Origin of the sequence: Parvularcula mediterranea (assembly GCF_013085255.1) — a bacterium.
Taxonomy (GTDB): domain Bacteria; phylum Pseudomonadota; class Alphaproteobacteria; order Caulobacterales; family Parvularculaceae; genus Parvularcula; species Parvularcula mediterranea.
This window is the reverse complement of sequence record NZ_JABFCX010000003.1, coordinates 115,343-227,368: the sequence shown is the minus strand read 5'-3', so window position 1 is coordinate 227,368 and position 112,026 is coordinate 115,343. Positions and strand designations below refer to the sequence as shown.

112 protein-coding genes, 1 tRNA gene and 1 riboswitch (1 of these 114 running past the window's edge) are annotated in these 112,026 nt (G+C 63.4%); of the genes, 51 read left to right on the top strand and 62 right to left on the bottom strand.

Translation table 11 applies throughout. The annotated features are described in order from the left end of the window. Positions 1-48: 48 nt before the first annotated feature. The gene (locus HK107_RS09955; protein WP_198912386.1) at positions 49-2,574 is read left to right on the top strand and encodes a glycosyltransferase; all 2,526 of its coding nucleotides are present in this window, start codon (positions 49-51) and stop codon (positions 2,572-2,574) included. Here the strand turns inward: HK107_RS09955 and HK107_RS09950 are convergent. Both HK107_RS09950 and HK107_RS09945 read right to left on the bottom strand, forming a co-directional pair. Then, the gene (locus tag HK107_RS09950; protein ID WP_173199304.1) at positions 2,556-3,410 is read right to left on the bottom strand and encodes a glycosyltransferase family 2 protein; all 855 of its coding nucleotides are present in this window, start codon (positions 3,408-3,410) and stop codon (positions 2,556-2,558) included. The genes HK107_RS09955 and HK107_RS09950 overlap by 19 nt on opposite strands. Next, positions 3,407-4,339 (bottom strand): glycosyltransferase family 2 protein, encoded by a 933-nt coding sequence (locus tag HK107_RS09945; protein WP_173199302.1) that lies wholly within the window; start codon positions 4,337-4,339, stop codon positions 3,407-3,409. The genes HK107_RS09950 and HK107_RS09945 overlap by 4 nt, the downstream gene beginning before the upstream one ends. 72 nt (positions 4,340-4,411) lie before the next feature. On the opposite strand from HK107_RS09945, the gene HK107_RS09940 reads away from it, so the two are divergent. The 9 genes from HK107_RS09940 to HK107_RS09905 all read left to right on the top strand — a co-directional run bounded on the left by HK107_RS09940 (position 4,412) and on the right by HK107_RS09905 (position 12,129). After that, complete coding sequence (locus HK107_RS09940; RefSeq protein WP_173199299.1) at positions 4,412-5,659, top strand: glycosyltransferase; 1,248 nt, start codon at positions 4,412-4,414, stop codon at positions 5,657-5,659. Between the two features lie 19 nt (positions 5,660-5,678). Then, positions 5,679-7,358, top strand: coding sequence for an ArnT family glycosyltransferase (locus HK107_RS09935; RefSeq protein ID WP_173199297.1), 1,680 nt, complete (start codon positions 5,679-5,681; stop codon positions 7,356-7,358). Positions 7,359-7,389: 31 nt separating this feature from the next. Beyond that, the gene (locus HK107_RS15850) at positions 7,390-7,521 is read left to right on the top strand and encodes a hypothetical protein (RefSeq protein WP_269815627.1); all 132 of its coding nucleotides are present in this window, start codon (positions 7,390-7,392) and stop codon (positions 7,519-7,521) included. Between the two features lie 4 nt (positions 7,522-7,525). Beyond that, positions 7,526-8,791, top strand: coding sequence for a UDP-N-acetylglucosamine 1-carboxyvinyltransferase (gene murA, locus HK107_RS09930; protein WP_173199295.1), 1,266 nt, complete (start codon positions 7,526-7,528; stop codon positions 8,789-8,791). A 6-nt stretch (positions 8,792-8,797) separates the two neighbouring features. After that, positions 8,798-9,238, top strand: a complete 441-nt coding sequence (locus tag HK107_RS09925) for a DUF2948 family protein (RefSeq protein ID WP_173199293.1) — start codon at positions 8,798-8,800, stop codon at positions 9,236-9,238. A gap of 2 nt (positions 9,239-9,240) precedes the next feature. Continuing rightward, a complete protein-coding gene (hisD, locus tag HK107_RS09920; RefSeq protein WP_173199290.1) occupies positions 9,241-10,536 on the top strand; it encodes a histidinol dehydrogenase in 1,296 nt (431 codons plus the stop codon). Between the two features lie 18 nt (positions 10,537-10,554). Beyond that, positions 10,555-11,043, top strand: coding sequence for a UPF0262 family protein (locus tag HK107_RS09915; protein WP_173199288.1), 489 nt, complete (start codon positions 10,555-10,557; stop codon positions 11,041-11,043). Continuing rightward, positions 11,040-11,447 (top strand): arsenate-mycothiol transferase ArsC, encoded by a 408-nt coding sequence (locus HK107_RS09910; RefSeq protein WP_173199286.1) that lies wholly within the window; start codon positions 11,040-11,042, stop codon positions 11,445-11,447. The genes HK107_RS09915 and HK107_RS09910 overlap by 4 nt, the downstream gene beginning before the upstream one ends. Before the next feature lie 394 nt (positions 11,448-11,841). Next, entirely contained in the window at positions 11,842-12,129 is a 288-nt protein-coding gene (locus HK107_RS09905) for a UrcA family protein (RefSeq protein ID WP_173199284.1), read from the top strand. Between the two features lie 47 nt (positions 12,130-12,176). On the opposite strand, the gene HK107_RS09900 is transcribed toward HK107_RS09905, so the two are convergent. Then, positions 12,177-13,271 carry a S41 family peptidase gene (locus HK107_RS09900; RefSeq protein ID WP_173199282.1) on the bottom strand — a complete coding sequence of 365 codons (1,095 nt, stop codon included), beginning with the start codon at positions 13,269-13,271 and terminating at the stop codon, positions 12,177-12,179. Positions 13,272-13,387: 116 nt separating this feature from the next. Here HK107_RS09900 and infA point away from each other — a divergent pair, with 116 nt between their 5' ends. From infA to HK107_RS09880, 4 genes are read left to right on the top strand one after another with little or no spacing between them, the layout of a single operon-like run. Continuing rightward, the gene (gene infA, locus HK107_RS09895; protein WP_173199280.1) at positions 13,388-13,606 is read left to right on the top strand and encodes a translation initiation factor IF-1; all 219 of its coding nucleotides are present in this window, start codon (positions 13,388-13,390) and stop codon (positions 13,604-13,606) included. Positions 13,607-13,609: 3 nt separating this feature from the next. Beyond that, on the top strand, positions 13,610-14,185 hold the full coding sequence (locus HK107_RS09890) for a Maf family protein (protein WP_173199278.1): 576 nt from the start codon (positions 13,610-13,612) through the stop codon (positions 14,183-14,185). Next, positions 14,182-15,414, top strand: coding sequence for a ribonuclease E/G (locus tag HK107_RS09885; protein ID WP_173199276.1), 1,233 nt, complete (start codon positions 14,182-14,184; stop codon positions 15,412-15,414). The genes HK107_RS09890 and HK107_RS09885 overlap by 4 nt, the downstream gene beginning before the upstream one ends. Next, positions 15,414-15,584 (top strand): DNA gyrase inhibitor YacG, encoded by a 171-nt coding sequence (locus HK107_RS09880; protein WP_173199273.1) that lies wholly within the window; start codon positions 15,414-15,416, stop codon positions 15,582-15,584. Before HK107_RS09885 ends, HK107_RS09880 begins: the two co-directional genes overlap by 1 nt. On the opposite strand, the gene HK107_RS09875 is transcribed toward HK107_RS09880, so the two are convergent. Both HK107_RS09875 and HK107_RS09870 read right to left on the bottom strand, forming a co-directional pair. Further along, positions 15,581-17,509: a beta-galactosidase gene (locus HK107_RS09875; RefSeq protein ID WP_173199271.1), complete on the bottom strand. Its 1,929-nt coding sequence runs from the start codon at positions 17,507-17,509 to the stop codon at positions 15,581-15,583. The two genes, HK107_RS09880 and HK107_RS09875, sit on opposite strands and share 4 nt — an antisense overlap. A gap of 285 nt (positions 17,510-17,794) precedes the next feature. Beyond that, a complete protein-coding gene (locus tag HK107_RS09870) occupies positions 17,795-18,895 on the bottom strand; it encodes a serine hydrolase domain-containing protein (RefSeq protein WP_173199269.1) in 1,101 nt (366 codons plus the stop codon). 121 nt (positions 18,896-19,016) lie between these two features. Here HK107_RS09870 and HK107_RS09865 point away from each other — a divergent pair, with 121 nt between their 5' ends. Both HK107_RS09865 and HK107_RS09860 read left to right on the top strand, forming a co-directional pair. Next, positions 19,017-19,736, top strand: coding sequence for an NAD(P)-dependent oxidoreductase (locus HK107_RS09865; protein ID WP_173199267.1), 720 nt, complete (start codon positions 19,017-19,019; stop codon positions 19,734-19,736). Between the two features lie 95 nt (positions 19,737-19,831). Further along, a complete protein-coding gene (locus HK107_RS09860; protein WP_173199265.1) occupies positions 19,832-20,323 on the top strand; it encodes a hypothetical protein in 492 nt (163 codons plus the stop codon). Positions 20,324-20,326: 3 nt separating this feature from the next. Here the strand turns inward: HK107_RS09860 and HK107_RS09855 are convergent, their stop codons facing one another. Continuing rightward, positions 20,327-21,112: a TIGR00266 family protein gene (locus HK107_RS09855; protein WP_173199263.1), complete on the bottom strand. Its 786-nt coding sequence runs from the start codon at positions 21,110-21,112 to the stop codon at positions 20,327-20,329. Positions 21,113-21,242: 130 nt separating this feature from the next. On the opposite strand from HK107_RS09855, the gene HK107_RS09850 reads away from it, so the two are divergent. Together HK107_RS09850 and HK107_RS09845 are read left to right on the top strand one after the other, a co-directional pair. Next, entirely contained in the window at positions 21,243-21,821 is a 579-nt protein-coding gene (locus HK107_RS09850) for a hypothetical protein (RefSeq protein ID WP_173199261.1), read from the top strand. Between the two features lie 40 nt (positions 21,822-21,861). Continuing rightward, positions 21,862-23,040, top strand: a complete 1,179-nt coding sequence (locus HK107_RS09845) for a vWA domain-containing protein (protein WP_173199259.1) — start codon at positions 21,862-21,864, stop codon at positions 23,038-23,040. A 704-nt stretch (positions 23,041-23,744) separates the two neighbouring features. Here HK107_RS09845 and der read toward each other — a convergent pair. The 11 genes from der to HK107_RS09790 are packed head-to-tail and all read right to left on the bottom strand — an operon-like array spanning position 23,745 to position 33,221. Then, positions 23,745-25,115 carry a ribosome biogenesis GTPase Der gene (gene der / locus HK107_RS09840; RefSeq protein WP_173199257.1) on the bottom strand — a complete coding sequence of 457 codons (1,371 nt, stop codon included), beginning with the start codon at positions 25,113-25,115 and terminating at the stop codon, positions 23,745-23,747. Between the two features lie 45 nt (positions 25,116-25,160). Further along, a complete protein-coding gene (locus HK107_RS09835) occupies positions 25,161-26,924 on the bottom strand; it encodes a Na(+)/H(+) antiporter subunit D (protein WP_173199255.1) in 1,764 nt (587 codons plus the stop codon). Then, positions 26,921-27,286 (bottom strand): hypothetical protein, encoded by a 366-nt coding sequence (locus HK107_RS09830; RefSeq protein ID WP_173199253.1) that lies wholly within the window; start codon positions 27,284-27,286, stop codon positions 26,921-26,923. The genes HK107_RS09835 and HK107_RS09830 overlap by 4 nt, the downstream gene beginning before the upstream one ends. Further along, the gene (locus HK107_RS09825; protein ID WP_173199250.1) at positions 27,283-28,773 is read right to left on the bottom strand and encodes a proton-conducting transporter transmembrane domain-containing protein; all 1,491 of its coding nucleotides are present in this window, start codon (positions 28,771-28,773) and stop codon (positions 27,283-27,285) included. The genes HK107_RS09830 and HK107_RS09825 overlap by 4 nt, the downstream gene beginning before the upstream one ends. Further along, positions 28,773-30,278 carry a monovalent cation/H+ antiporter subunit D family protein gene (locus HK107_RS09820; protein ID WP_173199248.1) on the bottom strand — a complete coding sequence of 502 codons (1,506 nt, stop codon included), beginning with the start codon at positions 30,276-30,278 and terminating at the stop codon, positions 28,773-28,775. The genes HK107_RS09825 and HK107_RS09820 overlap by 1 nt, the downstream gene beginning before the upstream one ends. Next, positions 30,275-30,991 (bottom strand): sodium:proton antiporter, encoded by a 717-nt coding sequence (locus tag HK107_RS09815; RefSeq protein ID WP_173199246.1) that lies wholly within the window; start codon positions 30,989-30,991, stop codon positions 30,275-30,277. The genes HK107_RS09820 and HK107_RS09815 overlap by 4 nt, the downstream gene beginning before the upstream one ends. Beyond that, the gene (locus tag HK107_RS09810; protein WP_173199244.1) at positions 30,991-31,431 is read right to left on the bottom strand and encodes a Na(+)/H(+) antiporter subunit B; all 441 of its coding nucleotides are present in this window, start codon (positions 31,429-31,431) and stop codon (positions 30,991-30,993) included. Before HK107_RS09810 ends, HK107_RS09815 begins: the two co-directional genes overlap by 1 nt. Positions 31,432-31,433: 2 nt before the next feature. Beyond that, on the bottom strand, positions 31,434-32,057 hold the full coding sequence (locus HK107_RS09805) for a DUF4040 domain-containing protein (RefSeq protein WP_233061461.1): 624 nt from the start codon (positions 32,055-32,057) through the stop codon (positions 31,434-31,436). Continuing rightward, the gene (gene mnhG / locus HK107_RS09800) at positions 32,054-32,419 is read right to left on the bottom strand and encodes a monovalent cation/H(+) antiporter subunit G (protein WP_233061459.1); all 366 of its coding nucleotides are present in this window, start codon (positions 32,417-32,419) and stop codon (positions 32,054-32,056) included. The genes HK107_RS09805 and mnhG overlap by 4 nt, the downstream gene beginning before the upstream one ends. Further along, positions 32,419-32,715: a monovalent cation/H+ antiporter complex subunit F gene (locus tag HK107_RS09795; protein ID WP_173199242.1), complete on the bottom strand. Its 297-nt coding sequence runs from the start codon at positions 32,713-32,715 to the stop codon at positions 32,419-32,421. The genes mnhG and HK107_RS09795 overlap by 1 nt, the downstream gene beginning before the upstream one ends. Continuing rightward, the gene (locus tag HK107_RS09790) at positions 32,715-33,221 is read right to left on the bottom strand and encodes a Na+/H+ antiporter subunit E (protein WP_173199240.1); all 507 of its coding nucleotides are present in this window, start codon (positions 33,219-33,221) and stop codon (positions 32,715-32,717) included. Before HK107_RS09790 ends, HK107_RS09795 begins: the two co-directional genes overlap by 1 nt. Positions 33,222-33,403: 182 nt before the next feature. Here HK107_RS09790 and HK107_RS09785 point away from each other — a divergent pair, with 182 nt between their 5' ends. After that, the gene (locus tag HK107_RS09785) at positions 33,404-33,691 is read left to right on the top strand and encodes a hypothetical protein (RefSeq protein ID WP_173199238.1); all 288 of its coding nucleotides are present in this window, start codon (positions 33,404-33,406) and stop codon (positions 33,689-33,691) included. Between the two features lie 64 nt (positions 33,692-33,755). Here HK107_RS09785 and gcvPB read toward each other — a convergent pair whose 3' ends face one another. From gcvPB to gcvT, 5 genes are all read right to left on the bottom strand, one after another. Continuing rightward, positions 33,756-35,273, bottom strand: a complete 1,518-nt coding sequence (gene gcvPB / locus HK107_RS09780) for an aminomethyl-transferring glycine dehydrogenase subunit GcvPB (RefSeq protein ID WP_173199235.1) — start codon at positions 35,271-35,273, stop codon at positions 33,756-33,758. A 14-nt stretch (positions 35,274-35,287) separates the two neighbouring features. Continuing rightward, complete coding sequence (gene gcvPA, locus HK107_RS09775; RefSeq protein WP_173199233.1) at positions 35,288-36,625, bottom strand: aminomethyl-transferring glycine dehydrogenase subunit GcvPA; 1,338 nt, start codon at positions 36,623-36,625, stop codon at positions 35,288-35,290. A gap of 130 nt (positions 36,626-36,755) precedes the next feature. Continuing rightward, the gene (locus tag HK107_RS09770) at positions 36,756-36,896 is read right to left on the bottom strand and encodes a hypothetical protein (protein ID WP_173199231.1); all 141 of its coding nucleotides are present in this window, start codon (positions 36,894-36,896) and stop codon (positions 36,756-36,758) included. Further along, a complete protein-coding gene (gcvH, locus tag HK107_RS09765; RefSeq protein ID WP_173199229.1) occupies positions 36,889-37,260 on the bottom strand; it encodes a glycine cleavage system protein GcvH in 372 nt (123 codons plus the stop codon). Before gcvH ends, HK107_RS09770 begins: the two co-directional genes overlap by 8 nt. Beyond that, positions 37,257-38,396 carry a glycine cleavage system aminomethyltransferase GcvT gene (gcvT, locus tag HK107_RS09760; RefSeq protein ID WP_198912385.1) on the bottom strand — a complete coding sequence of 380 codons (1,140 nt, stop codon included), beginning with the start codon at positions 38,394-38,396 and terminating at the stop codon, positions 37,257-37,259. Before gcvT ends, gcvH begins: the two co-directional genes overlap by 4 nt. 161 nt (positions 38,397-38,557) lie before the next feature. Beyond that, positions 38,558-38,648: riboswitch (glycine riboswitch) on the bottom strand. Between the two features lie 122 nt (positions 38,649-38,770). Between gcvT and HK107_RS09755 the strand changes: the two genes are divergently transcribed. The 3 genes from HK107_RS09755 to HK107_RS09745 are packed head-to-tail and all read left to right on the top strand — an operon-like array spanning position 38,771 to position 41,185. Then, complete coding sequence (locus HK107_RS09755; RefSeq protein WP_173199225.1) at positions 38,771-40,111, top strand: TldD/PmbA family protein; 1,341 nt, start codon at positions 38,771-38,773, stop codon at positions 40,109-40,111. Further along, entirely contained in the window at positions 40,098-40,931 is an 834-nt protein-coding gene (locus tag HK107_RS09750; protein WP_198912384.1) for an inositol monophosphatase family protein, read from the top strand. The genes HK107_RS09755 and HK107_RS09750 overlap by 14 nt, the downstream gene beginning before the upstream one ends. An 11-nt stretch (positions 40,932-40,942) precedes the next feature. Next, positions 40,943-41,185, top strand: coding sequence for a DUF4170 domain-containing protein (locus HK107_RS09745; RefSeq protein WP_173199223.1), 243 nt, complete (start codon positions 40,943-40,945; stop codon positions 41,183-41,185). Between the two features lie 273 nt (positions 41,186-41,458). On the opposite strand, the gene HK107_RS09740 is transcribed toward HK107_RS09745, so the two are convergent. Then, a complete protein-coding gene (locus tag HK107_RS09740; RefSeq protein ID WP_173199221.1) occupies positions 41,459-41,695 on the bottom strand; it encodes a hypothetical protein in 237 nt (78 codons plus the stop codon). A gap of 60 nt (positions 41,696-41,755) precedes the next feature. After that, a complete protein-coding gene (locus HK107_RS09735) occupies positions 41,756-42,232 on the bottom strand; it encodes a peroxiredoxin (RefSeq protein WP_173199219.1) in 477 nt (158 codons plus the stop codon). Positions 42,233-42,386: 154 nt separating this feature from the next. Between HK107_RS09735 and HK107_RS09730 the strand changes: the two genes are divergently transcribed. Next, positions 42,387-42,989, top strand: coding sequence for a YqgE/AlgH family protein (locus HK107_RS09730; RefSeq protein WP_173199217.1), 603 nt, complete (start codon positions 42,387-42,389; stop codon positions 42,987-42,989). A gap of 3 nt (positions 42,990-42,992) precedes the next feature. On the opposite strand, the gene HK107_RS09725 is transcribed toward HK107_RS09730, so the two are convergent. The 4 genes from HK107_RS09725 to HK107_RS09710 form a co-directional block, all read right to left on the bottom strand. Continuing rightward, the gene (locus HK107_RS09725) at positions 42,993-45,062 is read right to left on the bottom strand and encodes a hypothetical protein (protein ID WP_173199214.1); all 2,070 of its coding nucleotides are present in this window, start codon (positions 45,060-45,062) and stop codon (positions 42,993-42,995) included. 83 nt (positions 45,063-45,145) lie between these two features. Then, positions 45,146-46,531, bottom strand: a complete 1,386-nt coding sequence (gene thrC, locus HK107_RS09720) for a threonine synthase (protein ID WP_173199212.1) — start codon at positions 46,529-46,531, stop codon at positions 45,146-45,148. 77 nt (positions 46,532-46,608) lie between these two features. After that, the gene (locus HK107_RS09715; RefSeq protein ID WP_173199210.1) at positions 46,609-47,661 is read right to left on the bottom strand and encodes an SMP-30/gluconolactonase/LRE family protein; all 1,053 of its coding nucleotides are present in this window, start codon (positions 47,659-47,661) and stop codon (positions 46,609-46,611) included. 111 nt (positions 47,662-47,772) lie between these two features. Next, a complete protein-coding gene (locus tag HK107_RS09710) occupies positions 47,773-48,795 on the bottom strand; it encodes a YihY/virulence factor BrkB family protein (RefSeq protein WP_173199208.1) in 1,023 nt (340 codons plus the stop codon). Between the two features lie 166 nt (positions 48,796-48,961). Here HK107_RS09710 and rpmE point away from each other — a divergent pair, with 166 nt between their 5' ends. The 5 genes from rpmE (at position 48,962) to HK107_RS09685 (ending at position 53,231) form a co-directional block, all read left to right on the top strand. Further along, entirely contained in the window at positions 48,962-49,180 is a 219-nt protein-coding gene (gene rpmE / locus HK107_RS09705) for a 50S ribosomal protein L31 (RefSeq protein ID WP_173199206.1), read from the top strand. Positions 49,181-49,192: 12 nt separating this feature from the next. Then, positions 49,193-50,563, top strand: a complete 1,371-nt coding sequence (locus HK107_RS09700; protein WP_173199203.1) for an MATE family efflux transporter — start codon at positions 49,193-49,195, stop codon at positions 50,561-50,563. A 28-nt stretch (positions 50,564-50,591) separates the two neighbouring features. After that, positions 50,592-51,371, top strand: coding sequence for a heme ABC transporter permease (locus HK107_RS09695; protein WP_233061457.1), 780 nt, complete (start codon positions 50,592-50,594; stop codon positions 51,369-51,371). A 110-nt stretch (positions 51,372-51,481) separates the two neighbouring features. Further along, complete coding sequence (locus tag HK107_RS09690) at positions 51,482-51,931, top strand: cytochrome c maturation protein CcmE (protein WP_173199201.1); 450 nt, start codon at positions 51,482-51,484, stop codon at positions 51,929-51,931. Between the two features lie 16 nt (positions 51,932-51,947). Beyond that, positions 51,948-53,231 carry an MFS transporter gene (locus HK107_RS09685; RefSeq protein ID WP_173199199.1) on the top strand — a complete coding sequence of 428 codons (1,284 nt, stop codon included), beginning with the start codon at positions 51,948-51,950 and terminating at the stop codon, positions 53,229-53,231. A gap of 216 nt (positions 53,232-53,447) precedes the next feature. Here HK107_RS09685 and HK107_RS09680 read toward each other — a convergent pair whose 3' ends face one another. Next, positions 53,448-54,647 (bottom strand): NAD-dependent epimerase/dehydratase family protein, encoded by a 1,200-nt coding sequence (locus HK107_RS09680; protein WP_173199197.1) that lies wholly within the window; start codon positions 54,645-54,647, stop codon positions 53,448-53,450. A gap of 113 nt (positions 54,648-54,760) precedes the next feature. After that, positions 54,761-56,200, bottom strand: coding sequence for an undecaprenyl-phosphate glucose phosphotransferase (locus HK107_RS09675; RefSeq protein WP_173199195.1), 1,440 nt, complete (start codon positions 56,198-56,200; stop codon positions 54,761-54,763). Between the two features lie 138 nt (positions 56,201-56,338). On the opposite strand from HK107_RS09675, the gene cysQ reads away from it, so the two are divergent. Together cysQ and queG are read left to right on the top strand one after the other, a co-directional pair. Continuing rightward, positions 56,339-57,133 carry a 3'(2'),5'-bisphosphate nucleotidase CysQ gene (cysQ, locus tag HK107_RS09670; protein WP_173199193.1) on the top strand — a complete coding sequence of 265 codons (795 nt, stop codon included), beginning with the start codon at positions 56,339-56,341 and terminating at the stop codon, positions 57,131-57,133. Next, entirely contained in the window at positions 57,130-58,155 is a 1,026-nt protein-coding gene (gene queG, locus HK107_RS09665) for a tRNA epoxyqueuosine(34) reductase QueG (protein WP_173199191.1), read from the top strand. The genes cysQ and queG overlap by 4 nt, the downstream gene beginning before the upstream one ends. Before the next feature lie 68 nt (positions 58,156-58,223). Here the strand turns inward: queG and HK107_RS09660 are convergent, their stop codons facing one another. The 6 genes from HK107_RS09660 to HK107_RS09635 form a co-directional block, all read right to left on the bottom strand. Then, positions 58,224-58,781, bottom strand: a complete 558-nt coding sequence (locus HK107_RS09660) for a PEP-CTERM sorting domain-containing protein (protein ID WP_173199188.1) — start codon at positions 58,779-58,781, stop codon at positions 58,224-58,226. 132 nt (positions 58,782-58,913) lie between these two features. After that, complete coding sequence (locus HK107_RS09655) at positions 58,914-59,342, bottom strand: potassium channel family protein (RefSeq protein WP_173199186.1); 429 nt, start codon at positions 59,340-59,342, stop codon at positions 58,914-58,916. A 48-nt stretch (positions 59,343-59,390) separates the two neighbouring features. Next, on the bottom strand, positions 59,391-60,257 hold the full coding sequence (gene bla / locus HK107_RS09650) for a subclass B3 metallo-beta-lactamase (RefSeq protein ID WP_173199184.1): 867 nt from the start codon (positions 60,255-60,257) through the stop codon (positions 59,391-59,393). Positions 60,258-60,566: 309 nt separating this feature from the next. Next, a complete protein-coding gene (gene infC / locus HK107_RS09645; RefSeq protein WP_173199182.1) occupies positions 60,567-61,088 on the bottom strand; it encodes a translation initiation factor IF-3 in 522 nt (173 codons plus the stop codon). 121 nt (positions 61,089-61,209) lie between these two features. After that, a complete protein-coding gene (locus HK107_RS09640; protein ID WP_173199180.1) occupies positions 61,210-62,235 on the bottom strand; it encodes a glycosyltransferase family 9 protein in 1,026 nt (341 codons plus the stop codon). Next, a complete protein-coding gene (locus HK107_RS09635) occupies positions 62,232-63,407 on the bottom strand; it encodes a glycosyltransferase family 4 protein (RefSeq protein WP_173199177.1) in 1,176 nt (391 codons plus the stop codon). The genes HK107_RS09640 and HK107_RS09635 overlap by 4 nt, the downstream gene beginning before the upstream one ends. 221 nt (positions 63,408-63,628) lie before the next feature. Between HK107_RS09635 and HK107_RS09630 the strand changes: the two genes are divergently transcribed. The 3 genes from HK107_RS09630 to HK107_RS09620 are packed head-to-tail and all read left to right on the top strand — an operon-like array spanning position 63,629 to position 67,715. After that, entirely contained in the window at positions 63,629-64,513 is an 885-nt protein-coding gene (locus tag HK107_RS09630; RefSeq protein WP_173199175.1) for an AraC family transcriptional regulator, read from the top strand. Between the two features lie 9 nt (positions 64,514-64,522). Next, positions 64,523-65,269, top strand: a complete 747-nt coding sequence (locus HK107_RS09625; protein WP_173199173.1) for an alpha/beta hydrolase — start codon at positions 64,523-64,525, stop codon at positions 65,267-65,269. Positions 65,270-65,318: 49 nt separating this feature from the next. Next, positions 65,319-67,715, top strand: coding sequence for a DUF4175 domain-containing protein (locus tag HK107_RS09620; protein WP_173199171.1), 2,397 nt, complete (start codon positions 65,319-65,321; stop codon positions 67,713-67,715). Positions 67,716-67,796: 81 nt separating this feature from the next. Here HK107_RS09620 and HK107_RS09615 read toward each other — a convergent pair whose 3' ends face one another. Beyond that, positions 67,797-68,435, bottom strand: a complete 639-nt coding sequence (locus HK107_RS09615) for a hypothetical protein (RefSeq protein WP_173199169.1) — start codon at positions 68,433-68,435, stop codon at positions 67,797-67,799. A gap of 35 nt (positions 68,436-68,470) precedes the next feature. Here HK107_RS09615 and ftsE point away from each other — a divergent pair, with 35 nt between their 5' ends. The 3 genes from ftsE to HK107_RS09600 are packed head-to-tail and all read left to right on the top strand — an operon-like array spanning position 68,471 to position 70,319. Next, entirely contained in the window at positions 68,471-69,193 is a 723-nt protein-coding gene (gene ftsE / locus HK107_RS09610; RefSeq protein ID WP_173199166.1) for a cell division ATP-binding protein FtsE, read from the top strand. After that, the gene (locus HK107_RS09605; protein ID WP_173199164.1) at positions 69,190-70,107 is read left to right on the top strand and encodes a cell division protein FtsX; all 918 of its coding nucleotides are present in this window, start codon (positions 69,190-69,192) and stop codon (positions 70,105-70,107) included. Before ftsE ends, HK107_RS09605 begins: the two co-directional genes overlap by 4 nt. Then, a complete protein-coding gene (locus tag HK107_RS09600) occupies positions 70,104-70,319 on the top strand; it encodes a hypothetical protein (RefSeq protein ID WP_173199162.1) in 216 nt (71 codons plus the stop codon). Before HK107_RS09605 ends, HK107_RS09600 begins: the two co-directional genes overlap by 4 nt. Before the next feature lie 147 nt (positions 70,320-70,466). Here the strand turns inward: HK107_RS09600 and msrA are convergent, their stop codons facing one another. Further along, positions 70,467-70,985 (bottom strand): peptide-methionine (S)-S-oxide reductase MsrA, encoded by a 519-nt coding sequence (msrA, locus tag HK107_RS09595; protein ID WP_173199160.1) that lies wholly within the window; start codon positions 70,983-70,985, stop codon positions 70,467-70,469. 147 nt (positions 70,986-71,132) lie between these two features. Between msrA and HK107_RS09590 the strand changes: the two genes are divergently transcribed. Together HK107_RS09590 and HK107_RS09585 are read left to right on the top strand one after the other, a co-directional pair. After that, positions 71,133-71,981: a class I SAM-dependent methyltransferase gene (locus HK107_RS09590; RefSeq protein WP_173199158.1), complete on the top strand. Its 849-nt coding sequence runs from the start codon at positions 71,133-71,135 to the stop codon at positions 71,979-71,981. A gap of 141 nt (positions 71,982-72,122) precedes the next feature. Further along, positions 72,123-72,653, top strand: a complete 531-nt coding sequence (locus HK107_RS09585) for a hypothetical protein (RefSeq protein WP_173199156.1) — start codon at positions 72,123-72,125, stop codon at positions 72,651-72,653. Positions 72,654-72,837: 184 nt separating this feature from the next. Here the strand turns inward: HK107_RS09585 and HK107_RS09580 are convergent. Together HK107_RS09580 and HK107_RS09575 are read right to left on the bottom strand one after the other, a co-directional pair. After that, positions 72,838-72,913, bottom strand: a tRNA-Val gene (locus HK107_RS09580). A 39-nt stretch (positions 72,914-72,952) separates the two neighbouring features. After that, positions 72,953-74,422, bottom strand: a complete 1,470-nt coding sequence (locus HK107_RS09575) for an alkaline phosphatase (protein WP_173199154.1) — start codon at positions 74,420-74,422, stop codon at positions 72,953-72,955. Between the two features lie 84 nt (positions 74,423-74,506). On the opposite strand from HK107_RS09575, the gene HK107_RS09570 reads away from it, so the two are divergent. Continuing rightward, positions 74,507-79,321, top strand: a complete 4,815-nt coding sequence (locus HK107_RS09570) for an alpha-2-macroglobulin family protein (RefSeq protein WP_173199152.1) — start codon at positions 74,507-74,509, stop codon at positions 79,319-79,321. Next, entirely contained in the window at positions 79,318-81,345 is a 2,028-nt protein-coding gene (pbpC, locus tag HK107_RS09565; protein WP_332871539.1) for a penicillin-binding protein 1C, read from the top strand. The genes HK107_RS09570 and pbpC overlap by 4 nt, the downstream gene beginning before the upstream one ends. A gap of 2 nt (positions 81,346-81,347) precedes the next feature. On the opposite strand, the gene HK107_RS09560 is transcribed toward pbpC, so the two are convergent. The 8 genes from HK107_RS09560 to HK107_RS09525 form a co-directional block, all read right to left on the bottom strand. After that, positions 81,348-82,250, bottom strand: coding sequence for a pirin family protein (locus tag HK107_RS09560; protein WP_173199150.1), 903 nt, complete (start codon positions 82,248-82,250; stop codon positions 81,348-81,350). Between the two features lie 30 nt (positions 82,251-82,280). Then, positions 82,281-83,633, bottom strand: coding sequence for a glutamate--tRNA ligase (gene gltX / locus HK107_RS09555; RefSeq protein ID WP_173199148.1), 1,353 nt, complete (start codon positions 83,631-83,633; stop codon positions 82,281-82,283). 79 nt (positions 83,634-83,712) lie between these two features. Beyond that, positions 83,713-84,429: an oxygenase MpaB family protein gene (locus HK107_RS09550; protein WP_332871549.1), complete on the bottom strand. Its 717-nt coding sequence runs from the start codon at positions 84,427-84,429 to the stop codon at positions 83,713-83,715. A gap of 169 nt (positions 84,430-84,598) precedes the next feature. Then, positions 84,599-85,594: a pyruvate dehydrogenase (acetyl-transferring) E1 component subunit alpha gene (gene pdhA, locus HK107_RS09545; RefSeq protein ID WP_173199143.1), complete on the bottom strand. Its 996-nt coding sequence runs from the start codon at positions 85,592-85,594 to the stop codon at positions 84,599-84,601. Between the two features lie 144 nt (positions 85,595-85,738). Beyond that, positions 85,739-86,035, bottom strand: coding sequence for a hypothetical protein (locus tag HK107_RS09540; RefSeq protein WP_173199141.1), 297 nt, complete (start codon positions 86,033-86,035; stop codon positions 85,739-85,741). 104 nt (positions 86,036-86,139) lie between these two features. Further along, complete coding sequence (locus tag HK107_RS09535) at positions 86,140-86,703, bottom strand: DUF924 family protein (RefSeq protein WP_173199139.1); 564 nt, start codon at positions 86,701-86,703, stop codon at positions 86,140-86,142. 92 nt (positions 86,704-86,795) lie between these two features. Further along, the gene (locus tag HK107_RS09530; RefSeq protein ID WP_173199137.1) at positions 86,796-87,569 is read right to left on the bottom strand and encodes a VPLPA-CTERM sorting domain-containing protein; all 774 of its coding nucleotides are present in this window, start codon (positions 87,567-87,569) and stop codon (positions 86,796-86,798) included. A gap of 588 nt (positions 87,570-88,157) precedes the next feature. Further along, positions 88,158-88,625, bottom strand: coding sequence for an REP-associated tyrosine transposase (locus HK107_RS09525; RefSeq protein ID WP_173199135.1), 468 nt, complete (start codon positions 88,623-88,625; stop codon positions 88,158-88,160). A gap of 472 nt (positions 88,626-89,097) precedes the next feature. Between HK107_RS09525 and HK107_RS09520 the strand changes: the two genes are divergently transcribed. After that, positions 89,098-89,973 carry a BRCT domain-containing protein gene (locus HK107_RS09520; RefSeq protein ID WP_173199133.1) on the top strand — a complete coding sequence of 292 codons (876 nt, stop codon included), beginning with the start codon at positions 89,098-89,100 and terminating at the stop codon, positions 89,971-89,973. On the opposite strand, the gene glpX is transcribed toward HK107_RS09520, so the two are convergent. Together glpX and HK107_RS09510 are read right to left on the bottom strand one after the other, a co-directional pair. Then, a complete protein-coding gene (gene glpX / locus HK107_RS09515) occupies positions 89,970-90,956 on the bottom strand; it encodes a class II fructose-bisphosphatase (protein WP_173199131.1) in 987 nt (328 codons plus the stop codon). The two genes, HK107_RS09520 and glpX, sit on opposite strands and share 4 nt — an antisense overlap. A 2-nt stretch (positions 90,957-90,958) precedes the next feature. Beyond that, on the bottom strand, positions 90,959-92,233 hold the full coding sequence (locus tag HK107_RS09510) for a homoserine dehydrogenase (RefSeq protein WP_173199129.1): 1,275 nt from the start codon (positions 92,231-92,233) through the stop codon (positions 90,959-90,961). Positions 92,234-92,458: 225 nt separating this feature from the next. On the opposite strand from HK107_RS09510, the gene HK107_RS09505 reads away from it, so the two are divergent. Both HK107_RS09505 and HK107_RS09500 read left to right on the top strand, forming a co-directional pair. Then, entirely contained in the window at positions 92,459-93,535 is a 1,077-nt protein-coding gene (locus tag HK107_RS09505; RefSeq protein WP_198912383.1) for a serine hydrolase domain-containing protein, read from the top strand. Between the two features lie 26 nt (positions 93,536-93,561). Further along, positions 93,562-94,296, top strand: a complete 735-nt coding sequence (locus tag HK107_RS09500; protein ID WP_173199126.1) for a hypothetical protein — start codon at positions 93,562-93,564, stop codon at positions 94,294-94,296. A gap of 37 nt (positions 94,297-94,333) precedes the next feature. Here HK107_RS09500 and HK107_RS09495 read toward each other — a convergent pair whose 3' ends face one another. Both HK107_RS09495 and HK107_RS09490 read right to left on the bottom strand, forming a co-directional pair. Further along, positions 94,334-94,792: a hypothetical protein gene (locus tag HK107_RS09495; protein WP_173199124.1), complete on the bottom strand. Its 459-nt coding sequence runs from the start codon at positions 94,790-94,792 to the stop codon at positions 94,334-94,336. Between the two features lie 39 nt (positions 94,793-94,831). Beyond that, complete coding sequence (locus HK107_RS09490; protein WP_173199122.1) at positions 94,832-95,224, bottom strand: hypothetical protein; 393 nt, start codon at positions 95,222-95,224, stop codon at positions 94,832-94,834. 84 nt (positions 95,225-95,308) lie between these two features. Here HK107_RS09490 and HK107_RS09485 point away from each other — a divergent pair, with 84 nt between their 5' ends. Together HK107_RS09485 and HK107_RS09480 are read left to right on the top strand one after the other, a co-directional pair. Further along, entirely contained in the window at positions 95,309-97,510 is a 2,202-nt protein-coding gene (locus HK107_RS09485; protein ID WP_173199120.1) for a PHA/PHB synthase family protein, read from the top strand. A gap of 166 nt (positions 97,511-97,676) precedes the next feature. Next, the gene (locus HK107_RS09480) at positions 97,677-97,841 is read left to right on the top strand and encodes a hypothetical protein (RefSeq protein ID WP_173199118.1); all 165 of its coding nucleotides are present in this window, start codon (positions 97,677-97,679) and stop codon (positions 97,839-97,841) included. A 35-nt stretch (positions 97,842-97,876) separates the two neighbouring features. Here HK107_RS09480 and HK107_RS09475 read toward each other — a convergent pair whose 3' ends face one another. Beyond that, on the bottom strand, positions 97,877-98,671 hold the full coding sequence (locus tag HK107_RS09475; RefSeq protein WP_173199116.1) for a DUF1499 domain-containing protein: 795 nt from the start codon (positions 98,669-98,671) through the stop codon (positions 97,877-97,879). Positions 98,672-98,802: 131 nt separating this feature from the next. On the opposite strand from HK107_RS09475, the gene HK107_RS09470 reads away from it, so the two are divergent. Further along, positions 98,803-99,891, top strand: a complete 1,089-nt coding sequence (locus tag HK107_RS09470; RefSeq protein WP_173199114.1) for a DUF3616 domain-containing protein — start codon at positions 98,803-98,805, stop codon at positions 99,889-99,891. On the opposite strand, the gene HK107_RS09465 is transcribed toward HK107_RS09470, so the two are convergent. After that, complete coding sequence (locus HK107_RS09465) at positions 99,883-101,370, bottom strand: SLC13 family permease (protein ID WP_173199111.1); 1,488 nt, start codon at positions 101,368-101,370, stop codon at positions 99,883-99,885. The genes HK107_RS09470 and HK107_RS09465 overlap by 9 nt on opposite strands. A gap of 52 nt (positions 101,371-101,422) precedes the next feature. Here HK107_RS09465 and HK107_RS09460 point away from each other — a divergent pair, with 52 nt between their 5' ends. Next, positions 101,423-101,890, top strand: a complete 468-nt coding sequence (locus HK107_RS09460) for a GNAT family N-acetyltransferase (protein ID WP_173199109.1) — start codon at positions 101,423-101,425, stop codon at positions 101,888-101,890. Positions 101,891-101,897: 7 nt separating this feature from the next. Here HK107_RS09460 and guaA read toward each other — a convergent pair whose 3' ends face one another. Genes guaA through HK107_RS09440 form a run of 4 tightly spaced genes read right to left on the bottom strand, consistent with a single transcriptional unit; the run spans position 101,898 to position 104,834 of the window. Further along, a complete protein-coding gene (guaA, locus tag HK107_RS09455) occupies positions 101,898-103,469 on the bottom strand; it encodes a glutamine-hydrolyzing GMP synthase (protein ID WP_173199107.1) in 1,572 nt (523 codons plus the stop codon). Between the two features lie 30 nt (positions 103,470-103,499). Then, entirely contained in the window at positions 103,500-103,952 is a 453-nt protein-coding gene (locus HK107_RS09450; RefSeq protein ID WP_173199105.1) for a hypothetical protein, read from the bottom strand. A 6-nt stretch (positions 103,953-103,958) separates the two neighbouring features. Next, positions 103,959-104,399 (bottom strand): large conductance mechanosensitive channel protein MscL, encoded by a 441-nt coding sequence (gene mscL / locus HK107_RS09445; RefSeq protein WP_198912382.1) that lies wholly within the window; start codon positions 104,397-104,399, stop codon positions 103,959-103,961. 18 nt (positions 104,400-104,417) lie between these two features. Then, the gene (locus HK107_RS09440) at positions 104,418-104,834 is read right to left on the bottom strand and encodes a hypothetical protein (protein WP_173199103.1); all 417 of its coding nucleotides are present in this window, start codon (positions 104,832-104,834) and stop codon (positions 104,418-104,420) included. Positions 104,835-104,945: 111 nt separating this feature from the next. On the opposite strand from HK107_RS09440, the gene HK107_RS09435 reads away from it, so the two are divergent. Both HK107_RS09435 and HK107_RS09430 read left to right on the top strand, forming a co-directional pair. Further along, positions 104,946-105,095: a hypothetical protein gene (locus HK107_RS09435; RefSeq protein WP_173199101.1), complete on the top strand. Its 150-nt coding sequence runs from the start codon at positions 104,946-104,948 to the stop codon at positions 105,093-105,095. Between the two features lie 31 nt (positions 105,096-105,126). Further along, the gene (locus tag HK107_RS09430; protein WP_173199099.1) at positions 105,127-105,645 is read left to right on the top strand and encodes a phosphoribosyltransferase; all 519 of its coding nucleotides are present in this window, start codon (positions 105,127-105,129) and stop codon (positions 105,643-105,645) included. Here the strand turns inward: HK107_RS09430 and HK107_RS09425 are convergent. The 4 genes from HK107_RS09425 to clpS all read right to left on the bottom strand — a co-directional run bounded on the left by HK107_RS09425 (position 105,642) and on the right by clpS (position 110,956). After that, positions 105,642-105,803, bottom strand: a complete 162-nt coding sequence (locus tag HK107_RS09425) for a hypothetical protein (protein WP_173199097.1) — start codon at positions 105,801-105,803, stop codon at positions 105,642-105,644. The genes HK107_RS09430 and HK107_RS09425 overlap by 4 nt on opposite strands. Positions 105,804-107,477: 1,674 nt before the next feature. Next, positions 107,478-108,224 (bottom strand): hypothetical protein, encoded by a 747-nt coding sequence (locus tag HK107_RS09420; protein ID WP_173199095.1) that lies wholly within the window; start codon positions 108,222-108,224, stop codon positions 107,478-107,480. Next, positions 108,224-110,551 (bottom strand): ATP-dependent Clp protease ATP-binding subunit ClpA, encoded by a 2,328-nt coding sequence (clpA, locus tag HK107_RS09415; RefSeq protein WP_173199093.1) that lies wholly within the window; start codon positions 110,549-110,551, stop codon positions 108,224-108,226. Before clpA ends, HK107_RS09420 begins: the two co-directional genes overlap by 1 nt. An 81-nt stretch (positions 110,552-110,632) precedes the next feature. Continuing rightward, a complete protein-coding gene (clpS, locus tag HK107_RS09410; protein ID WP_173199091.1) occupies positions 110,633-110,956 on the bottom strand; it encodes an ATP-dependent Clp protease adapter ClpS in 324 nt (107 codons plus the stop codon). A gap of 166 nt (positions 110,957-111,122) precedes the next feature. On the opposite strand from clpS, the gene HK107_RS09405 reads away from it, so the two are divergent. After that, the gene (locus HK107_RS09405) at positions 111,123-111,398 is read left to right on the top strand and encodes a metal-sensitive transcriptional regulator (protein WP_173199089.1); all 276 of its coding nucleotides are present in this window, start codon (positions 111,123-111,125) and stop codon (positions 111,396-111,398) included. After that, positions 111,395-112,026, top strand: the 5' portion of a protein-coding gene (locus tag HK107_RS09400; RefSeq protein WP_173199086.1) for a hypothetical protein. The gene runs 7 nt beyond the window's last position; 632 of the gene's 639 nt are visible here — the first part of the coding sequence; it begins with the start codon at positions 111,395-111,397; the stop codon falls past the right edge of the window. The genes HK107_RS09405 and HK107_RS09400 overlap by 4 nt, the downstream gene beginning before the upstream one ends.

The following is a 112,026-nucleotide window of genomic DNA, read 5'->3' as shown; positions in this document are numbered from 1 at the left end:
GTGGAGGTCGGGAATCCACTGTGCCTCGAATGACGCCGTGGGGGCTTCATGACGCGTATGAACAAAGCTGTTGTCATCGGGGGAGGGCCAGCTGGCCTCACAGCCGCAAGGACGCTCCAGGAGAAAAGCTCCGACTGGACGCCTGAAGTCTTCGAGGCCCACAGCCTCGTCGGCGGCATCTCCCGCACCGAAAGCCATAATGGCTACCGCTTCGACATTGGCGGCCACCGCTTCTTCACGAAGGTCGACGAGGTCACCGAATTCTGGCGCCGGACGCTCAAGGATGAGTTCGTCACCCGCGAGCGCATGTCGCGCATCTATTACAACGGCAAATTCTATTCCTACCCGCTGAAGATCTTCAACGCGCTGACCAATCTCGGCCCGTTCGAGGCTGCTGCCATCATGTGCAGCTACGCCAAGGTCCGTATTTCTCCGCTCAAGGAAGAAGAGACGTTCGACCAGTGGGTGACCAACCGCTTCGGCAAGCGCCTCTTCGACACGTTTTTCAAGACGTATACGGAAAAGGTCTGGGGCATCCCATGCTCGGAAATCCGCGCCGACTGGGCTGCTCAGCGGATCAAGAACCTCTCGGTCTCAAAGGCCGTCTGGAACGCGCTGACCGGCGCGAACGATACCGTCAGCCTGATTGAGGAATTCGAGTACCCACGCCTCGGCCCCGGCCAGATGTGGGAAAAGTGCACCCAGGACATCGAAGAAGATGGCGGCCAGGTCGTCATGAACACCCGGGTCGAGAAAGTGCACCGCACCGACCAGCACGTCGATGCCGTCACCGTGCGCGGCCCTGACGGAGAAGAGCGCCGGGTCGAGGGCGATCAGTTCATCAACTCGATGGACCTCCGAACGCTCCTCCGCGTCATGGATCCTCCGCCGCCGCCAGCGGTCATGGAGGCAGCCGACAAGCTCAAGTACCGCGACTTCCTCATCGTCACGCTGGTCCTCGACCACGCCGATCCGTTCCCGGACAACTGGATCTACGTCCACAGCCCCGAGGTACAGGTCGGCCGTATCCAGAACTTCCGCGCCTGGTCCCCGGACATGGTGCCGGACGAGGGGACGTCGTCTCTCGGCATGGAATACTTCTGCCACGAAGGCGACGGCCTCTGGGAGATGTCTGACGAGGACCTCATCAAGCAGGCGGGCGAAGAACTCGAAAAGATCGGCCTCGCCCCGGCTTCAAGCGTCATCGACGGTGCCATCATTCGTCAGCCCAAGGCCTATCCGGTCTACGACGCCGACTACACGCCGAATCTCGAAATCGTCCGGGCCTGGCTCGAAGGCTTCGACAATTTCCAGACCGTCGGCCGCAACGGCATGCATCGCTATAACAATCAGGATCACTCCATGCTGACGGCGATGCTGGCAGCGGACAACATCCTGGGCGGCAGCCACGACCTCTGGAACGTCAATGTCGAGCGCTCCTACCACGAGGAGTTCGTCAAGGCGGACAAGAAGGACGGCGAACCTCCGCGCAAGGACGACGACGACATCGATGGCGACAAGGTAGCGGAGCTCGCCGCCTATTCGGCCGTGATCCCCGCAAAGAACGCCGAGGCCACCATCGCCCGCTGCGTCTCCGCCGCGCTCGCCGCAGACCCCGCTCCGGCAGAAGTCATCGTCGTCGATGATGCCTCAACCGATCGCACCGCCGAAATCGCCCGCAAGCACGGCGCTACAGTGATCTCCCATGAGGAGAAAACCTCCGTCGGCCCTGCGCGCGCGAGGAACACGGGCGCAGCCCATGCGACCACGGACAATTACGTCTTCATCGACGCCGACGTGGTGATCGAGCCTTCCGCACCGAAGCATCTCCTCCGCGAGATCGGTGACGATCCGCAGGTCGCAGCGGCCTTCGGCTCCTACGGCAGCGAGCAGGCCTGTCCGAACCTTGTGGCCCGCTACGCGAACCTCAGGCACCATTATTTCCACCAGACCGGCAAGCGCGAAGCGAACAGCTTCTGGACCGGCCTCGGTGTTATCCGTGCACAGGCTTTCTCCCGCCTCAACGGCTTCTCGAACGACATCCTGAAGCCTGCGATGGAAGACGTGGAGATCGGCCACCGCCTCGCAGAGAGCGGCTATCGCATCCGCCTCGTGCCCAAGGCGCAAGGCAAGCACCTCAAGAACTGGACGCTGAAGCAGCTCTGGCGCGACGATATCCACTCCCGTGCGATCCCCTGGTCGACCCTGATCGTCCATGGCCGCGCGCCCGCGAAGACGCTCAACACGCGGATCGAGGAGAAGGCCAAGGCCGTGGCTGTCGGCTTCGCGCTCCTCTGCCTCGCGGTGGCCTTCTTCGTCCCGGCGGCATGGTTTGGCGTCGCCATCGGCGCCATCACCTATGCGGTGATGAACGAGCACTTCTTCAAGCTCCTCTACCGCAAGGGCGGGCTCAGGACAGCGATCGCAGGGGTAGGGCTCCACGCCGCCTACCACTTCTATTCGTCAGCATGCTTCTCGCTGGTCGCAGCGGCAAAAATGCTCCGCCTGCCTCCCTTGGCCGCCAAGAGCCACGCATGGGTCCTCAAGCCCCAGCCTCAGCGTCGCCTGAGGTAGAACCCGCGGGCCATGGCGACATGGGACAAGACGATCAGCAGCGACCGCGCCAGCTTGCCCGAACCGCCAGCGGCGTAGGGCCAGCTGACAAGGTCGCGGTAGAAGCCGAAGCCCCGCACCCGGAGGGGCTCGGCATCGCCCGTCCGCTCGAGCTTGTCCGACAGGTCCCGCGCACCCCGGCCATAGTTCGTATGCTGACGCCAGAAGCTCTCCATCCGCAAATCATGGAAATGCTCCACGATCGCGCATTCGGCCTGAACCGTCTCACCGCCTCGCGCCCGCCATCGGATGCAGAAGTCCCTGTCCTCGGAAGCCGTCCGCAGCGCAGGATCAAACCCGCCGCAGTCAAGGAAAGCCTCCCGCGCGCAGGCGAAATTGTTCGACGTGAAGAACGCGAGATCCGCGCCGTCCTTCTTGTAGAGGAAGGTGATGATGTCCTGGCTCGCCGCAGCGAAGACGTTCCGCTCCAGCCCATTGACCACCAGCCCGCCGGCCAACCGCTCAGGATGCCCGTCCAGCACCGCCAGATAGCGCTCCAGCCAGTCAGGACAGGGGCGGCAGTCATCATCCGTAAACGCCAGATACCGCCCGTGCGCTTCGTTCGCACCGCGGTTGCGCGCAGCGCCCGGCCCGGCATTCTCCTGCCTGATCACCCGCAGCGCAAAATCATCAGCATAAAGCGCAGGGTCGATCATCACAGGCTCCGGCGAGCCGTCATCGACCACCACCACCTCGAAACTCGGCCCCTCAAGCCCCCGCAGGCTCTCGACGCAGGCCGCGATTTGCTCCGGACGCCCATAGGTCGGGATGATGATCGAAAACTCAGGGCCCGTCATTTCGAGCCGCGCTTTTCAAGCCAGCTCGCGACCCGCTGCTCCACCCCGGCAGGCACCGCGTGCTTGCCCGCATGGATCGCCACCTCGGCAACGCTGGGCCGTCCCCCGGCATATGCCGCCTTGAGGAGAGGCCAGAACGCTGACCTCTGGCCCTCGAGCGAAGCCGTCTGGCTCGCCGCCGTCAGGAGAAACCCGGCGAAGCTCCGATCGGTGAACAGCGCGCGCCGCTCCTCCGCCCATTCCTGCTGCCAGCGCCAGCGCAACGAATGGCTGACGCGGGAGCGGGCATCATGAACCGCGTAGATCGACAGAACCTCGTCCGTATCCGGAAAGATCACCTCCGCCCGGGCCTCGCCCGCGCGGAGGAGCCAGTCACGATCCACAAGCCGGGGCAGGTCCTTGTCGAAGGGCACCTCCTCGAACAGCGACCGCGGCGCGAGGATACAGGACGTCTGGATCGCACCCTCGGTCCCAAGGCTCCTGTCGCGGCAGAAGATATAGTCAGAGATCGGCTCACCCGCCCGCGGTCTGCGCCGAGGAAAGACCAGATCCTGCGTCTCACCAAGCAGCCGGAAATGACAGCAGACAATCGCCCGGTCATGCCCACGCGCATCAAACGCCTCGACCTGCAGGCGCAGCTTCTCCGGCATCCAAAGATCGTCATCGTCGAGAAGCGCGATCAGATCCCCGCCCGCCGCACGTATGCCGACATTCCGCGCCTCGGCGTTCCCGAGCGCTACCTCATTCACGATGACCGTCAGCCGGTCATCGCTGATCCCATGAAGCGCGGCCAGCGTCTCCGGCGAGCCGCCATCGACCACAACGAGGGCCTCTAAATCATGGAACGTCTGGGCGAACACGGACTGAACCGCCTTCACGACGTCGCCGGGACGGTTGTGGGTCGGAATGATCACAGAGACGCGGGGCATGGCGGATCGCCTGAAACTCCTGCAGAGTCTGGTGCTAAGCCCCTGCAAAGGCAAGAAATGAATGCAATCCGTATGCGAATAGCTTTCTTCGTCGGTGCGTTCCCGATGACCTCCGAGACCTTCGTAGTGAACGCTGCAAAGAAAATCCTCGACGCAGGGCACGACCTCGACATCTACGCCGTCGATCCCACAAGCCGCCAGACCAGCGACGTGCAGGAAACGGTGGCCCGCTACGGCATGATCGAGCGCACGCGCTCACCGGATGTGCCGCACTCGGACCTCCTCAAGCTGCCCGCCGTCCTCAGCGCGTTCGCCAAGACCCTAGGCCGCGAAGGGGCAGGCGCGCTGCGCCTCCTGACCACCAGGAGCCTCGACGGCCTGAGGACCGCCGCCCGCGCCGTCTTCGACGCTTCGGCCCTCAAGAAGGGCGCGGAGTACGACGTCATCCACGTCCATTTCGGTCAGCTCGCAGGCCGCGTCCTGCACCTCAGGCGCACAGGGCTCCTCAAGGGCAAGGTCCTCGTCCATTTCCGCGGCTCGGACATCTCCTCCCACGTGCAGGCGCAGGGCGATGACGTCTACGCCAACGTCTTCGAGGAGGCGGACGGCTTCGTCTCGAACTGCGCCTTCTTCCGGAACAAGGCTGTCCGCCTCGGCGCCCCGGCGGAGATGACCGGCATCCTCGTCTCAGGCCTCGATACGTCGAACTTCCCCTACAGCCCGCGCACCATTCCGAAGGAGGGGCCGGTGAAGCTCATTTCCGTGGGCCGTTTGGTCGAGAAGAAGGGCTTCGGCGACGTCATCGAGGCTCTGCCTGAGGTGCTCAAACACCACGACGTCCACTACACCCTCATCGGCGACGGCATCCTCCGCGCCCCGTTCGAGAAGCGTATCGCAGAGCTTGGGATAGGCGACCACATCACCTTCCTCGGGGCCCAGTCCCTCGACACCGTCGCCAGGGAGCTCAAGGCCAGCCACATCTTCCTCGGCCCCTCGGTCACTGCCCCTGACGGCAACCAGGACGCGCCGATCAACACCCTCAAGGAGGCTATGGCCAGCGGCACGCCGGTCATCGGCACGACCCATGGCGGCATCCCCGAACTCGTGGAGGACGGCGTCTCCGGCTACCTCGTGCCAGAGTACGACCCGCCAGCCATCGCCGAGGCCCTGACCCGCCTGATCAGCGAAAGCGACCGCTGGCCAGAGATGGGCCGACGCGGCGCGGACAAGGTCCTGGAGGACTACGACCTCGAGAAGACCGGCGAGACCATGCTGGGCTTCTACCGCAAGCTGATGACTCCGGGTGCGACCTTCGCGTGAAGCGGGTTAGGTAGACCCGGTGACGAGTGGCCGGGCAGGGGACATGACGGAGAAGGCGAAGGACCAAAGCGACTGGGCGCTGCTCCGCGCCGCATTCCGCACGTCGGTCCCAGTGCGTCTCCAGCCGCTCCTGTCGAGACCTGAGTTCTGGATTCTCGTCGCCGTCTTCCTCACCCTACTGATCTTCTATGACGGCATCGGCAGGCGTGATGCCGAGCAATACATACGCGGCGCGAGGGCATGGCTCGACCAAGGTCTCTATCTCGGTCAGGACCATTGGGAGCTCCGCCACCCCTTCGTCCTTCCCATTGCCGTGAGCTTCAAGCTCTTCGGCCTAGGCAACCTGCAGGCCACGCTGCCGAACTTTCTCTACACGGCGCTTCTCGCGCTCCTCAGCTACCGCGCAGCCCTGCCGCGTTTCGGTCAGCTCACGGCCTTTCTCTTCGGCCTTTTCGCCGGCACCTCGGCCCTCACAGCCATCCTCGCAGCCGAAGTCCGCATCTTCGGACCAGAGATTTTCTTTGCAGCGCTTGGCGTCTGGCTCTTCACCAAGGCATCAGACGGCGGCGAGAAGCCCGCCCGGCTCATGGCGTTCAGCGCGCTCGCCTGCTTCCTCTCATGGCTCTGCCGGGAAAGCGCAGCCTACCTGCCCATGGCCATCGGCCTTTTGTCGCTGGTCGCCGTCTTCTGGCGAAAGACGCTCAGCTTCCTGAGCTTCGCAGCTTTCTGCCTCTGCTACTGGGCACTCCTCGCCGCCGAAGCGCTCAGCTATTTCCTGCTCACCGGTGACCCGCTCTACCGCTACCGCACCGACCTCGGCCACGGCGGAGGGGGCGAAGGCACCGGGCTCATGGAAATCGCCAAGCCGCCCCTTGAGTTTCTCATCAAACCCCTCGTCGGAACCCTCAGCGCGCCATCCTCCGCACCGTTCCTCGTGACCGTCACGGGAGCGCTCATAGTCTTTGCCCTGAGGAAAAGGCTGCCCGCCGCACTCAAGAGCTGGCCCGTCGCAGTCCTCGCTTTCACGTCATTCGTCGCAGTGATCCTCAACGCTTTCGTCTTCAGCCTCGAAGACCCCTATTACTACCCATTCCTTCAGTACACGGCGATGCTCGTCGCCGCGATCCTCCTCGCGAAGCTCAGGCCCCATCTTACAGGCGGAGCCTTCGCGGCAGTCGTCGGCGCGGTCGTCCTCATCGACTGGGCAGGCGCCGACTTCCGCAAGCACGGCCGCTACGAAGACGCCCGCTTCGTCGCCGAGCTCTCATCGCCCGACAGGCCCGTCTTCACCGACCCCATCCCCATGATCCGCGCCCGCTGGCACCTCGGCTACACAATGGACGACGAAGCGGAGATCGAGCACCAGGTCCGCTGGGTCGGCCTCGTTGAGGAGGAGGGACGCCAGTGCGACGTCGTACTCGTTTCCCTCGAGACAGGGCTCGAGCTCTACGAGGCTCAGACCACGCTGTCAGAGCCCAACCTCCGCTTCCTCGAATATTACGAGGTCAAACCGAGGCGTCTCACCCACCGGGTCATCCACGCCTTGCCCGCGTGGCTCCCCATTCCCCGCTATGCGCGCAAGTTGGCCGAGCCGCAGCCCATGATGGCGTTCCACGTCGACCGGGGGAGCAGGTATGCCTGCCCGATGAAGGAAGCCCTCTACTTCCACGGCCCCAATGTCTGGCGCTCTTCCCCTTGAGAACCCGCTCGGCACGTGCCATCTCCCGGCGATGGCTGGCGAGACGACGCGCGATCAGGAAAGCAAGCCCTCCGAGAAGGAGGACAAGGAGCTGACCCGCGAGGAAAAGCTCGCCAAGGCCCTGCGCGACAATCTCCGCCGCCGCAAAGCCAAGAAGGACTAAGCCCTTGGATAAACTCGCCATTATCGGCGGCCGTGAGCTCTACGGCGAACTCCGCATCTCCGGCGCGAAGAACTCGGCGCTGAAGGTCATGGCTGCGTGCCTCCTCACTGACGGCAAGCTGATCCTCGATGAGGTCCCCGACCTTGCCGACGCCCGCCAGCTCCTTGTGCTGCTCGAGAACCACGGGGTCCAGTGGACGCGCGAAGGCGCGCGCCTCACCCTCGACGCCGGCACCATCACCTCGACCACCGCGCCCTATGAGATCGTCCGCAAGATGCGCGCGAGCTTCAACGTCCTCGGCCCCATCCTCGCAAGGGAAGGGCAGGCCAAGGTCTCGCTCCCCGGCGGCTGCGCCATCGGCGCCCGGCCCGTGGACCTGCACCTCGACGCCTTCCGCGCGATGGGTGCTGATATCGAACTCGAAGAAGGCTACGTCCTCGCCGAGGCCAAGGGCGGCCTTAAAGGCGCTGAGGTCGAATTCCCCTTCGTCTCCGTCGGCGCGACTGAGCACGTCATGATGGCGGCCACCCTCGCCAAGGGTACGACCGTCCTCAAGAACGCAGCCCGCGAGCCTGAGATCGTCGATCTCGGTGACTGCCTCCGCGCGATGGGCGCCAAGGTCGAGGGCGACGGCACCGACACGATCACCATCACCGGCGTCGACCGCCTCGAAGGCACCACCCACGAAGTTGTCGCTGACCGCATCGAGATGGGCAGCTATGCCATGGCCGTCGGCGCTGTGGGCGGAGAGCTGCTGCTCGAACGTGGCCGCCGCGACCTTCTCGGCACAGCCGCCGCAGTGATGGAAGAAAGCGGCCTGACCCTCAAAGAGGAGGAGAGGGGCCTGCGCGTCTCCCGCTGGGGTACACCGACGGTTTCCACGAGCGTCACGACCGAGCCCTATCCCGGCTTCGCCACCGACCTCCAGGCCCAGTACATGGCCCTCATGGCCAAGGGCGACGGCGAGGCGACGATTAAAGAGACGATCTTCGAGAACCGCTTCATGCACGTGCCAGAGCTTCGCCGTCTCGGCGCAGATATCGACGTGGACGGACGAACGGCGACCGTCAGGGGCGTCAAGCGCCTCAAGGGCGCGCCCGTCATGGCGACCGACCTGCGCGCCTCCATGTCCCTCATCATCGCGGCCCTTTGCGCCGAGGGGCAAACCATGATCAGCCGTGTCTACCATCTCGACCGCGGCTTCGAGAAACTGGACGACAAGCTGCGCAGTGTCGGCGCGCTTATCGAACGTATCAAGGACGAGGACTGACGCCTCATGGCAGCCTACCAACCACTTGCCCTCATCGCTGGCGACGAAGAGGACCTCAAAACCCTCTCCGCCCTGATGCAGGACGCGATCGTCAAGATCGCCGACATCGCCTACCTCCAGGACGAGCGCCGCTTTGTCCTCATGGCGAACCGCTTCGTCTGGGAGAAAAAGCGCGGCTTCTTCTCGAAGGGCATGCGTGTGCGGACAGGCATCCATTTCGACGACGTCACCGCGGTGAAGGCGCGCGGGGTCCGCATGGACGCAAAAGACGCAGTGATCGACATCCTCTCCATGGAGTATGAGGGCGGCGAAGATGGCGGTGCCATCACCCTCAACCTCGCAGGCGGCGGGACGATCAGGCTGGAAGTCGAAGCGGTGAACGCCACCGTCAACGACGTCTCCGAGCCCTGGCGCGCCAGCCGCAAGCCGGACCACGAACTGGGCTAAGAATGCGCAGACTGACAACCAAGGACGCGGGCTTCGAGAAGGAGCTCCGCGCGCTCCTGCAGCGCGACGAAGAGGCCGTGCGCGGCATCTCCGACAGCGTTCGCACGATCGTGGACGATGTCCGCACCCGCGGCGACGCAGCGCTCGTCGAGCTGACCCAGCGCTTCGATCAGACGGACCTCTCGGGCGGTCTCGCTGTCACGGAAGCCGAGATCGACGCCGCCATCGCTGACTGTTCGAAGGAAGCGCTGGACGCCCTCGAAGTTGCAGCGCAGCGGATCGAGGCCTATCACGAACAGCAGCGCCCCGAAGACAAGCAGTGGGCGGACGAGCTCGGCATCACGCTCGGCTGGCGCTGGACGGCGCTCGATGCCGTAGGCCTTTACGTCCCCGGCGGCACCGCGGCCTATCCGTCGAGCGTCCTGATGAATGCCATCCCGGCCCGCGTCGCAGGCGTCGAACGCATCGTCATCGTCACCCCGGCGAAGGACGGCGCTCTCAACCCGCTCGTGCTCGCAGCAGCGAAGCGCGCAGGCGTCACCGAAATCTACAAGATCGGCGGCGCCCAGGCCGTCGCGGCACTCACCTTCGGTACAGAGACGATCAAGCCCGTCGACAAGATCGTTGGCCCGGGCAACGCCTATGTTGCCGAGGCCAAACGACAGGTCTTCGGCCATGTTGGCATCGATTCCATCGCTGGCCCTTCGGAGATCACCGTCATCGCTGACGAGGCCTCCGACCCGGTGCAGATCGCGGCGGACCTCCTGAGCCAGTCCGAACACGACGCGCTCAGCCAATCGATCCTCCTGACCCCGAGCGCCAGCCTCGCCACCTCCGTCGAGGGCGAAGTCAACCGTCAGCTTACGGATCACCCGCGGCGCGACATCGCCAAGAAGGCATGGGACGAGCAGGGTGTGATCATCGTAACCCAAGACCTCGCTGACGCGGCAGCCGCCTCCAACATCATCGCGCCGGAGCACCTCGAGCTCGTGGTCGATGACCCAGAAGCCCTCCTGCCGCTGATCAAGCACGCAGGCGCTGTCTTCCTCGGCCGTCACACGCCAGAGGCCATCGGCGACTATGTCGGCGGGCCGAGCCACGTCCTGCCCACCAGCCGCTCGGCGCGTTTCTCATCAGGCCTCTCGATCCTCGACTTCGTCAAGCGCATGTCCGTCACCGGCTGCCCTGAGACAGGCTTCCGCGAGATCGGCCCCGCCGCAGCCACCCTCGCTGACATTGAAGGTTTGCCCAGCCACGCAGCATCCGTAACTCTGCGCTTAGGTCCTCAGAAAGACTGACCGCGTAAGGAACGCCTCATGGACAACAAGCGCCTCGGCAGCGTCGAACTCGACGAGAAATCCCTCGGCTCTGCCAAGGGCGACATCGACCATGAGCGGAAAGTGGCGATGCATGATCTCCTTCAGGAGAACAGCTTCGCTCCCGCAGGCGCCACGGTAGACGGTCCGTACCAGCTCAAGCTCTCCGAACAGAACGGCCGCCTGATTTTCGACATCAGGGACGAGCAGGGGGGCGAGCTCGTCGCCCACCACCTCTCGCTCGCGCCGCTGAGGAAGCTCATCAAGGACTACTTCCTCCTCTGCGAAAACTACTACGACGCTATCCGCGCCGCCCAGCCAGAGAAGCTCGAAACCATCGATATGGCCCGGCGCGCCGTCCATAACGAAGGCACCGAGATCCTCCTCGACCGCCTCGACGGAAAGATCGAAACCGACTTCGAGACTGCGCGGAGGGTCTTCACGCTGATCTGCTCCCTTGCCATGCGCATGGGGAGGGGCACGGCATGACCGAGCGGCGCATCCTCTTTGTCTGCAACATGAACTCCGTCCGCTCGCCCATGGCAGAGGCGGTCGCCAAGCACGTCCTCGGCCCGGATTTCGAGATCGGCAGCTGCGGCGTCTATCGCGGCGCCCTCGATCCCTTCGTGAAGGCCGCGCTCGAGGAGGAGGGCATCCCGCCCGAGATCCATGAGCCCCGCGAGTTCTCCCAGTGCGATATCTCTGGCCATGACGTCGTCATCGCCCTGACCCCCGAAGCCGCTGGCGAAGCGCGCAAGCTCCACGACAAGGTGGAGTTCTGGGAAGTCGAGAACCCCACCGACACCCGCGGCAGCGAGATTGACCTCCGCATGGCCTACGCCCGCCTGCGCGACGATCTCGTCACCAAGGTCCGCCAGCGCTTCGGCGGCTGACACCAGGCGCATTTCTCAGCGCTGAAGGACCGGCGGAGAAAGCTTCAGCCCAGCCCCTTCCCATGGGTATCGCCAGTCCAGCTTCTGCGACACAGCTCGCTGCTATTGTGACAGTTCAGTGTCTCATGAAGGCTGATTCGGCCTTACCCTGTTGAACGACCGGAAAATATTTCACCGTTCTTCGAATCGAAAAGCGACGCTTTTTCAGCGATTTCCTGTACCATACCCCTGACTCGTCAACGAAAATCGCGCTTCAGTGACAATGACAGAATTGCAAAGCTTAGATGACATGTGTATGACACTTCGATGACAGCTCGAAGGTTGAAGCAACAAGGGAGAGGTCATGCCGGCCGCCGCGCGGCCAGAACGCACTTACTTTTCTGGAGACCCTATTATGAAACGCACTCTCATCACCGCAGCAGCAGCCCTGTTCATGGCAGGCGGCATCGCATCTGCGGATGAACTCGACACGTTCGAGATCGACGTGATCCTTGCTGATCTTTCCGACGCAAAGAACCAGGACGACTTCGAGAAGCGCCTCAAACGCGCCGCCCGCGACTATTGTGAGCGCGAAGCTCCCTACGCCACGATCCACCAGCTCAGGGACTGCCAGGCCCAGATCATCGCCGCCGTCGAAGACAGCCTCAACGATGACGGCATCCGGGTCGCCTTCGACACCTGACCAAAGGACCGAAGGGCGGCGTCCCGCTCCCGCCCTTCGTCTTTTCCCTAAAACCCGCGGCGGACAGCTTCATCCTCGATCGCGCGCCGCACGGCAGCCTCATCGCCAGGATCAACAGGCAGGTCCACGTCAACGCCATCGGACAGCCTGCGCCCTGAAGGCGTCAAAAGCACGTTCGTTGGCAGAGCCATGAAGCAGTTTTTGACAGGGCAAAGCTCGAACTCCCGGACGCGGAAAAGCGGGGTCACAGTCGTGATGCCCGCGATGACACGATCCGACACCGCTCCGACGACGACACCGTTGGCGCGCTCTCCGAGAGCCGCCGCAACGGCCAGCGCCCCAAGATTGGTGCGCTCATCCACAATCACGAAGACCAGCGGAAAGGTGATCCCGTCATCCCGGCTGAGCATCTCTTCAGAGATCCCCGAAGGCCCCTCGAACACGAGCACAACCTCTGCTTCGGGCAGCCCAAGGCTCGCCACGTCCACCACCTTTTCTAGCAACCCACCCGGATTGCCGCGCAGGTCAAGCACCAGCGGACGGGCTTGCAGCTCAGGATCAGCAAGCTCTGCCCGGATGGTCTCCCACGCTTGGCTCTCAGCAGAGAGAACAGGCACCCGCAGCACAGGGAAGGGCAAGCCCCCCCGGTTCAGGACCGGCGCTCCAGAGGGGCCGTCGTCCCGCGCGCCGAAGATCTCATCCTGAAGATAGCCGAAGCTTGTTCCGTCACCATCCTTCAGCCTACCGAACACCGGTCTCGGCCGCCCGGTGAGGGGATCACGCTCCACCGAAAGCGCATCGAAGGACAGCGCCACGAGCTGGTCAGCCGAAAGGTCTGGCCTCAAGGCTACCGCAGCCGTCAGGAGAGCCTCGACCCGCTGTCCGAACGCGTCAGGCCCGTCGTTTGGGTAGACCCGGTCGATCCTTCCGACCATTTCCTCGGTGAAGCTCACCCGAATGAGGTCCCGCGCCGCCATCCGGTCCAGCCCGGCAGCGGCCATCAGCGGCTCCTCGATCATCGCGGCGAAATCGTCAGCCCGGTTGAAGCGGACCGCATCCGCTGCGCCAATATCGACCACCGGTCCCGGCGAGGCACATCCGACAAGCACCAAGACACCAAAGCCCACAAGAAATCCGCGCATGGTCGCCCTCCCAATCCCCAAGACTAACGCAGTTTGAGACGCATCCAACCGCCTGTTACCTTGACGTTCCGCCCGGCACACGCCAGATGTCCGCCTCGTTTTAACCAAGGGTGCCGATGGCCAAGGAAGAACTGCTCGAGTTTCAGGGGACTGTTGAAGAACTCCTCCCCAATGCGAACTTCCGTGTGAAGCTCGACAACGACCACGAAATCATTGCCCACACCGCGGGCAAGATGCGCAAGAACCGCATCCGCGTCCTAGCGGGCGACAAGGTTCTCGTGGAGATGAGCCCCTACGATCTGACCAAGGGCCGGATCACGTACCGCTTCAAGTAAGCCGTGCCGCGGCTGATCCTCGCCAGTGCGAGCCCGAGGCGTAGCCAGCTGCTCGAGCAGATCGGCTACACCCCTGACGAAATCGCGCCTGCTGACATCGACGAGACCCCGGCTCCCGGGGAGGAGCCGCGCCCGCTGGCCGAGCGTCTCGCTGTCCAGAAATGCGAGGCGATCAGGGACCGCTTCCCCGGCGACGTCATCCTGACCGCCGACACCGTCGTCGCGGTGGGTCGCCGCCTTCTCGATAAGGCCGAAACCCGCGGCTATGCCGAGGAATGCCTGCGCCTGATGTCGGGCCGCAGCCACCGGGTCTACACCGGCATGTGCGTCGCTGGCCCGGGGCCCGAGATGCGCAAGCGCGTCGTCGAGGCCCGGGTGAAGGTCCGCAGGCTGACAGACGAGCATATCAAGGCCTACCTCGACACAGGCGAGTGGGAAGGGAAGGCCGGAGGCTACGGCATTCAGGGCGCTTTCGCCGCGCACATCATCCAGATCATCGGCAGCTACACCGCCATTGTCGGCCTGCCTCTCTATGAGGCCGAGAACTGCCTCGCCTCCGCTTTGGGAAAACGCGCATGAGCGAAACCCTGCTCCTCGAAGAGACGCCCTTCGGCGTCCGCGCTGTCGTCCTCGACGAGGACCAAAGGCCGCTCCGTCTCGCCCACCGCTTTGCCCACCGCGGCGACGTTCACGCGGGAGACCTCTACTGGGCGCGCGCAGGCCGCCGGGACAAGCGCCTCGGCCTGCAAAGCTTCGACCTCGGAGAAGCGGGGCAGGGGATGCTCCCCGTCAAGGACCGTCAGTATCCAGACGGCCAGATGCTCCTCACGAGCGTCCGCCGCGAGGCCATCGGCGACAAGCGCCCCGTTCTCTCGGACAGGCCAGCCCTGACGCTCCCCGGCGCGGTCCTCCGCCCCGGCAGCGATGCCGAAGCCAAGCCCGGAACCCTCGGCACGTCAGAGCCGCCCGCAGGGCTACTCGATCCTCTCGGCGACAAGCCCTCCAAACCCGGCCCGGCCCTCGACATCGAGCCCGCCGTGCTCCTCATCGCGAGCCTCGCCAACCGCAATGTCGAGCGCGTCGTCACCAATACCGGCGACCTCGGCGCCCGCGTCGCGCCCTTCCTTCCGGAGCGTGTTCTTCTGCAGTCGGACGACCGCGTCTCCGCCTTCCTTGTGGATGCCATCGAAGAAGCCCTCGAACGCACCGTCGCCCTCGAAGGCGGCGGCAGCCTCGTCTTCGACGAAACCGAAGCGCTCACGACGGTCGATGTCGACCTCGGACAAGGCGGCGGGCAATCGCAAAAAGGCGCAGGCGAAAGCCTCCGCCGCCGCGCCCTCGACGCGCTTGGCCGCGCAATTTCCTTGCGCGCCATCGGCGGACAGGTGGTCCTCGACCTTCCACGCTCCGCCGTGAAGGCCCCCAAACCCCTCCGTGATCAGATCAACGCAGCCTGCAAACCCGCTGGCCTGATGAGCATTCCCGCCGTCACCAAGGAAGGCCTCGCCGTCCTCGTCTTCGGCCAGAACCGCAGGACGTTGCTCGAAGACCTGACCGAGCCAGCGGGCGGCACCGTCCGCGAGGGCAGGGCCATGTCGCCCGAGCTTCTCGCATGGAACGGCTACTCCGCAGCGTGGGACGCGCTCACCTCCGACCCCCAAGAGAAGCTGGCCCTGGGCCTGCCCGGCGAGGCCCTCAAGCTGTTCGAAAAGGCAGGGGCGCTCAAGGACCTCAACACGAAGCTCGGCGGCAGGCTCGCTCTGTCTACGGACGACACCGAAGACCTGACCATCGAGAGGACCAGCTGATGCGCTGCCCGATCTGCGAAAAGCAAACCGACAAAAGCTACGAGCCTTTCTGCTCGAAACGCTGCGCCGACGTCGACCTCGGCCGCTGGCTCAATGAGAGCTACAAGGTCGGCGGCGCGGAAGACGAAAGCGCAGGCTCAACCGACGAAGACGAAGGCCTCCGCCACTAGGTCTCGCGCCAAGCGGAGACCCCAGCAGGCGGCAACTCCCGCCCGCCAATGACAAACGCATCGTCAGAACACAGCGCATCAGGAAGCCGCACAGCCTCCGGCGCATAGTTGAAGGCAAACCGCAGCCCGCACCCGCGCCGCAACCTGAGCCCGGCAGGCAGGCGCTCAGCGTCCATTCCTGCTTCGGCAAAGACCTCCGCCAAATAGTCCGTCAGCAGCTCCCGCTCGGGCAGCGCAGCGAACATCGACGTCCGCCCTTCGCGATAAAGCACAGGCCGACCCGCTTCATCCGTCCAAAGAGGATCAAGCGCCGTCTCGCACTCGTCCCGCCACGCCTTCCAGCCTCCGCGGCCGGCCACGGCCCCGCCAGCGCCCTCAGGAACAGTCTCGCTCCGCGCCACAGTCAACGGGATCAGTTCCCGCAGCGGCCCCGGCGCGAGGCCGTCCGGGATGTTGCCGTTCTCATCCTTCGACCCGCAACGCGGCCCGATCACCACCCGCGCTTCCGTCGTCTTCAGCGCCTCAGCCGTCTCCGCCGTCAAGTGAAGGAGCGAGGGCACCAGCACCACGGCATAGCCTGACAGGTCCGTCCCCTGAGGAACAATATCGACATCCGCACCGAGCTTCCGCGCCGCCGCGTACCAGTCCTTCGCCACATAGAGGCCGTCATATCCGGTCCCCTGAGGCTGGATGTCGGACATCCACACGCTGTCATAATCGAAGAGCAGCGCAACCTTCGAGGAAGCCAAATCATCGCTCAGCAGGCTGAGCTCCTTCGCAACCTCATCCGTCTCATGGAACGCAGCCGCAGGCTCCGAGTCCGGACGCAGCATCCCCGCATGGTTCTGCTCCTGCGCAAACGGCGCCTGCCGCCAGCGGAAAACCGAGCTGAACCGCCCGCCATGCGCAAGGCATTCAAGCTCCCAAAGCCGCACCATGCCGGGCAGGGGGGAAGGGTTGTCCGGCGCCCAGTTCACAGGCCCCGGCTGCTGCTCAATCACCGCAAACGGCGCACATCCCCGGTAAAGGTCATGGTGAAACCCCGCCATGTCCGGATCACCCTGCCGCAGGTACCGAAGCGTTCGCGACTGGTCCTCAGGACCCTGAGCAAGAAACCCGAGCGGATAGCTATCCCACGTCAGGACATCGACCTCCGCACCCAGATCATGGTGATCATAGTGCGTGAAGTACCCCATAGCGTTGTGCGTGATCATAGCATCAGGCGCATACTGACGGATAATCGCCACCTGCTCACGGTGAAAGCTCATCACCTGGTCCGACGAGAACCGGTAGAAGTCGAGCCAATGGCTCGGGTTCGCCTCGGTCGCCGTCAGGTTCGGCAGCTCCACCTCGTCAAAGCTCCGGTACAGCATCGACCAGAAAACATTGCCCCACGCCTCGTTCAGCGCAGCCACATCGCCATACTTCGCAGACAACCAGCCCCGGAACGCATCCCGCGCCATTGGCGAATAGCTCCGCACAGTCTCATGGCACCCGAACTCATTATCCGTCTGCCACATCGTCACCGCAGGATGGCCGCCATAGCGCTTGGCCATCACCTCCGTGATACGCCGCGAATGCTCCCTATACGTCTCAGATGAAAAGCAATAATGCCGCCGCGAGCCAAACCCCCGCGCCCGGCCTTCCTCATCCCAGGCAAGAATGTCGTCATGGCGGTCGATCAGCCATTTAGGTGGCGTCGCCGTCGGTGTACCGAGCATCACCTCGAGCCCCTCCGCATGGAGGTTCTCGATAGCCTGATCGAGCCAGCCGAACTCATACCGGCCCGGCTCAGGCTCCATCGGGGCCCAGGCGAACTCCCCAATCCGAGCAAACGACAGGCCCAGCCGAGCCATCCGTTTCGCATCCTCAGGCCCCATCTCAGGCGCCCAATGCTCAGGATAGTAACAGACGCCGAGGGTCATGATTCGCTCCGCCAAGTGCCGCTATGGGCTAGCTCGTTCGAGAGGAGAACGCGATTCCGAACTCGACGATCACAACCGTTGTTCTCCAGGAGCCCGGGTTGCTGGCTTGGTTCCGGAGCCCGAAGATAGCTTGGACGTTTGCAGCGGAGGCATGCCTGAAACATGGTCCGAGGCTAAAGCGCATCCCCTAGGCCCTAATTTGCGACAACATTGATTGTGCGCTTACTCGATGTGACCGCGGAGCACGCCTACGGTTCAGCCTCCATCGACCGCAGCGCTCCACACTCACTCAAAAGCCCCAAACACCAACCCGATCAGCCTCGACGGCGGGTTCTTGCGCTCAAACTCCGGATCCTCCGTCGGCGCGCGGTGCACGATGACCAGCTCAGCCCCCGGATGCACCGAGAGCATATGCGTCCCGAGCCCGGTGTGGCTGAATGCGATCGTCCGCCCAACGCGGTCCGTCACCGTCCACATCATGCCGTAGCAGAGCCGCATCCCGCCCCCGATGTCCGGCAACGTCACCGACGCGCAGTCGGTCATCTCGTCGATCCAGTCCGCGCTCACCAGCCGCTCACCGTCCCAAACCCCATCCTGCGCCAGCATCTGACCGAAGAGCGCGAGGTCGTGGGCCGAAAGCCGGAAATGATAGGCCGGATGCCGCGACTTCTCCGGCTCGTAGAGATAGAACCCGTCGGCCCGCTTCAGCCGTGCAGGGAAGACGTCGGGGTCATCACCCCCCTCCCCGAGCCGCATCTCGCCAATCCGGCCGCGCCATGAGGTCATGCCCAAGGGCCCGGCAAGCTGCTCCTCGAACGCCGCATAGATGCTCTCGCCAGCCCGCTCCTCATAGAGCGTACCCAGAGCGTTGAACGACCAGTTGTTGTAGTAATAGGCCTCACCCGGAAGATGCGCCCCGCGATCAGGCTTGCTTGCGGTCATCCCTTCGCTTTCGGCAGCAGACGGAAGATAGATCCCGCTCCGCGACTGGAGCAGCTCGCGCACCGTGGCCGCTGATTCCTGCTCCGTCAGCGGATTGCCCGGCTCGTCGAGATCCAGCACTCCGACATGCTCGTCGAGGCTGACTGCCCCCTCCTCCACCAGCGCGCCATACATCGTCCCAAGGATTGCCTTGCGCATCGAGTGGATCAGGTGCTTCTCGTGAATGTCTCCATACTGATAAGCAATCTTTCCCTTGTAGAGCACCAGTGCGGACGACGAGCCGCTATCCTCCAGAAAGGCCGTGATCCGCATGCGGCCTTCTTCCGTCATGCGATTGTCCGCCTCGGCGTAGGCTTCGAAGCGAGAGGTGGGCTCCTGCGGCACGAACGACGCGCACGCACCCAAGGACACAAGCCCCGCCAATCCGATCAGCCACTTGGTCATCTGCCGCTCCCTGCTCCTCCGCGCCTTCCGCTAGGTGGTGATGGTTCCATCCGCCGCAACCGCGATGGAGCAACATTCTCCCCGCAGAGCTGTTAAGGCCAATGAACTGACGGGAGCGATCATGCCCGAAGCGCATCAATATGACCTGACCCTGTTCGGAGCCTCCGGCCGCACGGGGATCGACATCCTCAACCAGGCGACAGACCGGGGCCTGAAGGTCCTCGCCATCGACCACTCCATGCCCGACGAACCCGAGGCACGAAAAGGGATCGAGCACCGGACCGCCGATGTGCTCGAGGATGATCTCGCCCCTCTGGTCGCGGATTCAGCAGCCGTGATCTCTGCCCTTGGTGTCGCCTTCTCACCCAAGACCGCCATCGACCCGCCGCCGCTCTACTCAAAAGGCACAGGCCGGATCATCGCCGCGATGAAGGAAGCCGGCCGCGACAGGCTTTGCGTGATCTCCGCCGCCTTCGCGGCTGAACGCGCCAACCTCCCCCTCTGGTTTGAGCAGACGGTTGTGAGGGCCCTCGGCAGCATCCTCGAAGACATGCGCGAGATGGAGGAGGCGCTCAGAAGCTCCAGCCTCAACTGGACCGCAGCGCGCCCGGGCTGGCTCCTCGACCGCCCACGGACACAGAGCTACCACGTCTCCACCGAGAACCTTCCCGACGGAGCCTTCCGTACACGGCACGGGGACCTCGCACATTTCCTGATCGAGTGCGCGCTCCATGGCGACCACGGAAAGTCCGCCCCCTTCCTCGCAAGACGCGAAAGCAAGCCCGACGAAAGCCCCGCTGCCCTCGGCAAGGAAACGCTCTCCATGATCGGGCTCGCTTGAGCCGTCAGCACTCCTGAAGGCCAACTGCAGCGTCGGATTTCCACCCCTGGCGAAAGCAATCTAACATCGGCGCCCGACGCAAAAGGGCCCGTCAGATGCTAGCAACCTTCCGCGCCAAGCTGGTCAGCGACCGGAACCTCTGGCTGAGCTTCATTCTGGTCGCCCTGCTCTCCGCGACCTTCGGCATCGTCATGCTCCTCAGCGGGTTCACCATCATCGACGAGATGCAGGACGCTCAAAAGATCCGCGACCACGTCGAAGCCATGACCGAGCGCCAGCGCATGACCCACGCATGGCTCACCGCTACCGTCGATGTGCTCTACCCGTTCGTCTACGCATCATTGTTCGCAGGGCTCAGCCTCCGCTTCCTCGGCAAGGCAGGCCCGTTCTTCGCGATCATCGCGGCCCTCGCCATCCCGGCAGACCTCGTCGAAGGCTTCGCGCAGGTGATCATTCTCCACGGGGGCTTCGAAGTCCTCCCCGTGAAAGCCGTCGCGACACCGATCAAACTTCCGCTGAGCGGCACAGCAGGGGCAGCATCAATCGTCGCCCTACTGATCGCCGCCCGCCGCCGGTTCTTCAGCTGAGAATCAATCCCCGCGCAGGAGGTCGCCAACCCCTCCGAGTACAGAGCTTTCGCCCTGCCCGCTAGGCCCGGCATTGGCCAGCACCCGGCCCGCAAGCCGCGCAAACGGTAGCGACTGCAGCCAGACCTTCCCCGGCCCCGTCAGCTTGACGAAGAACATCCCTTCGCCGCCGAACACCATGTTCTTGATCCCTCCAGCCAGCACAACGTCGTAATCCACGCTAGGCTCGAGCGCCGCGAGGCAACCCGTATCAACGTGCAGCTCCTCGCCAGGCTTCAGCTCCCGCTCATGGATCGCACCGCCGAAATGGACGAAGACCATGCCATCGCCCTCGAGGCCCTGCATGATGAAGCCCTCGCCGCCAAAGAGGCCAGCGCCCAGCTTCTTCCTGAAGTCGATGCCGATCTGCACCCCCTTCGCCGCCGCGAGGAAGCTGTCTTTCTGGCAGACCAGCTTGCCGCCATGCTGGGAAAGGTCGATCGCCAGGATCGAGCCCGGAAACGGCCCGCCAAAGGCCACATGCGCCTTACCCTGACCATTATGGGTGAAGACTGTCGTGAACAGGCTCTCCCCCGTCAGCAGCCGTTTGCCAGCGCCCAAGAGGCTCCCCATGAACCCGCCCGTCTGGGCCGATCCATCGCCGAAGATCGTCGTCATGCCGATCGTCGCGTCCTTGTACATGAGGGCTCCAGCCTCAGCCACGGCACTCTCGCCGGGGTCGAGCTCGACCTCCACATACTGCATTTCTTCGCCGTAGATCTTGAAGTCGACTTCGTCCGCTGCGGTCATGAACCTCTCCCTGTTGTCATGAAGACATAGGTACGTTCGCCGGGCGTCAGAAGCCCTCCCGCTGCATCAACCCCTTCTCGCCGCTGGCGGAACGCGCTCCTATCTCGAGGGAACCAGCAGGGCAGAACCCATGGCCAGCAGACTTCAGATCGGAAAGCTCGCAGCCGAAAGCGCCGCGATCTTCTTCTCCGTCATCCTCGCCTTCGCCGTCGAGGAATGGCGCAGCGACCGCGAAGAACAGGAGCGGGCCGAGGCCACCATGACCCTCGTCCGCGCCGAGTTGGAACAGAACCTCGAGGAGCTGAAGCGCGTACGCTCAGGGCGTCAGGGCCAGCTCGACACCTACATCGACAAGCTCGGCCAGCTTAAAGACACAGGCAGCTTCCCCCAGACGCTCCCCCGCCTGATCACGCCCGACATCACCGATATCGCCTACCAGCTCGGCACCGATTCAGGCGCCGTCTCTCGCTTCCCCACCGACGCCGTCCTAAAGACCGCCCTCGCCTACGAGGCCCTCTCCACAGTTTCCGGCAACGAGGACTTCATCGACAGCCGTAACGCGCAGGTCCGCTACCGCGACGGCGAGCAATATCTCTCGGGCTTCATCTACTACATCAACCGTGCCCAGGTGGCTGAGCCAGAGGCCATCACTGCCATCGAAGAAGCCATCTCCGAACTTGAGCGCATCGGCATCACTGCGCCGGAGTAGCGCGCTAGCTCTAGGGCACCCGACGCGCTACGCCCTCCCCATGTTCACCCAGTTCTTCCACGCCCTCAAAGCCCGCGAAGTCCCCGTCTCCCTGCGCGAGTACCTGACCCTGCTCGAAGCGATGAAGCAGGACCTCGCGGACATGAAGGTCGAGAATTTCTACTACCTCTCCCGCGCGAGCCTCGTGAAGGACGAGCGCCACCTCGACCGCTTCGACGCGGTGTTCGGCGAGACCTTCAAAGGCATAGAGAGCCTCGCCGAGATGGCGCCCGACGCAAGAGAGGTGCCCGAGGACTGGCTCCGTGCACTGAACGAGAAATACCTGACCGAAGAAGAAAAGGCCCAGATCGAAAAGCTCGGCGGCTGGGACGAGCTGATGAAGACCCTCGAGGAGCGCCTCAAGGAACAGGAAAAGCGCCACGAGGGCGGCAACAAATGGATCGGCACCGGCGGCACATCCCCCTTCGGCCATTCAGGCTACCACCCCGAAGGCGTCCGCATCGGCGGCCAGTCCAAAAACAAGCGCGCGGTGAAAGTCTGGGAGCAGCGCCAGTTCAAGAACCTCGATGACCAGAAGGAACTCGGCACACGGAACATCAAGGTCGCGCTCAGGAAGCTTCGCCGCTTCGCGAGGACGGGCGCCCCTGACGAGTTTGACTTGGGCGGCACGATCGACGCCACCGCCCGCCACGGCTTCCTCGACGTCCAGATGCGACCCGAGCGCCGAAACGCCGTCAAGCTTCTCATCTTCTTCGACGTAGGCGGATCAATGGACCCCTATGTCGAGCTCTGCGAAGAGCTCTTCTCCGCCGTCAGGTCCGAGTTCAAACACCTCGAATATTTCTACTTCCACAACTTCCTCTACGACTTCGTGTGGAAGGACAACAACCGTCGGTGGTCGGAGAAAACCAACACCTGGGACGTCCTGCATACCTACGGCAGCGACTACATGGTCCTCTTCATCGGCGACGCCTCGATGAGCCCCTACGAGATCACCATGCCCGGCGGCTCGGTCGAGTACTACAACAAGGAAGCCGGCGGCATCTGGATGAAACGCCTCCTCCAGATCTACGAAAAAGCCGTCTGGCTGAACCCCATCCCCGAAGACCGCTGGAAATGGGCCCCGTCGATTGACCTGACCCAGCAACTCTTCGACGGCCGGATGTTCCCCCTGACGCTGGAAGGGCTGGAACGGGCGATTAGGGAGTTGAAGCGGTGATCTATCCGTCCTCCCGGAAAGCCGAAGGCTTATCCGGGACCTATGGACAGCCTTAGCAGCTGGCGCGCCAATCCTATTGTTGGCTCGCTCACGCTCGCGATGGATCCTGGATCGAGCCCAGGATGACAAGCGGAGAAACCTGCTCTCCATCATCGTCATCCTGGACTTGTTCCAGAATCCATCTCAAAAAAAGCAAAACCCAATTTATCCCCGCCCCCTCAACCCACGCTAAAACCCCTCCGTTCTCCGAAGAAAGCGGGCCGGACCGGTCGTTCCGCGTACTGGCTTTGGATGCGGCGTCGGCGGTTGCGTGAGGGGTCACTACCCTCCGCCATCGCTCGAGAGTTTGAAGTGCTTAGCCGCCGGTCTCAAAAGCCCGCGGACATGGCCTCTCGCACAAAGCGCTGCCGGGCGCGGCTTTCGTCGCGCATATACAAATTTACTCAGAGCACGGCAAAAGCCGCGCCCGGGCACCCGCAATGTCGCAAAACCGGACTTGGGCCGAACCCGACCCCTGCTCGTCTTCCCGGAATTCGCGCAGCGAAAATCCGGGACCCATGAACCAACCGAGCCAATCAGAGAAACAGTCAGTCCATGGATCCCGGATCAAGTCCGGGAGAACGAAGGAGAAGAACGAACCCCTCCACCCCGTCATCCTGAATTCAATTCAGGATCCATCCCAAAAATCAAAGCGCGCAAAGCGCTCAATGCTTCCGCTTCGCTTTCCCAGCATAGGGATTGTCCCCAGCCCGCAGGAACACCCGCACAGGTGTCCCTTCCAGCTCAAAACTCTCACGGATCGAGTTCACAAGATACCGGCGATAGGTCTCCGGCACTTCCTCCGCACGCTGACACTTAATGACAAACGTCGGCGGCCGTGACTTGATCTGGCTGGCGTAGCGCATCTTGATCCGGCGACCAGCCACCGCAGGCGGCGGGTGGTGCGCAACAACACCTTCCAGCCAGCGGTTCATCTCCGCCGTCTTCACCTTGGCGTTCCAGTCGCGATAGGCATCCGTAATCGCAGGCATCAGCTTGTCGATATGCCGCCCGGTCAGGCCCGAGAGGAAGACGATCCGTACACCGCCGAACTGGGGAAATGCCCGCATCGCATCGAGCCGCATCTCCTTTGCGGCCCGGTCTGTATCCTCGATGAGGTCCCACTTGTTGACGACGACAACAGCGGCTCTCCCCTCCTTCGAGATGAAGTCCGCAATTTGAAGATCCTGCTTCTCGAACGGCGTCGTCGCGTCGATCATCAGCACCGCGACTTCGCAGAACCTGACAGCACGAAGGGTGTCACCAACCGAGAGCTTCTCCAGCTTCTCCGCCACCTTCGCCTTCTTCCGCATACCCGCGGTATCCCAGAGGGCGACAGGCCAGTCGCGCTCTCCGTCGTTCCAGACCCAGTCCACCTCGATGGAGTCGCGGGTTATCCCCGCCTCCGGTCCCGTCAGTAACCTGTCTTCCTGCAAGAGCTTGTTGATGAGGGTCGACTTCCCTGCATTCGGCCTGCCGACAATCGCTACACGGAGAGGTTTGAACTCAGGTTCTTCTTCCTCGTCCTTGTCAGGGTCGATACCGTGCTGGACCACCATCTCGACCATGGCTTGGTAGAGGTCCGCCATCCCCTCGCCATGCTCGGCGGAAATCGCCACCGGGTCGCCAAGGCCTAGCTCGTAGGCTTCGTAGGCGCCTTCTTCGCCGCGGCCCTCGGTCTTGTTGGCGACGAGGACCACAGGCGTCGGGCTCTGCCGCAGGATCTCCGCAAGGTTCCTGTCCTGCGCAGTAAGGCCGGAGCGCGCATCGACCATGAAGAAGGCGACGTCCGCTTCGGCCACCGCGCGCTCGGTCCCCTGGCGCATCCGCGCCTGAAGCGAGCCGTCGGCAGCGTCTTCGAGGCCAGCGGTGTCCATCAGGCGGACGTCGAAGTCGCCGAACTGGATATCGAGGTCACGCCTGTCCCGCGTTACCCCCGGCTGGTCGTCGACAAGCGCCAGCTTTCGCCCGGCAAGGCGGTTGAACAGGGTGGATTTGCCGACATTAGGCCGGCCGATGATCGCGAGCTTGAGCATAGTCGCGCGCCGCTAGCAGACGCACGCGCCCCTGTCATCTGGCCGTCAGTTCAGGAACGCCGTGATCAGCACCACCGCCAGCACCGCCGCCGTAAAGAGCGCCGTGAAACCGACCGTCCAATAGCGCGACAGCACGCCGCCGGGGCCATGAAGAGTCCCAAGGCTGCTCACCACCGAACCGCTGAGGCCCTTCAGACCACCCCAGACAGTATGCCAGACCGAAGCCACACCAGCGACCGTCGCCATCAGCGCCTTCCGACCCGGGACGCGCCAGAACCAGTCGACATCGAGGTTCTGCGAGCGGACCTCCGCCGGGTAGAGCTTGAACTTCACCAGCAGCATGAAGGCGAAGATCGCAAACAGGAGGAGCTGCATCTGCGTCGCCACATGCTCCGCCGTATAGGCGTGGTAGTCGGTCTCGTAGGGCAACAGGCCATAGAGGATCGGAGGGTAGAACCCGACGAGAAGGCACAGGAACGCTGCGATACCCATCGCGATCAGCATGCTGAGCGGCGCTTCCTTCGGGCGCGGCACACCGTTCCTGAGCGAGGGCGCAAACCGGTCGTGGGCGAAGAAGGCGAAGTACGGGATCTTGATGCCCGAGTGCTCAAGCACACCCGCCGAGGCGAAGAGCAGCATGATGTAGACGAGCAGCAGGTGCTCCTCGCCGGCTGCTACGGTGATCATGGACTTGGCCACGAAACCCGAGAAGAGCGGGAAGGCCGAGATCGACATCGCCCCGACAATCGTGAACGCAGTCGTCCACGGCATCGACTTATGCAGACCCCCAAGCTCCGTCGCGCGCGCTGTGCCCGCCTGCTGCATCACTGCGCCCATGCCCATGAAGAGGAGCGCCTTGTAGGTGATGTGGACGAAGGCGTGGGCCGCGGCGCCATTGATCGCGAGTTCTGTCCCGATGCCGATGGCGCAGACCATGAAGCCGAGTTGGTTGTTGAGCGAGTAGCTGAGGACCTTGCGAAGGTCGTTCTCGATGAGTGCGAAGAAGACCGGGAAGGCGGTCATGACGACACCGATCGGAATCAGGATGTCCGTCCCGGCAAAACCGCGCGCGAGGGTGTAGATCGCCAGCTTGGTCGTGAAGGCCGAGAGCATCACCGCGCCAACGCCCGACGCCTTAGGATAGCTGTCCTGAAGCCAGGTATGGAGGAGCGGGAAACAGGCCTTGATGCCGAACGCGAAGAGGATCAGCGCGGCCACCGGATCGACCCCCGCTTCGCCCACCAGCTCGAACGCTCCGAACTCGGACGAGCCGCCGCGCGCGAGGTGCAGCACGATGCCTGCGAAGAGGAGAAGGCCCGACATCACCTGGATCACGAGGTAGCGCATCCCGGCCTTGAACGCCGCGTGGCCACCGCCAGCCCAGACGATGAAGACCGAGCTGAGCGCAGCAATCTCCCAGAAGATGAAAAGCGTCAGGAGATCGCCAGCAAGCGCTCCGCCCACGGCGGAACCTGCATAGACGATGCCCATCGACGCCTCGACCTTGGTCGCCGACTGCCAGCCATAGATCACGTTCAGGAATGCTGCCGAGTGGAAGACGATGGCGAAAATGACCGACAGCTTGTCGAGCCGCAGAGGCATGAACTCGTAGCCGAGGATCTCACCGGTGCCGTAGACCTGGGCATCGCCCATGGGACCGACGCCGAGATTGAAGAGCTGCCAGCCCGAAAGCACCACGGCGATGAGGCCGATGATGCCGCGCCCCTGATGGCCGAAAAAGACCATCAGCGCGCCTGCGACCATCATGATCATGGCGGGGTTCGTATCCGCCGGGATGAACGGAATCATTCTTCGCGCCCCCCGGTCTCAAGGCTGCGGATGCGCACCTCTTCGTCCTCGCCAATGCGCGGCATCTCTGCCGTCGGGCCGTCATAATAACCCTCTTCGCGCATGAGGATCTTACGAAGGTGCTGGCCCGCCAGAACGATGAAGGAGAAGCTGACGAAACCAACGATGCCGTAGAAAACAGGGTTGCCGTCGACCCAGCCGAACTTTGGCTTGGTCTTGCCCATGAAGAACAGGACCGTGTTCATCAGTGCAAAGAACGCTCCGGCAGCGGGAACGCCGATCCACATATACTTGATCCACGTGTCGGTCTCGAAGATCGAACGCTCTTCAGGGAGGATCTTGGGATGATCGTCGTCGCTCACAGGCCCTCCACCAACGGTTCGAGGTAACGGACGAGATCGCCCATATAGATAAAGAGGATGAGGCAGCCGATGGCCGTCAGCCACGCAGGCACCACGGAGAGCAGCGGCGCTTCGTTCACTTCGCTCACCTGGTCACGCGGCACGGGATCCATGAAGGCCCGGACAGCCGGCGGCAGCAGATAGACGATGTTGAGGAGGCTCGACAGGATCAGGATTGCGATCAGGACAAGGTCGCCTGTCTCGACACTGCTCAGCATCAGGAAGAACTTGGGCCATGTCCCAGCCAGCGGCGGCAGGCCGATGATTGAACAGGCACCAATGATGTAGGCGATGAAGGTGTAGGGCATGACGCGCCCGAGGCCCCGCATCTCGGAGATGTATTTCTTGTGGGTCGCAGTGGCGATGGCCCCTGCACACATGAACAGGGTCATCTTGCCAAGCGCGTGGGCCGCGATCTGTGTGCCCCCGCCAAGGATGCCCATCTTCGTCGCCAGCATCGCGCCGAGCGTGATGTAGCTCAACTGGCTGACGGTCGAATAGGCAAGGCGGGCTTTCAGATTGTCCTGGGTCATCGCGATGAAGCTCGCGATCAGGATAGAGGCTGCGGCCACGTAGAGGATAACATCGGCGGCTACCGACTCCGCCACATTCGCCGCGCCGAAGGTATAGACCGTGACCTTCAGCACACCGAAGACACCTGCCTTCACAACCGCCACGGCGTGGAGGAAGGCCGAGACAGGCGTCGGCGCCACCATCGCATTAGGCAGCCAGGGGTGGAACGGCATCAGCGCCGCCTTGGCCGTGCCCCAGGCGAAGAGCGCGAGCATGATGCCGAAGACGAGCGGCATGTTGGTGAAGACATCGCCCAGGATGCCGCCGAGGACAAAATCCGTCGTCCCGGTCATGCCGTAGACCCAGATCACGCCCGGCAGCAGGAGCCCGATCGAGGTGCCCATCAGGATGCCAAGGTAGACCCGGCCCCCAGCCCTCGCAGCCTCGTTCCGCTCATGGGTGACGAGCGGGAAGGTCGAGATGGTCAGGACCTCGTAGAAGAGGAAAAAGGTGAGAAGGTTGCCTGCATACGCAATGCCGAGCGCCGCGGAGATCGCGACACAGAAGGCCATGTAGAAGCGCGTCTGACCCTTGGCGTCGTGGCCGCGCATGTAGCCGATCGAATAGACCGTGTTCACCACCCAGAGGCCCGAGGCGATCAGGCCGAAGAGCGCGCCGAGGGGCTCGACCTTGAACTTGATCTCAAGGCCCGGGAGCATCTCGATAATGGCGAGCTCTGGCCGTGCGCCGGTGCCCACCGCGGTGAAGATCGTCAGGGTGAAGAAGAGCGTGACGAGCCCTGAGGCGATCGACGCACTCTCGCGAAGGTTCGGGGAGCGATCGAGGAACGCGACAAAGACGAGGCCCACGAGCGGCGCGATCATGCTGCCTGCGATGGCCGTTTCGAGGGAGACTGCTGAGAAGAGCGCTTCCATTACATCGCCCCCCCATACCCAAGGCCCGTATCAAGGAGCGACTCAGCCGCCGCCCTGCAGATGTTGACGAGGCCCTCTGCATCAATGCCGAAATAGATCGTCACCGCCGCCATGAGCAGCATGGGCGCCATCATCGCCAGCGGCACCTTGCGCGGCGTCCTGCTGGTCGGCTCTTCGAGGAGCATGGTCCACGCGATGCGGCCGACATAGGCCACCGCGAGAAGCGAGCTAGCAACGATCATCAGCACAATGAGGAGCGACGGGATCGCCTGCACACTGCCGAACGCGGCCTGCACGAGTACCCATTTCGAGATGAACCCGCCCGTCAGCGGCACGCCGACAAGGCTCAAGCCGCCGATCAGGAACACCCCTGTCGTCACCGGCATCGTCTTGCCGAGCCCCTTATACGCGGAGAGCCTATGCGAGCCGAGGGCGAAGAAGACTGCGCCCACTGCCATGAACAGGGTCGTCTTCATCACCGCGTGCTGGAAGACATGGACCAGCGCAGCGCCAACGCCATCGACCGTCGCGAAGCTGATGCCGAGGAGCATGTAGCCGATCTGCGCCACCGAGGAATAAGCGAGGATCATCTTCACGTCCTCGCGGAAAATGGCGACCGTCGAGGCATAGAACATCCCGACAAGGCCGAGCACGAGGAAGAAGCCGAAGGCGATATCCGCGAAGCCGAAGCTGAACCCGAAGATCGTGAAGAGGAACCTGAGCATCGCGTAGATCGCGACCTTGGTGGAGGTCGATGCGAGGAACGCTGTCACTGCCGAGGGTGCGTAGGTGTAGGCCGCAGGCAGCCACCGGTGCATCGGGAACATGGCGAGCTTCAGCCCGAGCCCCGTGAAGATGAACGCATAGCCTGCGCGGATTACCTTGTTGTCCGCACCCTGAAGACGGTCATGGAGGTCCGTCATGTTGAGGGTGCCGGTCACCTGGTAAAGAAGGCCAAGGCCGATCACGAAGAACGTCGCGCCGATGGTGCCGAGGACGAGATAGGTAAAGGCCGCCGTCAGCGCCCGCCTGTCCCGCTTCGCGCCAAGCGCCACGAGGGTGTAGGTCGAGAGCGACGAGATCTCGAGGAAGACAAAGACGTTGAAAGCGTCGCCTGTCGCCACCACGCCCATGAGGCCTGAGAAGCAAATCAGGAACATCGCAAAGAAGGCGCTCGTTTGTGAGGGGACGATTTCATCCCTCGCGCTTTCGATGGCGTAGGGGAAGACGACCGATGCCAGGAGCGACACCAGCGTCATGACGATCGCGCCTGCGAGGTCCACGCGGTAGACGATGCCCAGCGGGTTAGCCCAGCCGCCAAGGCCATACTCGATCGGCCCGACTTCGGCGACTGTCGCGAGAAGCATCGCGGCGAAGGCGAAGGACACCCACGCGATCAGCGTCGCGAAGCTGCCTGCAAGCCTTGTGTTTGGGAGCAACAGGCAGATCGGCGCTGCAAACAGCGGGATGATGACGGGAAGGACGGGGAGGTCGTCGAGTATCATGCCCGTGCCACCTCACGCCGCTCGGCCTCATTGTCCAGCGTCTCGAGCTGGTCCTCCTCAACTGTTCCGTAGGCTTCGCGAATACGCACGGCGAGGGACAGGCCCACGGCCGTGGTCGCGACGCCCACGACAATCGCAGTGAGGATCAGGACGTGGGGCAACGGGTTCGAGTAGAGGATCTCGGTCGCACCACCTGCTGCCTTCGCGATATCCGCCGTGTGATCGGGATTGTCGGTCAGCACGTTCGGCAGGAGCTCGTTAGCAGGCGCGCCTTCGGGTTGAAGATGAAGGCTCCCTTCCCCGCCTTGTGCTGCCCCCGGGTCGCGAACGCCGGTGAGCTGGTTGACCGGAGCGTCGTAGCCTTCGGCTGCGCCTGCATCATCGTGCATGGCGCTGGAGTCCGGGCTGGCGCTCTGGCCTTCCGGGAAGAAGCCAACGGGCGCTTCGCTGGCGCTTTGATGATCCGCGCTGTGAGCATCGTGACCGCCGCTATGGTCGTCCTTTTTCTTGGACTTGTCCTCGATCAGGATCGGGGCCGTGCCGCCGATGACCTTGCCGATGGTGATGTAGAAGATGAACACCGAGGTCTGGAAGAGGTTAAGACCCACCAGCGTCTTCACGAGGTTGCCCCGCGAGAAGACAATGTAGAGGCCCGTCATCATCAGGCAGATGACGATCCAGTAGTTGTACCGTGCCAGGATGAATTCGAGCATTACCAGGCGTCGTCCATGGGTTCGGGCTCGCGCCCAGCGAAAGCGTAGAAGATCTGCAGCATGGTCGCCGCGACCGCGAGGCCGACGCCGATCTCCACCACGACAATGCCGATATGCTGGCCTGCATGGTGGGTGCTGTCGGGCTGGATCACGTCATAATCGAGGAAGTTCCCGCCAAGGAACATCGTGTAAAAACCGCAGCCCATATAGATCAGCACACCGAGGGCCATCCCCACCGGAAGCCAGTTCGGCGGGATCACGCGCTGGCAGCTGCCAAGCCCGAAACCGAGGGCGTGGAGGATGAAGGCAGCGGCGAAGATCACGCCAGCCTGAAAGCCGCCGCCGGGGCCGTAATCGCCGTGGAACTGAACATAGAGCGCGAAGAGGAGGATCGGCGCGAAGAGCAGCTTGATCGTGACGCGGAGAATGAGGTGACCCATCGTCAGTGCTCCCCGTCATCATTGCGGCCACCACCCCTGATGGCGCCAACGCCGAGGAGGAGGAGGCAGGCAAGACCTGCGGTGAAAACGACGACCACTTCGCCCATCGTATCAAAGCCGCGATAGCTAGCGAGGACCGCTGTCACGATGTTCGGGACGTCAATGTCCGTGGGCGTCTGATCGATGTAGGCCTGACCGACATAGGCGTTGGCCGGTGCCGTCGCCTCGCCGAACGCCGGCATGTCGAGGGTCGCGTAGAAGAGCGCTCCACCCGTCACAATGACGATAGCGAGGGGCAGGATCTGCCGCTCACGGTCGACCGGCATCTCCCACTTCGCCGTCAGTGCGACGCCGGTGAGGATGAGTACGGTCGAGATCCCTGCGCCCACAGCCGCTTCGGTGAACGCCACGTCTACTGCATCGAGCGCCACGAAGAACGCCGCCGAGAGGAGCGAGTAGATCCCCGAGAGCATCGCCACGCTGAAAAGCTGGCGCATACGGATCATCGAAATCGCGGTTGCGAACAGAAGCGCGAGGAGGAAGATCTCGACAAAGATCGGGCCAGAGACTGCAGGCACGCTCTCGGCGGCCTGCGCGACGGCGGCTTGTTCGTCGGCCATCATCATGATGCGCCTCCCTCATCTTCCGCGCCCGGTGCAAGCGGCACGTTCTGGCGGAGGAGCAACTTTCCGGTCAGCGGCGCTTCGCGGCCTGCATAGGCTGCGTGGGCGACCGAGTGCGTGGCTACGGGGCTGGTCATGATGAGGAAGAAGAAGATCAGCAGGATCTTGATCGCGGTCATCGCGTCCGGCGCCTGAAGCAGCATGCCGAGCAGCACGAGGTCAGCGCCCAGCGTATCGGTCACGCCCGCCGCGTGGGTCCGGGTGTAGAAATCCGGAAAACGCAGCGTACCGACGGCTCCGATGATGACGAAGGCACCACCCGAAAGAAGCAGCAGCCAGGAGAGGGTGTCAGCGAAGAGTTCCATCAGCGGCCCTCCTGCCTGATCGGGTCCTCATCATCCATGGCGGTCATAAGTCCTCCGTACCGGAAGAATTTCAGGATCGCGATCGTGCCGACGAAGTTGATGAGCGCGTAGAGAAGCGCGATGTCGAGAAACGCAGGACGGCCCATCAGGAAGCCAAGGACGCCAAGGAGCAGAACCGTCTTCGTCCCGAAGCTGTTCACCGCGAGGACGCGGTCATAGACGGTGGGGCCGAGGACCGCCCTGATCAGCATCAGGATCATGGCGACGCCGAGGGCGAGGGTCGTAGCAGCAAACATCAGGCGCCCCTCCCCGACTCAAGCCTTGTGCACTTCGCGCCCATCTCGGCGATGCCTTCCACGTCTGCCAGCTTCTCATCCAGCGCATGGATGAGGAGGCAGTCCTCCCGCACGTCGACGGTGACAGTGCCGGGGGTGAGAGTGACGGAATTGGCGAAGATCGTGCGGGTCAGGTCGCTTGGCTGGTCAGCAGGCACACGGATCATCTTGGGCGCCAGCTTGATTTGTGGGCGGATGACCTCACGCGCCACGATGATGTTGGCCTTGCCGATCTCGAGCAGCAGCCAGGACATGTAGGTGAGGATGCGCGGGAAGATGGATGTCGGCACCCCCTCGCGGTCAACGATCTCGGCCCTCTCCGAAAACCAAAGCGTCACAGCGACCGAGAACGCACCGAATGCGACCAGCGTCGCCTTGTTCCAGTAACCCGACAGCAGCATCCAAAGCGCGATCAGCGCGAGTACGAGGACGATGCGGCGACCGGAGATTTTCAGAAACTCTGACAAGTACGCCGTCCTTCCTTGGCCGTTCGCGCCCCATAGCGCTCCGGCAACGCCGGAAAAAAGCAGAAGTCGCGCCCGGGTCAACAGCTAATGCCTGCGTTTCGCACTCGTGATGCCCGGAGAACGCACTGGCGCTCCTGCTGGTTTGGGGTTTAAGCTGTGTTTTCGTCACGGGAAGGTCGCTTATGCGCGCCGCAGCATTGTTCGCTCTAGCCGTCCTGGCGCTGGGCGCCTGCACCACGGTCACCGAAGTGGATGAAGGCCCCTACTTCACGGAAGGGTTCTCCGACGGCTGCCGCACGGCCGAAGCGCGCCGGGCAGCGTTCGACACCCGCAGCTTCCGCAATGACGAGCTTTTCCAGAACCAGCCGAGCTACGCCGCTGGCTGGCGCGAGGGTTTCGCCAATTGCCAGCGCACAGGGATCGGCGGACCGCAGCCCACGAGCACCGGGGCCGTCGAGCCTATTCTCTAAGTATTTCAGCGCCTTGAAGCGTTAGCCCGCCGAGCTTGACGCTCTGCGGGCCTAGGGTTGTTGCCTACTCGGCAGCCATGGCGCCTTCTTCCGGCTCGACCCAGCGGAGCTTCGGCTGGCGGGCAGCCTTGGTCTCATCGAGGCGCGAGCGCGGGGCGAAGTAAGGCGCGTTCTTGAAGCGCTCCGTCTCGCCAGCCTTGGCAGCCTTGGCGAGGCCGAGGAGCGAATCGCAGAACTCGTCCAGCGATGCCTTCGATTCGGTCTCGGTGGGCTCGATCAGCATCGCGCCCGAGACGACCAGCGGGAAGTACATGGTCATCGGGTGGAAGCCCTCGTCGATCATCGCTTTCGCAAAATCGAGGGTGCCGACGCCGGTGTCCTTCAGCCACTTATCGCTGAACAGCGCCTCGTGCATGCAAGGGCCGGGGTAGCCCTGAGTCATCTCCTCGGCGAGGCGGACGCGGACATAGTTGGCGTTGAGGACCGAGTCCTCGCCCACTTTCCGGAGGCCATCGGCGCCGTGGCTGAGCATGTAGCTGAGCGCGCGGACGAACATGCCCATCTGGCCGTGGAAGGCGACCATGCGGCCAAAACTATCGGCGAAGTCGCCCTCTTCCTGTTCGATCAGGCGGAAGGTCTCGCCCTCTTTCACCACAGCGGGGATCGGCGCGAAGGGTGCGAGCGCATCGGACAGCACCGTCGGGCCTGAACCCGGACCACCGCCGCCGTGGGGCGTCGAGAAGGTCTTGTGCAGGTTGATGTGCATCGCATCGACGCCGAGGTCGCCGGGGCGAGCCTTGCCGACGATGGCGTTGAAGTTCGCGCCGTCGCAGTAGAAGTAGCCGCCAGCTTCATGCACCGCGTCGGCCATGGCGCGGATGTCGCGCTCGAACAGGCCGCAGGTGTTGGGGTTGGTGACCATGATCGCCGCGACGTCGTCGCCGAGCTTCGCCTTCATGGCTTCGAGATCGACACGGCCATCTTCCGTGCCCGGAAGCTTGTCCACGGTGAAGCCGCACTGAACAGCCGTCGCAGGGTTCGTTCCGTGGGCCGATTCAGGGACGAGGACCCGGGTGCGGGTCTTCTCTTCGCCCTTCGCCACGATCGCAGCGCGGATGGCCATCATGCCGCAAAGCTCGCCGTGGGCACCGGCTTTCGGCGACATGGCCACGGCCGGCATACCGGTCAGCTCGCAAAGCCAGTCCTGCAGCTCATGGATCAGAGCGAGGGCACCCTGCGCCGTCTTCTCAGGCGCCAGCGGGTGGAGATCCGCAAAGCCCGGAAGCCTCGCCATTTTCTCGTTGAGGCGCGGATTATGCTTCATCGTGCACGAGCCGAGCGGGAAGATGCCCATGTCGATGGCATAGTTCTTCTGGCTGAGGCGCACGAAGTGGCGCATCGCCTGGGGCTCGGTGAACGCCGGCAGGTGGGGTGCGTGCTCAGCGCCCTGATCGCCAAGGCGGCTCTTGGTGCCAGACGGCTGCGGCAGGTCCACGCCCGCCTTCTCGTAGGAGCCTTCCTCGAAAAGGAGGGGCACTTCGAGCTGGAGGCCCTTGTGGCCGGTGAAGGTTTCGTTCGTCATCGGATGATCCTCCCTCAGACCGCCGCGCGGAGTGCGCTGGCGAGGGCTTTGATATCGCTGTCCTGGGTCAGCTCGGTGGCGGCGATGATGAGGAGGTTCTCGGTCTCCTCACGGCCGGGCCAGAGGCGGCCACCGGGGACGCCTGCGATGATGCCTTGCTCCGCGAGGCTGTCCACCACTTGCGAGGCATTCTTCGGTAGGCGGACAGTGAACTCGTTGAAGAAGGTGTCGTTGAGGACCTCGACGCCATCGATGGCTTCGAGCGCATCAGCGGTCTTGCAGGCGCTCTCGTGGCTGAGCGTCGCGACTTCGCGCAGGCCCTTGCCGCCCATCAGCGACATGTGGACCGTGAAGGCCAGCGCGCAGAGGCCGGAGTTTGTGCAGATGTTCGACGTCGCCTTGTCACGGCGGATATGCTGCTCACGCGTCGAGAGGGTCAGGACGAATCCGCGGCGACCGTCAGCATCCACCGTTTCCCCGCAGAGCCTGCCGGGCATGTGGCGAATATGCTTCTGACGCGCAGCGAAGAGACCAAGGTACGGACCACCGAAGTTCAGCGCGTTGCCGATCGACTGGCCCTCGCCGACCACGATGTCGACGCCTTGCGAACCGGGTGATTTGAGGAGGCCGAGGGAGACCGCTTCGGTCACAACCGCGACCACAAGCGCGCCGCGGGCGTGGGCTTTCTCGGTGATGCCTTCGAGGTCACGTAGGAAGCCGAAGACGTCCGGGGACTGAACAATCACGCAAGAGGTTTCATCGTCGATCATATCGAGGACAGCGCCCGCGCCCGGCGTTGCCGGAGCCTGGAGCACCGTGTCGCCGATCAGCTCTTCATTGGTGCGGACAACCTCAGCGTAATGAGGATGGAGGCCACCGGCCATGACCACCTTGTTCCGCTTGGTGATCCGGCGCGCCATCAGCGCAGCCTCGGCCGTTGCGGTGGAGCCGTCATACATGGAGGCGTTGGCGACCTCCATGCCGGTGAGCTCGGCCACCTGGCTCTGAAACTCGAAGAGATATTGCAGCGTACCCTGAGCGATTTCGGGCTGGTAGGGCGTGTAGGCGGTCAGGAACTCCGAGCGCTGGATGATGTGATCCACCGTCGCCGGGACATGGTGCCGGTAGGCGCCGCAGCCCGCGAAGAACGGCCCGTCGCCCGCGGCGTGGTTCTTCTTCGCGTAAGCTGAGAGGTGACGCTCCACCTCGAACTCGCCCTTGTGATCGGGCAGCTTGAGGTCGGGGTTCAGCGCGTCCTTGGGGACATCGCTGAAAAGGTCATCAATCGTCTCGACACCGACGGTCGCCAGCATCGCCTGCCGGTCGGCATCTGTCAGGGGTAGGTACCGCATCGTCTTTCCACCAGTTTCCCCTCGGGAGGGGTTCAAATCCCATCGTCATTCCGGGCTCCGACCCGGAACCCATCGACCGCGGAGCGGTCAAAACATGGATCCCGGATCAAGTCCGGGATGACGCTTCGCGTCACTTCCTCAGCCTACCGAACAAGATCAGCAGGATGGCGATAACGCCTGCGGTGGCCATACCGGCCACCGGGTCCTTGATCGCGACGCCGATGCCAACTCCCACGGCAACGGCGACCCCGATCGAGGTCCCTTTACGCATCCGCCGCGTGTTCCTTGTAAGCCGCTTCGTCCATCAGCTCGTCGAGCTGTGAAGCGTCCGAGAGCTTCATCTTCACGAACCAGCCGTCGCCTTCGGGGCCGTCATTGACGCCTTCGGGCGCGTCGACAATCGCGCCATTTGTCTCAACGATCTCGCCAGCGACGGGCGCGTAGACGTCCGAAGCCGCCTTGACCGATTCGACGACCGCCATGTCGTCGCCCTGGCCAAAGCTCTTGCCGACGTCCGGCAGCTCAACAAATACGACATCGCCGAGCTGTTCGGCGGCGTGCTTGGTGATGCCAACGGTCGCGATATCGCCGTCGAGGCGGACCCACTCATGGTCCTTGGTGAATTTCGTCGTCATGCTGAGGGTCCTCGATAGTAGCGGGGTTCAACGAAGGGCATGCGCACCACGCGCGCAGGATGAAGTTTGCCGCGGATGTCGAGCATCACCTGGGTGCCCTCCTCCGCATGGGTCATGGGAACATAGCCCATGGCGATCGGTCCGCCCACGGAGGGGCCGAAGCCGCCCGAAGTGACCTTGCCGATAACGGCGCCGTTCTCGGTCATGATCGCCGTGCCCTCGCGAGCAGGCGCGCGGCCTTCAGGCTTGAGGCCGACGCGGATCGACTGGCAGCCATCCTTCAACTCACGGAGCACGCGGTCAGCACCCGCAAAGCCGCCTTCTGTCCGGCGGCGCTTGCCGAGCGCGAAATTGAGGCCCGCGCCAACCGGCGAAATCTCTGGGTCCATGTCATGGCCGTAGAGGCAAAGCCCTGCCTCAAGGCGCAGCGAGTCCCGCGCACCAAGGCCGATCGGCGCGACGTCGTCACGGGCGAGGAGCGTGCGCGCCAGCGCTTCGGCATCCTCGTTCGCCACGGAAATCTCGTAGCCGTCCTCGCCTGTGTAGCCGCAGCGTGACAGCATGACGTTCTTGCCATCGAGCTGCGTCACCCGCCCCGACATGAAGGGCATGGTCGCAGCTTCGGGGTCGAGCGCAGCAATCACCTCATGCGCCTTAGGACCCTGCAGCGCGAGGAGGCAGCGGTCCTTGACTGTCAGCTTCGCGCGCCCCCCGAGCTTCTTCTCGATATAGGCATAGTCGGCGTCCTTGCAGGCAGCGTTCACCACCAGGACCAGGTCGCCCTCATGGCCAAGCTCGGTCGGCAGGCGGGTGATCATCAGATCATCCAGCACACCGCCATCGTCAGCCATCAGGAGCGTGTACCGGATGCGGCCAGAGCCGAGCTTCTTGATCTCGCCGGGGACGATTTCCTCGATCAGCGCAGCGACGTCTTCATGGCTACCGCCTTCCACCGACAGGACTGCCTGGCCCATGTGGCTGACGTCGAAAAGGCCAGCCTTGGCGCGGGTCCAGAGGTGCTCGTCCTTGACGCCCATCGGGTACTGCACGGGCATGTCATAGCCTGCGAACGGCACCATCTTGCCGCCAAGCTCGCGGTGCAGCCCATCGAGGGGAAGTTGTTTCAGGTCGCTCAAGCGTCGGGCCTCCATCTTGCGGGATAATCCCGCGAACGGCCCCGGCTGTCTTCACCCTCTCCCCTTTTCAGGGGAGCTGAGGGCGCCTGAGAGATTGGCGGCGGGCGGACCCGCGGCTTGCTCCTTCGGCAGGGCCTGCCAGCCCTTTTCCAGCCTTTACGATCCCCTTGGCGGTCCCTTGTGCCTGAGCGTTTCCGGGGTGGTTGCGCCTTCGGCCTCCTGATCTCTCAGGACGTCTCCCGCTGAGGGGCGTGGCATACGCGCCACCGGAAGGGAGTGCCCGCGAATCGCCGGGTCGTCAATGCGGCTTCGCGGGCTCAGGCGCGCTCATTCATCCTTGGACAGGTGCTGCAGCGCACGCTACCTGCCCGAGCATGACCGCTGATCCCGAGAAGCTTCTCTCCGCCCTCCTCGACAAGGCCAAAGCGCAAGGCGCTGATGCTGCCGATGCTCTTCTTTACAAGAGCCTTTCCGCGTCCGTTCAGGTGCGCCTTGGCGAGACTGAAGAGGTGGAGCGGTCGGAGAACCAGGACCTGGGCCTCCGGGTCTTTGTCGGCGACCGCCAGGCGACGGTGAGCTCCACGAACTTCCGCGAGGATGCGCTGGATACGCTCGTCGAGCGGGCAGTGAAGATGGCGAAGCTTGCGCCGTCTGATCCCTATGCAGGCCTTGCCCCGGCGGACAGGCTGGCGAGCGCGCCCTATCCTGATCTCGACCTCTCCGATGGCTATGAGCCGTCTACGGAGGAACTGACCGAGCGGGCGAAGCTCTGCGAAGATGCGGCGCGCGCCGTCGAGGGCGTCACCAACTCCTCGGGCGCAGGCGCAAGTGTCTCGGCGGGTGAGAGCTTCTTTGCCACCTCCCACGGCTTCTTCGGGCGCAAGTTTGGCGGCAGCCATTCGGTCGGGGTTTCGGTCCTCGCAGGCGAAGGCACGGCGATGGAGCGCGACTATGAGAGCGACGCCGCCGTCCACATCTCGGATCTCAAAGAGGCCGCAGAGGTTGGCCGCGAGGCTGGCGAGCGCGCCGTCCGCCGCCTCAACCCCAAGAAGATGAAGTCCCAGCAGGCGCCGGTGATTTTCGAGCGCCGCCTCGCTGCATCCCTGCTCGGCCCCCTCGCGAGCGCAGCCAATGGCGGTGCGATCACCCGCAAAACGAGCTTCCTCCTCGAAAAGCTCGGCGAGCGCCTCTTCCCTGAAAGCATCATCGTCCGCGATGACCCCCTCCGTCCCCGCGGCTTCGGGTCGAAGCCCTTCGACGGCGAGGGTGTGACCTGTGAGGCTTTCGACCTGATCGACAAAGGCGTCCTCACCCAATGGTATCTCAACGCCGCGCAGGCCAAGCAGCTGGGCCTCGAGACCAATGGCCGGGCCAAGCGCGGCACCGGTGGTGCGCCATCATCCGGCCCGTCGAACCTCGACCTCCTGCCCGGTGACAAGACGCCTGAGGAGCTGATCAAGGAAGCAGGCAACGGCCTCCTCGTGACCGATATGTTCGGCCCACAGATCAACGGCAACACTGGCGATTACTCCGTCGGCTGCTCAGGCTTCGCCATCGGAGGCGGCGAGATTGCCCATCCGGTGAGCGAGATCACCATCGCCGGGAACCTCCTGGACATGTGGGGCTCGATCGTTGCGGGCAGCGACCTCGAGCGTAAGGGCTCGATCAACGCGCCGACGCTTATCATCGAGCGGATGACCATTGCAGGCGACTGACGGCCTCCCCTCCTATGCAGCTGAACGCGACGTGCTGATCGGCGCGGCGCGGGAGGCTGGCGAGGCGATCATGCCGCTGTGGCGGGACCGGTCGGTGAAGGTGTGGACCAAGGGCGACGACAGCCCGGTCTCCGAAGCCGACATGCGCGCCGATGCCATCCTGCGCGAGGCGCTCCTTGATGGGCCGCGGAGGAACTATGGCTGGCTTTCCGAGGAAAGCTGCGATGACCGTTCACGCCTCGAAGCGCCGCGAACGATCATCGTTGATCCGATCGATGGCACCCGCGCGTTCCTTCAGGGCGATGACCAGTTCACGGTCTGCATCGCGGTGACCGAAGGCGAGCGCGTGGTCGCTTCGGTGATCCATGCTCCAGCGCGAAACGAGACGTTCGCTGCTTCCCTCGGCGGCGGATCGACCCTCAACGGCAAGCCTATCTCCGCGAGTGACTGCAAGGGCCTCGAGGACTGCCAGATGCTGGGCCAGAAGCGGATGTTCCAGCACCCCAGCTGGCCTGAGCCCTGGCCGGAGATGGGCGTTCATTACAAGAACTCGACCAGCTACCGCATGGCCTGTGTCGCCGCGGGTCGGTTTGACGGGACATTAGCGCTCGTGCCCAAGGCTGACTGGGACGCAGCGCCGGGTGCTTTAATCGCGGAAGAAGCCGGCGCGAAGGTTTCGGACCACCTCGGAAAGTCCTTCCGCTTCGGACAGGAAAAACCCGAACAGCGGGGCCTTGTCTGCGCCAGCCCGGGCCTTTATCCGCACATCATTGAACGGTTGTCGCACCTGCCGGGCGACCTCCGGTCCATCCAGACATAGAAAGACTTCCGATGAGCGAGACCCAAGCCCCGCAACTCCTTCACCTCGTCTTCGGCGGCGAGCTGACCAGCCCCCGCGAAGCCCGCTTCCGCGACCTCGACAAGCTCGACATCGTCGGCATCTTCCCGAACAAGGCTGAGGCCGACAAAGCCTGGCGCGCCAAAGCCCAAGCCACCGTCGACAGCGCTCACACGCGCTACTTCATCGTTCACCTGCACGAGTTCCTCGACCCGGACGGCGACGGCCTCCTTTAAGCCAGCTGGGGGTGTCACCTCTCCCTTGGGGAGAGGTCGAAATCTCCGATTTCGGGTGAGGGCTCTGGAGCTGGTCGCCTGAACGCCCTCACCCTCGATCCCTATCCCCGGTCGGAGAGGGAGGCGGCACCTCAAAGCTAGTGACTTCTTCCCAACGGTTCCGCCAGAAGGCGCACAAGCGTGCGCCCGGCGCTCATGCACCGCTCCAGCCCACTCAAATAGCGAAGCGATAGCGCAAGCTAGAATGAGCGCCTCTGGCCCGTGAGATAAAAACTACGCCTCGACAGGCTCCAGCTCGCGCCAGCCGCGTCGTTTGCCGACGGTGGGGTGGAGCGTCGCGCTGGCGGCGAGCATCAGCGGTAGGCTGACGAGCAGAGCGGCGACAAATGCAAGGGCGGCGAGGACCGCTCCGGACGTCACGACGAGGGAGCTGGCCGCTGCCTGCACGCGTTCGCGCCGCGCCAGGGCGGGCTGCGAAACGGGAATGGCTGCGTGCGCGGTCATCCTCATAAGATGAGCAGAGCCGAACCCGATTGCAAAGCGCAATCGGGTCACATCGGCGAAAAACCGTTACAGGTTCGCGAGAACATGCTCGGCGGAGGACACTTCGAAAGCGCCCGGATCCTCAACGAAAACCTCGCTCACCTCGGTGCCGTCGAGCACCATGGCGAAGCGTTGCGACCTTTTGCCCATGCCGAAGCCGGTGCCGTCCATCTCGAGGCCGAGGGCCTCGGTCAGCGCCGCGTTGCCGTCAGCCAGCATGGTGATGCCGTCGGCGTTTGCGCTGTCGCCCCAGGCCTTCATGACGAAGGCGTCGTTGACGGACATGCAGACGATCTGGTCGACACCTTTGGCCTTCAGCGCATCCTGCTTCTCTACGAAGCCGGGAAGGTGCTTGGCCGAGCAAGTGGGCGTGAATGCTCCGGGAACGGCGAAGAGCACGGTCTTCTTGCCGCTGAAAAGCTCTTCGGTGGTCACGGGCTTGGGGCCCTCACCGGTGGCTTCGAAAACCTGAATGCTGGGCAGCTTGTCGCCTTTGGAAATCATGGGTCGTCTCCTGCGTTTCTCTTCAGGGGATGAAGGGGCATCGCAGACAAAAGCAAGGGCCTTTTGCAGGGGTCGAAACGCGCTGTCAGGAAAGCTGCCGGAGGCGTGAACTTGGTCGCATGGAACGCTTCTTAACCTAGGCTATTATCTGGACATGGCTCAAAGAACGCATCCCTCGATTGATCTCCGTAGCGGCTTGACCGGGAAGATGCTGGTCGCGCTGCCGCATCTCGCAGACACGCCATTCGAGCGCTCGGTTTGCCTGATCTGCAGCCATGACGAGGAGCATGCCTTCGGCGTCATCGTGAACAAGCCGATGAAGGGCGTCAGCGTGGCCGAGATGGTTCAGGAGATGCAGATCGAAGCCACAGGTGAAGCCGTGGAAAGGCCCGTCCAATTTGGCGGCCCCGTAGACCTGCAACGGGGCGCGGTCGTCCACACCCTCGACTATCGCGAGGAAGACACTGTCATCGTCACGCCCGAGATCGGCCTAACGGCGACCAAGGACGCGCTCGAGCTGATCTGCGGCAAGTCCACGCCGCCGGAGAAATGGCTCCTGATCATGGGTCATGCAGGCTGGGACGGCGGGCAGCTCGAGGACGAAATCAAGCGCAACGACTGGCTCAGCCTCGACGCGACGGCCAGCTTGGTCTTCGGACAGACCTCGAAGACGTGGGACCAGGCCATGGCGACGCTCGGCGTCTCAGACCTTGGTCAGTTCGATGGCAATGAAAGCCCGATGATCAGGCCCAACTAGCGCCTAGCGCAGGCCGTTAGCCCGCATCGCGGAAACCGCACCGCCGGGGTGGTTGAGCGGCGCAATGCCTGAGCCCGCCTCTTCCTCTGGTGCAGCACCCGCGAGCGGAATAGCGAGGCCTGCGAACGCCCTGCCCGATCCAAAGCGCGCGCCATCCTCGGAGGCATGGTCGGCATCGCCCTCGTCACCGAGATCCCTGACCAGCACGGGCGCCTCGACCTTCCGCAGGAGCGCCTCGATCGCCGATTTCCGGCCACGCTTTTTCGGGTGAAGGACGTCGACAGCGCTCACCAGCAGCATGTCCGCTTCGAACTTCTTGGGCAGCTTGTCCTTCAAGCTCTCAATCGTCAGGCCAACGCCGCCGCCCGCCGTGCGGATGTCTTCAGCAGCAGCCTTGAAGCCCTTCATCTCGCGAGGCGTCGGCACCGGCAAGGTTACGACCATTGCGTTGCGGGGCAGCTCATGGACGCGGCTCGCCTTGCCCACAGCGGCAGCAAGGACACCCGGCCGGACACGGCCTGAGGTGCTGTCGATCAGGGCAAACGGACGCTTCACACCCGAGGCCATGAGGCCAGCCAGCGCCCTGCCCGCGTCGTCGATCAGGAGGCGGACGTCCTCTGGTTTGCTCACGCCGTTGAGGTCCACGACCACGCCGGAGACGCCGCCGCCAGACAGGGTCGCCGCGGGCTTCACCTGCGGGCTCAGCGGTTCCGCGGTTGAGGCGGGAGCTGCGAGCGCTGCAGTGGGCTGGGCCTTTGCCTCAACTTCGGTCACCTCAGCGTCGATCCGCATCAGGATGCCGTCATGGTCGACCTTGCGGCGGCCCCGGAAGGTGAAGATGGCACCGTGCGTCTCAAGGCGCGTCTCGAACGTCCCGGATACAGGCTCTCCACCGCCAAGAACTTCATCGTCGAAGGCAGCAAGGCTCTCTGGGGACAGGCGCTCACGCAGGCCCTCAGGGGTCATCTCCTCAGGCGACATGCCGCCGAACGCGCGGAGCACGTCTTCGCCCAGGCGAACTTCAGGATTGGCGAGGACGTCCCAGACATACTCCTCGGCCTCGGCCTCGATGATCGCGGTGTGATCGTCGTGCCAGTAGCTGGAGACAGGGTCTCCATCCTTGGCAGCCGCCGCGGTGAATGCGGCAGCCGTGGCAGCCGCTGCGGCGACGCCGTCAAAGCGGTCCGCGTCGCGGGCTCCATCCTGGCGCGGAGCCGGCTCGGGCTGCTCCTCACGATAGCTCGTCACGGACGGGGGCGTGAAATCCTCCCGCTCCTGCGGGCGGTGGCGGCTGATACCTGAATGCTGCGGGAGTGAATCATCGTCTCCGAAGAGCGACGCTGGCATCGCCACGGGTTCGGCAGCAGCACGGCGCTCGGCCCGCGAAGGCATGCGCATCTCGTCGGCGAAGAACGGGGCCGTCAGGGTCGCGAGCAGCATCCCTGCTGCAATCAGAACGGACGGGAAAATGACCGGCATCATGGAGCGCATGACCGGGAAGATCGGATCGCTCATCAGGAACGAAGCCGCCAGGGCAAGAATGATGGTCAGACCCAGGAACGCCTTGCCCGCCGGATCACGGACCATCGCGTAGATGAGGAGGATCGCGGAGACCGCGGTGGCTCCAGCCATCGCCAGCCGCGCCTCCTCGGCGAAGTCCATGCCCGCTGCGTTCGCGCCAGCAAGGCCGAGGGTGCCGAGGATGATGATCGCCGAAAGGCCAGCGATCAGGATGTTCTCGCGGCCCGTGTGGAGCACCGCATTGACGAAGAGGAGGAGCGCACTTGCCGTCAGGGCGCCGATCAGGATCTGCGTGCTGCCTGTGACGAAATCGAGGATGCCGAAGAGCATCGCCTGGGAAAGCGCAGTGAGAACAAGGAGAGCGAAACCCGCAGCAGCCGTGCCTGACCTACGAATGATCATCAGGGCAAACGAAGCGAGGGCCCCAAGACCCAGAGCGCCAAGGACACCGAACTCCACCGTCTGCATCCCTGCAGGGTCGAGCATCGTCTGCCGCATGATTTCATCGGCATAACGATCGAAAGAAAAGGCTGCACCCAGTTCGCCAAGCACGTCCTGAAATACCCCGTAGATTGCCCCAAACCATAGGTCTGAGAGCAATTACATCGTAACGCAAGCATCTCTACAAGGCTTTGTTAACGCGCGGAATTGAGTTCCCTGATCGCCTCGCGAACCACTGCCGGATCATTGGCCACGACGCGAAACTTCTCTTCCCGCCCGAAGAGCTCTTCAGATGGGAAGGGAACGTCCGGTTTTTCGCCGGTTGCGGCCTCGACGGCAGCTGGGAACTTCGCGGGGTGTGCGGTGGCCAGCGTCACGATTGGGCCCGAGAGCCCTTCGTCTCGCGCCTTTCGGCTGGCGGCGATGCCGATTGCGGTGTGAGGATCGACGAGCTCGCCAGAGGCTTTGTGAATCGATCCGATTGTCTCTGATACTTCCTCTTCGGAAGCCCGGTAGGAGGAGAACGTCTCGCGCAACGTCGCGAGGAGCGCCTTGTCCATCACGAACGTGCCTTCCTCGCGAAGATCCCGCATCAGACCGGCCGTTCGGTTACTGTCGCGCCAGAGCGCCTCGAAGATCATACGCTCGAAATTGCTGGCGATCTCGATGTCCATGGAGGGAGAGATCGTCGGCGTGATCCCGCGCTTCTGGTACTCACCGGTCCTGAGCGCGCGGTCCAGAATGTCGTTCTCATTGACCGCGATGATCAGTCGCCCGACTGGAGCGCCAAGCCGCTTGGCTACGTAGCCCGCGAAAATGTCCCCGAAATTGCCTGTGGGAACGGTGAAGTGGACTTCGCCAGAACCGACCGAGAGGGCGGCGGTGATGTAGTAGGTGACCTGCGCGGTGATCCTCGCCCAGTTAATCGAATTGACCCCGCCAAGGCTGACATCCGCTACGAACGAACGTTCGGAAAAGAGCTGCTTCACGATGGCCTGGCAGTCGTCGAAGGTCCCTTCTACGGCCAGATTCAGGACGTTAGCTGCATCGCTAGTCGTCATGAACCGGCGCTGGACCTCAGAGATTCGCTCATGGGGATGGAGGGCCGTAATCGACAGATGCTCCCTGCCCGCAAGTGCAGAAACGGCTGCGCCGCCGGTGTCGCCTGAAGTCGCAACGATGACGTTCAGCGACTTGCCTGAGCGCGCGAGGCTTCGCTCAAAGAGCCGCGCGATCAGCTGCATGGCGACGTCTTTGAACGCCAGCGTTGGGCCATGGAAGAGCTCGAGGAGTTGCTCGCCGTCGATCTCCTCAACGGGAGCAACATCTGGATGGCGGAAGGTCGCGAAGGCAGCCTCGCAGAGCGCGCGGGCCTCGTCCTTGCTCATGTCGTCGCCTGCGAAGATCGAGAGGACTTCGGCGCCTACCTCGACGAAGCTCGCCCCCTTGAACCCGCTCCAATCGTGCGGCTCGGGCCATGTCTCGGGCAGGTAGAGGCCGCCGTCGGGGGCAAGGGCCTCGGTCAGGACCTGATCGAAATCCGCGCGGGGGGCGCCGCCGCGGGTAGAGATGTAGTGCATGGAAAGGCTCGCGAGATTGGCAGGCGGAGAAAGCCTACGCCGCACCGCAACATTTGCAAACGCCGAGGAGCGTCAGCCTAGCTGGCGCGGCACATCAGGAACTTGTCGTCGGCAGCCGTGCCGATCAGCGTCCTATTGCCTACCCGGCTGGCAACCGTCGCGGCGGAGAGATCGCGGCCAGTATTCTGGTAGATGGTCTCGACCTGATCGCCATCGACGCGCAGCACCTGGCTGGGTGCTGAGTCCCGGAGGCTCTCGGTGAAGGCTTTGTAGGCGAAGGGCTGCGGGACAGCGCCGATCAGGAGGCGACCGCTCTCGTCGACCGAAAGGTTGTTCGGGAAGCTGCGGAGCGCGATGCGGCTCGTCGGCTCCAGCTGGTCCGTTGCCGGGTCGCGGGCGTATTTGCGGATCGCCTCTGCCCGCATCTCGGCCACGAAGAGGTCGGAGCCATCCGGGCTCAAAGCGATACCGTTCGGGAACCTCAGGCCGTCGGCCTCCACCGACCAGCTGTTGCCGTCATAGTGGAAGATCTGACCGGTCGGCAGGCCGAGGAGGAAATCCGCTTTGCCGCGCACGCTCTGGCGGCCAGAAGCCGTGTCATTGGTGACGTAGAAGGAGCTCGGCCCGGTGGCGATGACGTCGTTCGGGCTGACGAGGCGGGGGTCGCTGAAGCGCTCCGCCAGTGAAAGGTCGCCGGTTGCCTCATCGACGTCGAAGACCAGGACTTCCGGCCCTGCACGGTTCACCACGAACAGGCGGTGGCTGAGGAGGCCGCTCGGCAGGCGCTCTTCCCAGAGATCGATGCCGCCGGGCTCGAAGGCGCGAGGGCGGCCCCCAGTGCGGTCCTGCCAGGATGTGTCATCGAGCGGATTGTCGAGATCGAAGCGGATCAACTCACCGCGCTCGCTCTTGCCGCGCTGATCGTAGACCGAGAGGAAGGCGATGTTCCGGTTCGGGATCGCTGCGACGTCGGAAGCGCCGGTGATGCCCACGACCGGGGTGCAGGCCACTTCGCTTTCGGACGGAAACTCTTCGAACTGGTGGAAGACGTAGCCAAGCCAAATGGTGCCCACGGCTACGGCAAGCGTGCCAGCCGCTACAAGAAACACCATCGGCATGAAGAGACGCATCAATCCCACCCGTCTGAACGTCCGAGACCCCTTTCAAGAGGCAAGCCAACGTTTCCGCAAGTCTTGACAAGAGCGTTATAGTGTTAAGTCTCGCTCAGGTTGTGCGGCGAATCATTCCGCTTCGCTGAGCGGCACCTCGACGGGAGCCGCTCCCTGATGTCTTGTCGGGCCGAGTTCGTCGGCGACGACCGCACCTCTTTCTCCGATTGGCTGCTCAGGGCCCGTGGTGGTGTCGTAAGCCGTCTGGTGCTCGGCCTCGGCGTTGATCTTCGCGCCCACGAGAACCATCAGCGCCGTGGCCCAGAGCCACATCTGGAGCAGAAGCACCGCTCCGAACGCCCCGTAAGTGGCGGAGAAGTCTGTGATCTTTGAAGCATAGAATGAGATCAGCAGCGACGAGAGCACCCAGAGAAGCGATGCTGCGACCGAGCCTAGCGAGAGCCACTGGAGCTGGGCCTCGGCCCTGCAGGGTCCGTAGCGGTAGAGGATGCTGGTCGCGACGATCATCCCGAAGAAGAGCATCGGCCATCGCAGGAAGACGATCGCAGACTCAGCTTTCAACGGGAGGCTGAGGGCTGAAATCAGCGCCGGGAACGCGACGACGAGGGTCAGCGCGACGACGCCTGCCAGAATGAAACCGAGGGTGAAGGCGAGCGCGAGGATGTTGATCTGGAGAAGGTTGCGCCGCTCGCGCTCTCCATAGGCGACGTTCAGCGCCTGAAACGTAGCCCTTGCCGCACGGCCCGCGCCGAACACGATTATGACGAAGCTGACCAGGGATACGAGGGACAGCCCGCCATGATCGGCCTCTGCCACCCGGGTGATCTCGGAAAGGATGAACTCTGCGGCGAGAGGCGGGAGGACCCCTGCGAGCCCTGACGCATGATCGGCAGCCGTCAGCGGGTCCGCGAAGATGCCGTAGAGAGAGACGAAGAGGATGACCGACGGGAAGATCGCGAGGAGCGTGAAGTAGGCGAGCCCTGCCGCAACGAGGACAAGATTGTCATTGTTGAATCCCCGCCAGAACCTCAGGAGAATGTCGCCCCAGCCAGCGAGCGGGATCCCCAGCGGCTTCCTGGCAAGCCTGCCGCGCCCCTCCTCGAGCTGGTCCTTGTCGATGGTTTTGGTCGTCATGGCAGTCTAACGGCCTCCCGTCCGGGGCCGTTCCGCCGGCGGCCCTCGCAGACGCAGGAAGAGATGGAGAAAAGCTCGCCTGAACCGCCCTCTCCCTCTTGCGTGATCGGCGGTCCTGAGCTAGCCGCCGCCGTTCTTATCTATCCGCTCGAAGGCGACCCGACCGATGAAAAAAGACCTGCACCCCGACTACCACATGATCACGGTGACCCTGACCGATGGTTCGACGTTCCAGACGCGTTCGACCTACGGCAAGGAAGGCGCCACGCTGAACCTCGACGTCGATCCTTCGTCGCACCCGGCATGGACCGGTGGCCCGGCCAAGATCTCCGACAAGGGCCGCGTCTCGAAGTTCAAGAACAAGTTCGGCAACTTCGGCCTCTAAGGGCACGCTTTCATGTCCTCGGCAGCGCCGCAGCCCGCGACGCTGCGATCGGCCTTTGCGATTGCATGGCCTGCTAGCCTCGCCGCTATCATTACGCCGGTCCTCGGCCTCACCGACGTCGCAGTGCTTGCGCGCGGTGCCGAGGCCGAAGCGTTGGCGGGTGCGTCCCTCGCGGGCGCTGTCTTCTCCCTTCTTTATTGGAGCTTCAGCTTCCTCCGCATGAGCCTGTCGGGCCTCGTGGCCCAGGCGCTCGGTGCGGATGATGAAGGGATGCTCCGCGCTAGGCTGGTGCAGGGAGCGCTTTTCGGCTTCGCGGTCGGGCTTCTCCTACTGATCCTGCAGGCGCCCATCATCGCGGGCGCGCAGCTCTTCCTTGTCGATACCTCCGAAGCCTCCGCCGCTGCTGGCGATGCGATGCGCAGCTATATCGGCATCCGCATCTGGGGCGCGCCGGCGGTGATCACGACCACGGCGCTGCTTGGCTGGTTCACGGGACAGGGACGGACTGGCCTCCTCATGGCGGTGACGATCGGGACCGCGTCGGTGAACGCGGTCCTGTCGATCCTGTTCGTGCTGGTCTTCGGCTGGGGGATCGAAGGGCTCGCCTTGGCCACGGCCTTGGCGGAGCTTTCAGGGCTCCTCATCGGTCTTGGCGGCGCGGCATGGGTGCTGGCCCAGCGGGGCGGCGTGCTGGCGCATTGGAGCCGGGCGCGGATGCGCGACGGGCTCGGTGCCCTCCTCTCCCTCAATGGCGATATCTTCGTCAGAACGCTGCTGCTTGATTCGATCTTTGTCAGCTTTGCCCGGTTCGGCGCGGATTTCGGCGACGTGACCCTGGCCGCGAACCATGTGCTCCTGAACCTCGTCCTCGCGCTGACGCTGTTCCTAGACGGCCCGGCCATCGCGGCGGAGACCTATGTGGGACAGGCGGTCGGCTCGAAGACCCGCCGGGAAGAGCTGTTCTCGGCGGCGTGGCGTGAGACGGCGAAGATCGCTGGCGCGATGGCCCTGGCGCTCTTCCTCCTGCTCGTTCTGTTTGGGGATCTCCTCCTCTCGCTCACCGTTGGGGAAGGCAGCGACACAGCGGCGGTGCTGGCGGAGGCCAAGCGCTTCCTGCCGTGGGCAGTCCTCATGCCCCTCGCGACAGCGGCGGCCTATCATCTCGACGGTATCTATATCGGCGCGACCCGAGGCGCGGCGCTGAGGAACACGATGGCCGTCGCGACGGCGCTCTATTTCGCGGCCGTTTTTCTGTTGCGTGAGCCTCTGGGCAATCACGGCCTCTGGGCAGCGTTTGTCCTGTTCATGGCAGCGCGCGGGGTGCTGCTGGTCCTGACGTGGCGAGGATTCAGACCCCTGCTCTCCAACGCTTCATCTGGCTAGAACGCCGCATCCCCTTGCCCCGGGCGGCATGGCAGACGATACCCTTCCTATGGCGAACTGGCTGGAGAAACTGGCGAACCCTGAGGTCTTCGTGCGGCGCACGAAGCCTCTGATCATGCCCATCGGCGCGGCAGCGGCGGTGCTGGTCATCGTGGGTTCAGCCCTCGGCCTTTTCTTCTCGCCGCCGGACTTCAGGCAGGGCGAGAGCGTGCGCATCATGTATGTCCACGTGCCCGCAGCGTGGCTGGCGCTCCAGACCTACGCTGCCATTGCTGTCGCGAGCTTCGTTGGCTTCATCTGGAAGCACCGCCTTGCCGATGTCGCGGCGCGTCAGATGGCGCCGATCGGGCTTCTCTTCACGGTGCTGGCCATCGTCACGGGAGCTCTCTGGGGCAAGGTGACGTGGGGTGTCTTCTGGGACTGGGACCCGCGCCTGACCTCGATGCTGGTGCTGGTCTTCCTCTATCTCGGCTATATCGCGGTCTGGCAGGTGATCGAGAGCGAGTTCGTTGCTGCGCGTTCGGCGGCCATCCTTGCGATGCTCGGCGCGGTGAACCTACCGATCATCAAGTTCTCCGTCGACTGGTGGGACAGCCTCCACCAGAAGGCGACCGTCATTCGCGAGGGCGGGCCGAAGATGCCAGCCTCGATGCTCTGGCCGCTCCTGATCATGGCCCTCGCCTACACGCTCATCTTCGCTTTCGTGACGCTGCTCCGGGTGCACACGGTCCTCGCCGAGAAGCGCAAGACAAAGCCCGTGCGCCGCGCCTCGTCGGCCACCATCGAGGAGGCTCCGGCGACGTCATGAGCCCGAACATGGCCCCCTATATTGCCCTCGCCTGGGCCCTCTCCGCTACGAGCCTTGGCACTTACGTCGGCTGGACGCTCTGGCGTTTTCAGAAGCGGAACCGCTGAGAGATGGCGACCCCGTATGAGAAACGCCGCCAGCGCAAGCTGTTCCTGACCATCGTGCTGCCCGCCTTCGCAGGCGCGGTTGCGCTTTCCCTTGTGGCCATTTCGCAGACTCAGGTTTACGCCTATGCCCCATCGACCCTGCCAAGCCCTCAGGAGCTGGGCGACAGGGACGTGCGGCTGGCAGGATTGGTCGCGGAGGACAGCCTGAGGACAGGGGCAGACACGAACGTGACCTTTACGATTACCGACGGAAAGGCTGGCGTACCTGTCAGCTTCGACGGCATTCTCCCCGCCCTCGTGGCCGAGAACGAAGGCATCATCGCGCAAGGCAAGATGGGCCCTGACGGCATCTTCCGCGCGGATAATGTCCTTGCCCGCCACGACGAGAACTACGAGGCCCCTGAAGTGATCAAGGCCCTCGAAGAAGCGGCGGAGCAAGGCCCTGCGTACTGATCCCCCTCTCGTCCGTATGCCCCGCTTCTGGATGCTGTTCGGCGCCCAGGTCTTCGGCGCGTTTGCGGACAATGCCCTCAGGAACGCGACGATCGTTGCGATCATCGCAGCGGCTACGGTATCTGTCGGCGAAGACTTCTACTTCTTCGGCGATCTCGCGAACGAGGCGGGCACGATCGTCTCCATCGGCTTCACGCTGCCAATCTTCGCCTTCGCAATGATCTCGGGCCAGATGGCTGACCGGGTCCCGCGCCACGTCATGGCGAGGAGGCTCAAGTTCCTCGAGCTGATCCTGATGTCGCTTGCGGCGCTCTGGTTCTTCCTCGGGCAGGCCCTTCCCCTTGTCCTGACCCTCGCATTGATGGGTGCACAGACGGCCTTTTTCCAGCCGGTGCGCTTTGCGCTGATGCCGCAATACTTCCCGCCGAGCCGCCTCGCGCGCGCCAACGGGATCATGCAGGCGGGTACCTTCATCGCCATCGTCACAGGTCTCGGGCTCGGGGGCTATTACTTCGAAGTCGAGAACGGACGGATGATTGTCAGCGCGATGCTAGTGGGTGCCGCCGTAATTGGCTGGCTGCTCGCCATCAGACTGCCTGAGGCTCCGCCTCCGGGACGTGAACCGATCAATTGGAATATCCCGGCTGTCGCGTGGCGCTATTTCCGCGAGGCGGGAAAGACGCCCGGCGTGCTCTGGCCGATCCTCGCCAACGGTTATTTCTGGCTCGTCGGCGCCTTTCTCCTCGCCCACATGCCGATCTTCATGCGCGACCAGCTGGGCGGCACGAACCAGGACTACGCGTTGCTCAATGCCTTCTTCGCGCTTGGCGCAGGGCTCGGCTCGATCATCGCGGGCGTCCTCGCGCCTAAGCTGAAGGAGCCCAAGCAGATGTCTGCCGTGGCGCTGATGGTTGGCATGGCGGCGCTGATCGGCGTCTATTTCTACACGCGCGTGCCCTTCACCGGAGAATTCCAGCTCTTCGGTCCGGCGGGCTATCCGCTGATGACCCTGTTCATCATTTCGTCAGCGGCGAACGGCGTCTTCGCGGTGCCGATGCTGGCCAGCTTCCAGGCCAATGCGCCGAAGGCGATCAGTGCCCGGATCATGGGCGTGGCGAACATGACCAACGGCCTCTTCGCGACTGTCGGCGCGATCCTCGCATCGGTCTTCAGGAACGCTGGGATCGATCCGGCGCAGATGTTCCTCGTCATGGTCGCCATGGGCGGATCGGTGCTGATGATCATGTTCTGGCGCTTCCGCATGTTCCGTGGACAGCATGTTGGGGCTGAGGGGACGTAAGAGTTAGCTCCGCCGTCTTCCCGGGGCAGGCGAAGCCTGAACCCGGGATCCATGGACCATCGCTGTACATTCTCGCGCCAGTTCTGACGATCCGTCGTTTGAGAAATCTCAGTCCATGGGTCCCGGATAAGCCTTCGGCTTTCCGGGAAGCCGGACATTAGCCACAAAAAAAGGCGGCCCGGAGGCCGCCTTTTCTCTTTGAACGGAGGATAGACCTCAGCGGCCTTTGTTCGGGTCGTTCGGGTTGCCGTCGACCGAGGTCCAGAGCGAGTCGCATGGGATGCGGCGGCGGTCGCAGCGGTCGGCGAACTTCTTGGTGATCTCGGTCACCTCTTCGAAGAGGCCCTTGTCGAGGGTGATCGGATCAAGGCCCAGCTCGATGAAGCTGTCGTTCGAGACGTGGAGATCGTTCTCGTCCGCTTCGTTGCGCGGGTTGTCGACCTGGTCGATCTCGGCGCCGGTCATTTCGGCGATCATGTCGGCGAGGTCGCGGACGCGGTGGGTTTCGACCATCTGGTTACGGATCTTCACCCGGTCGCCGCGCTCAGGCGGGTTCTCGATGGCGAGTTCGACGCAGCGCACCGTGTCCTGAATGTGGATGAAGGCGCGGGTCTGGCCGCCCGTTCCGTGCACGGTCAGCGGATAACCGATGGCGGCCTGCATGAGGAAGCGGTTGAGGACCGTGCCGTAGTCGCCATCATAGTCAAAGCGGTTGATGAGCGCCGGATCCTTCTTGGTCTCTTCGGTCTGGGTGCCCCAGACGATGCCTTGGTGGAGGTCCGTGATCCGCAGATTGTCGTTCTTCGCGTAGTATTGGAAGAAGAGCGCGTCCTGCGTCTTCGTCATGTGGTAGATCGAGCCCGGATTGGCCGGGTACAGAATTTCCGTCTCCACCTCGCCGTTCTCGCCGGCATCGACCTTCACGTTGAGGTAGCCCTCAGGGATCTGCATCCCTGCGGTGCCGTAGCCGTAGACGCCCATGGTGCCGAGGTGGACCACATGGATGTCGAGGCCGGTCTCAACGATCGCCGCCAGCAAATTGTGGGTGGCGTTGAGGTTGTTGTCGACGGTGTAGCGCTTGTGGTGCGCGGTCTTCATCGAATAGGGCGCGGCGCGTTGCTCAGCGAAGTGAACGACGGCATCAGGCTTGTAGTCAGCGAGGAGCGCGGTGAAGGCGTCGAAGTCCTTCGACACGTCAAGGATGCGCGCTTCGATCTTGTTGTTGGAGACCCGCTGCCAGGCTTCGAGACGATCCGTCAGGCTGGCGATGGGTGTCAGGGACTGCACTTCGAGTTCGACGTCGATTTTCCGACGCGAAAGGTTGTCGACGATCATGACGTCGTGACCGCGTGCGGAAAGGTGAAGTGCCGTCGGCCAGCCGCAAAAGCCGTCACCGCCGAGAATCATCAGCTTCATAGAGAAAGCGCCCCTTAGAGAAATCGCGAGGCTCTTAAGCAGAATGTCGCACTGCCGCAACGGCAGATCACGAAATCTGACCAAATGCTACGAAGCTGCAATGTTACGCGAGATCAGTAAGCGTTTTCAGGCTTGGCGACGGCCTTCACCGTCTTGATCAGGACCCGCAGGTCAAACCAGAGCGACCAGTTCTCGATGTATTCGAGGTCGTAGCGGAGGCGCTGCTCCATCTTCTCGGGTTCGTTTGTCTCCCCGCGGAAGCCATTCACCTGCGCCCACCCGGTCATCCCCGGTTTCACCCGGTGACGGGCGGCGTAGTCCTTGATCAGCGCGGAATAGTATTCGTCATGCTTGAGGGCGTGGGGCCGCGGGCCGACGAGGCTCATCTCGCCCTTCAGGACGTTGAAGAGCTGGGGCAGTTCATCGAGGGATGTCTTGCGCAGGAAGCCGCCGACCTTGGTGATGCGGTCATCGTCCTTGGTGGCCTGCTGAACATCGTCGCCATCTTCCATGACCTTCATCGAGCGGAACTTGATGATCGGGAAGACATCGCCTGCCATGCCCTGACGGCGCTGGACGAAGAAGACGGGGCCCTTGCTGTCGAGCTTCACGGCGATGGCGCAGATCAGCATGACCGGCAAAAGCGCCAGCAGCATCAAGAAGCCGAGCACGCGGTCTTCAACGGCCTTGGTGAACGTATCCCAGCCAGAAATCGGACGCCGCTGCACCACGTAGGTCGGCACATCGCCAATGGCGTCGACCCTGCCCCCGCGCTGCAGCCAGAGGGGATTCGGGCCGAGGCTGACATGGACAGGAAGGCGGCGGAGCTGATCGAGGAGATTGGCCATCGACTTGTCGTCGTCATCGCCCTGCGGACAGACGACGATGTCGTCGACCATGCCGTCTTCCACCAGCTTCTGGAGCTGCATGAACTCTTTGGTGCTGGGCGACTGAAGGCCGGAGGGATCGAAGCTCCGGACGATGTCGACGCTGGCTTCGGTCATGGAAGCCTTTCCGGCGATCGTGTTGGTCCTCGCAGGCGCGCCGACGAAGACGAGCCTGCGGCAGAGGAGACCTCCCGCAGCGGACAGGCGCTTGAGCACCCGCGCGATGATGAAGCGCGAGATGATGATGAGAATGGCCGAGAGCACCGCCCAGACGATCAGCCATCCGCGTGACAGGAGCTGCGTCAGTCCGAGCGAGTAGCAAGCCGCGATGAAGCTGAGCAGGATGAGCCCGAACCGCCAGACGACACCGCGCAGCGTACCCCATGGATCGAGCATCTGGTCGAAGCGGAAATAGCCGCCCTGGCGCAGGGCCTCGACATAGATGAGGCTGGTGAGGAAGCCCGCCGACATCAGGACGACGGTGTTCGGCTCCTGCAGGAAGCCGTCAGGCAGCGTCACGATGGTGGCAAACGGGGTCGCGGCAGCGCCAGCAGCGGTGATCAGGGTCGCAACGACAGCAGCAACGATATCCGAGCAGACGTCGCGGGAAATCCCGCGCCGCTTGCGGCGGACTTCGTCCATTTCGTCAGTCGTGGTCAGAGACATGACCTCGGAATCCCCAAAAACCCTACGCTACGCTTCCTATCGCACCGCACACACTTAAACCCTTAGGCAAGCTTCGTACCTCTAGCAAACACTGCTAGCGAATGTCTGAATCGTACCACCTAGGTCGGGGGAATATCTATGAGCGAACTCAGTAAAGTCATGGCGGACGCCGCCATTGAAGGCAGCCGTGTCGTCCTCGAGGTCTACCGCCGCGGTGCGGACGCACGGACCAAGGGCGATGGCTCGCCGGTGACCGAAGCCGATGAGCGCGGCGAGGAAGCGATCCTTTCACATCTCAAGGAGTTTGCTGGCGATATTCCTGTCATCGCCGAAGAGAGCGTGGCGGGCGGTCAGGTCCCGAAGGCGCATGAGCGCTTCTTCCTCGTGGACCCGCTCGATGGCACCAAGGAGTTCGTCACCGGCACCGATGAGTTTACGGTCAACATCGCGCTGATCGAGAATGGCGTCCCGACCATGGGTGTCGTCACCGTCCCAGCGCTCGGCAAGCTCTTCGTCGGCATCGCCGGTGAAGGCGCAACGCTGCAGATGATCGATTTTGAGACGGGCAATGCCCAGAGCGCGCCTGATGCTATCTCCGTCCGCGCCCGTCCTGAGAGTGGAGCCGTCGCGATGACGTCGCGCTCCCACGGCTCCGAAGAGACCCAGAAGATGCTCGAGCGCCTCGGCGTCACCGACGTCATGCCAGCAGGCTCATCGCTCAAGTTCTGCGCCATCGCTGAAGGCAAGGCTGACCTCTACCCGCGCCTCGGCCGGACGATGGAGTGGGATACGGCGGCAGCCCATGCGGTGCTCAAGGCAGCTGGCGGCGAAGTCTATGTCTTTGACGATCAGGAACGCGGCGCGCCCCTCTCCTATGGCAAGGAAGATCGCGGCTTCGACAATCCGCACTTCCTCGCCGTCGGCGGAGAGTGACCGACGCCGCTGAGCGGATCAGGAAAGAGGCGTCGGATCTCGGCTTCGACGCCGTCGGTTTCACGCGCGCTGAGCTACCGGCAGAGGTCGGCGCGCGGCTGCAGGAGGCTTTGAGCCTCGGCCATCATGGCACGATGGAATGGCTGGAGGATCGCGCGGAGAAGCGCGCCCAGCCGAAGCTGCTCTGGGACGGCGCGCAATCTGTCATCGCCCTTGGCATGAATTACGGTCCCGAGACCGATCCCATGGAGAAACTCCGGGAGCGGACGAAAGCGAACATCTCCTGCTATGCGCAGGGTGATGATTATCACGACGTCATCAAGAAGCGGCTGAAGCGTCTCGGCCGCTGGATTGGCGAGACCTGGAACTGCCAGCTGAAGGTCTTCGTGGACACAGCCCCCGTCGCGGAGAAACCGCTTGGTCAGCAGGCCGGCATTGGTTGGCAGGGCAAGCATACGAACCTTGTGAGCCGCGATCATGGCAGCTGGCTGTTCCTCGGCGCGATCTACGTGGCGCTCGATCTGCCTGCGGATGAACCGGAAATCGACCACTGCGGCAGCTGCCGGGCGTGTCTTGATGTCTGCCCTACAGATGCTTTCCCGGGGCCCTATCGCCTCGATGCCAGACGCTGCATCAGCTACCTGACGATCGAGCATAAAGGTCCGATCCCGGAGGAGTTTCGGGCGGCAATGGGCAACCGGATCTATGGCTGCGACGACTGCCTTGCCGTCTGCCCGTGGAACAAGTTCGCAGCCCGCGCTTCCGAAGCGGCGTTCCATGCACGGGAAGAGCTCGAAGCCCCTTCCCTGTCGGAGCTGTCAAAGCTCGACGACGAGGCGTTTCGCAAGCTTTTCCGCAAGTCGCCCGTCAAGCGGATCGGTCGGGACCGGTTCTTGCGGAACGTCGCCATCGCCATCGGAAACTCGAGCGATGCGGGCCTTCGTCCGGATGCGGAGCGCCTTGCGGAAGACCCGTCAGAGGTCGTCGCGGAGGCTGCTCGCTGGGCCCTGGCGCGCCTATAGAAAAAACCCGCGCCTCCAGAAGAGACGCGGGTCGCTCGACATGCGATCGGCGAGCTTGGTTGCCCTGGTTAGACCTTGCGGCGGCGAGCGATGCCGAAGCCTGCAAGCGCGGTGCCTAGGAGGAGCGCCGCACCCGGGACAGGGATTTCATTGAGGTCAGGGTTCGAACCTTCAGCAAAGATGCTGACGGTGAACGGCGTCGGGCCGTCGAACTCTTCAGCGCCTGCAACGTATACGGAGAAGGCTTCTTCCGTGGTGAAGTCTTCGAACAGGAAGAAGGCCGAGCCCCGTTGCGGGTCGCCCATGTCGCGCGGAACAACCGTCAGGCTCTCAGTGGCATCTTCGAAGGTGCCGTCATTGTCTTCGACATCGTCGCCAATGCCGAGGCCAACGCGGATGTTCTCGAGATTGTCGAGGTCGCCGCTGGCGGAGATCTCGACAAGAATGTCCAGACTGTCCGTGCTCAGATTACGGAGCAGGAACTGGAACATGTCCGAACCATTGAGGACCTGGCCAAAGCCGAGCTCCGCGCCGTCGAAGACTTCGTCCTCGATGAGGGCGGCGTTGGCTGATCCAAGACCGAGGGCGATGGTTGCCGCTGTTGCGGCGAGATAACGTTTAAACACTGTGTTCCCCACTCTACGAATGCGATCGAGTTTATTCACTCACGGGAAACAATGCTTTGGAGGCGCCTCCGTTCCGTCTCTCGGAAGAGTTCCGCTACACGAATGCGTCATGGAACTTTTTCCGTGACCGGATTAACGGCTGGGAGTCCTGATCCGGGCAGCGGCATCCACCAGGACAGCCGCCGACAGACCGAACATGAGAAGCCCGTTCATCGACGCGAAGCCTGTCAGGAGCTGCCACTCCTCCGGCGCGAGGACATCGCCGAAGCCGAGGGTCGTGTAGGTGCTGAGGGCGAAGTAGAGCGCGTCGGCGAAGGTCTGGCTGATCCCGACCTTCACATACGCCAACGCCCAAGCCCCAGCCGAAAGCGCGTGCGCCGCGATCAACCAGAGGGACACGACGGTCAAGCGAATGACACCGCCGAGGTCGTCCATCACTCCCTTGGGATCATCCTTGATGCGCGCAAAGCCGCGAATGATCATCGTGAAGATGGCATGGATGATGGCCGTGACGGCGATCACGGCAGCAGCGACCCCGACCTGCGGAAGAATGATTTCCATGACGCGCCCCTTCACTCAACGGCGCCAGCCTAACCCCAGACTCCGCGATCAGCCAGCCTCTTCGGCGAGGCGTTTATCGAGCCGCTGGAGCTGCTTCGCCGCGTAGGCGCGGCACTCATCGAGGCCGACAAGCGTATTCTCCTCGATGCGCTCGAACATCCGACTCCCGGCCGGGTGCGGTGTGAGCGCGATGTCGCAGGGTATGTCCATCAGGCGTGAGAGCCCTTCGCGGTAGGCCGCGAGATATTCCGGGTGATCGGAGAAGCGGTAATCGTCTGCGCTCACCGGGGACAGGCTGTCCATGAGGACGATGGTCAGGCAGTCCTCGCCTTCGCAGGACTGCCACTGCCAGGAGAGCGCGCCGGGCGTATGTCCGGGGGTCGCGATGGCGGTGAGGGTGAGATGACCTGTCGTGACGTTGCCTTCGCCCGTGATCAGCCCGCTGACCTGGGCAGGCTCGAAGGGGTCGTGCATCCCGGCCTGCGGATCGTTTGAGGCGGTGATGCCGCTCTCGAGCACGGGGGCTGCATCCATCGAGGCGAGGAGCTTGCCCCTCGACTGCCGCTGCAGATAGGCGAGACCGCCGACATGGTCGAAATGTTCGTGCGTGTGCAGAAGGAAGTCCACGTCGCGGACCCGGAAGCCAAGCGCCTCGATGTTCGCCTCGATCAGTGGTCCACCGCCTCGCGAGCCGCCATCGATGAGAATGTGCCCCTGCTCCCCTGTCACGAGGATCGCGGCGATGCCGCAGGTGCCAACATAGTAGGTGTCACCGTGGATGCGGAACGGCGGCCCTGGCTTGTCCCATTCGTCCCAGGGCTCACAGACCTCCGCCCATTGCTCGGCGCTCGGAATGTCTGGCTCTGCCGCGCAGGCTGCTAGGGCGAGGAGTGACACGCTGAGAACGTTCCGCATGGGAACGGCGTGCCACGGTTCTGGTCGCTTTGAAAGCGGCTGAGCCGGTGATCACCTCTCTCTACGGGAGCGGTCGAAGGTTTGGCTCGCCAAGGCTTCGGGTAAGGGCTGCGGAGAGCGGGGGTCCCGCGAACGTCCCTACGCTGGGATCATCTCTGTAGCAGGAACGACCCTCGCATCGCCCGCCCTCACTCGGCATCCAAGATGCCGATCTCTCCCGGAGGGAGAGATGACGGCCAGTCGCTCGAAACGAGCAACAAAAAAGGCGCCGCAGGGGCGCCTTCTTCATCGGGGTCATTCGCCAACGACTTAGCGCGGGGCGAGGACCATCATCATCTGGCGGCCTTCCAGCTTGGGCATGGCCTCGACCTTCGTGGTCTCTTCGAACTCTTCACGGACCTTGTTGAGGAGGTCCATGCCCCGTTCCTGGTGGGCCATTTCGCGGCCACGGAAGCGCAGGGTGACCTTCACCTTGTCGCCCTCATCGAAGAACTTGCGCATGGCCTTGGTTTTCACCTCATAGTCATGCTTGTCGATGTTCGGACGCATCTTGATCTCTTTGATCTCGACGATCTTCTGCTTCTTCTTGGCCTCGGCCTTCTTCTTCTGCTGCTGGTACTTGTGCTTGCCCCAGTCCATCAGCTTGCAGACGGGGACCTCGCCCAGATTCACTTCAACGAGGTCGAGACCAGCCTTGGCCGCCAGATCCATACCATCCTGCGTGGACATCGGGCCACGTTTCTCGCCCTCTTCGTCGATCACCAGGATCTTCGCGGCGCGGATGTTTTCGTTCATTCTTGGCCCCGTCTGCTTCGGCGGGGTCATGTTCATGGGTCTGCGGGCGATGGGGCGGTCTCCTTCTATTGCTCAATCGCTATCGGCAATTTGCCGGATGAACAGATAAGGAAGTGTGCGCCCCGGTTCAATCGAAACCTTAACCCTCACGCGGGTTTCAGGCGAATGCCCGCCCGCCTGAGGCCGAACCGCCACGGATGAGGCCCATATTCTTGAGGGTCCGCACCGCAAGCTCCGGCGTGAGGCTCTTCATATTGGCCGCGGTCAGCTTGACAACTTCCCGGCCGTAGAGCGCATCGCTCGTCAGGTCTTCGGACGACGGGACGAGAATCACCCCCGGCGTTCCGGCAGCGGCGACAAGGTGCAGCTCCTCGCAAGGCCCTGCGAGGAAGAAGCGTGCGTGCTTGGCGAGGACGGCAAGCTGGGCCGCGTCGGCCTTGCCCGTCAGGTCGACGGCGCCGCGGCCTTCGGGGCCCTGCATCTCCATCGAAGCCTGCATCACGTCATAGGCGAAGGTGCCGAGCTCCTGCGAACCGACGATGACGGGGGTCATCCCCTCGCCCGCCATGGCGGCAGCGACGGTGGCGTAATAGTCAGCAGGCCAGCGGTGGGCCGGATTGGCAGCTGGCACGAAGAGCGCGAACGGGCCAGTCAGACCAAACCAGCTCGGATCGAGATTGGCCGAACCCTTGTCTTCGCCATCGAGCCAGGAGAGGCGCGGCAGACGCTCTTCAAGCGGCAGACCTGAATCCTTGAGAAGCTTGCGCACAGCCGGGCCAGCAAACGGGCTCGGTGCGAGGTGGCGGCGGGTTTCGTTCGAAGCCTTTTTCGGCGCGACCCAGTTGGGGCCACGGAAGCCCTTCATCGCGGCGCGGATAGCGGAGCTGTCCGAGGTGCCGTCGAGGTCATAGGCGACGGTGTAGCCCACGCGCTTGAGCTGGTTGCCGAACTCCTTGCGCTCGGCAGGCTGCATGGATTGGCGGGTGGCGACCACGCGGTCGAAGAAAGGCGAAGCCTTGGCGAGACGCTGGAGCGCAGCGCCCGTGACGAGGTCGATGGTGGCATCCGGGTGAGCCCGGCGGATCGCTTCGAAGGCAGGCTCTGCCTCAACGAACGAACGCAGGCCCTCACGCTTGATGACCAGAACACGCGACGCGCCGCCTCTCATACCCCGTGATTTCACCCTTGTACCTCCTGCCGCCGCAGCAGCTCCTGATAGACGTTCAGCGTGGAGGCCGTCATGGCCTCCGTCGTGAAAGACGTGCGTGCATGGTCCATGCCGCGCCTGCCCATCTCGGAGCGCCCCACCGAACCTTGATCGTGCAAGGTGGTTAATGCGTTGGCAAGAGCTTCCGCGTCCCCCGGCGGGACAAGGAGGCCGGTTTTTTCGGTGAGCACGGTTTCGAGTGCACCTCCGTGGGCCGTTGCAATCACCGGCTTGCCTGCCGCCTGGGCTTCCACGGCGACCCGGCCGAAGGCCTCAGGCTCGGTCGAGGCGGAGATGACGATGTCGCAAGCCGCGAGGATCGCTGGGACATGATCGCTGGCGTCTTCCATCCGGATGACATTGCCGAGGTCGAGGGCCGCAAGCTTCTGCCTCAAGTCCTCCACATAGCCCGGCTTCTCGTCCATCCGCCCGATCATCAGGAAGCTGATGGGTACGTCCGGGTGTCTTTCCCGGAAGAGCGCGGCCGCTTCGATAAGGACAGTCTGTCCCTTCCAGCCCGTGAAACGCCCGGGAAGAACGACCCTCAGCCCCTCGCCGAAGAGCTTCACCGCTGCGCCCCTGCGATCGTCCGAGACCTGCTCCGGTGAGAAGCGATCGAGGTCCGCACCGCGCGGGATCGTCGTGATAAGCTCGGGCTTCAGGTACTTCTTGCCCTTGTACTGCTCGAGGATGTGCTCGTGGGTGAAGCGGGAGTTCGCGATGACTCGGTCGCTCCGCACCATGATCGAATTGTAGAGCCGCTTCAGCCCGCTTTTCGCGTTGTAGACCCCGTGATAGGTGGTGACATACGCCACCCCGGTCTTGCGGGCAGCGGACAGGCAGCTCCATGCAGGGGCGCGGCTTCTCGCGTGAAGGATCGACACATTCTCCTTACGGATGATCTCGGCGATCTCCTCGGCATTCCTTGCGATGAGGAGCGGGTTCTTGCTCTCTGCGTGGAGGTGGATGTGTTCCGAGCCGTCGCGCTCCAACTCCTCGACCATCGCGCCTCCTGACGAGATGACGAGGGAGCGGCCACCCGCCGCGATGAAGGCCTTGCCCACCTCGAGCGTCGTGCGCTCCGCGCCGCCGCCTTCGAGCTTGGGGATCACCTGGAGGAGTGTCTTGCCGGAGAAATCGGGCGTCATGCGGTCCCGCGAACTGGTTGCTCGCGCGCTCTAGGCGTTCGCCAAGCGGATGGCGAGGCCCGCCGCGAAAGGATCGCAATCTCGTGGAAAGGGCGACGGGCCTACGGGGTGCCGCTCCGCCTCTGCAGCTAAGCCAACGGCGGCGCTGCTGATTGTATATTTCGGACGTTTTTGAAGCTTTTCCAACAAAGCTCCGCGCGCTACAGGATCACTCAGGACGTATGACCAAGCCCCGGAGGCAGGACTTGCATTACGAGATCACCGAGCCTCCCAAGGCCCTGAGGCCTTACGTTCGCCGTTTCATGAGCGGCGCAATCGGCAAGGGCGAAAGCTACGCTGCGGCGGCCAGGCCTACAGGCTATCCCTATTTCGGCTGGATCGGGAATGGCTCGATGTTCGCCCGCGCCAATGACAGCGAATGGCAGCTGGGGCCCGATGCGCTCCACATCTCCGGCCAGATCTTCAAGGAAGAGGTGCGGATCGGCGGCGAAGGCCCCCTCCTGCACGTTCTCGTCGAATTCACGCCCACCGGGCTCTACGAACTCCTCTCGGTCGAGGGCGAGGAAGCGGCTGGTCAGCCCATCGAGGCCACGAAGCTCGTCGAGAAGTCGAAGCGAATCGAGAAGCTCGAAGCGAAACTCACGGGCTCCGAAACGGCCGACGAAGTCATCCGGCGAATGATCAAATGGCTCATCAAACGCGCTGAGGATCCTCGTGTTGTGCCTGACTGGCTGCTCGAATCGATCGACCTCATCGAGAAGGCAGAGGGCCGGACGAAGGTGTCCAAGGTGGCGGAGAAGACGGGCCAGTCCGCCCGCAATCTGAGCCGAGCGTTCAGCAAGTATGTCGGCCTCTCGCCCCAAGCCTTCGCCAAGATCGTCCAGATGAACCACGTTGCCCAGGCGCTTCTCCTCGGGAACGGAAATGGCAGCCTGACGGAGCTGGCTCAGGAAGCCGGGTTCTATGACCAGTCGCACTTCATCCGGGCGATGAAGGCTTTCTTCGAGACGAGCCCGACGGAGTTCCTCGAAAGCGAGGACCGCCTGCTCATTCAATTCCTCGCGCGGTCGCGCCTCGCGGATGACACACGGGACGGCGCGCCCTAACCCTTCGGGATGACTGACAGCGCTCCCGCCTTTCATCAGGGCCCCAACGGAAAAATCGCCTACCGCCTGACCGAAGGGGATGGCCCGACGGCCGTCTGGCTCGGCGGCTATGCCTCGGACATGCAGGGCACGAAGGCCCAGAAGCTGGCCGAAGCGGCGGAGGCTGATGGCTCTGCGTTCCTGCGCTTCGACTACACCGGGCACGGCGAGAGCGAGGGCGCCTTCGAGGAAGGCACCATCTCCCGATGGTTCGAGGACGCCGAAGCGGTGATCGAAGCAGTCGCGCCGGGGCCGAAGATCCTGATCGGCTCGTCGATGGGCGGATGGGTGACGCTCCTCTACGCGCTCAGGCACCCGGAGAGCGTCGCGGGCATGGTGCTGATCGCGCCAGCGCCGGATTTCACGGAGAAGCTGGTCTTCCCGCGTTTCTCGAGCGAGCAGCGCACGACGCTAGAAGCCGACGGGGTCCTGCGGACCGGCACCAGCGGCCACCCGGCGGAGACCTATACCCAGGGGCTGTTCGTGGACGGGCGGCAGAACCTCATCATGGGCGAGAGCATCCCTGTCCCCTGCCCGGTCAGGATACTCCACGGCCTCGCGGACGACGTCGTACCGACGAGCCATGTCATGGAGCTGACCGACAGGATCGAAGCGCCTTCGCTGACGACGACCCTCGTGAAGGGCGGCGACCACCGCCTGTCCGAGCCCGAAGACCTCGAACGGCTGATCCAGACCGTGAAAACCCTCAGCCCGTGACGGATCGCTCACTCGGCGTGAACCAAAGCGTGCTCTACTGTTTGTCGATATGAAGCTTCAGATCCCGGTCCCTCTCCAACGTGCGTTCGCGGTCATTTCGTGGGAGCGTGCCGTTCCTGCGTTCTTGCCTTTCGTGGCAGCGCTGGCGGGTGTCTTCGCGGTTCTGTGGAGCGGTATCCTCGCAGAGCTGCCGCTGAGCTGGCACATCGCCGGGCTCGTGGTTTGCGGCGCGGCGCTCCTCGCAACCCTCAGCCGGGGGGCTGCGAAGTTCCGCTTCCCGCGCAAGGGCGAGACCCTGCGCCGGATCGAAGAGCGGAGTGACCTGAAGCCCGGCATTCTCGATTCCGTCTGGGCCCGTCCTTTCGCAAGGGACGAGGAGGATGACCCGCTCTGGATCGCATCGCGCGAGCGTCTGATCCAGACCGTCGGTACGCCGAAGGTTCCCCTGCCGAGGATCGACCTTGCGGAGATCGACTCCTATCGTCTCCGCTGGATTGCGCCTGCGCTGGTGGTGGGCGCCCTCGCCCTGACCCTAGGCCAGCCAGACGGCCTGCGAGCCAGCCTCCAACCGCCTCTGCCCGAACGCCAGCCGATCGTCGTCGACGCCTGGATCGAGCCGCCTGCCTATACGGGCCTCAGTCCCCGCATTCTAAAACTCAACCGTGAGCGGAGCAGTCTTGCCGCTGCCGAGGGGTCGCGCCTCCATGTGCGCCTGCGGGAGCAGGACGGCTCGTCGATCAGGGGTGTGCTGACGTTCCAAACGACTGACCGGGGTAAGCGGCGCATCAGGCCGGAGGGCGATGACAAGTCGCAAGTCACCCTCCCCTTTGAGGACAATGGCCTCCTCACGATCAGCGCTCGCGGCGAGACGCGACAGGTGGCGATCTACGCCATCGAAGATCGCCCGCCCGAGGTGAAACTGGTTGGCGAGCCAAGCACCGAGACCGGGATCATCCGCCTCGAAGTCGAAACCATGGACGACTACCCGCTGGCTGACGCGCGGCTTGTCCTGAGCCTTCTTGGTGGCCAGAAGATCTCGATCGATGCTCCGATGCCTGACGAAGATGTGGCGGGCGAGCCTGCGGTGATCCCTCTTCCCTCCCTCACTGGAACGCCTGGTGCCTACCGGGTGGAAGCTGGTGATGAGGAGCACCCCTGGGCGGGCCTGCTCGTGCGCGGACAGGTCGAAGTGACCGACGGGCTTGGCCGTGTCGCAGCGACGGAGCCTTTCGCCATCACGATGCCGGAGCGGACCTTTTACAACCCTCTCTCCCGAGCGGTGATCGAGGAGCGGCAAAAGCTCGCCATGGCGCCAAGCTCGCTCCTGAGGTCCTCCGATTTCTTCGGTGCCCTGACCAATGCGCCGGACCTCTTCGACGTGAGGGCCGCCGATCACCTGATGCTCAAGGCTACCGCCGAAGCCGTCGCAGCGGCGCGGGTGCGGGACGTGCCCGACATCGTGGAGGGCCTCTGGCCCCTTGCCGTGGAGCTTGAGGATGACGGCCTCGCCTACGCCAAGGCCCGGCTTGACGCGGCGGAAGAAGCCTTGCGTGAGGCGCTGCGCAACGGCGCCAGCAACGAAGAGATCGCCGAGAAGATCTCCGAACTGCGTCAGGCGATGAACGACTACATCCGTGCACTGGCCGATAGCGGCTATGCCGAAGGCGATCCTCAGTCCGGGGACGATGAGTATGCCCAGTCCGACCTAGATGATCTCCTCGACCGGATGGAAGAGCTCTCCGAACAGGGCGCCCGCGCCGAGGCCGAGAGCCTCCTCGCGCAACTCGAAGCGCTGCTCCAGTCCCTGAAGCTGAGCCGCGGTGAGCAGGAAGGCGGCAGCCCCGGCGAGGACGGCACCCCCGGTCAAGGCCAGGGCCAGGGCTCCGGCGAAGGTCAGGGCGGTATGGGCGAAGGCGAACGCGCCCTCTCCGGCACAGGCGATATCATCCAGAAGCAACGTGAGCTGACGGACCAGACCTTCTCAGCCCGCAGGGGCCAACGCGGCCAGAGCGGCCTTGCCGATGAGCAGCGCGAACTCACCGAAGAGCTTGATCAGCTGGCGGAGGGTCTCTCCGACGAAGCGGGCGACGCCCGCGGTGCCTTCGAGGACGCGAAGGAAACCATGGAACGCGCGGCGCAGGCCCTCGAGAACGGCAACCTCCCCCGCGCCCAGATGCTGCAGGAGCAGGCCATGCAGGAGCTCCGAGAAGCAGGCAACGAGCTGGCCGACGCCATCGGCGAAGGCGGCGACGATGTCAGCGAAGGCGCAACCGATCCCTTCGGCCGCGCCTACGAAGGCGACGGTGGTCAGGACCCGGAGGATTTTGGTCTCTATGATCCCGAACGCATCCGCGAACTGATCGCCGAAATCAGGAAACGCCTCGAAGACCCGAACTTGGGCGAAGCCGAACGGACCTATCTCGAAAGCCTGCTGGAACGGTTCTGATCCGTAGGGCGGAACGCGCAGCAATCCGCCGTTTCCAGCCTCGAAGTTGGAAGGCGGATCGCTGCGCGTTCCGCCCTACCGCTAGTTCGCAGCCGTCCAGGCCGGCGATACCAGCATCAGGTCGCCCATGGCCTGACCGCTCTTTTCAGGCGGCAGGAGGCGGACGGACCTTGTACCCTCAGGCAGGAGCACACGCACCGTGAACGGACGCTCCGCCCCCGGAGGAAGCACCGCTGCGCCGAGGCGGAGAGGCTCTTCGATGGCCACGCGGCTGCCTGCGAGCTGCAGGAGCACGTCAGGCTCGACCAGCGTTTCGCCGGAGTTGCGGACGAGGCCGGAAAGCTCGATCGCCGGGCCTTCGCTCGACTGGACATAGCGGCTCGCGACATCGGCGAAATCAAGCGGCGGACGCTCGGCAGGCACAGCCGTTTCAGGCGTCAGGGTCTCGTAGGCGAGGTAGCCGACGCTCAGACCCATCGCGAGGACCGACCAGCCGAGGAGCCATTTGGCAAAGCGGCGCGCGATCGGCGGCGTGCGGAAGGGCTTGGGCTCAGGCTTCTTCTGCGCCTCGCCGGGAAGCTGGCTCTCACGCAGCATCTCGAGCAGCTGATTCGCGGGCGATTCGGCCCGGTTGCGGATGCCATCGAGCTCATCGACCTTGCGGGGGCGGCGGCGGGCGGGTTGTTCGCGGCGTTCCTCACGCCATGCGGGAAGAGTCATTGCGTTCGACCTCCGAAAGCGGGCAAACCCGCCTCATGGTGAATGATCCGACCAGCCAGGCCATCGTGACGTTCGACGATGTGCACCTGACCTATGACGGGGCGCGGGAAGTGCTGCGCGGCTGCGACTTCACCCTGCGCCATGGGGATTTCCGTTTCCTCACCGGCCCTTCCGGCGCCGGTAAGACGAGCCTCCTCAAGCTGATCTACGCGGCGCACCGGCAGAGCTCGGGAAGGGTCGAGGTGTTCGGCCACGATCTCGCGGAGATGCCGACGGCCGATATGCCGAAACTCCGCCGCCGGATCGGCGTTGTTTTTCAAGAGTTTCGCCTGCTCGATCATCTGACTGCCTTCGAGAATGTGGCACTACCGATGCGCGTTCTCGGCATCAGCCCCAACAGTTACCGAGACGACGTTGTTGAACTGTTAAGCTGGGTCGGCCTCGCACACAGGATCGACGCCCCTCCCACGGTGCTCTCGGGCGGTGAGAAGCAGCGCGTAGCCTTGGCGCGGGCGCTGGTGTCGAAGCCTGACCTGATCCTCGCCGACGAGCCGACGGGCAATGTCGACCCGGTAATGGGGGAGAAGATCATGCGGCTCCTTTTGGAGCTGAACCGCCTTGGCACAGCCGTGATTGTCGCAACCCACGACCTCGGGCTCGTGCGGGGGCTGAAGCAGCCGATCCTCCGCCTGAAGGACGGCAAGACGAACCTCCACGCCCCCATCCCTGACGAAGCCGCGAAGGAGCCTGCCGAGTGAGCGCCGACGCCGAACCCCTCGCCGAAGTCCGGTCGGGAAAGACCGCCATCATCCCTGAAAACGGGGTGAGCGGCGCGTCGCTCGCGCTGGTGATCGGCGTGCTGGCCTTTCTCGCGGGGATTGCCCTCACTGGGTTCTTCGCCGTCGATGCGGCGGTGTCGAATTGGTCCGGCGAGCTGACGGGCTCGGTCACCGTGCAGGTGCGCGGTATGACGGCCGAGGAGATCGCTTCGGGTGCCGATGATGCCGAGGCTATCCTTCTCGACACGGAAGGTCTGTCGGAGATCAGGCGGGTGCCCCGGTCCGAGGCGGAGGAACTGCTTGAGCCGTGGATCGGTGAAGGCAACCTGCCTCAGGATCTGCCCCTGCCTGTGCTGATCACGGCGGATGTCTCGCCTGAGCTGCGGGCCGATCTTTCGGGCCTCAGGACAGCCCTCTCCGACAAGGTCGAGGGGGCGAGCCTCAACGACCATTCCGCATGGACGGACCAGCTGATCGCCAGTGCGCGGAGGATCAGGGCGCTGACCTTCTTCGCCTTCGTTCTCGTGGTTCTGGCAGCGTCCAGCGTCATCGTCTTCGCAGCCCGCGCGGGGCTCGCGGCACACCGGAACATCGTGGAAGTCCTGCATCTCGTGGGCGCGACGGACGGGTTCATCGCGCGGCAGATCGGCAACCGCTACCTGACTCTCGGCCTCGTCGGCGGGGCCGGAGGGGCGCTTGTGGCCTGGCTTTCGACCAAGTCGCTGGCCATGGTCACAAGGGACGCAGGCGGGTTCCTGCCAGCCTTCTCCATCGACGCGAAGACGGCGCTGTGGCTGGTGGTGATCCCTCTCCTGCTGGGTGGTCTTTCGACGATTTCGGCAAGGATCGCAGTCCTCCGGGCCCTGAGGGGTAAGGACGCCTACGTCGCGTGATCAGCCATCTGGACTATGTCCGGGTCAGGCCTGAAGCCGAACCGCGCTACGAGCCGGGGCATGAGGGCTCCGTTGTGTCGGTCTTCGTAATCCCTGATCAGCGCGTGGCGAGGTCTCTGGGCGAGAAAATCGGCACAAGGATGATCGGCGTCGAAGCCGATGATGGAAGCGTCATCGAGGTGCCTGAGCGGTTCTTGGACAAGCTCGCCTGACCAGTCATTCCGGGGCTCGCCAAGCGAGAGCCCGGAACCCATAATTGAACGGCTTGAGTTTCTCGCGACGCCGCTTCTCCGAAGCGTCGTTCAAGCGCCCCGAGCATGGGTCTCGGACAGCGCTTGCGCGCTTCCGGGATGACAGGGTTAGGCAGCCCGTCCGTCCACGGTCCATTCGGGACGGACATAGTGGCAGGTGTACCCGTTGGGGTACTTCTGCAGGTAGTCCTGATGGAAGTCCTCGGCCTCGTAGAACGGCTTGGCGGGAACGAGCTCCGTGACCACCGAGCCCGGCCAGTTGCCTGAGGCGTTGACGGCAGCGATCACCTTCTCGGCGGTCTCTTTTTGCTCGTCGTCCTGGTACCAAATGGCCGAGCGATACTGCGAGCCGCGGTCGTTGCCCTGGCGGTCTTTGGTCGTCGGATCGTGGATCTGGAAGAACCAGTGGAGGAGCTTCTCATAGCTCATCACGGCCGGGTCGAAGACGATCTCAATGGCTTCGGCGTGGCCGGTCTTGCCGGTCTTCACGTCGTTATAGGTGGGGTTGTCGAGGTCGCCACCGGTGTAGCCGACGCGGGTCTTGTGGACCCCGGGCTGGTTCCGGATCAGCTCTTCCATGCCCCAGAAGCAGCCCCCGGCGAGGATAGCGGTCTTGGTCTCGGTCATGGTGAGCCTCCTTTGCTTAGCGGTGTCGTATGTAGTCCTGCCGCAGGCGGCCACAATGAAGAAGCGGCAAGATGCTGCACTGCGCGGTTGGCAGGGGCGATGAAACGGCGCCAGCTCTCAGGCGGACAGAGATTAGGGAGCCCAAATATGCGCAAAGCACACCTCCTGGCGATTGCTTCGACCGCAGCCATTCTCGCGGCCTGCGGCGGCGGAAATGACGAAAGCCCTGCGCCTGAGCCGCAGGTCGAGGAGAGCGAGAAGCTCTCCCCTGCTCCGACGCCCATGGCCTCGGATATGGAGCCTGCGGACCCGGTGGAGGCAGCGCTCGCGAGCCCATCGCGCCCTGCCGATCAGGTGGAGCTCGACGAGGCCCGCAAGCCGGGCGCGATCGTCGCTCTTATGGATGTCGGCGAAGGCAGCCGCGTCGTCGATCTCAATGGCGGGACAGGCTACTATGCAGAGATCCTTTCGCCTCTGGTGGGTCCTGAGGGCGAGGTCATCCTGCACAATGACAATTTCTACGGCGGCTTCGTGCGCGACCGGATGGATGGCCGCTTCGATGACGAGGTCGGCCAGAATGTCGACGTGATCGAAGTGCCGCTCGAGGAGCTGGCTGGCGTCGTTCAGGGGGTCGACAGCATGGTCTACGCCCTCGCCTACCACGACATGTTCGTCGTCCGCGAAGGCGAGACCGAACCCGTCGCCGACCACGAGGCAGCGCTCGCGAGCATCTTCGAGGCCTTGAAGCCCGGCGGCACCTTCGTGGTGATCGACCATGTCGCCATGCCGGGTGATGTCACCGAAGCCGCCAACACCGTGCACCGGATCGCTCCGGCTACCGTGAAGGCGCAGGTCGAGGCTGCTGGCTTCTCCCTGATGGAGGTCTCCGACGTCCTGATGACCGGCGAAGACGACTATTCGATCAGCGTCTTCGACCCATCGGTGCGCAGGAAAACCGACCGGTTCGTCTTCAAGTTCCAAAAACCGGCAGAGTAACCGCCTGAAAGAGAAGCACAAACGGGAGAGCGTTAGCGAAAAGCTTCGCTCTTCCCTCAAACTGTGCTTATGTTCATGTCGAAGGACGGTCGGGGGAACGAACGTCTGGGAGAGACGTTACTCCGTCCGAAGGGAACCGACATGGCTCAACGCTCGGATTTTCAGGGCGCTATGCTTTTCTACTCCGCGGCGACGCTGATCGCCTCGGTGGCGATTGGTAATGAGGGCATGAGCGTGGGAGAATGGTGGGAGCTGCTCCGGCACAATTTTGCGCGCGTGATCCCCGACCATGTTGCCGACATTCAGGGGCTCGACGAGATCGTTCCTGCGTCCCTTGGCGGCTCGTTGCCAATGTCGCTCGACGGCGCGGCGGAGCGGATCGTGGTCGTCCTCTCAAGCCTTGGCTGGAGCATCGGCGCCCTTTGGGCTGCGGTCTGGAAGCGCCTTCAGATGGTCGCGCTCTTCCTCCTCGCAGGGGTCAGCGGCGGCAGCGCCCACGAGGCGCTGATGGCGACGACAGAAATGATCCAATCGACCGATGCGGCAGCCATGCTGCTGCAAGGCTTCTCTGCGATCTGCGCGAGCCTCGGGATCATGGGCCTCGCGAAGGCCAAGATGTTTGGGCGGAAGAAGGTCAAAAAGGTCGTAGAGCAGCGCTTCTACGAAGCCTGAAGACCAGTCGCTTTTTTCTAATATGAAGAATGCCTTAGGCGCTTTAGGTCGAGTGCTTTCCTAAGGCTTTTTCGGACGATCCAAGATGCTTGCGTGAGCAATGGGGACGGCCTCTGCCGGGGGCATTCGCCTCGTCCAAAACCTCCCCCGGAGGATCTGACAGGCTTCGCCAAAGAGCAGCGAATGGTGCGCGATGACAGGCTCGAACTGCCGACATCTTCGGTGTAAACGAAGCGCTCTACCAACTGAGCTAATCGCGCTGAGCCGCCGCCCTTAGCGAAGGGCGGACGGCACGTCACCTACTCTTTTCTGAGAGCGTCTTCCATCACGTAGTAGATGAAGCTCTGCTCGTGCACGCCCGTCAGGTAGTGGGCCTTCGGGCCGACTGCATAGATCGCGACGTCCTGGCCGCCGTGGGTCTCGGAGAAGTGCGGGATCAGGGCCTGCTGCTTGTAGTCAGGGTCGAGGGCTTCCTGCTCCTCAACGAAGGGACGGCGCTGGGCGCTGTCTTCGCTAGCGGGACGGGGGGCGCCGGGGCCGTTCATGTAGCCGAGGGTGGTGTAGGGCTGCTGGTCGCCTGCCTGCGCCGGAAGATCCACGGGATTGCCCTCGGAGTCGACAGACCTGACGACCCCCATGATCGGGTTGCCCCGGTGGGGATAGCCTTGGAACGCCATGGTGTGACCGTGGTCAGCCGTGACGATGATCAGCGTGTCCTCGCGATCGGTCATCTCCAGCGCCACTTCCACCGCTTCATCAAAAGCGATCGTGTCGACGAGCGCGCGGTAGGCATTGCCGCCATGGTGGGCATGGTCCACCCGGCCGCCCTCCACGAGGAGGAAGAAGCCGTCACGGTCATTGTTCAGCCGCTCGATAGCGAAGCGGGTCATCTCGGCGAGGCTCGGCTCGTCGGCCTCATCGGTAACGCGGTCATGCTCGTACATCATGTGGCTCGGCTCGAAGAGGCCGAGGACCTTGTCGCGAGGGCCGATCTCGTCGAGCTGCGAGCCGTAAAACACCGTCTTGTGGCGGCGGCTGATCTCTTCCCAGGCATTGATGAGGTTCAGCCCGTCTTTCCGGCGCCCTGAGCGGTTCTCATACTCGGGGTCCTTCATGTCGTTCGGGATGAAGTTCGTCCGGCCACCACCGAGGGCGACGACGAGGTTGTAGCTCTCCGCAGCGTCGATCAGCTGGCGGGCAATGTCCCGGCATCCTTGGGCGCCTTCGGGAACGTCACCGGCAGCCTCCCACCCGCGGTCGGGCGAGCTGGCGTAGAGCGTAGCAGGCGTCGCGTGGGTGATCCGCGCGGTGGAGATGACGCCGGACGAGCGGCCCGTCTCCTGAGCAACTTCGAGGATCGACGGGAGGTTCTTGCCTTCCGCAGCGGCGCAGTCGCCGCGCGGCACCGTCTGGTCGACATTGATGACGCCAGCCTTGGTCTTGTGGCCGGTCATCATGGCCGTCGCCGTGCCGGCGCTGTCCGGCACCTGCATGTTGACGTTGTAGGTCCGCGAGAAGCCCGTGAACGGCAGGCTTTCGAAGGTCAGGAGGTTCTCCTCGCCCATGCCGCCCTTCTGCTGCCCATCGAGGATGCGCGCCGCCGAGGAGGTCGTGACGTCCATGCCGTCGGCGATGAAAAGGATGACGTTCTTCGCAGGGCGCTCGATCGGCTGGCGATCCTTGACCGCGGAGAGCGCGTCGCGCCCCTCAGCTTCCCAGTCGCGCAGCTCGACAGCTGCCTGCATTCCGATGACGGCGAAAAGATCCATGGTGCCCTCCGATCCTGGAGGCTCGCTTCCCTCAAACACCCGTCCGTGGCAACGTCTCAAGGTGAGGAAAACGGGCGGGACAATATGAAATTTTTGCGCAGTGCGGCACTGGCCGTTTCGTCATTGCTTCTGGTGTCTTGCGACTTTTTCGGAGGGTCGGACGAGAGCCAGGAGCCCTCGGCGACCCGAACCGCCGAAGCCCCTTCGCAGCGCAGCAATGCTCAGGAACAGGCGCAGGACACACCGTTCGTCTTCCAGCGCACCTCGGTTCGCGAGGATAGAATCCAGCCGACGCTCTGCCTCCATTTCACCAAGCCCCTCGATCCGTCGGCCGACTATGAGCCCTTCGTGGAGATCGAGCGCTCTGTCGCCATCGCCGTGGATGGGCAGGCCCTCTGCATCGAGGGTCTCGACTATGGCCAGGAGGCGGAGCTGACCTTGCTCGCGGGCCTGCCGAGCGCCGATGGCGAGCGGCTCGAGCGCGACGAGACGGTCACCCTCACTTTCACCGACCGTCCGCCTGTGGTGCAGTTTGCAGGCAACGGCATCATCCTTCCCCGCGAAGATGCACGCGGCCTTGCGATCCAGACCGTCAATGTCACTGAAGTCAGTGTCCGGATCACCCGCGTCAACGACCGGGCGCTCGTCCAGCGCCGGATCACGGAAGGCTTCTCGGGCGCCGAAGGCCGATACGAATATACGCCGTATGATGAGGAACCGGGGGAGCTCTCGAGCTTTGTCTATGAGGGGACGCTGGAAACCCCGGGGGCCCGCAATGTCCTGACGACCACGCTCATGCCTGTTGAGGAAAGCTTCGGCGAGCTCGAAGCTGGGGCCTACTACGTGCAGGTCTCGGACGCCTCCGCAGCCGATCGTGGCGAGAGCCAGCCTGCGCGCGCTGGGCGCTGGATCATCGTCACGGACCTTGCGCTGACGGCCTACCGCAGCGCCTCCGGCCTCGACGTCACGGTCCGTTCCCTGTCGAGCGCAGAACCTGTCGGCAGGACGATGGTGCGCCTGATCTCGCAGGCCAACGAAGTTCTCTCGAGCAAGGTCGCAAGCCGCGTAGGCCGTGTCCGCTTCGACCCGCCCCTCCTCAGGGGCGAAGTCGGCGACAGGCCGAAGCTGGTGGTCGTCGAAGGCCGCGGGGGCAACTTTGCCTTCATCGACCTCGATCGCGCGCCGCTCGATCTTTCAGCACATCCCGTCTCTGGCCGTCAGCAGGCGGAGGATGTCGAGGCCTATCTCTACACCGAACGCGGCATCTATCGCCCCGGCGAGACGGTGCATGTGAACGCCCTCGCCCGTAATGCCGAGGGCTATGCCGCGGACGACCGCCCGGGCGCCCTCGTCCTGCGTCGCCCGAACGGCCTTGAGCAGGCGCGCGTGCGCCTCGATGCGCTCGAGAAGGCTGGCAGCGCCTATGCGGCATTCGAGCTGCCCAAGGCCGCAAGCCGCGGGGTCTGGAGCGCCGCTCTTGAGCTCGATGGCCTCGGTCAGGTCGGCAGCGTCAGCTTCTCCGTCGAGGACTTCGTGCCGCAACGCCTCGCGCTCACGCTTGAAGCTGACACAGAGACGCCGCTTGCGCTCGGCGGTACACGGATGGTCGAGGCGCGGCTCCGCTTCCTCTACGGTGCGCCAGGCGCTGGTCTCAGGGTCGATGGCTCCGCCCGTGTCGAGCGGCAACCGAACCCCTTCCCCCAGCATGAAGGCTACAGCTTCGGTCTTCACGACGCGCCCTACCGCGCAGAGAGCTTCGAGCTGCCTGTCGTTACGACCGATGGCGAAGGCGTGGCCGCCTTGCCGATCGCGCCGGAGGATCTCGGCGAAGGCGCGGCTGAGCCCCTTCGCGTGCGGGCTGTCGTGCGCGCCGAGGAGCCAGGCGGCAGGGCCGTTCAGGACGATGTCCGTATCCCCTACCGCACACGGAAGGTCTATCTTGGCCTGAAACCCGGGTTCGAGGGATCGGCAGAGCGTGAGAAGCCCGCGACCTTCGAGCTGCGCGCAGTCGATGGCGACGGTGTGCCTCTCTCCACCGATGTCCGCTGGCGTCTCATCCGCCGCGACTATGAGTATGATTGGTACAGGGAAGAAAGCGGCCGCTGGCGCTGGAGACGGTCTAAGCGAATTGTGACCATCACCGAAGGACTTGCGCAACCGGGAGCGGACGCTGCGCTCGTCTCAACGCCGGAACTGCCTTGGGGCGACTATACCCTCATCGCGAGCCATGACGGCGAAGACCTTGCGTCGCGCGGCTTCTGGGTCGGTTATGGTGGCCGCTCCGCAGACGGAACGCCTGCGCCTGACAGCGTCCGCATCCTGACACCCGACGAAGGGGTCACTGTCGGCCAAGAGATCACCGTGGCGATTCAACCGCCCTACGCAGGCATCGCAGAGGTCGCTGTGGCCGCCGATGGCATCCTGTCGCTGGAGCATGTGGATGTGCCCGCGGAAGGCACGGAGGTCACCCTGACCGTCACGGAGGAATGGGGCGCAGGCGCCTACGTCCTCGTCAGTCTCTATACGGACAGGAAGCCGGGCATCCAGCCGATCCCCCGCCGTGCTGTGGGTGCTGCTTATGTCCCCATGAACATGGACGGCCGTACCTTCGACGTGGCTCTCGACATGCCCGAACTCGTTCGTCCGCGTGAGGATTTGACCGTCACCATCGACGGCGGAGACATTGCGGCGGGGCAGGAAGTCTATGCGACCCTCGCGGCGGTGGATGAGGGCATCCTCCTTCTCACCCGCTACGCCTCGCCAGATCCTGAGGACTATATCTTCGGCAAACGCTCGCTCGGCGTTGACGTCTATGACGACTACGGACGGCTGCTGGACCCAGACACGGGCGAAATGGGCCGCCTGCGTTCAGGTGGCGACGCGATCGGCGGAGCAGGCCTCTCGGTCGTGCCAACCAAGACCGTCGCGCTCTTCGAAGGTCCGGTCAGCTTCGGCAGCGATGGCGAAGCGCAAATCGACGTCGCCGTTCCTGACTTCAATGGCGAGCTGCGCGTCATGGCCGTTCTGTGGTCTGACGATGCGCTGGGCTCAGCGTCAGCACCGCTAACTGTCCGCGACCCTGTGCCGGCAGAGCTCGTCCTGCCGCGCTTCCTTTCGCCAGGCGACAGTGCCGAGGCGACGCTCACGGTCGACAATGTGGAAGGCGCAGCCGGCACCTACAACTACACCGTCAGCACAGAGAGCGGATCGATTGAACCCGTGTCAGGCAGCTTCGATCTGTCTGCCGGAGAGCGGCGTGAAGCTTCGGTGCCCCTGACGGCTGGCGACCCTGGCGTGGAGACCTACACCCTCGCCGTCGAAGGACCCCGAGGCTTCAGCATCTCCCGGACCTATCAGATGGAGACCCGCGGCGCGTTTCTCCCTGAGCGCCGCTACGCAAGGGCCACCGTCGAGGCTGGAGGCGGCTACACACCGCCAGCAGACCTGTTCGATGGGCTGATCCCAGGCTCGGTCAGCACGCTGATCTCTGCCTCACCGACGCCCATTGACAGGGCGAGCCTTTCGAACTCGCTCCTCTCCTATCCCTACGGGTGTACGGAGCAGCTGGTGAGCCGCGCAACGCCGCTGCTCTATAAGTCCGACCGGGATGATCGCGAGACGCGTATCCTCCGTGAGACCGTCGAGACGCTCCTCGAGCGGCAGGGCCCGGATGGAGCCTTTGGCCTCTGGCGCGTCGGTGACCGCTCGGCATCGCCTTGGCTTGGCGCCTATGCCGTGGAGTTCTTAGCGGCAGCGCGCGAAGCGGGGATGCCGGTTCCCGAAGCTGCGCTCGACCTCGCCCACCGCGCGCTTCAACCCGTGAGTATGGGTGAGCTCTACCGCGCCTATGGCTACGATACCCGCATCAGGTCTCCTCGCTATACGGAGGATACGCAAGCTAGACTTGAGCAGCGTTCGTCCGCCTACTCGCTCTACGTATTGGCGAAGGCCGGAAAGGCTGACCGGTCGCGCCTGCGCTACGTCCACGATGCGCAGCTCGACGAGATCGAAAGCCCCCTTGCCAAGGCCCAGATCGGCGCAGCACTCGCAGCCATCGGCGACAGGGGGCGGTCCGAGAACGCATTGAAGCGCGCGGTCGCGACGGCGGGTTACGTCAATCGCGGGGACTGGTACCAGACCATCAACCGCGACGCAGCTGGCATCATCCAGCTCCTTGCCGAGAGCGGCAGGACCGAACAAGCCGCAGCGCTTTATTTCCGTGCTGACGAAAACTTCCCCGATCCGCTGAGTATGACAACGCAGGAGAAAGCCTTCCTCCTCAAGGCGGCAGAAGCCATGGCCCGTGGCCGTGACCAGGCCTTCTTGACCAAGGATGGAAGCCAGACGCAAAGCGATGTTCTCGATGGTATTCCAACTGGCGAGCGCTACGACAACGCAGGCGACGAGACGATCTACGTCAGCACCCTGACGGAAGGCATCCCATCAGAGGCGCCTACCGCTACCTCCCAAGGCATTGAGGTCACGAAAGCGATCACCGACACGGCGGGCAACGAAGTTGACCTCACGACGCTGGCCCGCGGGGACCGTGTGATCGTCAAGCTCACCCTGAACCGTGCCGAGCAACGCAGGGCGCAGCTGGTGGTCACGGACCTCCTCCCCGCTGGCCTCGAGATTGAAGCCGTGCTGGATCCGGGTGATGCCGTCAGCGGCCCCTACCGGTTCCTTGGCAGGCTGACCCGCGCCGATATCGCCGAAGCCAGGGATGACCGCTTTGTCGCCTCGGTGATCCGTGCAGGGAATGACCCTTTCAGTTTTGCCTACATCGCACGAGCGGTGACGCCCGGAAGCTTCACCCTTCCCGGCGCGGTAACCGAAGATATGTACCGTCCACAGATCTTCGGGCGCTCGGCAAGCCGCGAGATGGTCATCGCTCCGTGAGACGGCTGGCCCTGATCCTCGGCGGAGGGCTGCTGGCAGCGGCGCTCTTCGTCCTGGCCATCGACAGGGCCCTGCCTCCTCCGCTTGAGGTGCAGCTCTCGCGAGTCGTGACAGACTCCGATGGCCTGCCGCTGAGGACATTTCCCGTCGAAGACGGACGCTGGCGGCTGGCAGCTGATCTGGACAGGGTCGATCCGCGGTTTATCGAAGCCCTCCTGCTGATCGAAGACGAGCGGTTCTACGCGCATGGCGGTGTGGACTTGCTCGCCGTTCTTCGTGCAAGCCGGGACAACATTCTCCGAGGGCGGATCGTATCGGGTGCCTCGACCATCACGATGCAGACAGCGCGGCTTCTCGAGCCTCGTCCCAGAACCCTGCCGTCAAAGGCCATCGAAGCGTTTCGGGCATGGCAGATCGAGCGTAGGCTGACAAAGCGCGAGGTGCTTGAGCTCTATCTCACGCTGACGCCCTATGGCGGCAATCTGGAAGGCATCAGGACCGCCAGCCTCGCCTACCTCGGACGGGACCCCAAGGCGCTCACGGATGCAGAGATCGCGCTTCTTCTGGCGATCCCTCAGGCCCCTGAGGCCCGACGACCCGACCTGCGGCCTGAAGCTGCTCGCGGTGGCCGCAAGGCGGTCCTGTCTCAGCTGGAGGCAAAGGAGTTCCTTCCTGCGCAGCGCATGGATGAGGCGAACGTCGCAGCCGTACCGGAAGACCGAAAGGCCTTCCCATCTGATGCCTGGCATTTCGCGGGCAGCCTCAAACAAGATGGCGACAAGCGAGCCATCCTCCGCACAACGATCGACAGACCAGCCCAGATGGCGCTGCAGCGCCTCCTTGCCATTACGGCGGATAGTGAAGGACCCGATGTTCAGGCTGCGGGGCTGATCGTCCGCCTCGAAGACAATGCCGTTATCGCCTCGGTGGGGTCGGTTGGACGAGGCAGGCCGGGCGGCTGGATGGACCTGACCAACCGCAAGCGCTCGCCGGGCTCCACACTGAAACCCTTCGTCTACGGACTTGCGTTTCAGGAAGGGATTGCCGCACCGGGCACGCGGATCGCAGATCTGCCCACACGCTTTGGCGGCTATGAGCCCCAGAACTTCGGACGGACCTTCAACGGGGAACTGACGGCGGCGGAGGCCCTGCAGCATTCGCTCAATGTTCCCGCTGTCCTGCTCCTCGACCGGGTCGGGCCTGCCCGCTTCCTTGGCAGCCTCAGGAGCAGCGGCGTGCCTGTCGCTCTTCCGGGAACGGAGAATTCGGCGCATAGTCTCGCAGTCGCGCTTGGTGGCCTCGGCACGACGGCGCAGGACCTCGCGCTTCTCTACGCGGCGCTTGGGCATGATGGCGAAGTGCGCCCGCTGATCCGGACTCAGGAGGAAGCGCTGGTTGCCGGACAGAAAGAACCCTTCCGCCTCCTATCCGCCGAAGCCGCTGAGGATATCCGCAGCATCCTCGAGGCATCTCCAACCGTAGACGGAAGACTGCCCGCGAAGCTGGGCAAGGGCGGTACCCGGATCGCCTTCAAGACCGGCACATCCTATGGCTTCCGCGACGCCTGGGCTGCTGGCGTGAGCGGTGACCACGCTGTCGTCGTCTGGATCGGCAGGCCCGATGGCGGCGCAAGGCCCGGCGCAACCGGGCGGGAGACAGCCCTACCTGTGCTCTTCGACGTCTTTGATGCGATCAGCGTACAGCGCGAGGGCGTGGGTGAGGATCGTCCTGCAGAGCCCAAACCCGTCGCCCTGCGCCGCATCAAGCGCCAGACCGCACCTGAGATCGTCTTTCCTCAGGACGGCTCGACCCTCTGGAGCAAGGCTGATGGCAGGCCATTCGTTCTTTCGGCCCGGGGGAACGGCTCGCTCTCATGGTACGTTGATGGCAAGCCGATTCAGCGTGACCGACACGGCAATGTCCTCTGGCATCCCGACGGCGAAGGCTTCTATCGCTTCACGGTAGCCGATGCCGAAGGCCGCACTATCGGGGCGAAGGTGCGGCTCGTGGACAGCGGGGCTTAAGCCTAGTCGATCGGGATGAACTCCTGATCGTCATTAGGCGGAAGAGTAAACCGTCCGTGGCCCTCTTTCTTCCAGTCGGCCTTGGCGGCTTCGATCATATCCTTGTCGCTAGCCACGAAATTCCACCAGATATGCCGCGGCCCATCCATGACCCCGCCGCCAAACACCATCACGCGAGCGCCGTCTGGGCCAGCCTTCACCGCCTGCGGCCCATCGCCAAAAACCAGCATCTCAGCCTCGCCGATCTGTTTGTCCGCCAGCTCAACCGAGCCCTGAACGACGTAGATGCCGCGGTCTTCCTGATTATCAGGCAGCGGGAGCTTCGTACCCGGAGCGATCGTGACGTCGGCGTAGAAGGTGTCTGAAGCGGTCTCGACCGGTGACGATGCTCCGTAGGCATCACCGAGGATCAGCTTGCCGTGGAGGCCATCGCCATCGAGGGTCGGCAGCGCGTCCTTGCCGTGGTGGATGAACGCGGGGTCCATCTCTTCCTTGTCCTTGGGCAGAGCAATCCATGTCTGGATACCGAACATGCCGTAGGCCGTACCCTGAAGGTCTTCTGGCGTCCGCTCGGAGTGGGTGATCCCCTTCCCTGCCGTCATCCAGTTGACCGCACCGGGTTCGATGTCCTGGGTCGTACCAAGGCTATCGCGGTGGCGGATCTTCCCTTGGAACAGGTAGGTGACAGTGGCCAGCCCGATATGCGGGTGCGGGCGCACATCGATGCCCTTATCCGACGGCTTGAAGTCCGCAGGACCCATCTGGTCGAAGAAGATGAATGGCCCCACCATCTGCCGCTGGGGCGAGGGCAGCGCTCTGCGTACGGAGAAGCCGCCAAGATCACGGGCGCGCGGCACAATGCGCGTTGCCAGGTCTTCCGAATGCGTCAGGTCGTGGGTGGTCATGGGAACCTCCTGTCGGATAGTTCCCTAGACTTAAGCGCGCTCGCCGCGAAGCCTAGCGGCGGCTTTCTCTTTTCCGATCAGCGCAAAGAGGTCCGGCATTTCCGGGCCATTGGGCTTGCCTGTCAGCGCCTTGCGGAGGGGCATGAAGAGACCCTTGCCCTTGCGGCCAGTCTCTTCCTTCAGCGCCTTGGTCAGCACGGACCAGCCCTCACCATCAGCAGAGACGGTCAGCGCCTTCTCAGCAGCGGTGCGGCAGAACTCGCGGTCCTCATCGTCGATCACCGGCAGGATCGCGCGCTGGATGATGTCGCGCCAGTCGGCGGCGTCTTCGAGACGTTCGATATTGCCGTGCACGACGTTCCAGACATCCTCGGAGACACCGAGCTCCACGAGCCGCGACTCCAGAGCGCTGTAGGGCATCTCGTGCAGGATCTTGGCGTTGAGAAGCTTCAGCTCCTCCATGTCGAAGCGGGCGGGCGCGCGGCCGAGGATGTCGAAGCTGAAGCCCTTGGCCAGCTCCTCGATCGCCAGGACAGGTTCCACCGGCTGGCTGGTGCCGAGGCGGGCGAGAAGGCTGGTGATGGCTTGGGGCTCGATCCCCTCCTCGCGCATGTTCTCGATCGCGAGGGAGCCGAGACGCTTTGAGAGGCCTTCGCCGTCCTTGCCGACGAGCAGCGAGTGGTGGGCAAAGGTCGGGATCTTGCCATCGCCGCGATAGTCGATGATCGCTTGGAAGACTTCGATCTGGGCCGCGGTGTTGGTGACGTGGTCTTCGCCGCGCACGACGTGGGTGATGCCAAAATCGACATCGTCGATGCAGCTCGGCAGCGTGTAGAGGAACGCGCCGTCTTCGCGGATCAGGACCGGGTCGGACATGGTGCCGGTGTCGAAGGCCTGCTCACCGCGGATCATGTCGTCCCAGCGGACCTCCGCGCGCTTGAGCTTGAAGCGCCAGTGCGGCTGGCGACCTTCGGCCTCGAGGTCCGCCTTCTCCTGCTCGGACAGCTCGAGCGCTGCGCGGTCATAGACCGGCGGCAACCCACGGGCGCGCTGGAGCTTCCGCTTGCGGTCAAGCTCGTCGGCGGTCTCGTAGCAGGGGTAGAGGAGCCCCTGCTCTTTTAGGTGGCCGGCGACGTCCTCGTAGACCGAGAAGCGCTCGGACTGACGTGCAAAGTCGTCCCATTCGAGGCCGAGCCATTTGAGATCGTTCTGGATGCCGTCCTCGAACGCCTTGGTCGACCGGGCCTGATCCGTATCGTCCGAGCGGAGCAGGAACACGCCGCCGTGAGCCCTGGCGAGAAGCGCGTTGAACAGCGCAGCGCGGATGTTCCCGACATGGAGCTTGCCAGTAGGCGATGGGGCGAAACGGACGTGGACGGTCATGGTGATCTCTTCGTTCGGGTGAAGGGGCGCTCTAACCGAGTGCTTGAAGCTTGGAAAGGCGATGCTGCGTGGCGCGGTTTCAGCGGGGGTTTAAGCCGAGCCGCTGGCGCTGGAGTGCCGCGGGGTGGTTCCTGAGGCTTATCAGGCGCGAGCCACTGACGAGGGTCTGGACGAGGAGGCGCTCGCCGTTGCGGAGGCCCTGACGCGCGAGGCCGAGCTGCTCGCTGATCTCGTCCGGGACGAGGTTGATGGCCGCACGGACGAAGAGCGGTTGGAGGAAACGGCCCGCGCCTGGGAGAGTTGGGGTTGTCTTCATCAGGGTAAGGAAGGTATTGAGGGTTTCGGATGGGTCGAGGTCTGTCTGATGCTTTGTGAGGATAGCGTCGATGTCAGGCCTGTTCCTCGGAGGATCACCGACGCCGTAAGCCTCGGCCACGGGCACCGCTTCGGTGAGCGCCTCGCTCCAGTCTTCGCCGCTGAGTTTCTGTGCGTAGGCGCTGTACGCCTCGATGAAACCCCATGCGGCGGTGGCTTGGACCCAGAGGAGGAGTTCGGGATCGGTGGCGCGGTAGGACTGGCCATCTATCGTCTTGCCACTGATCTTTGCGTGCCTTTGGTTGACGCCTTCGATCATCTTCAGGGCGACAGACCTTGCGCCGTAGAAGCTGACCATAGCGGCCAGCCCTGTTCGCTTGAGGCGGACGACCGGGTCCTGCGGGAAGACCGAATGGTCCCAGACACCGTGGCGCACCTTCGGCAGCGTCAGCTCAAGGATCACAGATGCAATGCCGCCAATGTAGACCGTTAGCGGAACGCTGTAGATCGTTGCGGTGAGCGACGTCGGCGAGACGAGCGACGCTTCGCCGGGTGGGGTGAGGAACAGCTCCTCGCTGCCCGCGCCTTCATAGAGGAAGCTGCGGAGCTCGCGCTCCGCATAGTCCGAAACCGGCCTGAGGAGCCTTCGCTTAGGCTTCAGCGAGAACGTCCGTATACAGCTCAGCCGGATCGGGCTCAGGGCTTTCGAGGGAGAAGTCGGCGGCCTCTTTGACCTGCGCCTTGATCTCCTTGTCGATCTCCTTGAGCTCCTCTTCGGAGACACCGGCCTTGGCGAGGCGCGGCTTGATGCCTTCGATCGGGTCCTGGTTCGAGCGGATGTCGTCGACCTCGTCACGAGTCCGGTACTTGGCCGGGTCCGACATGGAGTGGCCGCGGTAGCGGTAGGTCTTCATCTCGAGGACGTAGGGGCCGCCACCATTGCGGGCGTGGTCGATGGCCTCGCGGCTTTCCTCGCGGACAGCGACGACGTCCATGCCGTCCACTTCCTTGCCCGGGATGCCGAAGCTGGCGCCGCGCTTGTAGAAGTGGGTCTCCGCCGAAGCGCGCTTCACGCTCGTGCCCATGGCGTATTGGTTGTTCTCGATGACGAAGATGACCGGCAGGTCCCAGAGCTCGGCCATGTTCATGGCTTCGAAGACCTGACCCTGGTTCGCAGCGCCGTCGCCGAAGTAGGCGAAGCTGACATTGTCGTTGCCGCGATACTTGTTGGCGAAGGCGAGGCCCGCGCCGATCGGGACCTGCGCGCCGACAATGCCGTGGCCGCCGTAGAATTTCTTCTCCGACGAGAACATGTGCATCGAGCCGCCCTTGCCTTTGGAGTAGCCCCCTGCCCGGCCGGTCAGCTCGGCCATGACGCCCTTGGGATCCATGCCGCAGGCCAGCATGTGGCCGTGGTCGCGGTAGCCGGTGATGACCTGGTCGCCTTCCTTACGGAGCGCCTCAAGGCCCGTCACGACCGCTTCCTGGCCGATATAGAGGTGGCAGAAGCCGCCAATGTGACCCATGCCGTAGAGCTGGCCCGCCTTCTCCTCGAAGCGGCGGATGAGCAGCATCATGCGGTAGTATTCGAGCAGCTCTTCCTTGGTGGCGGAGTAGTTGCTGGCAGGGGTCGAAGCTTCGGCCATGGTCGTCCTTCTCGTTCTGCTCCAGCGCCTACCAAAGGCTGGAGGGAGAACGCAAACCCGTAAGTGATCACTGCTGCATGAAAAAGCCTCCCCGGGAGGCCCGGAGAGGCTTTCGATCTTACATCCGGCCGGAGCCGGCGGGGATTATTGGGCAGTCGCCGTGAAGGTCGAGTTGCCGAAGGCGCCGAGCTTGACGGAGCCGTTGATGTTGCCGCCGTCTTTCTTGCCTTCGAAGCCAAGGGTCAGCGGCATCGGCTTGGAAACATCGACGTCCCACATGGCGGTGTCGCCATTGACGGAGCCGTTCTTGATCTCAGCGGTGTCGCCTTGGGCAGCCATGGTGCCGGTGAGCGCGCCGCCATCCTCGACGAGGGTCAGGGTGCCTTCCTGCTTGCCCATCGGGGTGTTGATTTCGACTGCGTAGGTTCCGGAAAACGACATGGGGTTTCCTCCTGTTTTGGGTTCCAGTTGCCGGAGGAGTTACGTCGCCTCGCGCAAATGGCCAACCCTATGCGCAGCAATAGCGTCTATCGCTGTTGCCTATGTCAGAAGCCGCTGGGGTGCTCGTCGAGGAAAGCCTTCTCCTCGGGCGTTGTCTCGCGGCCCATGGCTTCGTTTCGCGAGGGGTAGCGGCCGAAGCGCGCGATGGGCTCCCTGTGACGCCGGGCGAAGGTGAGGCTGCCCTCGTCCTCAGGGTAGCGCTGCTCGAACAAGGCGCAGCAGCGCTCGAGCGTGGGGAGGTGCTCGGCGTGCATCAGGGGCATGAGGAGGAAGTTGCCTCTGTCCGAGCCCCAGTGATCGAGGTGGCCGCAGGCGATGCCGAGCTCCGCCAGCAGGAGCGCCTTGTCATCGCTGGCGAAGGCTTCACCGGAGCCGCGGTAGATATTGCGGCTGAACTGATCGAGCACGACGACGGCTGCGAGGAGCGCTTCGGGGGTCTCGATCCACTCGGGCTTCGTGAAGTTCGAGAGCTCGACCTGCAGGTCCTTGAAGCGCTCCGTGATCTCCGCATCGAACTCGGGGCTCGAGCTGAACCGTTTTTTCGCGGGCGTTTCCGTGAACCAGAAGCGCAGCACTTCCCGGGCGCGGGCGGGAACGGTGTCGGTCACGAGGCTTCTCCATCGTCAGGCACTTCGGTTCTGTGCCCGGCTTCGCCGCCGGGGTCGAGCCGTTTGGCCCGATCCCGGGGCGTGGATTGAGCCTAGCGCTTTTTGCGGCGGAGGAAGCCTACGCCGGCGAGGCCGGAGAGGAAGAGGAGCGGCGCTGCGGGGAGCGGCACTTCCGGGATCTCATTGATGCCGACGCGAACGCGGTAGCTGCCGTCATTGTCATCATAGGCACCCGGCACGCCGCCAAAGCCAAACGCATCGGGGATGCCGAAGAAGACCCGCGTTGCGCCTGGAGGCGCGGTGAAGGTGCGGAATTCGCCGCCTGGGGTCTGGCCGTCGCCGATGTAGAAGATCTGCCCGAGTTGCGGGGCGATGTTCACGGCGTTCACGTCAAACGGCAGCGTCGCTGGCGGAGCGCCGTTGGGGACGGCATCGGAGAGGAAGACGCCGGTCAGGGCGCCTTGGGTTCCGGTGTAGCCGGAGATGCCCCCGAGGCTGGTGATGTTCGAGCTGCCTGCGCCGCCATTGCCTTCAGGACCGAAGAGGCCGCCTGCGTTGCCGTTGAAGAAGTTAACACCGCCCACCGCAGGGTCGAGGACGCGGACGACGTCGCCTGCCATGACCGTGAGGAATGGCGGGAGGGTTTCGAGCGCCTCCTCTGGCGTGGCGCCTGAGTGGCGGCGGAGGCCGTCATCGGTAGCGGCGTTTTTATCGCCCCAGGGCTGGTTAGCGGGCGGGATGGCGAGGTCTATCCGGCCTGCGAGGAAGATGGCGTCAGTGCCGTCGACCGTGACAGTGAAGGTAGCGGCGGAAGCTGCGCCGGTCACAGCGGCGGCGGCGCAGAGGCCCGCGATCAGGTGTTTCATGGAGGTCTCCCCTTTGTCTGTCCTGCTCCCCCCGGAGCGGGAGCAAGGTTGACAGAGGGGGTGCGCCCTGCCCGCGCTGGGACACACACCTCGCGCGTTTGTGATGCACGTAAGAAGTGTGGAGCGCCGGGATTTCCTATCGCTGGAAGCGTTTGCCTGAACGGGCGGAGCGATCGTGTGAGGTGGCGCGGAGCCATGCCGAGCGGCCGCTGTCTCCTGCGGGAGGCGCGGGTGATGAAGGATGGAGGACCCCGGCGCGGGTGACCGCTGCTTGAGGATCTGATTGTTCTGTGCCGCGGTCTCTAAGGGGTTCCACGCCCTCCCCGCGCCGGGACCGGAGGTCCTGCGACCGGCCGGGCGGCCAATCCCTAGCTCACGCCCTGCCGATGCCGTCAGGGGCCGGAGCGTTGCCACTCCTCTGCCCACAGAAGACCAACCGGTGCCCCGGGGTATGCTGATGACGGATCCAGCCACCCTCCGCCCCCGGAGCGATGAGGTGGGTTTAGCATGGTGGGTGGGGGTGGGGATAAGTGTGGTGGGGTTCGTAGCGTTTGCGCTCGGCCCCGGCGGCTGGCTTCGCAAGCCGCCCTACGGGCGCAGATCCGGCGACATCTCCCATGTGTGGCCGCTTTCACGCTTCCAACGGTGCCACGTAGAAAAAGGCCAATCGTCCATCTCGCGCACATGACCATGCTTCACCGGGTTCCAGTGAACGTAGTTGACGTGGTTGGCGAAGTCTTCGGTATCTCGGATCGTGTGCTCCCAATAGCGAGGTTGCCAGATGCGCTCTCCAAGGGCGTTCGTGACCCGAAGCTTGAAGCCCCGCCACCGCGCCGGATAGTCCGTATCGTCGTCAGGCAATGTCCAAACCGTATGCAGATGATCCGGCAGAATGCAGAGTGCCTCTGTCCGGAACGGGCGAGCTTCCCGGGTCGCGCGAAGAGCCTTCGTGATGACGCCAATTTGTTCAGTCAGGGTACGAAGTCGCCGATCCGCGAGGCAGACGGTGAAGGCGAAGGTCCCACCCTCCCCATATTTCCGGCGATAGTTCGGCATGGCGGGAACCTACCCCTCCACCAGAACATATCAAGAACGAAGCACAGTAGGGCGGAACGCGAAGCGATCCGCCGAGCTCAGCACTACCGTCGACGGCGGATCGCTCCGCGTTCCGCCCTACGGCGCTTCAGCCCCTGACTATGTGTACTGTGCCGCGGTCTTAAGGGGTTCCACGCCCTGCCCGCGCCGGGACCGGAGGTCCTGCGACCGGCCGGGCGGCCAATCCCTAGCTCACACCCTGCCGATGCCGTCAGGGGCCGGAGCGTTCCCGCTCATCAGCCCACAGAAGACCAACCGGTGCCCCGGGGTATGCTGATGACGGATCCAGCCACCCTCCGCCCCCGGAGCGATGGGGCGGGTTTAGCATGGTGGGCGGAGGTGGGGATAAGTTGGTTCCACCAGTGGTCACTGCTCTTAGGTCTCGACACGACCGATCTCCTTTGGCTTAGGTTCGCGAACTCAGGAGTACAAAATGTCCTTAAACGATAAAGCCTTGCACACCATTCATGCGCAGCAAAATGAAGCCAAGAACCGGGTCTTCTGGTTTGGGTTCATGGAGGGGGTCGCAAGCTCCAATGGCATAGAGGTCGGGGAGCGCGCAGCGCTTCTCGCTGAGGCGGAAGCGCTGTTGAAACGATGCTCGGATCAGGACGCTTCTGAGCTAATCGCGGAGCACGATTGTTCCGATGATGAGCTACTGCAAAACCTTCGATTGTTCATAGAAAGCGAGCAAAGGCGCTTTTACACACTCAACACTAGCGACGAGGAAGAACTTACCCGTTTTCTCGGTTTTCTCGCTGGAGTGAACTGTGACGACACTATCACCTCTGTCGAGCAAGCCGCGATAAGAAAGCGGTGGCAGTCTTCGAACAGCCTATCTGCGCAAGAGATTCTCACCCCACTCGCTGATAGCCTACTACCTTCCACATCGGACGAACGGTCTTCCGCCGCTAGACTTCAATCCGCGATCACCGCAATCGTCGGGGACGCCTACGCGAATACTGGTATTCCAGCACTTGAGCATGTTCACCTTCCGCCCGGCTCCATCAGTGATCCTGCACAGCTCCAAATTGAAGACCGGATTTTTGTTCTTACGGGCAAATTCTGGTGCTCACCCCGGAGCCGAAAAACAATCGAAAAAGCGTTGGAAGACCTAGGGGCGACATGCAAAAACCATGTGGCCTTCAATACGGATTACTTAGTCGTCGGCAACGCCGGCTCGGAACACTATCGAACGCCTAGTGCGGGAGGAAAGATTCTCTCCGCACTGAGCTATCAAAAACAAGGATCTTCGATCTCATTCGTCAACGAGCACGCGATTGCAACTGCTCTCAGGATCGATAGTTAACCCCGATAAGCCGCGTTGAAGCTGTCCGCCTTCGACACGGCGTCGATCACCCGCACCGTGCCGCTCTTACTCCGCATGACCATCGTCTGGGTGCTGACGGTGTTGCCTTTCCAGCGGACGCCTTTGAGCATGGTGCCGTCGGTGACGCCGGTTGCGGCGAACATGACGTCGCCGGAGGCCATGTCCATGAGGCCGTATTTGCGGTCGAGGTCGGTGATGCCTGCCTTTTCCGCGCGGCCGCGTTCGTCGTCGTTGCGGAAGAGGAGACGGCTTTGCATCTGGCCACCGACGCAGCGGAGGGCGGCTGCGGCGAGGACGCCTTCGGGGGCGCCGCCTGAGCCGATATACATGTCGATGCCGCTCTCTTCGGGGGCCGTAGTATGGAAGACACCGGCCACGTCGCCGTCGGGGATGAGGAAGACCCGCGCGCCAACTTTCCTTGCCGCGGCGATGATCTCGTCATGGCGCGGACGGTCGAGGACGCAGAGGGTGATGTTCTCCGGCTTGTCGCCTTTGTCCTTGGCGAGGCTCAAGATGTTTTCCTCCGTAGGCGCATCGAGGTCAATGACGCCGTCCTTGTAACCCGGGCCGCAGGCGATCTTCTGCATGTAGACGTCAGGCGCGTGGAGGAGGCCGCCGCCCGTGGACATGGCGACCACGGCGAGGGCGTTGGACATGGCCTTGGCGGTGAGAGTTGTGCCCTCGAGCGGGTCGAGGGCGATGTCGATCTTCGGCCCGCCCTTGCCGACCTTCTCACCGATATAAAGCATCGGCGCCTCGTCGCGCTCGCCCTCACCGATGACGATGGTGCCGTCAATGTCGAGATTGTTGAAGGCGTTGCGGAGCGCGTTCACCGCTTCCTGGTCGGCGGCTTCCTTGTCACCGCGGCCGATCATGGTGGAGGCGGCAACGGCAGCAGCCTCGGTGCAGCGACCAAGCTCGATGGTCAGGATGCGGTCGAGATAGGTATTCTGGTCGGTCATGGTCAGGCGCTCACTTCTTCAAGAATGGGGTATACGGATGCGCGCTCACGCACCACGGAGAGGTTGCTGAGCGTCTCGCTCAGCTGTCGGATGATGCTGCGCGGTGCGGGGGCGGTGGTGATGACCACTTCGATGAAGCCCTCAAGCTCTGGCGCGGTGGAGGGACGCTGGCGGATCGTCTCGACGCTGATCTTTTCTTGGCCTAAGGCCTGGGTCAGCTCGGCCAGGATGCCGGGGCCGTCCGCCACGGTGGCGCGGATGAAGAGGTTGCGGTCGTGGCCTGACGCCTTGGGCGCCTCGGCCGTCAGCTCGCTGGCGGGCCTTGCGAAGACAGGGCCGGTGGAGCCCCTCGCGATGGTGTTGATGTCCGCCGCGACGGCCGAAGCGGTGGCGCCGCCCCCTGCCCCCGGGCCTGACAGCGCGACGCGGCCGAGCGGGATGGCGTCGGCGATGATGATGTTCTCTCCGCCCGAGCCGATGTCGAGGGGATCGGTCTCCGGCACGAGCGCGGGGCCGACGGTGAAGGCGATGCCATTGTCCTTGCGGGTCGCCTCGGCGACGAGCTTGGTGATCAGGCCGAGGTCGAGGGCTGCGGCGATGTCTTCCGTGGACAGAACGTCGATGCCGGTGATGTCCATCTCGTCGAGGCTCGGCAGGACGCCGAAGGCGAGGGCTGAGAGGATGGCCAGCTTCTGCGCGGCGTCGATGCCGCCGACGTCCATGGTGGGGTCAGCTTCGGCAAAGCCGATGCGCTGTGCCTCTTCGAGGGCGTCATCGTAGGAGCGACCCTTCTCCATCTCGGCGAGCATGAAGTTGCAGGTGCCGTTGAGGACACCCTTGATCGCGGTGATGTCGGTGGGGGCCAGGCCATCGCGCAGGGCACGGATGATCGGCACGCCGCCTGCGACGGCGGCTTCGTAACGGAGGGCGGCGCCTTTCTCCTCGGCCAGCTTGGCGAGGGCGAGGCCGTGGGTGGCGATCAGCGCCTTGTTCGCGGTAACGACGGGCTTGCCTGCTTCGAGGGCTGCTTCGACGGAAGCCTTGGCGACGCCGTCCGAGCCGCCCATCAGCTCGACGAAGATGTCATTGCCTTCGCTGCGGGCCATGGCGACGGGGTCATCGAACCAGTCATAGGGGGTGATGTCGACCGGACGCTCGCGGCCCTTGCTGCGCGCGGATACGGCGACCACCTCGACGTCGGCCGAGCCCATCAGCAACTCGATCAGCGATGAGCCGACGGTGCCGAGGCCGCCTACGGCGATGCGAAGCTTGGACATGACATCTCCCCTGTGCTGCGCCCGCAATAACAGGCATTTCGCATATGCGGCAAGCAGATGACGGTCTTGCAAGACAGAGCAAGGGTTCCCACCTAGCGGTCACGGAGGAATGGCATGAATTTGTTGAAGATTCTTGTTGCGAGCAGCGCTTTAGCGGTGGCCATGTCAGCGTGCTCGGGGCTCCCCTCCGGCAAAGAGGCGATGCGATCGGGTCTATCGAAGGACATGGCCACGGTCATGGAGGTGACAGGCGCCCGCGGGCTGGCCGTTGCGAAGGTCGGCGGAGGTGAGAGCCTGACCATTGCGCGGGGTGAGCGGAACGAGGCTGCCGACCCGCTGACCACTGACACGGTGATGTACGGCGCTTCGCTGACCAAGACGGCATTTGCCTATCTGGTGCTGCAGCTTGCGGATGAGGGGCTGCTCGGCCTCGACCAGCCGATTGCGGAGATTCTGCCAAAGCCCCTGCCCGAATATGAGGGGTTCCGGCGGACCCATGCCCCTTGGGAGACGGTGGGTGACGAGCGCTGGCGGCAGATCACGCCGCGCATGGTGCTGACTCACTCGACCGGGTTCAGGAACTTCAACTTCGTGACGCTGGAGGGCGAGTTTCAGTGGGACAATGGCACGGTCGACATCCATTTTGATCCGGGTACGCAGTATAGTTATTCAGGCGACGGGTTCATCCTCCTCCAGTTCGTGATCGAGCAGGGCCTCGGCATTGATGTCGGCCAAGCGATGCGGGACCGGATCTTCGAAACGCTGGGCATGACGAAGACAGACCTCATCTGGCGCGATGACTTTGCCGAGAACCTGGCCGATGGCTGGGATCAGGAAGGCAGGCCTGAGAAGCACGACGACCGCAGCAAGGTGCGGGCTTCAGGCTCGATGGATACAACGATCTCCGATCAGGCGAAGCTGTGGCGGGCCATCGTGACCTGCGAGCAGCTTTCCGATGAGATGTGTACGGAGTTCTTCGCTCCGTCCCTGCCGATCAGGACGGTGTCGCAATTCCCGCTGATGCAGGAGGACGCGCCTGAGGATCAGCAGATCCTCGGCCTCGCCGCTGGCCTCGGCCTCGTCGTCGGTGAAGGCCCGCAGGGGACCTTCGTCTTCAAGGGCGGCCACAACGGCATCACGGGCAACATGGCCGTCTGCCTTGTCGAGCAGGAGGAGTGCGTCGTGATCCTCGCCAACGACGTCCGGGCCGAGCGGGGCTTCAACCTGCTGGTCGATTCGGCACTGGGTCAGACCGGAATGCCTTGGAGCTGGGAGTATTCCGGAGCAAAGATGCTGGACTAACCCCCGAGAACCCGAGAGGCGGACCCATGATTGAGCCTCAGGACTTTGAAGAACGGGATGCGGTTGGCTCGATCGACCGCATCCTCGTCAATTTCGGCCTTGCGATCATCGCGGTCCTGCCCACACTCGTCGCCGTCCTTCTCATGCCCTGGAAAGTCGCGCCGCTGATCGAGGAGCAGGATCCTAAGGGCCGTGAAGGCGTGCTTCTGGGGCCGGGGGTCTTCTTCCTCCTCTGCACGACCGTCGTCATGTTGATGATCGCGGTTATCGTTCCCGAAGAGGCGGTGGAAGTGAACGGGGCGTTCATCGGCCCTGCCCTCGCCCTGAGGGTGGCGGAGGCGGTCAATGAGGGAGATGTCTGGAAGACGCTCTCGGTCATCGCGCCGATCTATCTTCTCACGACCATCTTCGCGTTGGTGTGGATGCCGCTGAGGCTTTGGTTCGGGCCGCGCTTCTCGCTGGCCGTCAGCCTACGGATTGCTCTCTACCTGACCGCAAGCATCGTGAGCTTTATCGCCATCACGAGCGTGGCGATTGATACTGTTGCCCTCACTATGGAGAATGGTCGCCAGACTGCGCAGCTTCTCTACCGGTACAACAGCATCCCGATCGTGGCGTTGGCCCTGCACATCATATTCGGCGTCAACCGGGCGCTGTTCAGGGACGCAGGGCTCGTCAAGACCGCAGCCGGTTCTGCCGGTCAATTCGGCCTTCTGCTCGCCGGCCTCATGGGGATAACGGCGATGGCATTCCAGGCCTGAGCGAAGTCATTCCGACAGTCTGGCCTTCGGAAAAACGCTAGCTTCCTCGACGGCATATTTCGTCCGCATGGGTCCTGAAGCCATCGCCGTCGGCGACCTCCCAGAGAGCGGTCAGCTCGCCGTCACCGAGCCAGGTCAGCGTATGCCGGAGCGAGACCGTGTTACCATCCGCCAAAGCGGCCGCGCCTTGCGAGCGCAGAATAGCGCCATCTCGTTCGGTGACGACCATCGCGAGAGACGTTCCTCCGTCCGCGAACTGTCGGCGCGTGCCGAGCAGGCCATCCTCGTCGTAGGCCCAGAGCTCAAGTGCCATGCGCCGATCGCCGTCTTGAACCTCCCCAACAAGAAACCCGTCGGGGCCGTCATCGGAAACGCGCCAGACAAAGCTTTCGCTGGTGCCCTTAGCGGTGCAAGTCCAATCGCCGACCAAGCGCGGAGCGGTCGCAACCTCACCAGAAGCGGCAAGCGAGAAAATCGCAGCGAATACCGAAATCATCTGGCGAGGCTAACCACCTTGGGATGACCCGCCAAGCACCTAGTCCAGCGGCGGCGGTGTCGGGAACGCCAGGGCCTCGACGTCGACTTCAGGGGGTGCGGGCTGGCGGCCTTCCCGGAGCATGGCGACCATGGAGCGGAGCTCGGCGACCGTCTCATCGGTCGTCAGTTCGCCGCGACGCTCGCCCGCGGCGTTTCGGAGCGAAACAAGCTCGCTTGCTGCGCTGCGAAGCTCGGAACCCGCGCTCTCCGGGATGCCGTCCCCCATGACGTCTTTCCTCGACGGGAGCGGGCCAAGGACCGGGAACTTCTCATACTTTTGAAGCTCGGCCGCCCGGGCGTCGATCTGCGCCTGCCCTTCGCTCACCGGCTGGCTCGAGGCGCAGGCCGCGAGTGCCAGGGCTGAAACGACAATGAAAGGCGCGCGGGTCATCTGTCCCTACCGGTTGCATTTGCAGGCTTCACGCTTTTGAACATGATTGGCGAAAGCGACCAAGACGTTAACGAGAGGTTCACGATGTCCAAGACCGAGCGCAAGACGAGCACCCGGGCCTCCAAGACATCCCGCGCGCCTTCCAAGCCGCGCACGATCAAGGCCGCCGCGGACGTGGACGACAGCGCGATCGCTGACGCGCCGACCGCCAAGGCTCCTGCGAAGAAGGCTCCTGCGAAGAAGACAGCGGCCAAGAAAGCGCCGGTGAAGAAAACCGCTGCGAAGAAGGCACCCGCCAAGAAGGCTGCTGCAAAGAAAACGGCCGCGAAGAAGGCGCCTGCGAAGAAAGCCTCGGTGAAGAAGGCAGCTGCGAAGAAGGCCGCTTCCAAAGCGCCAGCAGCATCGGCCGCTCCTAAGAAAGAAGCGCCGCTGAAGGACGTGACGGCCGCCAAGGCCAAAACTCAGTTCCCGAACAATCCGTTCACGGGCGATGCCAAGATCCCTGACTATTCCGACATGGCCCGGTTTGCCCGGACCATGGCCGACATCAACGTCAAGGCGCAGGACGTCATGCGCGACGCGACCGAGCGGCAGGTCCAGCGGGGCCGTCGCGGCGCAGAGCCGACCCCTGATCCGCTGAACGTTGCCGACGCGACCACCGACGTCATGACCGCTCTGTCCCAGGATCCGATGAAGGTGATGGGCCTGCAGATGAGCCTGTGGGACAATTACACGAAGCTGTTCGCGACAATGGCGGACAAGTTCACCGGCAGCGAGACCACGCCCGTGATTGAACCGTCGGCCTCTGACCGCCGGTTCAAGCATGATGCGTGGACGGAGAACCCTGCCCTCGATTTCGTCAAGCAGAGCTATCTCATCCTGTCGAAGTGGGTGGACGACGCGATCCTCGCGGCTGACGGCATCGACGAGGCGACCAAGCGCCGGGCGCAATTCCATGCGGACCAGTTCCTCTCGGCCATGTCGCCGACGAACGTCCCTGCCCTCAACCCTGACGTCGTTGACGAGACAATGGCGACGCAAGGGGCGAACTTTATCAAGGGCCTTGAGAACTTCATGGCCGACCTCGAACGGGGCCACGGCGAGCTTGCGATCAGGCAGGCTGACCTCGACTTCTTCAAGGTGGGCGAGAACCTCGCCACGACGCCGGGCAAGGTCGTCTACCAGAACGAGATGATGCAGCTCATCCAGTATTCTCCGGCAACGGAGCATGTGGCTGAGAACCCGATGGTGATCTTCCCGCCGTGGATCAACAAGTTCTACATCCTCGACTTGCAGGCGCAGAACAGCTTCATCCGCTGGCTGGTCGAGCAAGGCCGTACGGTCTTCGTCGTGAGCTGGGTCAATCCGGGCACGGAGCTCAAGGACAAGAGCTTCCCCGACTATATGCGCCAGGGCGTCTACGAGGCGCTGGAAGCCGCGACCCGGGCTACGGGCGCGGAGAAGTTCGATACGATCGGCTACTGCATCGGCGGCACGCTGCTGGCCACCACGCTGGGCTACATGGCGCAGCAAGGCGATGAGCGGATCAACACCGCGACGTTCTTTACGGCGCAGACGGACTTCGTCGAAGCGGGCGACCTCCTCCTCTTCGTGGACGATAAGCAGCTGAAGAACATGGAGAAGCAGATCGACGCGTCAGGCGGCGTGCTGGAAGGCTCGGCTATGGCGCGCACTTTCAACATGCTGCGCCCGAACGACCTTATCTGGTCAGCGTTCGTCGACAATTACTACATGGGCAAGGAGGCGAAGAAGTTCGACCTCCTTCACTGGAATGCCGACAGTACACGGATGACCAAGGCCTGCCACCTCTTCTACCTTCGCGAGTTCTACCAGCACAACAAGCTGGCGCTCGGCGAGCTGGAGATCGACGGCGTGACGATTGACCTCTCGAAGGTTGAGACGCCGGTCTTCATGCAGGCTGGCGAGAAGGATCACATCGCGCCTCCGGGCTCGGTCTTCCGCTCGGCTCAGCTCTTCGGCGGGCCAGACGTGACCTACATGCTCGCGGGCTCTGGGCACATTGCCGGGGTGATCAACCATCCTGACAAGAAGAAGTACCACTTCCGCACCAATGACGACCTGCCGGCCTCCATGGAGGAATGGGTCGCTGGCGCTGAGTTCCATGAGCACAGCTGGTGGCCCCACTGGATCGAATGGCTGACCGAGCGCTCAGGCGGCAAGGTCCCTGCCCGTGTGCCCGGTGACGGCGAGCTGTCAGTGATCGAGGATGCGCCGGGAAGCTACGTCAAGGTGCGCGCAGAGTAAGCGCGCACGGTCGTGTTTTCGATAAATCCGTGGGCGGTCTTTGTCCTATCGGCAACACCCGGATTCTAGCTTGATCGAGACCGCGACGCGGTTCACCTTCTGTTAAGTCTTGAGGCGCAGACCTCGTCTTAACGGGCGGTAAAGAAATTCGCTCGGGATAGCAGGGATGACAGATTCTAGGTCCAAAACGCGTGAACTACTGGAGCAGCTCGCCTCGACCGAGTATCGCCGCTCCATGCGCGCTGACCAGATCTTCCGTACACTGCGCGAAGAGAAAGACGCCGAAGAACGCGCGGCGCGTGCCGAGCAGGAACGACGCCAGGACGACTAGCGTCCCAGCGGCCTGATCGCTCTCAATCTGAGAACTTAGATGTCCTGCTGTTCCGGTTCGGCGTCGAGTTTTAGCGTAGGCGCTTCGATCTCGCCGCCCTTGTCGCGCATGAAATTGAGAAGGCTGCGGATCCGCCGCGCATTGTAGCCGAGGTCTGATTGGCCGACGCGAGACTTGGAACGGATGTCGACCACCGTGGCGCGGCCATGGGCATCGCGCAGGCGGATGACGACGTCGTCCTTGAAGCCGAAGAGCGGCACGGTCTCGGTGGCTTCGATCCGGCCTTCTGACGGGACAGCCGCCTTGATCTTGAGGCCTTCGGCGCGAACGGCATCCATCGCGATGTCCCAGGCTTCAGGGAGCGGCTTGGGCATGACGAGCGGTTTGATGTCGGGATAGGCTTCGAGCTGCTGCTCGGTTTGGCCGTCGTCATACTCAGGCGGGTTCGGGGCATCTTTGCGCTCTTCGAGGATGGCCACAAAGGCGGGCGGATCGCTGACGTCCGTGGTGATGTCGTGGATCGGCGGCACCTTCGATGCCTCACCGCGCATGTAGATCGGCAGGTAGGTGATGGCTGCCGCAGCCGCGCCGACCGCGAGGGCCGCGATGCCGGCGAACGCGTTGCGCTGGACGAACAAAGCGAGGGCCGAGCCGACGCCGAGGATGGCCCCAATCGCGGGAAGCCAGAGATAGCCGCTGAACCCGCCAAAGACCGCGCCGAGGCCCCAAAACCCAAGGCGGTAGCCATAGATCAGGCTCAGGAAGCCAATCACGATCAAAAGCGCGATCACGGTCGCCGCGAGCGGCGCTTTGCGAAGAAACGTGGACATTGGGACCCTCCCCGGGGAACTTTCGGGGCTCGATAGCATGTCTCCACAGCGCTGACGAGGAGACCGGAGACCCCGGCCTTTTCGCCGCACGGGACGCCAGCGCTAAGTCCCAAGAGCGATGGAGGTGACCGATGGCGCACGACGAGCGGCAGCCCGACGAGACACTGACGCTGAAATTCAAAGCTCAGGAAGATTTGGGACACGTAGGTGACCCTATCCACCGCGATATCTCTGCAATCGCCATTGTCGGGAACAACCTTTTCGCCGCTTGTGACGAGACGGCGAGCATTGAACGCCTGACCCTTGACGCAGAAACAGGGACGTTCACGGATCACCAAAGCTTCAAGCTGGGCGACGTCTTCGACCTTCCCGATGGCGAGGACGGAGAGATGGATATCGAAGGCCTCTCCGAGACTGGCGGAAAGCTCTGGATTGCGGGCTCACACAGCCTCAAGCGCAACACGCCGGATGATGGTGATTTCTCGAAGCTTCAGGATGTCGCGTGGGACCCCAACCGTGCCTTCCTCGGCTACCTCCCACTGCTGGATGATGGCGAGAATGTCGAGCCTGTCGGCCGGCTCCAGCGCCTCGGGAAGCAGGAACTGCGTGGCAGGCATCTCAAGTTCAAGGGAGATCGCGGCTATCTGCGAAAGCTGCTGAAGGACGATCCGCTGCTTGGTCCGTATATGGACATTCCCTGCAAGGAGAATGGTTTCGATATTGAGGGGCTGGCTGCGCAGGGGTCGAGTGTCTGGCTGGGCCTGCGCGGACCTGTCCTGGGCGGCCATGCCATCATCGTCGCACTCGACGTGAAGGTCACGAAGAAGGACATGCTGAAGCCGCGGCGGCAGGGCGGCGGTCCGCGCTATCGCCTGATCGCGCTGGACCTTCATGGCCAGGGCATCCGCGACCTCCTCTATGACGAGAAGGATGAGCGGCTTCTCATCCTCTCTGGAGCGACGACAGATCTCGAGGCTCTGCAATCCGTCTACGCCGTGAACGACTGGCCGCGAAAGCAGGACGTCGTCACCAAGCAGGACATCACGCCCGTGCTACGGCTGCCTACCCTGCGCGGGAAAGATCATGCCGAGGGGATTGGGTTCCTAGAGCGCGACGGCAAGCGGCAACTGGTCGTGGCACATGACGCGCCTCGGCCGGACCGGGTGGCGGACGAGGACCAGTCCCTGAAAATCGACCTCTATGACCTGCCGCTAGCTTAGGACCAGCGGGGTCAGGAAGGTTGCGATCAGCGTGATGGCGACGGCTGCCAGCAGATTAAGCCGTACACCGACCTTTGCCATGCGGGCTATGGAGACCTCTCCGCTGGCGAAGGCGATGGCGTTGGGTGCGGTCGCCATCGGGAACATGAAGGCGCACGAGGCGGCTAGCGCGACCGGGATGGCGAGGCCTGCCGGGTCGATCCCTGCCCCAGCCGCGATGGCGATGACCACGGGCATCAGCGCGGCAGCGGTTGCGACGTTGGACGTGACCTCGGTCCAGAAGATCACCGCGATAGCGAAGACGCCGATCACGAGGAGCTGGGGCAAGCTCATCAAGCCACCCATGCCGCCAGCGATGTAGCCGCCAAGCCCGGTGGCCGTCATGGCCGAGGCTACGCTCAAACCTCCGCCGAAGAGGAGGACGACATCCCACGGGATGTTCTTTGCAGTGGGCCAATCGAGCAGCATGGCGCCCCGGTCGTTCGGGCAACCTGCGGGTACAAGAAACATGGCGATGGCACCGGCTATGGCGATCACATGGTCGGTGAGCCCGGCGAAGGGCTGAAAGCCGAAGACGCTGAGGTCCTGAAGGAACGCGCGACGGAAGATCCAGAAGAACGCAATGATCGAGAAAACGATCATCGTCCTGATCTCGGGCGTGGACCACGCGCCGAGGGCCGCGAGCCTCTCTCGCACCACCTCCTGAGGATTGCCTTCCGGCTTGCCGATGGGGCCTGAGAGCTTGGTCAGGACGAGCCATGCGAGCGGGAGGAGCACGAGAACCGTCGGTACGCCGAAGATCATCCAGCGGGCGAAGTCGAGCCTGTCATCGCCGGCCTGCTCCAGCGCACCGATGACGATGAGGTTGGTCGGGGTGCCGACTGGCGTAGCGAGACCGCCAATCGACGCCCCATAGGCGACGGCGAGGCAGAGCGCGACGGCGAGCGGGGTCCCTGCTTTTGGCTTGGCGCCAAGGCTCTGGGCGACCGAAAGCGCGACGGGCATGAGCATGATCGACGTTGCTGTGTTGCTGATCCAGCCCGAGAGGAGCGCCGAGGCGAGGAGAAAGCCGAGCACCAGGCCCTCTGGCTTCGCCCCTGCCCGCCTCACGGTCAGGAGGGCGAGACGCTCATGCAGGTGCCAGCGCTCGACGGACTTCGCGATGATGAAGCCGCCGAGCAGCAACATGATGATCCGGTCGGCGTAGGGGGTCGATGCCTCCTGTATCGTGCGCACACCGAACATCGGCAGAACGACGAGCGGCAGGAGTGACGTGATCGGTATGGGGATCGCTTCGGTGATCCACCACACGGCCATCAGCGACAAAAGCGCGACGACCACCCACCCTTCGCGGCTCAAACCCTCCGGTGCGCCGATGAGCAGGAGCACGGTGAACAGCGCTGGCCCGGCGAAGAGCGCGACGCGCTGGGTCACTGTCTTGCCAGTGGTCTGGGGCAGGATCGGCGTGCTATCACTCATCGGAAAAGGGTCGCCCTGCCCCAGCGGCCCTGTCAACCGAGGAGCCTCCGCAATGGCAGCAAAAGGCGATGGCCTCAGCGTGAGGCGGCTCGGCGAAGGGGATATCGGCGCCTATCGCGCTTTGATCGAGGTCTACCGCATCGCCTTTGAGGATGACGGGAACTACCCACCGGGCGGTGTCAGCGAGGCATGGATCGCGGAGAGGCTGCGTGACCCTGGTTTAATCATGATGGTCGCCGAGAAAGATGGTGCGATCATCGGTGGGCTGAGCGCTTACATCCTGCAGAAGTTCGAGCTCGAGCGGTCGGAGGTCTATATCTACGACCTCGCGGTGCTCGACGCTTTCCGGCGACAAGGCGCGGCGACCGCTCTGATTGAAGGGCTGAAGCCCGTGGCAAGGGCCGCGGGGGCCTGGGTGATCTATGTGCAGGCGGATTATGAAGACCCGCCTGCGATCGCTCTTTATACGAGGCTGGGCGTCCGGGAGGACGTACTGCACTTCGACATCGCGCCAGACTAGCGGGCGGTTACTCCCACTCGATGGTGCCCGGAGGCTTGGACGTGATGTCATAGACCACCCGTCCGATGCCAACGCAATTGTTGATGATCTTCGTCGAGACGCGGCTCAGGAAATCATGCGTGAACGGATAGGTGTCCGCCGTCATGCCGTCGGTGGAGGTCACAGCCCGGAGGCCCAGCACCTGGTCATAGGTGCGGGCATCGCCCATCACGCCGACTGTCCTGACGGGAAGGAGCACGGCGAAGGCCTGCCAGATCTCGTTGTAGAGGCCCTCTTCGCGGATGGCATCGAGGTAGATCTTGTCAGCCTTGCGGAGGAGGTCTGCGCCTTCCTTGGTGATCTCGCCGGGGATGCGAATGGCAAGGCCTGGCCCTGGGAAGGGGTGCCTACTGACGAAGGCGTCGGGCAGGCCGAGTTCCCGACCAAGGGCGCGGACTTCGTCCTTGAAGAGCTCTCGCAGCGGCTCGACGAGGTCGAGGCCCATACGCTCGGGCAGGCCACCGACGTTGTGGTGGGACTTGATCGTGACAGACGGGCCGCCGGTGGCGCTGACGCTCTCGATGACGTCGGGGTAGAGCGTGCCCTGGGCGAGGAACTTGGCGTTATCGACCTTGCCCGCTTCCTTCTCGAAGATCTCAACGAAAAGGCGGCCGATGATCTTGCGCTTCTTCTCAGGGTCGGAGACGCCGTTCAGCTCACTGAGGAACATCTCTTCGGCTTCGACGTGGATGAGCGGGATGTTGTAGCTGTTCCGGAAGAGCTCGACGACTTCCTTGCCCTCATTCATCCGCATGAGGCCGGTATCGACGAAGACGCAGGTGAGCTGGTCGCCGATCGCCTCGTGGATCAGGACGGCGGCCACTGCGCTGTCGACACCGCCGGAGAGGCCACAGATCACGCGGCCATCGCCGACCTGCTCGCGGATCTTGGCGATCATCTCGTCGCGGAAGGCGGCCATCGTCCAGTCACCGGTCAGACCACAGATCTTCTTGGTGAAGTTGGAGAGGAGCCTTGCGCCGTCGAGGGTATGGACAACCTCAGGGTGGAACTGGACGCCGAAGAAATTACGAACCTCGTCGGCAATGACCGCGAACGGAGCGTTCTCGCTCACGCCGACAGCTGAGAAGCCCTCAGGCAGGCTGATGACGCGGTCGCCGTGGCTCATCCACACGGGATAGGTGCCGCCGGTGGCCCATGTGCCCTGGAAGAGCGCGCTCGGAGCAAGGGCACGAACCTCTGCGCGGCCGAACTCGCGCTCGCCAGAGACTTCGACCTCGCCGCCAAGCTCCGCCACCATGACCTGCTGGCCGTAGCAGATGCCGAGGACGGGAACGCCGAAGTTCAGGAGCCCCGAAACGTTGGGCCTGTCGGCGCTCGTCACGGAATTCGGCCCGCCCGAGAGGATGATTCCCTTCGGACCGAAGTCCTTCACGAAGGCATCGTCAGTCTTCGTATACGGATGAATCTCGCAATAGATGCCATCCTCACGGAGGCGGCGGGCGATGAGCTGGGTGACCTGAGAGCCGAAGTCGACAATCAGGATGCGCTCATGGTGTTCGGCGGCGTGCTGTTGGTCCATGCGCGCGCTTAGCCCCGGATTCCCTTGCGATCAACGCCTCCGGAAGCGCCTTCGCAACAGGACCGCTACGGCTGCAGCGCAAGTGATCAGCAGCGCGAAAAACGGTGTCAAAACAAGCAGTCTGATGAAGGCGATGTCGCCTCCACCCATGGTAGGAGGAACTTCAAACCAATGGTTGAGTGCGAAGTTGATCTTGATCCCGGCGCCGAAGAACCCTCCGGCGAAAACGAGCGCGGATCCGATGTCGAAAGCCCTGAGGACATCGCCAGGAGCGTCGATGCGTTCCGCGATCAGCTTCCCCGTCAGTAGCATGATGGCAGCAAAGAAGGCCAAGCCTGATTTCGTCAGGGCGAAGGCAAGCTCTGCTCTGGCTTCGTCGCTGGGAGCTTCGGGCCATAACGCTCCGAGGAGCGTCATGACCGCGAGAGCGAACGTCCCGGCCGCAAGGGCGCACAGGAATGCGAAGCGGCCAGGTAGTTCCATGGAGAGTTAGGCGTTCCGGGCTTTCAGCGCGTCCCTGATCTCCTCAAGGAGCTGGATGTCCTTCGGTGCCTCGACAGGGGTTTCCTCCGCCGCGGGCTCTTCCTCGGCTTGGCGCTGCAGGCTGTTCATGCCCTTCACGAGCAGGAACACGGCCCACGCGACGATGAGGAACGAGATGACGTTGTTGATGAAGAGGCCATAGGCCACCGCGGGCTCGCCCAGTTCCCTCGCCTGCTCGAGCGAGCTCGCGACGCTGTCGGGCTTGAGGTTGATATACAGGTCCGAGAAATCGACCCCGCCCATCAGATAGCCGATCGGCGGCATGATGATGTCGCTGACCAGCGACTTCACGATGGTGCCGAATGCGCCGCCGATGATGACGCCGACCGCGAGGTCCACGACATTGCCCTTGACGGCGAATTCCTTGAATTCACTTACGATACCCATGGTCTCTCTTCCCTGTGGTTAGCTGAGGACACCGGCGGCGCGCTGCCTACGCGCGAACCACCAGAAGAATGTGATGATGGCGAGGATCACGAGGCTGGCGATGTAGTACGCCGCGCCCATGATCGAGGGTCCTCCGTCGAAAAGGCTCGCGACGAGGTTCAGCAGAAACACCACCGGCCCAATCGCGAAAACGGGGACGGCCCACGATTTCTTTGCGAGATACAGGACCGAAGCGATCACGCCTGAGAACACGCCGATGGCCCAGAGGCCGGTACGCCAGGCGGGCATGCCGAGCCAGTACTCCACCTGCTCTGGCGGATAGGCTGCGAGGTGTGCCTCGGTGTTACTGACGGTCATGATGTAGTCGTAAACGCCGTAGCTGTTGAACAGCAGGGCAAGGATACCAACGATCCAAAACGCTATTCCGGGCTTCATGTCGTCCCTCCTTTAGCAATTGATGCGACGCTACGACGCTTCGCGAAGGACCGACAATTCTCTTTCGCAGCACCTTTGCAGAAACTGCGTGTTGGTGGGCTGGAGGTGCCCATGAGCGAACGTGACGAGGACCGCAGCGAGGAAGCCGATAAGCTGCGCGATCAGGACAAGGACAGCTACGGCCCCTATGGCCAGCATAGGCCGGAGCGGCGGAGCGCGGACAAGTTCGAGCCGGGCGACGATCCCGAGGACGCGGTCTAGCGCCCTCTCCCCGCCTGTCTTAAGGGGCGGGATGGATACGCTGTTCGACGAAGCCGCCATTGCAGGGCGGATGGATGCCCTCGCCCGCGAGATTGCCGCCGACCTTGGGAGCGATTTCACGATCGTTCCGATCCTCACCGGAGGGTTCATCTTTGGCGCGGACCTCATCCGTGCCCTGCAAAAGGCTGGCGCCGACCCGGAGGTCGATTTTGTTCAGCTTGCGTCCTATGGTGCAGCGAAGGAAAGCTCTGGCCTCGTCCGTGTGGTGAAGGATTTCACGCTGGACCTTAAAGGACGGTCGGTCCTTCTCGTGGATGATGTCCTCGATTCAGGCCGCTCGCTGGCACATGCGCGGAACATGCTGCGCGAGCGGGAGGCTGGCCGGGTCGCTGTGGCTGTTGCCGTGCGCAAGGACAAGGAGCGCGCCGTGCCTATCGAGGCGGAGTATGCCCTCTTCGATGCGCCGGGGGATGCGTTTCTTGTGGGCTACGGCATGGATGATGCCGGGCGGCAGCGGGGGCTGCCTTCGATCGGTGTGCTGAACGGTTAGCCGGGGACCTTGGGCGGGCCTTTGGCCTCGTAGCCCCATTCTTCGAGCAGCCATTTGCCCTGCGCGGCGTGGAGGGTCCAGAACGCCTCCTCGGTCAGCCCTTCGCGGAGCTGCCAGTTGCGCTCCGCCATGCGGTTCCTGAACCATTCAAAGCCCATGACCTTGGCCTCGTAATGGAGGACGCTGCAAAACCAGGCGAGGTGCGCCTTGCGGTCGCCGTTCCAGGGATCGTCCGCCTTCTTGCGCCGGATGCGGTCGTCGCGTTCGCGGCGGGAGGGTTTTTCAAGGAGTTTGCGGGGGATGGGGGCCTCCGTAGGGCGGAACGCGCAGCGATCCGCCGTTTGTCCTTGGTGCGGTCGCCGAGCGGCGGATCGCTTCGCGTTCCGCCCTACGGGCACAGCTCATCGTCTGCATGCGGAGGACCGCTGCAGGGCATGCGGGGTATGGCGTGCGGCCGGACCACAGCGCGATCTGATTCTCATTCTAGGGGTCCTTGCTGCGGTCTGAAGGAGCCCAAACCACAGCCGCACGCCATTCGGCGGTCTGACGAACCTCCCCGCGGCCAATCCCTAGCTCACACGAGGGCGGTAGCCGTCACAGCAGCAAACCACCGTACCGGCAGGGTTGAGCGGCGAAGCCGATCAACGAGTGACTGCCAACACCGTCGATCGCCTTCGGCGCTCAACCCCGCTGGTGGAGGGGTTGTAGCATGGGCGGAAGGGGCGGGGATAAAGCGTGACGGCATCGCCCGTAGGGCGGGTGCGCGCAACCAGCGGCAGCCGCGTTCGCGATGCCGACGCCCGCACCCGCGCGGAGCAACGCGGCTGCCGAAAGGGTCCCGCGCAAGACGATCAGCACACGGGCAGCCGCCCTACGGCGCACAGCGCATTTTTTTTGAAGGGATGGACCCCGGATCAAGTCCGGGGTGACGGTGGGTGGAGGTGTGCCCTCACCGCCCCGTCTCTCCGGGCGACCGAAGGGTGACCCGGGAGCCATGGATCATCCGTCCCAATCAGAGGCACACGGATGGTCCATGGGTCCCGGATATTCGCTCCCGCGAATTCCGGGAAGACTATGGTGAGGTCGTAGGGCGGTTTGCGAAGCAAGGCGCCGTGAGGCGGGCGTGGCGAAGGCTGGCCGCGCAAGCCGCCCTACTGGCTTATTCTTATCCAGTCGACGCTAAAACACCCAATACACTTCCCAAGACAAGGAAAAGACAAAACATGAGATTACCGAAGTCGTTTCCCCGAGGTGTCTGGTCACTAGTCTTTCCGGTAAATAGCCAAATTCCTACCCCGATCGGTACAAAAATGACTAGATAGACAATAAGCCCAGCGACTAGGCCAACGACAACATCCAGCCACTTTCCAGTTGCAAACCCGAGCCAAGGAGGGACAATGAATAACGCAAGCGCAGCGAGTCTACCTAAAAATGCCATGGAACAGTACCTGAAGGTCGCCCGCTTAAATCTATACCGACATTCATTGAGAAGCAATTGCCGTTTTTGCTCGGCTCACCGCCGAACCTTAGGGCGCCCAACGCAGTCCCCGGATTCGAAGCTCCGCCGGCGCGATCGGTCGCAGAAAACCGTCCGAGCGGATGAAGAAACACGCCCACCCGCGATCTCAAAATGCAAAAGTACATCCCAAATGGATGGGCGTCTGTGCAGAGTCGAATCTATAAATCGGGCTGGCTATGGGTCAGGGACCTTCGCCTCCGCGAATTCTGGTAGGACGGCGGAGTTGAAGTGGTCCGCATCAAGACCTTACTGCGCGGGACCACGGGAGCGGCGTTTGTTGCATTCTGCTACGCTTCTCTCATGACGCTGGCTATCAGCTACAGGTCCCGGGACCGTCCCATTTTCTGATCACAATAAAAAAGTCTCTGTTCATTGGATTCTCCCAAATGGGCTCGAGCATGTATTCGATGCGGCCCTCGCTAAAGAGACCTGCGATCTGCGAGGCCCTATCGGCCGACTTTTGCTTCGCGAACGCCACAAGACCACCTTCGACGTACGTTGAGCCTCTCCAGGTCTCATCGACGACAAATGTCCCATCCGGTATCGATGATTGAAGAAAGGCCTTCATCTCCAAGGCTGCGTTCATTGCGCCCGGTGTTGGCAGAATGGCGATGCTCACGCCTGAAAATGCATCAAGAGAACTACAGAAAGACGCCTGACGATATTCAGGAGTAAAGTTTTCCGTTCTTACCCACGTGCCGTAGTTTCCAAACTCGAGAGTCCCCGTATCCGAAGCAATTGACCCACGGTGAGGTAGGCCCACCATTTGGATTGATCTGTCTCGCTGGACAAACACAAGCTCTCGGAGAACTCCTCGAGAGCTCACAAGCCAAAGACTGTCTCGGCGGAGTACGATCGACATCGTTGTGTCGCTGCAGCTCTCGACACAAATCCAGCTGCCCTCGAACGCCTTTTCGGGCCGGAACATACTTGAGAACCGGCGGGCTGCCTCAGGTTGCATTGCACCAGCGAAGAAACCGACTGCCGAACTGGCAATGAGGACCAAAACCACCACGAAGACGTTGCGAATAGATGTTCGTTCAAGTGAGAATTCAAACACTAACGCACCCGCTCCTCGACCTCTTCATCGCCCTGCCCTGCCTCAGGCTCCTCGACCCGTGCCGGGTCTTCGGGGATATATTCGAAGGCTAGCTTTTCGTCCTTGCCGAGGGTGACGCGCACGACGCCTCCGTTGCGCAAGGAGCCGAAGAGGATTTCGTCGGCGATCGGCTTCTTGATGTGCTCCTGGATCGTCCTGGCGAGGGGTCTTGCGCCCATGTCTTCGTCGAAGCCGCGTTCGGAGAGCCATCTTGTGGCCTCGTCGGTAAGTTCGAAGGTGACGTTTCTGTCCGCGAGCTGGGCTTCCAGCTGGAGCACGAACTTGGCGACGATGCGGTCGATGATCGGCTTACTGAGTCCGGCAAACGGGATCACCGCGTCGAGGCGGTTGCGGAACTCCGGCGTGAAGAGCTTGTTGATCGCGTCTTCCTGCTCGGAGATGGCGCGGCCCCGGCCGAAGCCGATTTCTTGACGGCCCATGTCCGACGCGCCGGCGTTCGTCGTCATGATGACGATGACGTTGCGGAAGTCGATCTTCTTGCCGTGGCTGTCCGTGAGCTGACCATTATCCATGACCTGCAACAGGATGTTGAAGATCTCAGGGTGCGCCTTTTCGATCTCGTCGAGGAGGACGACCGCGTGGGGGTTCTGGTCCACGGCATCGGTGAGGAGGCCGCCGCCCTGGTCAAAGCCGACATAGCCCGGAGGCGCACCGATCAGCCTGCTGACGGTATGCCGCTCCATATATTCGGACATGTCGAAGCGGAGAAGCTCAACGCCCATCATCTTGGCGAGCTGCTTTGCGACCTCGGTCTTACCGACGCCCGTGGGGCCGGCGAAGAGATAGTTGCCGATCGGCTTGTCCGGCTCACGCAGGCCAGCGCGGCTGAGCTTGATCGCGGCGGAGAGCGCGTCGACGGCATCGTCCTGGCCGAAGACCACACGCTTGATGTCGGAGCCGAGGTTCTTGAGACGCTCCGTATCCGACTTGCTGACGGATTTCGGCGGGATACGGGCCATGACCGCGACGATCTCCTCGACCTGCGCAGTGCCGATTTCCTTCACGCGCTTCTCTTCGGCGAAGAGCATCTGGCGCGCGCCAGCCTCGTCGATCACGTCGATCGCCTTGTCGGGCAGCTTGCGGTCGGTCATGTACTTGGCCGAAAGCTCGACGGCGGTCTTGATGGCTTCGTCCGTGTAGGTCAGGTTATGGTGCTTCTCGAACGCACCCCTCAGGCCACGGAGGATCTCGATCGTGTCAGGGACCGAGGGCTCCATCACGTCGATCTTCTGGAACCGGCGGGAGAGCGCGCGGTCCTTCTCGAAGTGCTGCTTGTACTCCTTGAAGGTGGTGGAGCCCATGCATTTGAGGGTGCCGTTCTGGAGGGCGGGCTTGAGGAGGTTGGAGGCATCCATCGCGCCGCCTGACGTCGCGCCCGCGCCGATGATGGTGTGAATCTCGTCGATGAAGAGGATCGCGTGGTGGTGGCCCTCGCACTCCTTGATGACGGCCTTCAGCCGCTCCTCGAAGTCGCCACGGTAGCGGGTGCCGGCGAGGAGCGCGCCCATGTCGAGGGAGAAGATGGTCGCCTCGGCCAGGACCTCGGGGACCTGCTCGTCGACGATCTTGCGGGCAAGGCCCTCGGCGATGGCGGTCTTGCCGACGCCTGGGTCGCCCACGAAGAGCGGGTTGTTCTTGCGGCGGCGGCAGAGGATCTGGATCGCGCGGTCGACTTCCTTTTCGCGGCCGATGAGCGGGTCCACGTCGCCCTTGCGGGCCTTGTCGTTGAGGTTGACGCAGTAGGCTTCGAGCGCCTCGGGGCCTTGCTTGGCCTGGCCTTCTTCCTCCTCCTGGTCGGCGCCGCGGGGGCTCTTCGGCTGGCTGATGCCGTTCTTGGAGAGGCCGTGGGAGATGTAGTTGACCGCGTCGTAGCGGGTCATGCCCTGGCTCTGCAGGAAGTAGGCGGCGTGGCTCTCACGCTCGGCGAAGATGGCGACGATGATGTTGGCGCCCGTGACTTCGGCGCGGCCTGAGGTCTCCACGTGGATCAGGGCGCGCTGCACGACGCGGTGGAAGCTGGTGGTGGGCTTGGCCTCGTCCAGCTCCTCGACCACGAGATTAGCGAGGTCGTCCTCGATATACTCGGTCAGCGTCTCGCGCAGCTCGTCCATGTCGACGGCGCAGGCCTCAAGGAGAGCCTTGGCGTCGCTGTCATCGAGGAGCGCGAAAAGGAGGTGTTCGAGCGTGGCAAGCTCCTGCTTGCGCTCGGTCGCCATCGCGATGGCAGCGTGGATGGCCTGCTCAAGCCCAGATGCGAAACTCGCCATATTCTTTCTCCTCGCTACCGCTTCGCTGAATGAGCGAAGGGAGTTTCTTTTCGTCGCTACCGCTTCGCTGAATGAGCGAAGTTATTCCTTTTCCATCGTGCACTGAAGAGGGTGCTCATTGCGACGGGCCAGTTCAAGCACCTGCGCGACTTTCGTTTCGGCAACCTCGAAGGTGTAGATGCCGCAGATCCCGACCCCGGTCTGGTGGACATGCAGCATGATGCGGGTCGCTGCCTCGCGGTCCTTGTTGAAGACCGCCTCCAGCAGCCACACCACGAATTCCTGCGGGGTGTAGTCGTCGTTAAGCAGCAAAACCTTGTAGAGGTTCGGCTTTTTCGTTTTTGGCTCGGCCTTGGTAATCGTACCGGTGCCGACGCCGCGGTCGTCGTCGCGTTCTTCGCTCATAGGTGGCGTGATGGTGTCTCAGATGTCCTAGAAGGATAGTATCTGGGCTTTTCGCGCTGCGGCGCAACCCGTGACATTTCCGCCATTCGTCGCGGCGGCTCTGAGCGTTTGAAAGGCTTTTGCAGAGCAACTTGCTTAAACCATGATCCCCCTGCAGGGTAGGGGTATGAAAGACGAAACGAAACCGGACGTTCTCAAGCGGCTGAAGAAAGCCGAGGGCCAGCTGCAGGGCGTGCTGAAAATGGTCGAGAGCGACCGCTACTGCGTCGATGTCCTGCGCCAGATGCAGGCCGTCCGCGGCGCGTTGGTATCGATCGAGCGCCTTGTGGTCGATGACCATGTCGAGACGTGCGTCGATCACGCTCTGACCAGCGGGAACCTCGATGATCGTCGCGAGAAAGTCCGTGAGCTGGCGGATGTACTGAGCGGGCGTAAGCGATGAGGGTCATCGTCGCCTCCATTCTTCTCAGCCTTGCCGCCACGGCAGCGAATGCCCGCCCGGTCTCCTACCAGGGTGGCTGGACCCTGATTGAAGAGACCGATCGCCAATCAACGTCCCTTTGGACCCACTACACCGTCGATCCGGCCCTTTCGCTTGGTTTACGGATCGAATGGGACCGGCAGATGGACTTCGTATTCGCCGGTGGTCAGGCGACCTTCCTTGGGAAACGATGGTTCGGCGAGAATTACCAAGCCAACATCTATCCCGTGCTGGGACTCGGCCATGCCGAGGGAATAGACGACCGAGAGGGCCTCTCCGGGCTCGCCGGGTTCGCTGGCGTCCTCGCAGACTGGGAGACAAGGCGTCTTTTCGTATCCTATCGGAACCGCGTGCTCGATGCTGGAGAGCTTGGTGACCAATTCATGCAGGCTGCCCGCGTCGGCTGGGCGCCCTACGAAGGCGATACCGGCGATCTTCACACGTGGCTGATGATTGAGGTCGACCATCGACCTCAGAATGACGAGCCGGTGGGGATCACGCCCCTCGTTCGTTTCTTCAAGGGCGCTGCCCTCTTCGAAGCTGGCTGGAGCATCACCGATGACCAGCCGCTCATCAACTTCACCTACAG

Bases quoted from the DNA above. Each gene is read 5' to 3' on its own strand.
- clpS (WP_173199091.1), bottom strand. From the start codon at position 110,956: ATGAGCGAAGAACGCGACGACGACCGCGGCGTCGGCACCGGTACGATT.
- ftsE (WP_173199166.1), top strand. From the start codon at position 68,471: ATGGTGAATGATCCGACCAGCCAGGCCATCGTGACGTTCGACGATGTG.
- HK107_RS09525 (WP_173199135.1), bottom strand. From the start codon at position 88,625: ATGCCGAACTATCGCCGGAAATATGGGGAGGGTGGGACCTTCGCCTTC.
- HK107_RS09530 (WP_173199137.1), bottom strand. From the start codon at position 87,569: ATGAAACACCTGATCGCGGGCCTCTGCGCCGCCGCCGCTGTGACCGGC.
- HK107_RS09855 (WP_173199263.1), bottom strand. From the start codon at position 21,112: ATGACCGCAGCGGACGAAGTCGACTTCAAGATCTACGGCGAAGAAATG.
- HK107_RS09740 (WP_173199221.1), bottom strand. From the start codon at position 41,695: ATGAGGATGACCGCGCACGCAGCCATTCCCGTTTCGCAGCCCGCCCTG.
- HK107_RS09820 (WP_173199248.1), bottom strand. From the start codon at position 30,278: ATGATACTCGACGACCTCCCCGTCCTTCCCGTCATCATCCCGCTGTTT.
- clpA (WP_173199093.1), bottom strand. From the start codon at position 110,551: ATGGCGAGTTTCGCATCTGGGCTTGAGCAGGCCATCCACGCTGCCATC.
- HK107_RS09585 (WP_173199156.1), top strand. From the start codon at position 72,123: ATGGCTCAACGCTCGGATTTTCAGGGCGCTATGCTTTTCTACTCCGCG.
- HK107_RS09480 (WP_173199118.1), top strand. From the start codon at position 97,677: ATGACAGATTCTAGGTCCAAAACGCGTGAACTACTGGAGCAGCTCGCC.
- HK107_RS09815 (WP_173199246.1), bottom strand. From the start codon at position 30,991: ATGCTCGAATTCATCCTGGCACGGTACAACTACTGGATCGTCATCTGC.
- gcvPB (WP_173199235.1), bottom strand. From the start codon at position 35,273: ATGACGAACGAAACCTTCACCGGCCACAAGGGCCTCCAGCTCGAAGTG.
- pdhA (WP_173199143.1), bottom strand. From the start codon at position 85,594: ATGGCCGAAGCTTCGACCCCTGCCAGCAACTACTCCGCCACCAAGGAA.
- HK107_RS09845 (WP_173199259.1), top strand. From the start codon at position 21,862: ATGTTCACCCAGTTCTTCCACGCCCTCAAAGCCCGCGAAGTCCCCGTC.
- HK107_RS09940 (WP_173199299.1), top strand. From the start codon at position 4,412: ATGCGAATAGCTTTCTTCGTCGGTGCGTTCCCGATGACCTCCGAGACC.
- HK107_RS09950 (WP_173199304.1), bottom strand. From the start codon at position 3,410: ATGACGGGCCCTGAGTTTTCGATCATCATCCCGACCTATGGGCGTCCG.
- HK107_RS09520 (WP_173199133.1), top strand. From the start codon at position 89,098: ATGTCCTTAAACGATAAAGCCTTGCACACCATTCATGCGCAGCAAAAT.
- HK107_RS09465 (WP_173199111.1), bottom strand. From the start codon at position 101,370: ATGAGTGATAGCACGCCGATCCTGCCCCAGACCACTGGCAAGACAGTG.
- HK107_RS09870 (WP_173199269.1), bottom strand. From the start codon at position 18,895: ATGACCAAGTGGCTGATCGGATTGGCGGGGCTTGTGTCCTTGGGTGCG.
- gltX (WP_173199148.1), bottom strand. From the start codon at position 83,633: ATGACCGTCCACGTCCGTTTCGCCCCATCGCCTACTGGCAAGCTCCAT.
- HK107_RS09735 (WP_173199219.1), bottom strand. From the start codon at position 42,232: ATGATTTCCAAAGGCGACAAGCTGCCCAGCATTCAGGTTTTCGAAGCC.
- infC (WP_173199182.1), bottom strand. From the start codon at position 61,088: ATGAACATGACCCCGCCGAAGCAGACGGGGCCAAGAATGAACGAAAAC.
- HK107_RS09460 (WP_173199109.1), top strand. From the start codon at position 101,423: ATGGCAGCAAAAGGCGATGGCCTCAGCGTGAGGCGGCTCGGCGAAGGG.
- HK107_RS09825 (WP_173199250.1), bottom strand. From the start codon at position 28,773: ATGGAAGCGCTCTTCTCAGCAGTCTCCCTCGAAACGGCCATCGCAGGC.
- HK107_RS09430 (WP_173199099.1), top strand. From the start codon at position 105,127: ATGGATACGCTGTTCGACGAAGCCGCCATTGCAGGGCGGATGGATGCC.
- HK107_RS09795 (WP_173199242.1), bottom strand. From the start codon at position 32,715: ATGTTTGCTGCTACGACCCTCGCCCTCGGCGTCGCCATGATCCTGATG.
- HK107_RS09900 (WP_173199282.1), bottom strand. From the start codon at position 13,271: ATGCGCGGATTTCTTGTGGGCTTTGGTGTCTTGGTGCTTGTCGGATGT.
- HK107_RS09745 (WP_173199223.1), top strand. From the start codon at position 40,943: ATGAGCGAGACCCAAGCCCCGCAACTCCTTCACCTCGTCTTCGGCGGC.
- HK107_RS09675 (WP_173199195.1), bottom strand. From the start codon at position 56,200: ATGTCTCTGACCACGACTGACGAAATGGACGAAGTCCGCCGCAAGCGG.
- HK107_RS09880 (WP_173199273.1), top strand. From the start codon at position 15,414: ATGCGCTGCCCGATCTGCGAAAAGCAAACCGACAAAAGCTACGAGCCT.
- HK107_RS09475 (WP_173199116.1), bottom strand. From the start codon at position 98,671: ATGTCCACGTTTCTTCGCAAAGCGCCGCTCGCGGCGACCGTGATCGCG.
- HK107_RS09510 (WP_173199129.1), bottom strand. From the start codon at position 92,233: ATGTCCAAGCTTCGCATCGCCGTAGGCGGCCTCGGCACCGTCGGCTCA.
- HK107_RS09570 (WP_173199152.1), top strand. From the start codon at position 74,507: ATGAAATTTTTGCGCAGTGCGGCACTGGCCGTTTCGTCATTGCTTCTG.
- HK107_RS09715 (WP_173199210.1), bottom strand. From the start codon at position 47,661: ATGCGTCTCTTCATGCCGATGGTGTTTCTTGTAGCGGCTGGCACGCTT.
- HK107_RS09590 (WP_173199158.1), top strand. From the start codon at position 71,133: ATGCGCAAAGCACACCTCCTGGCGATTGCTTCGACCGCAGCCATTCTC.
- HK107_RS09770 (WP_173199231.1), bottom strand. From the start codon at position 36,896: ATGCGTAAAGGGACCTCGATCGGGGTCGCCGTTGCCGTGGGAGTTGGC.
- HK107_RS09710 (WP_173199208.1), bottom strand. From the start codon at position 48,795: ATGACGACCAAAACCATCGACAAGGACCAGCTCGAGGAGGGGCGCGGC.
- HK107_RS09490 (WP_173199122.1), bottom strand. From the start codon at position 95,224: ATGACCCGCGCGCCTTTCATTGTCGTTTCAGCCCTGGCACTCGCGGCC.
- HK107_RS15850 (WP_269815627.1), top strand. From the start codon at position 7,390: ATGGCTGGCGAGACGACGCGCGATCAGGAAAGCAAGCCCTCCGAGAAG.
- rpmE (WP_173199206.1), top strand. From the start codon at position 48,962: ATGAAAAAAGACCTGCACCCCGACTACCACATGATCACGGTGACCCTG.
- gcvPA (WP_173199233.1), bottom strand. From the start codon at position 36,625: ATGCGGTACCTACCCCTGACAGATGCCGACCGGCAGGCGATGCTGGCG.
- HK107_RS09405 (WP_173199089.1), top strand. From the start codon at position 111,123: ATGAAAGACGAAACGAAACCGGACGTTCTCAAGCGGCTGAAGAAAGCC.
- HK107_RS09915 (WP_173199288.1), top strand. From the start codon at position 10,555: ATGGACAACAAGCGCCTCGGCAGCGTCGAACTCGACGAGAAATCCCTC.
- mnhG (WP_233061459.1), bottom strand. From the start codon at position 32,419: ATGGAACTCTTCGCTGACACCCTCTCCTGGCTGCTGCTTCTTTCGGGT.
- HK107_RS09560 (WP_173199150.1), bottom strand. From the start codon at position 82,250: ATGACCACCCACGACCTGACGCATTCGGAAGACCTGGCAACGCGCATT.
- gcvH (WP_173199229.1), bottom strand. From the start codon at position 37,260: ATGACGACGAAATTCACCAAGGACCATGAGTGGGTCCGCCTCGACGGC.
- HK107_RS09700 (WP_173199203.1), top strand. From the start codon at position 49,193: ATGTCCTCGGCAGCGCCGCAGCCCGCGACGCTGCGATCGGCCTTTGCG.
- HK107_RS09905 (WP_173199284.1), top strand. From the start codon at position 11,842: ATGAAACGCACTCTCATCACCGCAGCAGCAGCCCTGTTCATGGCAGGC.
- HK107_RS09615 (WP_173199169.1), bottom strand. From the start codon at position 68,435: ATGACTCTTCCCGCATGGCGTGAGGAACGCCGCGAACAACCCGCCCGC.
- HK107_RS09860 (WP_173199265.1), top strand. From the start codon at position 19,832: ATGCTAGCAACCTTCCGCGCCAAGCTGGTCAGCGACCGGAACCTCTGG.
- hisD (WP_173199290.1), top strand. From the start codon at position 9,241: ATGCGCAGACTGACAACCAAGGACGCGGGCTTCGAGAAGGAGCTCCGC.
- thrC (WP_173199212.1), bottom strand. From the start codon at position 46,531: ATGCACTACATCTCTACCCGCGGCGGCGCCCCCCGCGCGGATTTCGAT.
- HK107_RS09945 (WP_173199302.1), bottom strand. From the start codon at position 4,339: ATGCCCCGCGTCTCTGTGATCATTCCGACCCACAACCGTCCCGGCGAC.
- HK107_RS09850 (WP_173199261.1), top strand. From the start codon at position 21,243: ATGGCCAGCAGACTTCAGATCGGAAAGCTCGCAGCCGAAAGCGCCGCG.
- glpX (WP_173199131.1), bottom strand. From the start codon at position 90,956: ATGACCGACCAGAATACCTATCTCGACCGCATCCTGACCATCGAGCTT.
- HK107_RS09690 (WP_173199201.1), top strand. From the start codon at position 51,482: ATGGCGACCCCGTATGAGAAACGCCGCCAGCGCAAGCTGTTCCTGACC.
- msrA (WP_173199160.1), bottom strand. From the start codon at position 70,985: ATGACCGAGACCAAGACCGCTATCCTCGCCGGGGGCTGCTTCTGGGGC.
- HK107_RS09500 (WP_173199126.1), top strand. From the start codon at position 93,562: ATGATTGAGCCTCAGGACTTTGAAGAACGGGATGCGGTTGGCTCGATC.
- HK107_RS09810 (WP_173199244.1), bottom strand. From the start codon at position 31,431: ATGGGTCACCTCATTCTCCGCGTCACGATCAAGCTGCTCTTCGCGCCG.
- HK107_RS09495 (WP_173199124.1), bottom strand. From the start codon at position 94,792: ATGATTTCGGTATTCGCTGCGATTTTCTCGCTTGCCGCTTCTGGTGAG.
- infA (WP_173199280.1), top strand. From the start codon at position 13,388: ATGGCCAAGGAAGAACTGCTCGAGTTTCAGGGGACTGTTGAAGAACTC.
- HK107_RS09885 (WP_173199276.1), top strand. From the start codon at position 14,182: ATGAGCGAAACCCTGCTCCTCGAAGAGACGCCCTTCGGCGTCCGCGCT.
- HK107_RS09450 (WP_173199105.1), bottom strand. From the start codon at position 103,952: ATGGAACTACCTGGCCGCTTCGCATTCCTGTGCGCCCTTGCGGCCGGG.
- der (WP_173199257.1), bottom strand. From the start codon at position 25,115: ATGCTCAAGCTCGCGATCATCGGCCGGCCTAATGTCGGCAAATCCACC.
- HK107_RS09835 (WP_173199255.1), bottom strand. From the start codon at position 26,924: ATGATTCCGTTCATCCCGGCGGATACGAACCCCGCCATGATCATGATG.
- HK107_RS09925 (WP_173199293.1), top strand. From the start codon at position 8,798: ATGGCAGCCTACCAACCACTTGCCCTCATCGCTGGCGACGAAGAGGAC.
- HK107_RS09575 (WP_173199154.1), bottom strand. From the start codon at position 74,422: ATGGATCTTTTCGCCGTCATCGGAATGCAGGCAGCTGTCGAGCTGCGC.
- guaA (WP_173199107.1), bottom strand. From the start codon at position 103,469: ATGGACCAACAGCACGCCGCCGAACACCATGAGCGCATCCTGATTGTC.
- HK107_RS09785 (WP_173199238.1), top strand. From the start codon at position 33,404: ATGCGCGCCGCAGCATTGTTCGCTCTAGCCGTCCTGGCGCTGGGCGCC.
- HK107_RS09625 (WP_173199173.1), top strand. From the start codon at position 64,523: ATGACTGACAGCGCTCCCGCCTTTCATCAGGGCCCCAACGGAAAAATC.
- HK107_RS09875 (WP_173199271.1), bottom strand. From the start codon at position 17,509: ATGACCCTCGGCGTCTGTTACTATCCTGAGCATTGGGCGCCTGAGATG.
- HK107_RS09630 (WP_173199175.1), top strand. From the start codon at position 63,629: ATGACCAAGCCCCGGAGGCAGGACTTGCATTACGAGATCACCGAGCCT.
- bla (WP_173199184.1), bottom strand. From the start codon at position 60,257: ATGCGGAACGTTCTCAGCGTGTCACTCCTCGCCCTAGCAGCCTGCGCG.
- HK107_RS09755 (WP_173199225.1), top strand. From the start codon at position 38,771: ATGACCGCTGATCCCGAGAAGCTTCTCTCCGCCCTCCTCGACAAGGCC.
- HK107_RS09470 (WP_173199114.1), top strand. From the start codon at position 98,803: ATGGCGCACGACGAGCGGCAGCCCGACGAGACACTGACGCTGAAATTC.
- HK107_RS09805 (WP_233061461.1), bottom strand. From the start codon at position 32,057: ATGATGATGGCCGACGAACAAGCCGCCGTCGCGCAGGCCGCCGAGAGC.
- HK107_RS09635 (WP_173199177.1), bottom strand. From the start codon at position 63,407: ATGACGCCCGATTTCTCCGGCAAGACACTCCTCCAGGTGATCCCCAAG.
- HK107_RS09425 (WP_173199097.1), bottom strand. From the start codon at position 105,803: ATGGGCTTTGAATGGTTCAGGAACCGCATGGCGGAGCGCAACTGGCAG.
- cysQ (WP_173199193.1), top strand. From the start codon at position 56,339: ATGAGCGAACTCAGTAAAGTCATGGCGGACGCCGCCATTGAAGGCAGC.
- HK107_RS09435 (WP_173199101.1), top strand. From the start codon at position 104,946: ATGAGCGAACGTGACGAGGACCGCAGCGAGGAAGCCGATAAGCTGCGC.
- HK107_RS09695 (WP_233061457.1), top strand. From the start codon at position 50,592: ATGGCAGACGATACCCTTCCTATGGCGAACTGGCTGGAGAAACTGGCG.
- HK107_RS09620 (WP_173199171.1), top strand. From the start codon at position 65,319: ATGAAGCTTCAGATCCCGGTCCCTCTCCAACGTGCGTTCGCGGTCATT.
- HK107_RS09485 (WP_173199120.1), top strand. From the start codon at position 95,309: ATGTCCAAGACCGAGCGCAAGACGAGCACCCGGGCCTCCAAGACATCC.
- HK107_RS09655 (WP_173199186.1), bottom strand. From the start codon at position 59,342: ATGGAAATCATTCTTCCGCAGGTCGGGGTCGCTGCTGCCGTGATCGCC.
- HK107_RS09910 (WP_173199286.1), top strand. From the start codon at position 11,040: ATGACCGAGCGGCGCATCCTCTTTGTCTGCAACATGAACTCCGTCCGC.
- HK107_RS09505 (WP_198912383.1), top strand. From the start codon at position 92,459: ATGGCCACGGTCATGGAGGTGACAGGCGCCCGCGGGCTGGCCGTTGCG.
- HK107_RS09730 (WP_173199217.1), top strand. From the start codon at position 42,387: ATGGCTCAAAGAACGCATCCCTCGATTGATCTCCGTAGCGGCTTGACC.
- HK107_RS09540 (WP_173199141.1), bottom strand. From the start codon at position 86,035: ATGTCGTTTTCCGGAACCTACGCAGTCGAAATCAACACCCCGATGGGC.
- mscL (WP_198912382.1), bottom strand. From the start codon at position 104,399: ATGGGTATCGTAAGTGAATTCAAGGAATTCGCCGTCAAGGGCAATGTC.
- HK107_RS09440 (WP_173199103.1), bottom strand. From the start codon at position 104,834: ATGAAGCCCGGAATAGCGTTTTGGATCGTTGGTATCCTTGCCCTGCTG.
- HK107_RS09680 (WP_173199197.1), bottom strand. From the start codon at position 54,647: ATGAAGCTGATGATTCTCGGCGGTGACGGCTTTTGCGGCTGGCCGACG.
- HK107_RS09685 (WP_173199199.1), top strand. From the start codon at position 51,948: ATGCCCCGCTTCTGGATGCTGTTCGGCGCCCAGGTCTTCGGCGCGTTT.
- HK107_RS09955 (WP_198912386.1), top strand. From the start codon at position 49: ATGACGCGTATGAACAAAGCTGTTGTCATCGGGGGAGGGCCAGCTGGC.
- HK107_RS09865 (WP_173199267.1), top strand. From the start codon at position 19,017: ATGCCCGAAGCGCATCAATATGACCTGACCCTGTTCGGAGCCTCCGGC.